The organism is Armatimonadota bacterium (genome assembly GCA_031081675.1).
Taxonomy (GTDB): domain Bacteria; phylum Sysuimicrobiota; class Sysuimicrobiia; order Sysuimicrobiales; family Kaftiobacteriaceae; genus Calidihabitans; species Calidihabitans tengchongensis.
In genome coordinates this window covers 1-115343 of record JAVHLZ010000003.1, presented here as the reverse complement: position 1 = coordinate 115343, position 115343 = coordinate 1, and the positions used below count along the sequence as shown (strand labels likewise).

General features: G+C 72.7%; 101 protein-coding genes, 1 tRNA gene and 1 pseudogene (1 of these 103 running past the window's edge). 65 read left to right on the top strand and 38 right to left on the bottom strand.

Annotated features, from left to right (window positions below):
• Together RB150_02040 and RB150_02035 are read left to right on the top strand one after the other, a co-directional pair.
• Positions 1-472: the 3' portion of a 2-oxoacid:acceptor oxidoreductase subunit alpha gene (locus RB150_02040; protein MDQ7819320.1), read on the top strand. The gene continues 1409 nt to the left of window position 1, outside the view; the window shows 472 of its 1881 coding nt (coding positions 1410-1881); its start codon lies beyond the left edge, outside the window; its stop codon occupies positions 470-472.
• A gap of 7 nt (positions 473-479) precedes the next feature.
• Positions 480-1370 (top strand): thiamine pyrophosphate-dependent enzyme, encoded by an 891-nt coding sequence (locus RB150_02035; GenBank protein MDQ7819319.1) that lies wholly within the window; start codon positions 480-482, stop codon positions 1368-1370.
• Positions 1371-1455: 85 nt separating this feature from the next.
• Here RB150_02035 and RB150_02030 read toward each other — a convergent pair whose 3' ends face one another.
• From RB150_02030 to RB150_02010, 5 genes are all read right to left on the bottom strand, one after another.
• The gene (locus RB150_02030; GenBank protein MDQ7819318.1) at positions 1456-3141 is read right to left on the bottom strand and encodes a long-chain fatty acid--CoA ligase; all 1686 of its coding nucleotides are present in this window, start codon (positions 3139-3141) and stop codon (positions 1456-1458) included.
• The gene (locus tag RB150_02025; GenBank protein ID MDQ7819317.1) at positions 3138-4907 is read right to left on the bottom strand and encodes an acyl-CoA dehydrogenase family protein; all 1770 of its coding nucleotides are present in this window, start codon (positions 4905-4907) and stop codon (positions 3138-3140) included. Before RB150_02025 ends, RB150_02030 begins: the two co-directional genes overlap by 4 nt.
• Positions 4908-4968: 61 nt before the next feature.
• Positions 4969-6150, bottom strand: coding sequence for an acetyl-CoA C-acyltransferase (locus RB150_02020; protein ID MDQ7819316.1), 1182 nt, complete (start codon positions 6148-6150; stop codon positions 4969-4971).
• A 33-nt stretch (positions 6151-6183) separates the two neighbouring features.
• Positions 6184-8574, bottom strand: coding sequence for a 3-hydroxyacyl-CoA dehydrogenase/enoyl-CoA hydratase family protein (locus RB150_02015; GenBank protein ID MDQ7819315.1), 2391 nt, complete (start codon positions 8572-8574; stop codon positions 6184-6186).
• A gap of 73 nt (positions 8575-8647) precedes the next feature.
• Positions 8648-10993 (bottom strand): penicillin acylase family protein, encoded by a 2346-nt coding sequence (locus tag RB150_02010; GenBank protein MDQ7819314.1) that lies wholly within the window; start codon positions 10991-10993, stop codon positions 8648-8650.
• Between the two features lie 73 nt (positions 10994-11066).
• Between RB150_02010 and RB150_02005 the strand changes: the two genes are divergently transcribed.
• From RB150_02005 to RB150_01975, 7 genes are all read left to right on the top strand, one after another.
• Positions 11067-12029 (top strand): cation diffusion facilitator family transporter, encoded by a 963-nt coding sequence (locus RB150_02005; GenBank protein MDQ7819313.1) that lies wholly within the window; start codon positions 11067-11069, stop codon positions 12027-12029.
• 55 nt (positions 12030-12084) lie between these two features.
• Complete coding sequence (locus RB150_02000) at positions 12085-13158, top strand: multicopper oxidase domain-containing protein (GenBank protein MDQ7819312.1); 1074 nt, start codon at positions 12085-12087, stop codon at positions 13156-13158.
• Complete coding sequence (locus RB150_01995) at positions 13145-14335, top strand: ZIP family metal transporter (GenBank protein ID MDQ7819311.1); 1191 nt, start codon at positions 13145-13147, stop codon at positions 14333-14335. Before RB150_02000 ends, RB150_01995 begins: the two co-directional genes overlap by 14 nt.
• Before the next feature lie 37 nt (positions 14336-14372).
• The gene (locus RB150_01990) at positions 14373-15047 is read left to right on the top strand and encodes a metal-dependent transcriptional regulator (GenBank protein ID MDQ7819310.1); all 675 of its coding nucleotides are present in this window, start codon (positions 14373-14375) and stop codon (positions 15045-15047) included.
• Positions 15048-15399: 352 nt separating this feature from the next.
• Positions 15400-17055 carry a hypothetical protein gene (locus tag RB150_01985; protein MDQ7819309.1) on the top strand — a complete coding sequence of 552 codons (1656 nt, stop codon included), beginning with the start codon at positions 15400-15402 and terminating at the stop codon, positions 17053-17055.
• 11 nt (positions 17056-17066) lie between these two features.
• Positions 17067-18242: a DUF444 family protein gene (locus RB150_01980; protein ID MDQ7819308.1), complete on the top strand. Its 1176-nt coding sequence runs from the start codon at positions 17067-17069 to the stop codon at positions 18240-18242.
• Complete coding sequence (locus tag RB150_01975; protein MDQ7819307.1) at positions 18209-19363, top strand: SpoVR family protein; 1155 nt, start codon at positions 18209-18211, stop codon at positions 19361-19363. The genes RB150_01980 and RB150_01975 overlap by 34 nt, the downstream gene beginning before the upstream one ends.
• Positions 19364-19426: 63 nt before the next feature.
• On the opposite strand, the gene RB150_01970 is transcribed toward RB150_01975, so the two are convergent.
• Positions 19427-20164, bottom strand: coding sequence for a glucose 1-dehydrogenase (locus RB150_01970; GenBank protein ID MDQ7819306.1), 738 nt, complete (start codon positions 20162-20164; stop codon positions 19427-19429).
• Between the two features lie 112 nt (positions 20165-20276).
• Entirely contained in the window at positions 20277-20744 is a 468-nt protein-coding gene (locus RB150_01965; GenBank protein MDQ7819305.1) for a bifunctional nuclease family protein, read from the bottom strand.
• Between the two features lie 203 nt (positions 20745-20947).
• Between RB150_01965 and RB150_01960 the strand changes: the two genes are divergently transcribed.
• Genes RB150_01960 through RB150_01950 form a run of 3 tightly spaced genes read left to right on the top strand, consistent with a single transcriptional unit; the run spans position 20948 to position 24362 of the window.
• Positions 20948-22348, top strand: a complete 1401-nt coding sequence (locus tag RB150_01960) for a MurT ligase domain-containing protein (protein MDQ7819304.1) — start codon at positions 20948-20950, stop codon at positions 22346-22348.
• A gap of 23 nt (positions 22349-22371) precedes the next feature.
• On the top strand, positions 22372-23118 hold the full coding sequence (locus RB150_01955; protein ID MDQ7819303.1) for a glutamine amidotransferase: 747 nt from the start codon (positions 22372-22374) through the stop codon (positions 23116-23118).
• Entirely contained in the window at positions 23118-24362 is a 1245-nt protein-coding gene (locus tag RB150_01950) for an MFS transporter (GenBank protein MDQ7819302.1), read from the top strand. Before RB150_01955 ends, RB150_01950 begins: the two co-directional genes overlap by 1 nt.
• On the opposite strand, the gene RB150_01945 is transcribed toward RB150_01950, so the two are convergent.
• From RB150_01945 to RB150_01935, 3 genes are read right to left on the bottom strand one after another with little or no spacing between them, the layout of a single operon-like run.
• Complete coding sequence (locus tag RB150_01945) at positions 24310-25224, bottom strand: EamA family transporter (GenBank protein MDQ7819301.1); 915 nt, start codon at positions 25222-25224, stop codon at positions 24310-24312. The two genes, RB150_01950 and RB150_01945, sit on opposite strands and share 53 nt — an antisense overlap.
• On the bottom strand, positions 25221-26792 hold the full coding sequence (locus tag RB150_01940) for a PIG-L family deacetylase (GenBank protein MDQ7819300.1): 1572 nt from the start codon (positions 26790-26792) through the stop codon (positions 25221-25223). The genes RB150_01945 and RB150_01940 overlap by 4 nt, the downstream gene beginning before the upstream one ends.
• Positions 26789-27403, bottom strand: coding sequence for a methyltransferase domain-containing protein (locus RB150_01935; GenBank protein ID MDQ7819299.1), 615 nt, complete (start codon positions 27401-27403; stop codon positions 26789-26791). The genes RB150_01940 and RB150_01935 overlap by 4 nt, the downstream gene beginning before the upstream one ends.
• Positions 27404-27537: 134 nt before the next feature.
• On the opposite strand from RB150_01935, the gene RB150_01930 reads away from it, so the two are divergent.
• The 7 genes from RB150_01930 (at position 27538) to RB150_01900 (ending at position 34800) form a co-directional block, all read left to right on the top strand.
• A complete protein-coding gene (locus tag RB150_01930; GenBank protein ID MDQ7819298.1) occupies positions 27538-27906 on the top strand; it encodes a hypothetical protein in 369 nt (122 codons plus the stop codon).
• Between the two features lie 50 nt (positions 27907-27956).
• Positions 27957-28550 (top strand): sigma-70 family RNA polymerase sigma factor, encoded by a 594-nt coding sequence (locus RB150_01925; GenBank protein ID MDQ7819297.1) that lies wholly within the window; start codon positions 27957-27959, stop codon positions 28548-28550.
• A complete protein-coding gene (locus RB150_01920) occupies positions 28550-29008 on the top strand; it encodes a zf-HC2 domain-containing protein (GenBank protein MDQ7819296.1) in 459 nt (152 codons plus the stop codon). The genes RB150_01925 and RB150_01920 overlap by 1 nt, the downstream gene beginning before the upstream one ends.
• A gap of 6 nt (positions 29009-29014) precedes the next feature.
• Complete coding sequence (locus RB150_01915; protein ID MDQ7819295.1) at positions 29015-30064, top strand: hypothetical protein; 1050 nt, start codon at positions 29015-29017, stop codon at positions 30062-30064.
• A 9-nt stretch (positions 30065-30073) separates the two neighbouring features.
• Entirely contained in the window at positions 30074-30277 is a 204-nt protein-coding gene (locus tag RB150_01910; protein MDQ7819294.1) for a twin-arginine translocase TatA/TatE family subunit, read from the top strand.
• Positions 30278-30366: 89 nt separating this feature from the next.
• Complete coding sequence (locus RB150_01905; GenBank protein MDQ7819293.1) at positions 30367-32703, top strand: sodium-translocating pyrophosphatase; 2337 nt, start codon at positions 30367-30369, stop codon at positions 32701-32703.
• Between the two features lie 60 nt (positions 32704-32763).
• Positions 32764-34800, top strand: coding sequence for an APC family permease (locus RB150_01900; GenBank protein MDQ7819292.1), 2037 nt, complete (start codon positions 32764-32766; stop codon positions 34798-34800).
• Positions 34801-34926: 126 nt separating this feature from the next.
• Here RB150_01900 and RB150_01895 read toward each other — a convergent pair.
• Positions 34927-35004: transfer RNA gene (locus tag RB150_01895), tRNA-Glu, on the bottom strand.
• 119 nt (positions 35005-35123) lie between these two features.
• Here RB150_01895 and RB150_01890 point away from each other — a divergent pair.
• From RB150_01890 to RB150_01870, 5 genes are all read left to right on the top strand, one after another.
• Entirely contained in the window at positions 35124-35405 is a 282-nt protein-coding gene (locus RB150_01890) for a hypothetical protein (GenBank protein MDQ7819291.1), read from the top strand.
• A gap of 11 nt (positions 35406-35416) precedes the next feature.
• The gene (locus RB150_01885; protein ID MDQ7819290.1) at positions 35417-36217 is read left to right on the top strand and encodes a prenyltransferase/squalene oxidase repeat-containing protein; all 801 of its coding nucleotides are present in this window, start codon (positions 35417-35419) and stop codon (positions 36215-36217) included.
• A 105-nt stretch (positions 36218-36322) separates the two neighbouring features.
• Positions 36323-38068 carry an ABC transporter ATP-binding protein gene (locus RB150_01880; protein ID MDQ7819289.1) on the top strand — a complete coding sequence of 582 codons (1746 nt, stop codon included), beginning with the start codon at positions 36323-36325 and terminating at the stop codon, positions 38066-38068.
• On the top strand, positions 38065-39969 hold the full coding sequence (locus RB150_01875) for an ABC transporter ATP-binding protein (protein ID MDQ7819288.1): 1905 nt from the start codon (positions 38065-38067) through the stop codon (positions 39967-39969). The genes RB150_01880 and RB150_01875 overlap by 4 nt, the downstream gene beginning before the upstream one ends.
• Before the next feature lie 19 nt (positions 39970-39988).
• A complete protein-coding gene (locus RB150_01870) occupies positions 39989-40330 on the top strand; it encodes a hypothetical protein (GenBank protein MDQ7819287.1) in 342 nt (113 codons plus the stop codon).
• Between the two features lie 83 nt (positions 40331-40413).
• Here the strand turns inward: RB150_01870 and RB150_01865 are convergent, their stop codons facing one another.
• The 13 genes from RB150_01865 to RB150_01805 all read right to left on the bottom strand — a co-directional run bounded on the left by RB150_01865 (position 40414) and on the right by RB150_01805 (position 59037).
• The gene (locus RB150_01865) at positions 40414-40791 is read right to left on the bottom strand and encodes a S1 RNA-binding domain-containing protein (protein MDQ7819286.1); all 378 of its coding nucleotides are present in this window, start codon (positions 40789-40791) and stop codon (positions 40414-40416) included.
• Between the two features lie 162 nt (positions 40792-40953).
• Positions 40954-41349 carry a septum formation initiator family protein gene (locus tag RB150_01860; GenBank protein ID MDQ7819285.1) on the bottom strand — a complete coding sequence of 132 codons (396 nt, stop codon included), beginning with the start codon at positions 41347-41349 and terminating at the stop codon, positions 40954-40956.
• A gap of 179 nt (positions 41350-41528) precedes the next feature.
• Positions 41529-42830, bottom strand: coding sequence for a phosphopyruvate hydratase (gene eno / locus RB150_01855; GenBank protein ID MDQ7819284.1), 1302 nt, complete (start codon positions 42828-42830; stop codon positions 41529-41531).
• A 94-nt stretch (positions 42831-42924) separates the two neighbouring features.
• Positions 42925-43218: a S4 domain-containing protein gene (locus RB150_01850; protein ID MDQ7819283.1), complete on the bottom strand. Its 294-nt coding sequence runs from the start codon at positions 43216-43218 to the stop codon at positions 42925-42927.
• A 13-nt stretch (positions 43219-43231) separates the two neighbouring features.
• Positions 43232-44188, bottom strand: coding sequence for a peptidylprolyl isomerase (locus RB150_01845; protein ID MDQ7819282.1), 957 nt, complete (start codon positions 44186-44188; stop codon positions 43232-43234).
• Positions 44189-44243: 55 nt separating this feature from the next.
• Entirely contained in the window at positions 44244-47591 is a 3348-nt protein-coding gene (gene mfd, locus RB150_01840; GenBank protein ID MDQ7819281.1) for a transcription-repair coupling factor, read from the bottom strand.
• 6 nt (positions 47592-47597) lie between these two features.
• Positions 47598-48845 carry an MFS transporter gene (locus RB150_01835; GenBank protein MDQ7819280.1) on the bottom strand — a complete coding sequence of 416 codons (1248 nt, stop codon included), beginning with the start codon at positions 48843-48845 and terminating at the stop codon, positions 47598-47600.
• A gap of 159 nt (positions 48846-49004) precedes the next feature.
• Positions 49005-51620 (bottom strand): glutamate synthase, encoded by a 2616-nt coding sequence (locus RB150_01830; protein ID MDQ7819279.1) that lies wholly within the window; start codon positions 51618-51620, stop codon positions 49005-49007.
• Entirely contained in the window at positions 51617-54079 is a 2463-nt protein-coding gene (locus tag RB150_01825) for a glutamate synthase-related protein (protein MDQ7819278.1), read from the bottom strand. The genes RB150_01830 and RB150_01825 overlap by 4 nt, the downstream gene beginning before the upstream one ends.
• A 2-nt stretch (positions 54080-54081) precedes the next feature.
• Positions 54082-55821, bottom strand: a complete 1740-nt coding sequence (locus RB150_01820) for an NAD+ synthase (GenBank protein ID MDQ7819277.1) — start codon at positions 55819-55821, stop codon at positions 54082-54084.
• Positions 55822-56315: 494 nt separating this feature from the next.
• Entirely contained in the window at positions 56316-56903 is a 588-nt protein-coding gene (locus tag RB150_01815; GenBank protein ID MDQ7819276.1) for a response regulator, read from the bottom strand.
• Entirely contained in the window at positions 56896-58536 is a 1641-nt protein-coding gene (locus RB150_01810) for a GAF domain-containing protein (protein ID MDQ7819275.1), read from the bottom strand. Before RB150_01810 ends, RB150_01815 begins: the two co-directional genes overlap by 8 nt.
• Before the next feature lie 42 nt (positions 58537-58578).
• A complete protein-coding gene (locus RB150_01805; GenBank protein ID MDQ7819274.1) occupies positions 58579-59037 on the bottom strand; it encodes a DUF192 domain-containing protein in 459 nt (152 codons plus the stop codon).
• A 144-nt stretch (positions 59038-59181) separates the two neighbouring features.
• On the opposite strand from RB150_01805, the gene RB150_01800 reads away from it, so the two are divergent.
• The 11 genes from RB150_01800 (at position 59182) to RB150_01750 (ending at position 71869) form a co-directional block, all read left to right on the top strand.
• Positions 59182-60465 (top strand): NAD(P)/FAD-dependent oxidoreductase, encoded by a 1284-nt coding sequence (locus tag RB150_01800; protein MDQ7819273.1) that lies wholly within the window; start codon positions 59182-59184, stop codon positions 60463-60465.
• Positions 60466-60471: 6 nt separating this feature from the next.
• Positions 60472-61722, top strand: a complete 1251-nt coding sequence (locus tag RB150_01795; protein ID MDQ7819272.1) for an endonuclease Q family protein — start codon at positions 60472-60474, stop codon at positions 61720-61722.
• Positions 61723-61823: 101 nt separating this feature from the next.
• Positions 61824-63002, top strand: a complete 1179-nt coding sequence (locus RB150_01790) for a class I SAM-dependent rRNA methyltransferase (GenBank protein ID MDQ7819271.1) — start codon at positions 61824-61826, stop codon at positions 63000-63002.
• A 226-nt stretch (positions 63003-63228) separates the two neighbouring features.
• The gene (locus RB150_01785; protein ID MDQ7819270.1) at positions 63229-64773 is read left to right on the top strand and encodes a R3H domain-containing nucleic acid-binding protein; all 1545 of its coding nucleotides are present in this window, start codon (positions 63229-63231) and stop codon (positions 64771-64773) included.
• 22 nt (positions 64774-64795) lie between these two features.
• On the top strand, positions 64796-65461 hold the full coding sequence (gene tmk, locus RB150_01780) for a dTMP kinase (protein MDQ7819269.1): 666 nt from the start codon (positions 64796-64798) through the stop codon (positions 65459-65461).
• Positions 65446-65775: a cyclic-di-AMP receptor gene (locus tag RB150_01775; GenBank protein ID MDQ7819268.1), complete on the top strand. Its 330-nt coding sequence runs from the start codon at positions 65446-65448 to the stop codon at positions 65773-65775. Before tmk ends, RB150_01775 begins: the two co-directional genes overlap by 16 nt.
• Before the next feature lie 5 nt (positions 65776-65780).
• Positions 65781-66818, top strand: coding sequence for a DNA polymerase III subunit delta' (gene holB, locus RB150_01770; protein MDQ7819267.1), 1038 nt, complete (start codon positions 65781-65783; stop codon positions 66816-66818).
• A gap of 104 nt (positions 66819-66922) precedes the next feature.
• Positions 66923-68164 (top strand): BMP family ABC transporter substrate-binding protein, encoded by a 1242-nt coding sequence (locus RB150_01765; protein ID MDQ7819266.1) that lies wholly within the window; start codon positions 66923-66925, stop codon positions 68162-68164.
• 127 nt (positions 68165-68291) lie between these two features.
• The gene (locus RB150_01760; GenBank protein ID MDQ7819265.1) at positions 68292-69848 is read left to right on the top strand and encodes an ABC transporter ATP-binding protein; all 1557 of its coding nucleotides are present in this window, start codon (positions 68292-68294) and stop codon (positions 69846-69848) included.
• Positions 69845-70987 (top strand): ABC transporter permease, encoded by a 1143-nt coding sequence (locus RB150_01755; GenBank protein MDQ7819264.1) that lies wholly within the window; start codon positions 69845-69847, stop codon positions 70985-70987. Before RB150_01760 ends, RB150_01755 begins: the two co-directional genes overlap by 4 nt.
• Positions 70988-70993: 6 nt before the next feature.
• On the top strand, positions 70994-71869 hold the full coding sequence (locus RB150_01750; GenBank protein MDQ7819263.1) for an ABC transporter permease: 876 nt from the start codon (positions 70994-70996) through the stop codon (positions 71867-71869).
• Positions 71870-71875: 6 nt separating this feature from the next.
• Here the strand turns inward: RB150_01750 and RB150_01745 are convergent, their stop codons facing one another.
• Positions 71876-72736: a deoxyribonuclease IV gene (locus tag RB150_01745; protein MDQ7819262.1), complete on the bottom strand. Its 861-nt coding sequence runs from the start codon at positions 72734-72736 to the stop codon at positions 71876-71878.
• Between the two features lie 119 nt (positions 72737-72855).
• Here RB150_01745 and RB150_01740 point away from each other — a divergent pair, with 119 nt between their 5' ends.
• Together RB150_01740 and RB150_01735 are read left to right on the top strand one after the other, a co-directional pair.
• On the top strand, positions 72856-74031 hold the full coding sequence (locus tag RB150_01740) for an aminotransferase class I/II-fold pyridoxal phosphate-dependent enzyme (protein ID MDQ7819261.1): 1176 nt from the start codon (positions 72856-72858) through the stop codon (positions 74029-74031).
• Positions 74031-74426: a hypothetical protein gene (locus tag RB150_01735; GenBank protein MDQ7819260.1), complete on the top strand. Its 396-nt coding sequence runs from the start codon at positions 74031-74033 to the stop codon at positions 74424-74426. Before RB150_01740 ends, RB150_01735 begins: the two co-directional genes overlap by 1 nt.
• A 9-nt stretch (positions 74427-74435) precedes the next feature.
• Here RB150_01735 and RB150_01730 read toward each other — a convergent pair whose 3' ends face one another.
• Positions 74436-75161 (bottom strand): HAD family hydrolase, encoded by a 726-nt coding sequence (locus RB150_01730; GenBank protein ID MDQ7819259.1) that lies wholly within the window; start codon positions 75159-75161, stop codon positions 74436-74438.
• Between the two features lie 130 nt (positions 75162-75291).
• Here RB150_01730 and RB150_01725 point away from each other — a divergent pair, with 130 nt between their 5' ends.
• From RB150_01725 to RB150_01705, 5 genes are all read left to right on the top strand, one after another.
• On the top strand, positions 75292-76221 hold the full coding sequence (locus tag RB150_01725; protein MDQ7819258.1) for a GntR family transcriptional regulator: 930 nt from the start codon (positions 75292-75294) through the stop codon (positions 76219-76221).
• Positions 76218-77315: a D-alanine--D-alanine ligase gene (locus RB150_01720; protein MDQ7819257.1), complete on the top strand. Its 1098-nt coding sequence runs from the start codon at positions 76218-76220 to the stop codon at positions 77313-77315. Before RB150_01725 ends, RB150_01720 begins: the two co-directional genes overlap by 4 nt.
• A gap of 93 nt (positions 77316-77408) precedes the next feature.
• Positions 77409-78308, top strand: coding sequence for a diaminopimelate epimerase (gene dapF, locus RB150_01715; GenBank protein MDQ7819256.1), 900 nt, complete (start codon positions 77409-77411; stop codon positions 78306-78308).
• Complete coding sequence (gene apgM, locus RB150_01710) at positions 78305-79582, top strand: 2,3-bisphosphoglycerate-independent phosphoglycerate mutase (protein ID MDQ7819255.1); 1278 nt, start codon at positions 78305-78307, stop codon at positions 79580-79582. The genes dapF and apgM overlap by 4 nt, the downstream gene beginning before the upstream one ends.
• Before the next feature lie 72 nt (positions 79583-79654).
• Positions 79655-80971 (top strand): DUF1343 domain-containing protein, encoded by a 1317-nt coding sequence (locus RB150_01705; GenBank protein ID MDQ7819254.1) that lies wholly within the window; start codon positions 79655-79657, stop codon positions 80969-80971.
• Between the two features lie 19 nt (positions 80972-80990).
• Here RB150_01705 and RB150_01700 read toward each other — a convergent pair whose 3' ends face one another.
• Positions 80991-81452, bottom strand: coding sequence for an adenylate/guanylate cyclase domain-containing protein (locus RB150_01700; GenBank protein MDQ7819253.1), 462 nt, complete (start codon positions 81450-81452; stop codon positions 80991-80993).
• A gap of 24 nt (positions 81453-81476) precedes the next feature.
• A pseudogene (locus RB150_01695) lies at positions 81477-83216 on the bottom strand (Rieske (2Fe-2S) protein).
• Between the two features lie 177 nt (positions 83217-83393).
• Here RB150_01695 and RB150_01690 point away from each other — a divergent pair.
• The 6 genes from RB150_01690 (at position 83394) to proS (ending at position 88786) form a co-directional block, all read left to right on the top strand.
• Entirely contained in the window at positions 83394-83888 is a 495-nt protein-coding gene (locus RB150_01690; GenBank protein MDQ7819252.1) for a DinB family protein, read from the top strand.
• Positions 83889-84000: 112 nt separating this feature from the next.
• Positions 84001-84993, top strand: coding sequence for a radical SAM protein (locus RB150_01685; protein ID MDQ7819251.1), 993 nt, complete (start codon positions 84001-84003; stop codon positions 84991-84993).
• Positions 84994-85037: 44 nt separating this feature from the next.
• Positions 85038-85955 carry a DUF475 domain-containing protein gene (locus RB150_01680; GenBank protein MDQ7819250.1) on the top strand — a complete coding sequence of 306 codons (918 nt, stop codon included), beginning with the start codon at positions 85038-85040 and terminating at the stop codon, positions 85953-85955.
• Between the two features lie 258 nt (positions 85956-86213).
• Entirely contained in the window at positions 86214-86654 is a 441-nt protein-coding gene (locus RB150_01675; GenBank protein ID MDQ7819249.1) for a DUF4395 domain-containing protein, read from the top strand.
• On the top strand, positions 86654-87085 hold the full coding sequence (locus RB150_01670) for a thioredoxin family protein (protein MDQ7819248.1): 432 nt from the start codon (positions 86654-86656) through the stop codon (positions 87083-87085). Before RB150_01675 ends, RB150_01670 begins: the two co-directional genes overlap by 1 nt.
• Before the next feature lie 261 nt (positions 87086-87346).
• Positions 87347-88786, top strand: coding sequence for a proline--tRNA ligase (gene proS / locus RB150_01665; GenBank protein ID MDQ7819247.1), 1440 nt, complete (start codon positions 87347-87349; stop codon positions 88784-88786).
• A gap of 63 nt (positions 88787-88849) precedes the next feature.
• Here proS and ade read toward each other — a convergent pair whose 3' ends face one another.
• The gene (gene ade / locus RB150_01660; protein MDQ7819246.1) at positions 88850-90565 is read right to left on the bottom strand and encodes an adenine deaminase; all 1716 of its coding nucleotides are present in this window, start codon (positions 90563-90565) and stop codon (positions 88850-88852) included.
• Between the two features lie 119 nt (positions 90566-90684).
• On the opposite strand from ade, the gene RB150_01655 reads away from it, so the two are divergent.
• Genes RB150_01655 through RB150_01645 form a run of 3 tightly spaced genes read left to right on the top strand, consistent with a single transcriptional unit; the run spans position 90685 to position 92079 of the window.
• The gene (locus tag RB150_01655; GenBank protein ID MDQ7819245.1) at positions 90685-91263 is read left to right on the top strand and encodes a phosphoribosyltransferase family protein; all 579 of its coding nucleotides are present in this window, start codon (positions 90685-90687) and stop codon (positions 91261-91263) included.
• A 14-nt stretch (positions 91264-91277) separates the two neighbouring features.
• The gene (locus RB150_01650; GenBank protein MDQ7819244.1) at positions 91278-91583 is read left to right on the top strand and encodes a hydroxyisourate hydrolase; all 306 of its coding nucleotides are present in this window, start codon (positions 91278-91280) and stop codon (positions 91581-91583) included.
• Between the two features lie 13 nt (positions 91584-91596).
• Complete coding sequence (locus tag RB150_01645) at positions 91597-92079, top strand: 2-oxo-4-hydroxy-4-carboxy-5-ureidoimidazoline decarboxylase (GenBank protein ID MDQ7819243.1); 483 nt, start codon at positions 91597-91599, stop codon at positions 92077-92079.
• An 84-nt stretch (positions 92080-92163) separates the two neighbouring features.
• Here RB150_01645 and RB150_01640 read toward each other — a convergent pair whose 3' ends face one another.
• From RB150_01640 to RB150_01625, 4 genes are all read right to left on the bottom strand, one after another.
• Positions 92164-93321, bottom strand: coding sequence for a BMP family ABC transporter substrate-binding protein (locus RB150_01640; protein ID MDQ7819242.1), 1158 nt, complete (start codon positions 93319-93321; stop codon positions 92164-92166).
• 152 nt (positions 93322-93473) lie between these two features.
• Positions 93474-94334: an ABC transporter permease gene (locus RB150_01635; protein MDQ7819241.1), complete on the bottom strand. Its 861-nt coding sequence runs from the start codon at positions 94332-94334 to the stop codon at positions 93474-93476.
• A 5-nt stretch (positions 94335-94339) separates the two neighbouring features.
• Complete coding sequence (locus RB150_01630) at positions 94340-95470, bottom strand: ABC transporter permease (GenBank protein ID MDQ7819240.1); 1131 nt, start codon at positions 95468-95470, stop codon at positions 94340-94342.
• 8 nt (positions 95471-95478) lie between these two features.
• The gene (locus tag RB150_01625; protein ID MDQ7819239.1) at positions 95479-96978 is read right to left on the bottom strand and encodes an ABC transporter ATP-binding protein; all 1500 of its coding nucleotides are present in this window, start codon (positions 96976-96978) and stop codon (positions 95479-95481) included.
• A gap of 163 nt (positions 96979-97141) precedes the next feature.
• On the opposite strand from RB150_01625, the gene RB150_01620 reads away from it, so the two are divergent.
• Genes RB150_01620 through allB form a run of 5 tightly spaced genes read left to right on the top strand, consistent with a single transcriptional unit; the run spans position 97142 to position 103727 of the window.
• Complete coding sequence (locus RB150_01620) at positions 97142-98014, top strand: FAD binding domain-containing protein (protein ID MDQ7819238.1); 873 nt, start codon at positions 97142-97144, stop codon at positions 98012-98014.
• Positions 98015-98039: 25 nt separating this feature from the next.
• Complete coding sequence (locus RB150_01615) at positions 98040-98525, top strand: (2Fe-2S)-binding protein (GenBank protein MDQ7819237.1); 486 nt, start codon at positions 98040-98042, stop codon at positions 98523-98525.
• A 27-nt stretch (positions 98526-98552) separates the two neighbouring features.
• Entirely contained in the window at positions 98553-99935 is a 1383-nt protein-coding gene (locus tag RB150_01610; GenBank protein ID MDQ7819236.1) for an 8-oxoguanine deaminase, read from the top strand.
• A gap of 58 nt (positions 99936-99993) precedes the next feature.
• Positions 99994-102363 (top strand): xanthine dehydrogenase subunit D, encoded by a 2370-nt coding sequence (pucD, locus tag RB150_01605; protein ID MDQ7819235.1) that lies wholly within the window; start codon positions 99994-99996, stop codon positions 102361-102363.
• Complete coding sequence (gene allB, locus RB150_01600) at positions 102360-103727, top strand: allantoinase AllB (GenBank protein MDQ7819234.1); 1368 nt, start codon at positions 102360-102362, stop codon at positions 103725-103727. Before pucD ends, allB begins: the two co-directional genes overlap by 4 nt.
• Positions 103728-103885: 158 nt before the next feature.
• Here allB and RB150_01595 read toward each other — a convergent pair whose 3' ends face one another.
• Genes RB150_01595 through RB150_01585 form a run of 3 tightly spaced genes read right to left on the bottom strand, consistent with a single transcriptional unit; the run spans position 103886 to position 107620 of the window.
• Positions 103886-105085 carry an alanine--glyoxylate aminotransferase family protein gene (locus tag RB150_01595; GenBank protein ID MDQ7819233.1) on the bottom strand — a complete coding sequence of 400 codons (1200 nt, stop codon included), beginning with the start codon at positions 105083-105085 and terminating at the stop codon, positions 103886-103888.
• 16 nt (positions 105086-105101) lie between these two features.
• Positions 105102-106355, bottom strand: coding sequence for a DUF1116 domain-containing protein (locus tag RB150_01590; GenBank protein MDQ7819232.1), 1254 nt, complete (start codon positions 106353-106355; stop codon positions 105102-105104).
• Positions 106352-107620, bottom strand: a complete 1269-nt coding sequence (locus RB150_01585) for a M20 family metallo-hydrolase (GenBank protein MDQ7819231.1) — start codon at positions 107618-107620, stop codon at positions 106352-106354. Before RB150_01585 ends, RB150_01590 begins: the two co-directional genes overlap by 4 nt.
• 122 nt (positions 107621-107742) lie before the next feature.
• Here RB150_01585 and RB150_01580 point away from each other — a divergent pair, with 122 nt between their 5' ends.
• From RB150_01580 to RB150_01550, 7 genes are all read left to right on the top strand, one after another.
• On the top strand, positions 107743-108453 hold the full coding sequence (locus tag RB150_01580) for a Crp/Fnr family transcriptional regulator (GenBank protein ID MDQ7819230.1): 711 nt from the start codon (positions 107743-107745) through the stop codon (positions 108451-108453).
• Between the two features lie 77 nt (positions 108454-108530).
• On the top strand, positions 108531-108899 hold the full coding sequence (locus tag RB150_01575) for a vitamin K epoxide reductase family protein (protein MDQ7819229.1): 369 nt from the start codon (positions 108531-108533) through the stop codon (positions 108897-108899).
• A gap of 63 nt (positions 108900-108962) precedes the next feature.
• On the top strand, positions 108963-109871 hold the full coding sequence (gnd, locus tag RB150_01570) for a decarboxylating 6-phosphogluconate dehydrogenase (protein ID MDQ7819228.1): 909 nt from the start codon (positions 108963-108965) through the stop codon (positions 109869-109871).
• Positions 109868-110644, top strand: coding sequence for a 6-phosphogluconolactonase (pgl, locus tag RB150_01565; protein ID MDQ7819227.1), 777 nt, complete (start codon positions 109868-109870; stop codon positions 110642-110644). The genes gnd and pgl overlap by 4 nt, the downstream gene beginning before the upstream one ends.
• A 111-nt stretch (positions 110645-110755) precedes the next feature.
• On the top strand, positions 110756-110935 hold the full coding sequence (locus tag RB150_01560; protein ID MDQ7819226.1) for a hypothetical protein: 180 nt from the start codon (positions 110756-110758) through the stop codon (positions 110933-110935).
• 75 nt (positions 110936-111010) lie between these two features.
• On the top strand, positions 111011-112156 hold the full coding sequence (locus RB150_01555) for a DUF3179 domain-containing protein (GenBank protein ID MDQ7819225.1): 1146 nt from the start codon (positions 111011-111013) through the stop codon (positions 112154-112156).
• A 141-nt stretch (positions 112157-112297) separates the two neighbouring features.
• A complete protein-coding gene (locus RB150_01550) occupies positions 112298-113380 on the top strand; it encodes a hypothetical protein (protein MDQ7819224.1) in 1083 nt (360 codons plus the stop codon).
• A gap of 90 nt (positions 113381-113470) precedes the next feature.
• Here RB150_01550 and RB150_01545 read toward each other — a convergent pair whose 3' ends face one another.
• Complete coding sequence (locus tag RB150_01545; protein MDQ7819223.1) at positions 113471-113593, bottom strand: hypothetical protein; 123 nt, start codon at positions 113591-113593, stop codon at positions 113471-113473.
• A 117-nt stretch (positions 113594-113710) separates the two neighbouring features.
• Positions 113711-114067: a DsrE family protein gene (locus RB150_01540; protein MDQ7819222.1), complete on the bottom strand. Its 357-nt coding sequence runs from the start codon at positions 114065-114067 to the stop codon at positions 113711-113713.
• A gap of 212 nt (positions 114068-114279) precedes the next feature.
• Between RB150_01540 and RB150_01535 the strand changes: the two genes are divergently transcribed.
• Positions 114280-114459: a glutaredoxin family protein gene (locus RB150_01535; protein MDQ7819221.1), complete on the top strand. Its 180-nt coding sequence runs from the start codon at positions 114280-114282 to the stop codon at positions 114457-114459.
• 16 nt (positions 114460-114475) lie between these two features.
• Positions 114476-114886 (top strand): CoA-binding protein, encoded by a 411-nt coding sequence (locus tag RB150_01530; GenBank protein ID MDQ7819220.1) that lies wholly within the window; start codon positions 114476-114478, stop codon positions 114884-114886.
• Positions 114887-115343: the final 457 nt, after the last annotated feature.

Genomic DNA, 115343 nt, shown 5'->3' with positions numbered 1-115343 from the left:
CGTGCGCAAGGCCATGATGGAAAAGCGCGCCCGCAAGATGGAGACCTTCCTCCGGGAGGACGCCCGTCCGCCCCGGGTGGTGGGGTCGGTGGACGGCCGGCCGGCCCTGGTGGGGTGGGGCAGCACCCTGCCCGTGCTGCTGGAGGCCCAGCAGCGGCTGCGCCAGCGGGGGGTGGAGGTGGCGGTGGTGCACTTCAGCTACTTGTGGCCCTTCCCCGCGGCCCTGGCCAAGCCGGTGCTGGAGCGGGCGTCGGTCCTGATCGCGGTGGAGCAGAACTTCACCGGGCAGTTCGCCGACGTGATCCAGGCGTGCTGCCTGCTGCCGGTCCGGCGCGTCGTCAAGTACAACGGCCTGCCGCTGTACCCTGCCGACGTGGTGGGCGGGGTGGAGCACATCCTGCACACCGGCGAGAGCCACGTGCGCATCGGCACCGAGGCGCCGGCGCCCGTGAAGGTGTCCGAAGGAGGCTGAGCGCGCCATGACCGACGCCACCACTCCGTCCCGGGTGTCCCAGAAGATCTCCGCCAAGGTGTGGGAGGAGAACGCGGTCCCGCGCCACCGGATCCAGTGGTGCCCGGGGTGCGGGGACTTCGGGGTCCTGGCGGGCCTGAAGATGGCGCTGACCAAGCTGGAGGTGACCCCGTACGAGGTCCTCCTGATCGGCGGCATCGGGTGCTCGGGCCAGATCCGCAACTACCTCAATGGCAACGGCTTCCACGGCACCCACGGCGGGGCCCTGGCCTACGCCCTGGGCGCCAAGATGGCCAACCCCGGCCTCACGGTCATCGCCCTGGCCGGCGACGGGGACACGTTCGCCATCGGGGTGGAGAACTTCGTGCACGTTTGCCGCCGGGATCCCGCCGTGGTCCTGATCATCATGGACAACGGGGTGTACGGGCTGACCAAGGGGCAGCACTCGCCCACCCACGGAAGGGGCATGGACATCCGGGAGTGGTCGGAGGAGGCGCCGCCGCCGTTCGCGCCCCTGCGGCTGGCCCTCACGGCCGGCGCCACCTTCGTGGCCCAGTCGTTCTCCGGGGACCCGCGCCACGCGGCGGAGATCTACGCCCAGGCGCTGCAGCACCCGGGCTTCGCGGTGGTCAACGACTTCTCGCCCTGCGTGACCTACAACAAGTTCAACACCTACGACTGGTACCGGGAGCGGGTGGAAGACGTTCCCGCCAGCCACGACCCCTCCGACTTCCAGGCCGCCTGGGAGCTGCTCAACGACTTCGACCGGCGGGGCCGGCTGCCGCTGGGGGTGGTGTACCGCCACCCGCGCCCCAAGAAGGCCCACGGCCGGCTGCCCATCTGGCCGGAAGAGCTGCAGGGAGCCGACATCCGTCCGCTGCTGCAGATGATGCGCTGAACGGCGCGCGAGCGCGGCCCGTCACCTTTCCCTCTCCCTCCGGGAGAGGATCGGGTGAGGGCACCCCTGGACCGATCGACGCAGGTCAGCGGGCCTGGGCGCGGGCCCGCTCTTCCTCGGCCAGGACCCGCCGCAGGATCTTGCCGATGAGGGACTTGGGCAGTTGCGGGCGGAACTCCACGGCCCGGGGGACCTTGAACGGCGCCAGGTGCCGGCGGCAGTGCTCGATGATCTCCTCGGCGGTGGCCCGGGCCCCCGGGCGCAACACCACGAAGGCCTTCACCACCTCGCCTTTGTACGGGTCCGGGGTGCCCACCACGGCCGCCTCCAGGACCGCCGGGTGGGTGTACAGGACCTCCTCCACCTCCCGGGGGAAGACGTTCAGGCCTCCGGTGATGATCATCTCCTTCTTGCGGTCCACGATGTAGAAGTAGCCGTCCTCGTCCATCCGGGCCATGTCCCCGGTCAGCAGCCAGCCTTCCCGCAACACCTGGGCGGTTTCGTCGGGCCGGTTCCAGTAGCCCTGCATCACCTGGGGGCCGCGCACCGCCAGCTCGCCCACCTCTCCCGGCGGCAGCGTCCGCCCGGCGTCGTCCAGGATGCGGGCGTCGGTGTCGGGGAAGGGGATGCCGATGCTGCCGGTCTTGCGGGTGCCGAACAGGGGGTTGGCGTGGGTCACCGGCGAGGCCTCGGTGAGGCCGTACCCTTCCACCAGCCGCCCCCCGGTGAGCTCCTCGAAGCGGGTCTGCACCTCCACCGGCAGCGGGGCGGCGCCGGAGATGCAGGCGCTGATGGACCGCAGGTCGTAGCGGCGGACCTGCGGGTGGGAGATCAGGGCGGTGTAGATGGTGGGCACGCCGGGGAAGATCTGCGGGCGGTAGCGGGCGATGGCCTGCAGCACCATGTCCACCTGGAACCGCGGCAGGAGCACCAGGCGGGTCCCGGTGCTGACCGAGAAGTTCATGGCCGCCGTCATCCCGTAGGAGTGGAAGAAGGGAATCACGGCCAGGGTGGTATCCTGGCCGGGCCGCAGCCGGGTGAACCACGCCCGAGCCTGCAGCACGTTGCTGACCAGGTTGCGGTGGGACAGCATCGCCCCCTTGGGCACCCCGGTGGTCCCCCCGGTGTACAGCAGGACGGCGGTCTGGGCCGGGTCCACCGCCACCGCCGGCGCTGGCCGCCCGGCCTCCAGCAGGTCGGCGAAGCGGCGGATGGCGGGCCCGGCGGGGACCCGCACCCGGTGGCCCTCCCGCCAGGCCCGCAGCGGGTACAGGGCGCGTAGCAGGGGCGGGAAGTAGTCATGGATCCGGGTGATCACCATCTCCCGCACCCGGGTGCGGGACCGCACCGCCTCCAGGCGCGGGTAGAGCAGGTCCAGGGTCACCGCCACCTCGGCCCCGCTGTCTGTGAGCTGGTGCTCGATCTCCCGCTCCACGTACAGCGGATTGAACGGGACCACCACGGCCCCGACCCGCAGCGCCCCGTAGTAGGCGATGAGGAACTGCGGGCAGTTGGGCAGGTGCAGGGAGACCCGGTCCCCCGGGCGCACGCCCAGGGCCGCCAGGCCCGCCGCGAACCGGATGGACAGGTCCTGCAGCTGCCGGAAGGTCAGGGTGGCGCCGAAAAAGACGGTGGCGGGCCGGTCGGGGAACCGCGCTGCGGTGTCATCCAGCAGGGCGTGCACCGGGATGGACGGGTACGTCAGGGTGGGCGGCACCCCGGGCTCGTAAAACCGCAGCCAGGGCCGCTCGGCCAGGGCTACCCCGGTCACAGTCCGTATCCCCCCTGGGCCACCAGCCGCCGGGCGACCTGCCGCCGCAGCGCCACCGTGTCCACGGGCGTGTAGCGCAGCAGCCGCCTGAGGCCCGCCAGCTGGGTGCGCAGCGTGTCGCCCTCGGAGACGGCCGCCAGCACCACCTTGGCGGTGGCCTCCACCCGCATCAGGGCATCGTTGATGTAGGTCCGGGCGAGGTCCCGGGCCAGGTCGGCGCGGGCTCCGTCTCGCTGCGCCGCCCGCAGGGCGCGCAGCAGGGCGCTCTCCATGGCGAACGTCTCGATCACCATGTCGGCGATGCCGGCCAGGATCTCCTGCTGCTCCTCGATGGCCTCCAGGTGCTTCTGCACGGCGGCGCCGGCGACGAACAGCGTGGCCTTCTTGCTGCCGGCCACGGCGCGGCGCTCGTCGGCCAGAGGGCCACCGGGGATCTCCTCGGTCGGCGGGGCGGTGAGCTCCTGGGCCACCCGCAGCGCCGCCGGGATGAGGTCCAGCCGGCCCCGCTGGGCGCGGCGCAGCAGCATGCCGGCGATCAGCAGCCGGTTGATCTCGTTGGTCCCCTCGAACAGGCGGTTGATGCGGCTGTCCCGGTAGGCGCGGGCGGCGGGGTAGTCTTCGATGTAGCCGTACCCGCCGTACACCTGCACCGTCTCGTCGGCCACGTGGTCCAGCATCTCGGAGGCGAAGACCTTGTTGATGGCGCACTCCACCGCGTACTCCTCCAGGGCGCGCATGGCGGAGGTGGGATCCCCGTGCACGCCCGCCAGGGCAGCCTCCACCAGGCCCCCCGTGCGGTAGGCCATGCTCTCGGCGGCGTACAGCCGGACCGCCATCTCCGCCAGCTTGTGCTGGATCAGGCCGAACTCCACCAGCGGGCGGCCGAACTGCTGGCGTTCCCGGGCGTAGCCCACCGCCAGGCGCACGACCTGCTTGGCGGCCCCCACGCACCCGGCGGCCAGGCGGAAGCGGCCCATGTTCAGGATGTTCATGGCGATCTTGAACCCCTGGCCGACCTCGCCCAGGACGTTGTGCACCGGGACCTGAGCGTTGTCCAGAAACAGGGACGCGGTGGACGATCCCCGGATCCCCATCTTGTGCTCTTCGTCGCCCACCGTCAGCCCCGGCGTGGCCCGCTCGACGATGAAGCAGGTATGTTTCTCCCCGTCCACCTTGGCGAAGATGTTGAAGATGTCGGCGAACGCCGCGTTGGTGATGAACTGCTTGGTCCCCGACAGCAGGTAGTGGCGGCCGTCGGGGGAGAGCACAGCCCGGGTGCGGATGGCCATGGCATCCGAACCGGCGGTGGGTTCGGTGAGGGCGTAGGCCCCGATCAGCTCCCCCCGCACCATGGGAGGCAGGTAACGCCGCCGCTGCTCCTCGGTGCCGAAGAAGACGATGGGTTCCATGCCGATGCCCACGTGGGCGCCGTAGGACACTCCGAACGACCCGGCGGCCAGCCCCTCCGCCGCCACCAGGGAGGAGATCATGTCCATCTCGGCCCCGCCGTAGGCGGCCGGCACCGCCATGCCCAGAAAGCCCAGATCCCCCAGCTTGCGGAGCAGCTGGCGGGTCAGGTCCCAGTCCTTGTTCTCCAGGCGGTCCAGGTGCGGGGCGATCTCCCGCTCGGTGAACTCCCGGGCCGTCTGGGCGATCAGCCGCTGCTCGTCGGTGAAGTCCTCGGGCGTGAAGACCTGATCGGCGGGCGTGTCCGCGATGAGAAAGCTGCCGCCCGCAACCGGCGCGCTGACGTCTCGCGTGCTCATGGTGTCCTCCGGAACAGGATGTGGTGCGGAACCGGGGACGTACGACCCACTCCCCGTCCCGCTACGGTCGCTCGAAGATCCCGGCGGCTCCCTGGCCGCCCCCCACGCACATGGTCACCATCCCGTACCGCGCGCCCCGGCGGCGCATCTCGTACAGCAGGGTGGCGGTGAGCTTGGCGCCGGTGCACCCCAGGGGATGGCCCAGGGCGATGGCGCCCCCGTTGACGTTGGTGATCTCCTCATTCAGGCCCAGCAGGCGGATGACGGCCAGCGTCTGGGCGGCGAACGCCTCGTTGAGCTCGATCAGGTCAATGTCCTCCAGCCGCAGCCCCGCCAGCCGCAGCGCCCGGGGGACGGCCTCCACCGGACCGATCCCCATGATCTCGGGCGCCACCCCCGCGGTGGCAAAGGCCCGGAAGATGCCCAGGGGCTCCACCCCCAGCTGGCGGGCCCGGTCGGCGGACATCACCACCACCGCCGCCGCGCCGTCGCTGGTCTGGGAGGAGTTGCCCGCCGTCACCACGCCGTCGGCGGCAAACACCGGCCGCAGCTTGCTCAGCGCCTCCAGGGAGGTGTCGTAGCGGACCCCCTCGTCCACTGCGAACTCCACCTGCCGGGACCGGGGCCGCCCCTCGCCGTCGGTCTCCCACCGGGTGACGGTCAGGGGCACGATCTCCTCGGCAAAGCGCCCGCTGCGGATCGCCTGGGCCGCGCGCATGTGGCTGCGGTAGGCGTAGGCATCCTGATCTTCCCGGGCGATGGCGTACTTTCTGGCCACCACCTCGGCGGTGAGGCCCATGGAGAGGTAGACCTCGGGCCACTGCTCCACCAGGTGCGGGTTGGGGCGGAAGGTGTGGCCGGCCTGGGAGGGCATCAGGCTCATGCTCTCGGTGCCCCCGGCGACGATCACATCGGCACAGCCCGCCATGATGCGCTCGGCGGCGGTGGCGATGGCCTGCAGGCCCGAGGCGCAGAACCGGTTGATGGTCTGGGCCGACACCGACACGGGCAGCCCGGCCCGCAGGGCGGCGATCCGGGCGACGTTCATGCCCTGTTCGGCTTCGGGGATGGCGCACCCCAGGATCACGTCCTCCACCTCGGCCGGGTCCAGCCCCGGCACCCGCCGCACCGCCTCCCGGATGGCGGCCGCCGCCATCTCGTCCGGCCGGGTGTCCTTCAGGGTGCCCCGCGGCGCCTTGCCCACCGCGGTCCGCACCGCGCTGGCGATGACAGCCTCTCGCATGGCGCGCGCCTCCCGATCCCTTCTCGGTGTCCCTCAGTTCCTCAGCGGCCTGCCGGTCTCCAGCATGTGCCGGATCCGCTCCTGGGTCTTGGGCTGGCCCAGGAGGCTGAGAAACGCCTCCCGCTCCAGGTCCAGCAGGTACTCCTCGCTGACCTCGGTCCCCGCCGGCACGCGCCCGCCGCACATCACGAAGGCCAGCCGCCGGCCCACCACCTCGTCGTACTCGGTGATGTGGCCGCCCGAGCGCATCAGGTACAGGCCGGCCTCCAGGGCGGCCAGGCCGGCCTCGCCGGCCACGCGGATCGGCTGGGGCAGCGGCGGCCGGTAGCCGGTGCGGGCCAGGGTCAGGCACACCTCCTTGGCGTCGGCGAGGAGGTGGTCGGCGTTCATGGTGATGCCGTCGCACTCCCGCAGGAAGCCCAGCTGGCGGGCCTCCTCGGCGGAGGTGGACACCCGGGCCCGGGCCACGGTTTCAAACGCCCACCGCAGCAGCGGCAGGGGATCGGCCCGGACGTCGTCGGGCAGGCGGGCCATCGTCCGGCGCACCATCTCGGTGGTGCCCCCGCCGGCGGGGATCAGCCCCACCCCCGTCTCCACCAGGCCCATGTAGGTCTCCGCCGCCGCCTGCACCCGCGCGCACGGCAGGCACACCTCGCACCCGCCGGCCAGGGTGCGGCCGAAGGGCGCGGCCACCACGGGCCGGGGGCTGTAGCGCAGGGCGCGGGTGGCGCGCTGGAACTGGCGCACCGCAAGCTCCAGGTCTTCCCAGTTGCCCTCCTGGGCCAGCAGGAGCAGCAGCATGAGGTTGGCGCCGGCGGAGAAGTCCCGGCCCTGGTTGCCGATCACCAGGCCCTCGAAGCGGCGGTCCACCTCGTCCAGGGCGCGGAACAGCATCCGCAGGGTGTCCTCGCCGATGGTGTTGAGTTTGGAGTGGAACTCCAGGCACGCGATGCCATCCCCCAGGTCGATCAGGCTGGCGCCGGGGGTGCTGTCCACCACCCGCCCCTGCTCCCGCGTCCGGGCGAGGACGATCAGCCCGGGCGGCTCGGGCACAGGGCGGTACGCGCCCGCCGAGGCGTCAAAGTACTCGCTGACCCCGTTCCGGCGGCGGTAGAAGCGACCGTCGGCCTCCAGCACGGCCCGCACCAGGGCGGGGATGGGGCGGCCGTCGGCCTCCAGGCGGCGCACCGTCTCGTCCACCCCCAGCAGGTCCCACGTCTCAAATGGCCCGTGTTCCCAGGCAAATCCCCAGCGCATCGCCCGATCCACGTTGACCACGTCGGGGGCCACCTCGGGCACCCGCTTGGCCGCGTACACCAGGACGCCGCTGACCAGGCGCCACAGGAACTGGCCGGCCCTGCCCGTGTCCGCCAGGAGGGTGCGCAGGCGGCGGGCGGGGTCCTCGATGAGCCGGGCGGTCTCCACCACCGGGAGCGTCGCCCGGCGGCGGGGCCGGTACTCCATGGTGGTCCAGTCCAGCGCCTGGATCTCCCCGTCCACGCGCCGGTAAAACCCGCCGCCGGTCTTCTCGCCCAGCCACCGCCGGCGCACCATCTCCTGGAGCAGGTCGGGGACCTGGAAGACGTCCCGCTCGTCGTCGTCGGTGAGGTTGCGATAGGCGTTGTGGGCCACCGCCACCGCCGTGTCCAGGCCCACCAGGTCCGTGGTGCGGAATGTGGCGCTGCGCGGGCGTCCCAGAACCGGACCGGTGAGCTCGTCCACCTCTTCCACGGTGAGCCCCAGCTCCAGCATCAGCCGCACCGTCAGCAGGAACCCGTATGTCCCGATGCGGTTGGCGATGAAGTTGGGGCGGTCGTGGGCGTAGACGACTCCCTTGCCCAGGATCCGCTCGCCCCACGCGCTGACCCGGGCCACCACCTCGGGGTCGGTATCGGCGAGAGGGATGACCTCCAGCAACTTGAGGTAGCGGGGCGGGTTGAAGAAGTGCGTGCCCAGGAAGTGGCGGCGGAACGCCGGCGAGCGGCCGGCGGCGATCTGGTGCACCGGCAGCCCGCTGGTGTTGGTGCTCACCACCGTGCCGGGCTTCCAGTGCGCTTCCACCCTCTCCAGCAGCTGCTGCTTGACCGCCAGGTCCTCCACCACCGCCTCGATGACCCAGTCGGCCTCGGCGATGCGGGCGAGGTGGTCTTCCAGGTTGCCCACCTCCACCAGCCGGGCGCGGGCGGGGGTGAAGAACGCCGGCGGCTGGGCTTGCAGGGCACGCTGCAGCCCGGCGGCGGCCAGACGGTTGCGGACCGGCGCGTCCTGCAGGGTCAGCCCCTGCCGGCGCTCGTCGTCGGTGAGGTCGGGGGGGACGATGTCCAGCAGCAGGACCGGCACGCCGGCATTGGCCAGGTGGGCGGCGATGGCGCTGCCCATCACGCCGGCGCCCAGCACCGCGGCCCGTCGGAGCCGTGCGCTCACAGGCGCTCCTCGCAGGGGAAACGGCACTTCCACTGTACTCCCTCCCTCCGGCGCCGGCAAGGCTTCCCGTCCCTCAGGGGACCAGGCGCAGCCGGGCGGCCTCCTCCTGGCGGATGCGCGCCGGGGAGAACGCCAGCGGGTGGTAGCGGCCGGCCGCCCACAGGGGGATGAAATCCCGGTAGTGCCGGTGAAACGGCAGCCCGCTCTGGCCGGTGGTGTGGACCGCGATGGAGCGGTCCCAGTCGGCCAGGTCCAGCACCTGCCGGTATGAGGCCACCACCACCTGGTCGAAGGTGGACAGGTCGAAGCCGGCGTTGTTGACGGTGAAGGCGTCGCCTCCCACCGGGGGCGCGGCGGCGTTGAAGATCCACGCCAGGGCCCGCACCCGTCCCAGGGGGTGCACGAAGACGGTGCGGTGAAGCCGCCCCCAGGTCCACCGGCCGGCGTCGGGCCCCAGGCGGCTGACCAGCAGGTCGTGGGCGCGGAGCAGGGCCTGCTCGATGGCCGCGTCCCGGCCGGCGGGCCCCCACCAGGGCGAGCGCGGCTGCGCCAGCAGGTTCAGCAGGGCCACCTGCCAGGCGTCGGCGTGGTCCAGGTAGCGGCGGTACAGGTCGCGGCCCAGCAGGTCCTCGAAGAGCACCGGCAGCAGGGAGACCCGGAAGGCCTCGTAGACGGCCGCCGCGCGGCTGTCGGGGCGGAGTGCCCCATCCCACCGCCGCAGCTCGGCCAGCAGCGCCCGCGCCCGCTCGTCGGACACCTGGACGTCCCGCAGGGCCCGGACCGTCTGCTGGCCCGGCAGGGAGAGGACGTCCTGCTGGATGGACGCCATCTGGTCCACCGTGGCCCGCCCGGAGGCGGCCAGCAGGTCCTCGATGCGCCGGGCCCTGAAGCCCGGATCCCACTCGGCGGCCAGGAAGTACGGGTAGGTCTCGGGGACGATGCGGTTGTTGGCGGTGACGATGTAGCCCCGCGCCGGGTTGCGCACGAAAGGCAGGCGGTCGAAGGGGATCTGGCCGGTCCATTCGTACTCGCCAGTCCACCCGGGCACTGGGACCATGCCCCGCCCGCGGGCGCGCACCGGGATGCGCCCGGGCAGCTGGTAGCCGATGGTGCCTCCGCGGTCGGCGTAGACGAAGTTCTGGGCGGGTTCCGACCACCACCGCAGCGCGTCGCGGAACTCCTCCCAGGTGCGGGCGCGGTCCAGCCGCAGCACCGATCCCGCGATGCGCCCCGGCTGGAGCGCCATCCACCGCAGGGCCACGAACGCGCCCAGCCCCTCCACCACCGAGTTCAGCAGCGGCCCGTGGCGCGTGATCCGCACCAGCAGGACCTCCGGCTGCGGCCGCCCCCGCACCCGGATCTCCTCCCGCACCACCCGCACCGGCTCCCAGGCGTCCCGGAACAGGTAGCGGGACGGGTCGGAGGGATCCAGCCGCTCCAGGTAGAGGTCCTGCACGTCCGGCCCGGCGTTGGTGACCCCCCAGGCGATCTCTTCGTTGTGGCCGATGACGACCCCCGGCACGCCCGGGAAGGTGGCCCCGACGACGTTGAACCCGCCCCCGGTCAGGTGCATCTCATACCACACCGAGGGCATGGCGATCTCCAGGTGGGGATCGTTGGCCAGCAGCGGTGCTCCCGTAGCGGTGCGGGAGGGGGCCACGGCCCAGTTGTTGCTGCCCACCGCCGGCACGACCGCGGCCGCCGCCAGCAGCCTCGCCACCGCGGCGGGGTCCAGCGCACGGTAGGCGCCCACGGCGTCGGGAGGGACGATGAGGGGCATGTCGGCCTGGTAAGGCGGCATCAGGGTCCGGGCCCCGTCCTCCCCGAAGCGGGCGATCAGGTGGGCGCGCAGCAGTTCGGCCTGCCAGTTGCCTCCCAGGACCCAGGCCATCAGCTTGGCGAAGGCCAGGCTGTCCACCGGCGTCCACGGCTCCGGGGCGGTCCGCAGGAGGGCGAACTCGAGCGGCAGCCGGCCGCGGTGGGTTTCCACGAACGCGTTGACCCCCCGGGCGTAGGCGTCCAGCGCCGCGGCGGTCTCGGGGTCCTGGATGGCCAGCTCGTCCTGGGCGGCCCGGCGCAGGCCCACGGTGCGCAGGAAGCGGTCGGTATCGAGGGTGACGGCCCCGAACAGCTCCGACAGGCGCCCGGACGCGGTGCGGCGATGCAGTTCCATCTGCCACAGCCGGTCCTGGGCGTGCACGTAGCCCTGGGCGAAGAACAGATCGTGGGCGTTCTCGGCGGTGATGTGAGGGATGCCCCAGCGGTCCCGCACCACCTCCACCGGCGCGCGCAGCCCTGGGACCCGGAGGGTTCCGCGGTCCTGGGGGAAGGCCCGGCGGACAGTGTAGACGCCCGCGGCGGCGGCAGCCACCAGCGCCACCAGCAGGAGGATCACGAGGGCCGCGACCAGGCGTCGCATGGGCAGGCACCGCGCCCTGTACCTAGGTTCGCAGTCGGCCCGCGGGGTTCCTCGCCCCCGGGTGCGGGAGCGTGTGGTAGACTCGACCCCGATGGCGGCATCCGATCCCCGGCAGGCCCTGCGGGTCCCCAAGGTGCGGGCCGCGGTGGTGGCGGCGGCCGCCAGCGTGGGCATCCTCGCCTTCAAGGGCGCCGCCTACCTGCTCACCGGGTCGGTGGCCATCCTGTCGGACGCCGCCGAGTCCGTGGTGAACGTGGTGGCCGCCAACGTGGCCCTGGTCAGCCTCGTGGTGGCGGTGCGGCCGCCCGACGCCGGCCACCAGTACGGCCACGGGAAGGCCGAGTACATCAGCGGGGCCACCGAGGGCGTGCTCATCTGTGCCGCGGGGGCGTGGATCGTCGTGACCGCCGTGCGCCGGCTGCTTCACCCCGTGCCGCTGCAGTGGCTGGATGCGGGCGCCGCCATCGTGGGGGTGGCCACGGCGGCCAACTACCTGGTGGCCCGCTTCCTGCTGCGCATCTCCCGGGAGGCGGGCTCCATGGCGCTCGAAGCCGACGCCCGCCACCTCCAGGCCGACGTGCTCACCTCGCTGGCGGTGCTGGCAGGGCTGGGTCTGGTGTGGCTGACCGGGCGCCAGTGGTTGGACCCGGTGGTGGGCGGCGCGGTGGGCCTGCACGTGCTGCGCATGGGCGCGGCGGTGACGCGCCAGGCCGTGGGCGGGCTGATGGACAGCAGTCTGCCTCCCCACGAAGAGGAAGCGATCCGCCAGGTCTTGGACGCCCACCGGGAGCAGATCGTGGACTACCACGCGCTGCGGGCCCGCCGGGTCGGCTCCGACCGGTTCATCGACCTGCACCTGGTCCTGCACCGGAGCATGTCCGTGGGCCAGGCCCACGCCCTGTGTGACCACCTGGAAGAGCACATCCGCGAGGTCCTGCCCGGCACCGACATCACCATCCACGTGGAGCCCTGCGCGCCGGCCTGCTCCCGCTGCGCCCCGCAGGCGGGCTTGACAGGCGTCCCCAGGCCGGTATGATTTAGGCAAACCTAAATTAGGCGAGCCTAAAGGAGCATTTCTTTCCCCCATGGGGATGCAGGCCCTGGTCAATCTTCTGGCTCGACGCCCCCGGCGCCGTTCCGGCGGGCCCGACCCCGGACGGCGGAACCTGTTGCGGGCGGGGCTGGGCGCCCTGGGCGGGATGGCAGCAGCCTCCCTGGCCCCGGCGCTGCGGGCGGTGGCCGCGCCGGGCTCGGAGGGACATTCCCTCGGACACCCCCACGCCAACCTGACGGTGGGAGAGGTGAACCTCCGTCGGGTAGGCTTTGACCCGTTGGCGTTCCTCACCACCTGGGACCGGGGCGTCGTCCGGCGCCTGCCCGACGGTCGGGTCCTGCGGGAGTTCAAGATCGTCGCCTACGACCGCGAGATCGAGATCGCCCCGGGGCTGCTGTTCCCCGCCTGGACGTTCAACGGCACCGTGCCCGGCCCCACCCTGCGCGCCACCGAGGGGGACCGGGTGCGGGTGCACTTCATCAACGCCGGCACCCACCCCCACACCATGCACTTCCACGGCATTCACACCGCCGAGATGGACGGGGTGCCCGGCGTCGGGCCGGGGGAGATCCGCCCCGGCGGCTCCTTCACCTACGAGTTCGACGCCATCCCCTTCGGCCTGCACCTGTACCACTGCCACGCCCTGCCGCTGAAGCGCCACATCCACAAAGGGCTGTACGGCGTGTTCATCGTGGACCCCCGGCAGGGGCGGCCTCCGGCCCGGGAGCTGGTCATGGTGATGAATGCCTTTGACACCAACTTCGACGGCGAGAACGAGGTGTACGCCGCCAACACGGTGGCCTTCTACTACGCCCGTCACCCGATCCGGGTGCGCCGCGGCGAGCTGGTCCGCATCTACCTGGTGAACATGACCGAGTTCGACCCCATCAACTCCATCCACATCCACGGCAACTTCTTCCACGTGTACCGGACGGGCACGTCGCTGACCACCGCCGAGTACACCGACACCATCATGCTCTGCCAGGCCGAGCGGGCCATCCTGGAACTGCGCTTTCCCTACCCCGGCCGGTACATGTTCCACGCCCACCAGAGCGAGTTCACCGAGCTGGGGTGGATGGGGATGTTCGAGGTGACCGATGGCGACGTCTGAGGACCGCCCCCCGGAGCCGGCGGCCGGAGGGCGGGCGCTGCGGCGGTGGGCGTGGGGCATCCTGCCCCTGGTCCTGCTGGCCGTCCTGGTGGGGGTGTTCCTGCGGGTGGGCGTGCGGGGGGTGTTTCAGACCGCCGTGCCGCCGGTGGAGGAGTTGGCCATCGAGCGAGTGGTCCTGCGGCCGGGGACCATCGTGATCCACCTGGTCAACAGCGGCCCCCAGCCTGTCACCGTCAGCCAGGCCCTGGTGGACGAGGCCTACTGGCAGTTCACCATCTCGCCGGATGCCACCATCCCGCGGCTGGGGCGCGCCACCGTCACCCTCGCCTATCCGTGGGTGGAGGGCGAGAGTCACCGCCTGCGGGTGCTGAGCTCCACGGGCGTGGTCTTCGAGCGCACCATCGAGGTCGCCACCCCCACCCCCACGCCCGACGCCCGCTACCTGACCACCTTCACCCTCCTGGGGACCTACGTGGGGGTGGTCCCGGTGGCCCTGGGGCTGCTGTGGCTGCCGTTTCTGCGGGAACTGCCCGAGCGCTGGATGGGGTTCTTCCTGAGCCTGACCGCCGGATTGCTGCTGTTCCTGGGCGCGGACGCCGTCGCCGAAGCCCTGGACCTGGCCGCGTCCGTGCCGTCCGCCTTCCAGGGCGTCGGGCTGGTCCTGCTGGGGGTGGTGGGGGCGGCGGTGATCCTGGCGGCGGTGGGGCGGCGGGTGGCGGGGGAGGGGCTCTCCCGTCGGCTGGCCCTGGCCACCTTCGTCGCCCTGGGAATCGGCCTGCACAACCTGGGCGAGGGGCTGGCGATCGGCGCGGCGTACGGCGCCGGCAAGGTCGCGCTGGGCACGTTTCTGATCCTGGGGTTCGCCGTCCACAACACCACCGAGGGGCTGGCCATCGTGGCCCCGGTCTCCCGGGATCCCCTGCGCCTGCGCACCCTCGCGTGGTGGGGCGCCCTGGCCGGAGCCCCCACCATCGCGGGGGCGTGGGTGGGCGGCCTGGCCTACTCGCCGGTCCTGGGCACCCTGTTCCTGGCCGTGGGAGCGGGCGCCATCTTCCAGGTGGTGTATGAGATCATCCGGCTGATGGGCGGCGGGCGCGCGTCCGCCGGCTACCAGGTCGCCGGGTTCGTCGCCGGCCTGCTCGTCATGTACCTCACGGGCCTGCTGGTGGCGGTGTGAGGAGTCCGGCGGGGGCCCGGTCCGGGAGGGGTCGGCGATGCTGACCCAGGCGGTGCAGGACTACCTCAAGGCCATCTACAAGATGCGCCGGGACGGCGAGGTGACGACCTGCGATCTCGCCCGCCGGCTGCGGGTGGCCCCCGCGTCGGCGACCCTCATGGTCAAGAAGCTGGCCCGCCTGGGGCTGGTGGAGCACACCCCGTATCGGGGTGTGCGCCTCACTCCGGGAGGCGAGCGGGCGGCGCTGGAGGTGATCCGCCACCACCGGCTGCTGGAACTGCTGCTGGCGCGGCTCGGGGTGGCGCTGGACCGGGTGGACGCGGAGGCCGAGCGGTTGGAGCACGCGATCTCCGAGGAACTCGAAGAGCACATCGCGCGGTCCCTGGGCGAGCCCACCCACGATCCCCACGGCGACCCGATCCCGACCCGCGAGGGCGCGCTGCGCGACGAGCACCACCCGCTGCTGGCCGATCTGGCCGCGGGGCGGCGGGGCGTGGTGGCGCGCGTCAGCGACCGCGACCCGGCGATCCTGCGGTCGCTGGCCCAGCAGGGGCTGCTGCCCGGAGCGGCGGTGCGGGTGGAGAAGGTGGACGCCGACGGGTGGGTGGAGGTGCGCGTCGGCCGCGCCCGCGCCCGGGTGGGTCCGGAGCAGGCCCGCGCTGTCTACGTGATGGCGGCGCCGCCCCGACCCGCGGTCCCCGCCGGGTCCTGAGGTGTCGCCGCGCGCTCCCGCCGTTTGACATGCCCGGGGCGGGTCGCTATACTCTCCACAAATCATCTGGATGGGTGCCACGGCCGCGCCGGAGCGCGGCGCCTTCGGGCCCTCCCTGATGCGCGAACGCACCGCCACGTCGCAGCACCCACGCAGGAGCGCACCCGGCCGCCATGGCGCCACCTGAGTACGCGGTGAGGAGAGACGGAACCGACAGGCCCGGCGAGACCTCGCTGGGCCTGTGCGTTTGCCGGCCGCCGCGGCGCCGGGGAGGGACTGGCGGCGCGGAAGCGCGGGCATGGACACAGGCACCGGCGCCCGGCGGGCCGGCGGAGCGGGAGCGTGAGGCCAGATGAACACGGTGTACGAGTACCTGCAGGAGGCGCGCCACGACCGGCGGCTGCGCCGGACCACCCACCACTACATCTCCGACATGATCGAGTACTACGGCCGGGACCGGGTGTTCGAGGGAATCTACGGCATGGAAAAGCAGCTGGATGCCATCGTGGCCTACTTCCGGGCGCACTCGCTGTCCATGGAGCGCCGCCTGCTGCTGCTGGTGGGCCCGCAGGGGTCCGGCAAATCCATGACGGTGGACCACCTCAAGCGCAAGCTGGAGGAATACTCGCGCACCGCCGACGGGGCCCTGTACGCCGTGGCCGGGTGCCCCTTCCACCAGCACCCCTTCGACCTGGTGCCGCCGGAGGTGCGGGAGGACTACCACATTGCCTGGCATGAGGAGGCGGTCCCCTGCCCGGTGTGCGACCGGCTGATCGCCCGCCACGGCGGGTGGAAGCGGGTGCCGGTGGAGCGCATCTACATCTCCGCCCGGGACAAGGTCGGCGTGGCCAAGCACACCCCCACCGACCTGCGGCGGGAAGACATCACCAACTTCGTGGGCAACATCAACTTCGCCATGCTCAAGGAGCGCGGGTCCACCTACGACCCCGAGGCCTATGACTTTGAGGGAAAGATCATCTGGGCCAACCGGGGGATCCTGGACTGGACCGAGGTCTTCAAGAGCCGCCGCCAGCTCCTGTCCCTGCTGCTGGAGCTGATCCAGTCCAAGCGCATCGACCTGGCCAACTTCCCCACGGTGCACGTGGACGAGGTGGTCATCGGGCACAGCAACTATCCCGAGTACCTGGTGTTCGTGTCCGAGGACATCATGGAGCCTCTGCGGGGGCGCATCCACAAGATCGACTTCCCCTACAACGTGGACCTGGAGGGCGAGAAGAAGATCTACAAGACCCTCATCGAGCGGGCGAACCGCATCCGGGGAGAGGAAAAGCACGTTCCCGAAGACGTCTACGAGCTGGCGGCGCGGTACGCCCTCAAGACGCGGGAGGACTCCCAGGGGCTGCGGGGCCTGTCCCCGCGGTTCTTCGAGGACGCCTTCTCCTACGCCTACACCCTGGCCGGCCGGTGCATCGACCTGGACACCATCTCGGCGGCCATCGAGCGGACCTTCGAGCACCAGTCCATGAAGGACCTGAACCTCAAGGAGCTGCTCAAGCAGTTCGAGGAGACCAAGGCCGAGTTCATCAACCGCAAGGTGGACCTCATCGTGGAGGAGATCGTCCCCACCCACTTCTACGACTACGGCCAGAACCTGTACCTGAACTACCTGGAGGCGGCGTCCCGCAACGTGGCCGGCGAGCCCCTGTCTCCCACCGAGAAGGAGCTGGTGGAGGAGGTGGAGGGGATCATGGTGGCCAAGCGGCAGATCAGCCGCCAGGGCCGGGTGGCCTTCGAGAACGTGCTGCTGGAGCGCAAGGCCGAGCTGGCGCGCATGAGCTACCGGGACAACGAGCACCTCCGGTCGGCCATCAACGAGATCGTCTTCAACAAGATCAAGAACCTCCTGCGCCTGTACGAGAAGAGCGAGGAGCTGGACCACACCGGGCAGGAGCTGCTGGGGCTGCTGTACCGCAGCGCCGTGGCCCAGTACGGGTACTGCGAGGTGTGCGCGCGCTCACTGTTCAAGGTGCTGGGGCGCAGCGTGTAGGAGGGTGCGGGGTGAGGATTCACCGGGGGCGCATCGCCCAGTACAAGCACGACCAGCTGCTGCGGGAGTACCTCAAGCAGCACCTCCACGAGCTCATCCAGCAGAAGGAACTCATCGTGGACGGCAAGGTCAAGACCCCCATCACCACCCTGGACCTGCCGCGGCTCAAGTACGGGGAGGACTCCCCGGTGCTGGCCCGCGGCTCGGGCCAGGGCGGGCGGGGCGGCGGCGCCGGCGGAGGCGGCGCGGCGGGAGGGGACGACGAGATCCAGGTCCTGGGGGGCCTGCTGGGGGGCGACCACCACGGGCGCGAGGTGCGGGTGGAGCTGGACTTCGACGAGTTCGTCCGCCTGGCCCAGGAAGTCCTGCTGGAGGAGATCCAGCTGCCGGTGTTCCACGAGCCGTCCCGCTCGGGCGAGGTGCGCGCCGACGCCCTGCCGGAGCTGGACGACCTGGACCGGATCGGCCTGCGGCCCGACCTGAACCTGGAGGAGACCATGCTCCACGCGCTGCTGCGCAACATCCGGGAGCGGGGGCGGGCGGAGTTCGATGTGGAGCTGGCCCAGGACGGGTGGTACTTCGTGGAGGACCCCGCCGCCTACGAGAACCACCGGTCGGTGGAGGTGTACGTGCTGGACATCTCGGGCTCGATGCGCGGCGAGTACCTGGCTCTGGTGCGCAAGACCATCTTCGTCCTGTGGTACTATCTGGAGCGCCGCTATCCGACCAACCTGCGGCGGTATGTGGTGTTCCAGGACGTGGCCGAGGAGAAGACCCGGGACGAGTTCTTCTGCGTCGAGAGCAGCGGCGGGACCCACATCTCCTCCGGGTTCGAGAAGGCCATGGAGCTGCTGCAGGGGGTGACGGAGCACGATCGGTTCCTGTTCCTGTTCACCGACGGCGAGACCAGCAGCGGCGACTTCGACCTGGCCAAACGCCGGTTCGAGGAGGCCCTGGGCCGATTCGACCTGGTGTGCTACGGGCACGTGAACCCCGGAGGGCGGGGGGTAGGCGGGTTCTCCGAGTTCGTCCAGGATGCGTCGCGCCGCCTCCCGCGGGTGGTGTTCGCCAACCTGACCGACGCCGAGGCCATCCGCTCCACCCTCGGGCAGTTCCTCACCTGCCTGCGCCGGGAGCGGCCGGGAGGCCAGCCGTGGACGCCTACCGCGCCATCATCGAGCGCATAGACACCCTCGCCCGGCAGCGCGGGCTGTCCTTCGATCCGGTCTACTTCCGCCTCACCGACAGCGACGAGATCGCGGAAGTGGCCAGCATGGGCCTGCCCAACCGGTTCATCCACTGGTACTGGGGCGGCGCCTACAAGGAGCTGGTGGTCCAGCAGAACAAGGAACTGTTCAGCATCCTGGAGCTGGTCCTGAATACCCGCCCCTCCTATGCCTTCCTGCGGCGCGCCAACACCTACCTGCAGAACGTGCTGGTCATCGCCCACGTATTCGGCCATGTGGACTTCTTCCGGAACAACCACTGGTTCGCCAAATCCAACAAGAACATGCTCAACGAGGCGGAGCGCCACGCCCGGCAGATCCGCAAGTATGAGGCCCAGTACGGGCGGGAGAAGGTGGAGGAGCTGCTGGACGCCCTGCTCACCGTGGCGGGCACCGTCAACGCCTTCGAGCGCAATCCCGCCGAGCGCCGCAAGCGGCTGATCTACTACCTGGAAGAGAAGGCGCCCCTGGACCCCTGGGAGCACCACGTCCTGCAGATGATCCGGGAGGAGTCCGAGTACTTCGACCTCATCCAGCGGACCCACATCACCAACGAGGGGTGGGCCACCTTCATCGAGGCGGAACTGTTGCGGGACATCCTGGACACGCCCGCCTGGGCCACCCTGAGCGTCCAGCTGTCCAACCGGCCGGCCCCCTACACCATCGGCTACGCCCTGTTCCGGCGGGTCACGCGCGAGCGGGGGTTCGAGGCGGCGCTGGAGATCCGCGCCTACTACGAGGACATCCGGTTCATCGACGAGGTCCTCACCGACGACCTGGTGCGCCGGCTGGACCTGTTCGTCTACGATCCCAAGGACCGCCAGAAGAGCTACGACCTGCAGCAGGTCAAGGACATGCTCATCGCCCAGAAGCTGTACAAGGGCGAGCCCCACCTCGAGGTGGACCCCGCCTCCACCCCCCGGGAGCTGGTCCTGGTCCACCCCGAGGAGGACCGGCGGCTGGACCCCAAGCGGGTGGGGCTGTTCCTGCGCGCCGTGCACAGCCTGTGGCGCAACCCGGTGAAGCTGCGGACGGCGGGCAAGGTGTACGCCTACGACCGGCGGGGGCTCAGCACGGCGTGACGGCCGGCGGCGCGGGCCCGCGGCCCCGCGGCGTCCCCCTCCGGGTGGGAGGCGGGGGGCCGTTCACCACATGGTGAGCCCGCCGTCCACCACCAGTGTCTGCCCGGTGATGTAGCTGGCCCGGGGCGAGGCCAGGAAGACCACGGCCTGGGCGACTTCCTCGGGCTCCGCAAACCGGCCCACCGGAATCCGCCGGACGATCCTCTCGCGCTCCTCGACGCTGAGGTCCGCGTGCATGGCGGTCTCGGTATAGCCCGGGGCGACGGCGTTGACCCGCACCCGCGGGGCCAGCGCCCGCGCCAGGGTCTTGGTGAGGGCGATCAGCCCGCCCTTGCTGGCGGCGTAGGCGGGGGCGCTGCCGCCGGTCAGCCCCCGGATGCTGGCCACGTTGACGATGGCGCCCCCGGACTCCCGCAACGCGGGGGCGGCCGCCTGGCTGCAGGCGAAGGCGCCGGTCAGGTTGGTGGCCAGCACCGCCTCCCAGTCGGCGATGCTCACCTGCTCCAACGCGGCCCGGATGGTGATCCCGGCATTGTTGACCAGGACGTCCAGACGTCCCCACCGCTCCAGGACCGTGGCCACCAGCCCGGCCGCGTCCTCCGGACGGGAGACGTCGGCCCGCAGGGCCACGGCGCGCCGCCCCGACCGGCGCAGGGCGTCGGCCACGGCTTCGGCCTCGGCGGCGTGATGCGCGTAGGCCACCGCCACCGCGGCCCCCTCCCGGGCCAGCGCGGCCGCGATGGCCCGGCCGATCCCGCGGCCGCCCCCGGTGACGATGGCGGTCTTGCCGATGAACTCCACACTGGCTGGATTGACCGCCGGACGCGCGCAGTCCTACCGGGCGCGGGATGCGACGCACGGGCCCGGGCCGCGCACAGGCGGGCAGGAGATGTGCCGGAGCGGCCGGGGCGCCCTAGTGGACGGTGCCCTTGAAGTCGGAGGGCTTGACCTTCTCCAGGAACTTGCGGAACTCTTCCATCTCCTGGTCCAGCGGCTTCTTGAGGGCGATGGCCTGTTCGGCCACCTGGGGGGTGACGAAGATGGGAGCGTCCGTCCGCAGGGCCAGGGCGATGGCATCGCTGGGCCGGGAGTCCACCACGACCGGCGAGCCGTTGGCCGCCAGGTGGATTTCGGCAAAGTAGGTGCTGTCCCGGACCTCGGTGACCACCACGCGGGTGACGATGGCCGACAGAGCCTTGAGGATGGAACGCAGCAGGTCGTGGGTCATCGGGCGCGGAGGCTTCACGCCCTGCAGCTCCATGGCAATGGCCGTGGCTTCGGCCTGCCCGATCCAGATGGGCAGCGCCATGGTCTCCGCCTGGTCGACCAGCAGCACGACGGGGTTCATCTGCTGGTCGAGGGCGACACCGCGGACCTTCATGAGGACCACAGGAAAGCCTCCCTCGCCGCGTTCATTATACCCGCTGCTTCCGGCAGCGTCAAAAGCCGCGGCCGGCGCTGCCGGTGAGGCTGTATTAACCCTATGCCCGCCCTCTTCCTCCTCTAGCCCCTCCACAGCGTACTCGGGGATCCGCACGATCGTGTCACAAGGCGTGCCGGGGGCCCGCGGGGAATGACCGTCTTGTGGGGTGGGACGGCATTCGCCTGGCGGCGGCGGTGACCGCGGGCCGGCTGGCCGCATCCCTCAGCCGGCGGCTGCGCCTGGGGGGCGGGACGACCATGCCGGGGCGCGTCGCCCGCGCCCTGCATCCCCAGGTGGTCTCCCGGCTGGCCGCCGGCCTCCGCCGCGGGTGCGTGGTGGTCACCGGGACCAACGGCAAGACCACCACCGCCCGCCTGATTGGCCACATCCTCGCCCGGGCGGGGATCCCGGCGGCGCACAACCGCGCCGGCGCCAACCTGGCCGCGGGGATCGTCGCCGCCCTGGTGGAGCGCTCCGGCTGGACGGGCCGGCCGCGGGTGGACGCCGGCATCTTCGAAGTGGACGAGGCCACGGTTCCCCTGGTGTGGGCGCCGCTGCGGCCGCGGGTCGCCGTGCTGTGCAACCTGTTCCGCGACCAGCTGGACCGCTACGGCGAGATCGACCTGGTGTCATCCCGGTGGCGGACGGCGCTGGCGCAGGACCCCGGGGAGGCGGTGGTGGTCTACAACGCCGACGACCCGCTGGTGGCCGACGTGGGGCGGACCCTCCCCCGGCAGGTTCCCTTCGGGATCGCCGACGCCTCCTGCGGGGCGGGCACTCTGGAGCATGCGGCCGATGCCCGCTACTGCTACCGCTGCGGGCAGCCCTACCAGTACGCGGCGGTCTACTTCGGCCACATGGGCCAGTACCGCTGTCCCCGATGCGGCGTGCGGCGGCCGGAGCCGGTGGTGGCGGCCCGGGACGTGGACCTGGAGGGCCTGCGGGGGACGGCGTTCACCCTGTCCACGCCCGCGGGGGAGCGGCGGGTGCGGACGGTGCTGCCGGGCCTGTACAACGTGCACAACGTGCTGGCCGCGGCGGCGGCCTGCCTGCAGCTGGGAGTGCCCCTGGAGCAGATCGCCGCGGCCGTGGAGGAGTTCCGGCCGGCCTTTGGCCGGGCCGAGCGGGTGCGGGTGAACGGCCGGGAGGCCGTGCTGCTGCTGGCGAAGAACCCCGCGGGGTTCAACGAGGTCCTGCGGACCGTGCTGCACCCCCAGTCGGTGAGCGGGGGACAGCCTGTCTTGCTGGTGGCCATCAACGACCTGACCGCCGACGGCCGGGACGTGTCCTGGCTGTGGGACACGGACGTCGAGATGCTGGCCGGTCGGGTGGGGAGGGTGGTCGTCAGCGGGCTGCGGGCCTACGACATGGCGGTCCGCCTGAAGTACGCCGGCCTCCCTGCCGGGTCCCTGCGGGTGCAGCCCGATCTGGCTGCGGCCTGGGAGGAGGCCGTGGCAGCCGCCGACGGCCCCGTTTACGCGTTGCTGACCTACACCGCCTTGCTGAACCTGCGGGAGATCCTCCGCCGGCGGGGGCTGGTGCGGGGGTTCTGGGAAGACTAGGCCGCTGCTATAGTGGTCCCGGCATGGATCTGCGGATCTGCCACCTGTATCCGGACCTGCTCAACCTCTACGGGGACCGGGGCAACCTGACGGTCCTGGTCACCCGGGCGCGCTGGCGGGGGATCGTCGTCGCCGTGGACGCGGTGGGGATCGGCGACCCGCTGCCGGTGGGGCGGCACGACCTGTACCTCATCGGCGGGGGCGAGGACCGCCAGCAGCGCCTGGCCGCCGCCGACCTGACCACGCGCAAGGCCGACGCGCTGCGGGAGGCCGCCGGGCGGGGGGCCGTCGTCCTGGCCATCTGCGGGGGGTACCAGCTGCTGGGCCACTCGTACCGCCCCGCCGCCGGCGAGGAGCTGGTCGGCGTCGGCCTGCTGGACGTGGTGACCGTGCACCCGGGCCCGCAGGCCAGGCGTCTGATCGGCAACGTGGTGGTCCGGTGCCCGCTGCTGGGAGGCGCGGCCCTGGTGGGGTTTGAGAACCACGGGGGCCGCACGTACCTGGGCCCGGGTGCCGCCCCGCTGGGCCGGGTGGTCGTGGGTTCCGGCAACAACGGCGAGGACGGTACCGAGGGCGCGGTGTCCGGGCACGTGTACGGCACCTACCTGCACGGACCGCTGCTGCCCCGCAATCCGGCGTTCGCCGACCACCTGCTCGCGGCGGCCCTGCGGGTGCGCCACGGGGATGTGTCCCTGGCGCCCCTGACCGACGATCTGGAGGCCGCGGCACACGCTGCCGGGGTGGCCCGGGCGACGGGCACGCGTCCCTGATGACCTCCTCCCGGACCATCCGCGGGACCGTCCTGCGGGTCACGCTGGTGGTCGCCCTGACCGAGCTGGGTTTTGCCACGGTCGTCCCCCTGCTGCCCCTGCACCTGACCGAGCACCTGGGAGCCAGCGTGCGCCTGGTGGGGGTGGTGGTGGCCACGTTTGCGCTGGTGGAAACCGTCTTCAAGGCCGCCTGGGGATCGGCGGCCGACCGCCTGGGCCGGCGGCCGCTGATCGTCGCGGGGCTGCTGCTGGGCAGCGTGGCGCCCCTGGTGATGTCGGTCCTGCGCCGGCCGCTGTGGTTTGTGCCCCTGCGGGTGGTGGACGGCATCGGGTCCTCCGCGGTGTGGCCGGCGGCCACCGCCATCGTCGCCGACGTCACCCCGCCCGACCGCCGGGCCACCGCCATGGGCGCGGTGAACATGGGGTTCCTGGCGGGCCTGGCGTGCGGCCCGGCGCTGGGGCTGTTCGTGGCCGGCCTGGCGGGATCGTACCGGTGGGGGTTCTACCTGGCCAGCGCCCTGCTGATGGGAGCGGCGGTGCTGGCGCTGGTCGCCCTGAATGGCACGGATCGCCGGAGCGACGGTCTGCCGCCGCTGACGGCGGTGGGGTACCATGGCACGATGCCCCCGCCGCGGCTCGCGGACGTGGTGGGCGAGGTGCGGTTGTCGCCGGCGCTGGTGGCGATGCTGGGGGCGGCGTTCGTGCAGATGTTCAGCGCCGGGCTGCTGGCCCCCATCCTCGCCATCTACGCCCGGCGCGTGGTGGGCCTGTCCGAACACGCCATCGGCGCGCTGTTCCTGCTCGTGGTCCTGGCGGTGGCGGCGGCGTCGGTGCCCGCCGGGCGCCTGGCGGACCGCTGGGGCAAGCGCCGCGTGGTCCTGTGGGGCATGGGCATCGGCGCCGCAGGCATGTGGCTCCTGCCGCTTTCCACCCGCCTGCCCGTCCTGGCCGCTGCGGCGGCGCTGCTGGGGGTAGGGTATACGATCGCCACGCCCGCCTACCACGCGCTGGTCAGCCAGCTGGCGCCCCCCGGTCGGGTGGGGCTGGCGATGGGCGCGTCGCAGACCGCCGAAGGTCTGGGGCTGGTGCTGGGGCCGCTGCTGGGCGGGCTGCTGTGGGACGTCGCCGGCTACCGTGCGCCGTTTCTGGCCAGCGCCGCACTGCTGACGGCGGGGACGGCAGGGCTGGGCGCTACCCTCCGCCGGATGCGGGGCGCACCGGTCGGGACGCCCACACGGCGCTGAGGACCATCAGCCCCCCCACCGCCTGGGCCGGAGTCAGGGGTTCGTGCAGGAGAAGGACTCCCAGCACGGCGGCGACCACCGGCTCCAGGGTGGCGATGAGGCTGGCCCGGCCGGGTTCGAGCACGCGCAGTCCGGCCAGGTACAGCAGCTGCGGAGCCGCCGTCGCCGCCACCGCGAGGTACGCGAGGGCCGCCCACGCCTGGGGGGGATGGTCGGTACCGATCTGCCCCGCGGCAGCCGCCGCCGTCCCCAGCGTCACCGCTCCGACACCCAGACCGTAGGTGAGGGTGGGCATCGGGGGGTACCGGGAGAGGGCGATCTTGCCCAGGATGCTGTAGAGGGCATACGTCAGCCCCGCCGCCAGCCCGGCCAGCGCCCCGCGCACGGGCACCCGCAGGGTGGACAGGTGTCCGCCGCTCACCACCAGCGCGCATCCCGCGAATGCCAGCGCCACCGCGGCCGCCCTGCGGGCGGTGAGGCGCTCGCCGAACACCGCCGCCGACAGCAGGACCACGAACGCCGGCGCGGTGTACAGCAGCAGCGCAGCGGTCGCCACCGAGGTTTCCCTGATGGCGTACAGGTACACGAAGAAGAAGGCGGCAAAGCTGACCAGTCCGAAGACGGCGAACAGCGGCAGGTCGGAAGTCCGCACCCGCAGCTGCCGCGGATGCGCGCGGGCGGTCAGCGCCAGCAGAACGACGAAGGCCATCGCCGCCCGGTAGAAGGCCGCCTCCAGGGGCTGCACGCCGGCCGCAAAGGCCACCCGGCCGGCCATGCCCAGGCTGCCCCACAGGACCGCCGCGGCCGCCACCAGCGCGGGGCCCCGGCGGTCGGCCGGAACGACCGGACCGACCGGGCTCATCGGGCCGGGGGAGGCTCCTCGATGAACAGTTCGTTCTGACGCTGGAAGCCGTTGAGCAGCAACCGCAGGTAGGGGCTGTCGTACTGGCTCCGATACGCCTGCAGCGCGAGGTGCTTGGCGGCCAGCAGGTCCGGGGACAGCGGGTACGACGCCCACCGCACGGCATCCCGCAGGCGGGGCGGAGGCAGCAGCGGGCGGTTCGGCGCGTACCGCAGCGGCCGGGGGAAGTCGGGGGCGTGGATGAGCACCCCGTAGCGGCGGGGTCGGCTCAGGCCCGCGGCGGCCGCACGGTCCAGCGCCAGCGTCACAAAGGTGTGCACGGCCTGGTGGTCCGGATGCTCATCCGCGAGCGCGTGGGTGATGACCACGGTGGGCCGCACCCGGAGGGTCACCTCGGCCAGCACATCCACCAGGTCTTCGCCGGTGTAGGGGGAGCCGGGGCGGTAGGCGTGACCGTAGGGAGACGCGGACACCCGGGTGAACGGCGAGGTGTACGGGCGGCCGCGGTCCCAGTGGTCGGTGAGGAGCCTGTCCAGGCCGCGGTCGGGATAGCCCAGGAAGACCACGGAGCCGGCGGGCACCCCCAGGCGCTGGAGGGCCAGCAGCGACTCCCGCTGCCGGAGGCGTCCCTCGCGCAGATAGTCGGCGGGCCGCGGGCGCGGCCGCCGGCCCAGGAGCGCCGCCGACAGCCGGTTTCCGTCGCCGTTGGTGACGATCACCACCGTCACGGCGGCACCGGCCCGCCGGGCGGCGGCCATATAGCCGCCCGCGCCCAGCGTCTCGTCGTCGCTGTGGGCGGCCACCACCAGGACGCGGTCGGTGGGCCGCGGCGAGGGCACCTGGCCCAGGTGGGCCGCCGACGTCGGCCCCGCGAACAGTCCCCACAGCACGTGCACCATGACCACCACCACCGCCACCGCCGGACCGACCCGGCGCGCCGTCGCCGCGCGGCGCACCACCGGAGAGGGCAGCGCAATCTCCTCCGCCGCCCGCAGCTTCGCCCGGTAGCCCCTGACCAGCCCGTACTTGTCTTCCTTGCGCCGGTGGGACACGCCATCCAGGACGATGTCGGCCACTTGCCACCGGCCCCGCCGCGCCAGCCCGTTGAGGAAGCGCTCCAGTCCGAAGCCCACCCGCTGGAGGTGCGGGTGGGCCAGCAGGACCCAGGTCGGAAGAGCCCGCTGTCCGCTGAGGCCGGGCAGGACCGCCTGCAGCCGGTCCCCACCCAGGGTCCCGACGACCATGTCGGCTTCCCCGGTCAGCACGGGGGAGGCCAGGGCATCCACGTGGTCCGGGCGCAGGCCGAGCAGATCGGCATCCAGCAGCACCGTGACCGCGTGGTGCGCCCGGGCCGCCCCGGCCAGCACGGCCCCGGCCTTGCCCACGGTCCGGGAAAGCTCCACCACCACGTCGGCGCCGGCCCGCCGGGCGGCCTGAGCCGTGCCGTCGGAGGACCCGTCGGACACCACGATCACTTCCGCCACATGCGACGCCGCCCGGGCCGCCCGGACGACCTCGCCGATGGTGGGTTCCTCGTTCAGGGCGGCGATGACCACCGAGGCCTTCATCGGCGCACCCCGGGGCGTCCGGCCAGCGCGTACCACCCGTCGCCCACCCGCCGGTGGCTGATGACCTGCAGCCCACGGCCCCGCAGGCGCTGCACCACGGCGGCCCGCAGCCAGTCCGGCAGGGTCCCGGCGGACGAGAAGGCCACGACCAGGCGGCCACCCGCGGCCACGACCCGGGCGAGCTCGCCGATGGGCGGGGGCGCGTTGTGCTGCACTACCAGGTCGAACGCGCCGTCGGCAAACGGCAACCGGCCGGCGTCGGCACACACCAGCCCGAGTCCGGGCAGGCGCCCCCGGGCGCGGAGCAGCATGGGCAGCGACTGATCGCACGCCACCACCGACGCCGCCGGAAACCGCCGCGCCAGGGCTGAGGCGGCAAATCCCGTGCCGGTGCTCACGTCCAGAATCCGCCGCGGCGAGACATCCACCACCGACAACGCGTCGTCCAGCGCGATCCCGTAGTGGGGGCAGCAGGCGATGTGCGCATCGTAGCCCGCCGCCAGACGGGCGTAACGACGCCGGCTCCACCGGGCGGCCAGGACGTGCACGGCGGGGACATCGGCCAGCGCCAGCAGCAGGTAGCCCAGGTCGGTGGCCGCGGCGGCGATCATGGGTCACGCCCATTATACTCTTCTCTCCCCCGGAGGCGGAGGGCCCACAAGGTGTGGACGGGCGCGGGAGGGGGAACTGCCGCGCCGTCGGCGTCGCTGTAAGGGGTGGAGGGGGAGGAGAGGAGGGAGGAGACATGATCCGCGCAAGTGGTATGCTGGGCGCCGTGGCCATGATCCTGGCGGCGGCTGCGGTGTGGGCCGGGATTCCGCCGGCGGCGCAGGCGGCGACGGCCGCGCCGGCACCGTTCAGCATCCAGGCGAAGGTCCTGCAGGTGGGGAGGGGCTGGGTGCAGGTGCAGGTCCTGAAGGTGACGGCGGGGACGCTGAAGGTCAACGCCCGACTGCGGATCCTCGAGACGGCGAAGACGAGGTACCTCCGGGCGGGCCAGGCGGCATCGGCCAAGGACCTGAAGGTCGGGGAGACCGTGGAGGTGGTCGGGACGGTCGTCCGCAGCGGGAAGACCACGACCTACCAGGCGACCACGGTCAGCATCGTGCGGTGAGCGGACGGGACGGTTGACGGACGCGGGAGACACGTCCGCGCCCGGTCGCCATGTCGGATGTGCCCGGGGAACTGGCAGCGCCCGTGGACGCCGGCGATCGCGTGGCGGCGAGCCCGGAGGCATCCCGAGAGGCCTTCGCGGCCTTGCTGACTGCCTGCTGGGACCGCGCCTACCGGCTCGCGTACCACCTTACCGGCCGCCGGCCGGATGCGGAGGACCTGCTTCAGCAGGCCGTCGAGGAGGCCTGGCGCGCCTTTGGGCGTTTCCAGCCCGGCACGCGGTTTGACAGCTGGTTATTCCGCATCATCCACAACTCGTACATAGACCGCGTGCGCCGCGACCGGCGCCGGCGGATGTTCTCGCTGGACGACTTGACGGCGGAACGGGCCGGCACCTCCGACGACCCCGCCGCGGCGGCGGACGGGCTGCTGGACGGTCCGGTCCTGCGGGCCCTGCAGCTGCTGCCGCCGCCGTTTCGCGCCGTGGTGGTGCTGGTGGATCTGGAGGGGCTGTCGTACGAAGAGGCCGCCGCCGTCCTGCGGTGTCCGGTCGGGACGGTGCGGTCGCGGCTGCACCGGGCCCGGCTGGCGCTGCGGGAGTGGCTGCGGCCCTACGTGGACGCCGTCAGGCGAGGTGGGCTGTGATGGGCCACCCCTCGGACCTGCTCTCGGGGTACCTGGACGGCGCGCTGTCGCCTGAGGACGCGGCGGGGGTGGCCGCCCACCTGGCGGAGTGCGCGGAATGCCGGGGGATCCTGGATGATCTCCAGGCGGTGAGGAGCCTGCTTCACGCTGTTCCCCATCGCGCCCCCCCTCCCTCGTTGCTTCCGCGCACTCTCGCCAGGCTGGATGTCCGACCCCGCTCCTCTCGCCGGCTCGGCCGGTGGCTGGCGGCCGCGGCCGCCGCGGCAGCGGCGGGATGGCTGCTGCTCCAGGTACGGGTCCTCCCCGCCCCCGACGCCGACCGGTCGGTCAGCGCCTGGTACGTCCACCAGCACGCCGTCTTTGCCGCCGCCCACCCCATGGCTGACCTCACCCTGGCGTACCTGGGGACCCTGCCGGACGAATTCCACCGGTTCCGCCGCGGCGAGGAGGGGCGGTGAGCGGCCATGCGGACGGCGTGGGGTCTGCTGCTGGTGGCGGCCGCGACGAGCCCGGCCCCGGCGTCCTCGGTACCTCCCGCGTTGCTGCGCGCGGTGGCCGCTCCCCGGCAGGTGGCCTACGCGGGCGAGCAGGTGGTGGCCACGTGGACCGGACGGGCGGTTCGCACGGTCCTGGTGAGGGTCGAGTACGACCCGGACGGGTGGACGCGTCTGGAGTACCGTCCCGTGGGAGGGTCGCGGGGGTGGGTCGTCCTGCGGCGGAGAGGAGAGCAGGTCCGGTATGATCCCGTCCGGCGCACGGGCGTCCGGACGGCGGCGCCGCTCCTGGCGGACGAAGACGAGGTGGAGGGCGGCCACATCGGCTGGCTTGTCGAGAACTACCGCGTGGAGGCCCGCCCGGTGACCTGGCTCGGCCGGTCGGCGACCGAGATTCGCCTGCGGCCGGTTCACGGCGACCGTCCGGAGCGGCGGATGATCGTGGACGACGGGACCGGCGTCGTCGTGCGCTCCGAGCGCCTGGCTGCCGGAGGCCTGCTGGGCGAGCTGACCGCGTTGGTCTCGTTTGACCTCCGTCCCCGGGGCTGGCGGGCGGGGGCCGGTCCTCCTCCCGACCTGCGCCTGACTGCGGGGCCGGCCGTCCGCGCCGTGACGCCTGGAGATGCCGCGCGGGCGCTGGGAGGACCTCCGGCGGCGGTATCGGTGCCTCCGGGATTTCACCCGGTGGGGACGTACCTGGCCGACGCGTCAGGCCCGGTCCTGCAGACCGTGTACTCCGACGGGGTCGCCACCCTGGTGGTGTACCAGCGCGCGGGACGCATCCCCCGGCCGCCCCGGGACAGCCGTCCTGTGCGGACCGGGAGAGGGGTGGTGTGGGTGCAGTCTCTGGGCCTGCGCACCCTGGCGCACTGGGCGTATGGTGGTCGTCTGCTGACCGCGGTGGGAGAGGTCGTGCCGTCCTCCCTGGTGGCGGCCGCCGGGAGGTCGGGGGTGGCCGCTGCGCCCCGCCTGTGGGACCACCTGCTGGCGTGGCTGTCCGACCTGGTCCGACAGCTGTGACGCTCGGGGGTGAGGCGTGTGCTGCCCAACGTCGGGTGGCCGGAACTGATCGTCATCCTGGTCGTGGCCCTGCTGGTCTTCGGTCCCCACCGGCTGGCCGAGGTCGGAGCGGCCCTGGGGCGGGCTGTCCGGGAGTTCCGCTCCGCAATGGACGACGACCGCCGGCCCGCGGGGAACGATGCAGCGTCTCGCGACCTCCCGCGCGATCCCTGACCGCAGATCCCCGCCGCTCCCGCACGGTGTCCTGCCCTCTGCTATAATTCCCTGCGTCTAGCCGGTCGTCTGGTCCGGAGGGAGCGGCGGTGAGCGAATCCCGGATTGTCCTTCCCGGCTTCGGGACAACGGAGTCTCTTCTTCTGTGGGCTGTCCTGGTCACCAGCGCCGTGGCCCTGGCGTACGGCCTGGCGCTGCGCCGGCGCGTCCTGGCCCGGGATCCGGGTCCGGCGGCGATGGTGCGGGTGGCGTCGGCGATCCAGGAGGGTGCCCTCGCCTACCTGCACCGACAGCTGCGGGCCATGCTGCCGGTGGTGGCGATTCTGACCGCAGGATTGTACCTGCTGTACCGCCCCATCTACGCGGACCGGCCGGTGCTGGCGGCCGGCGTGGCGGCGGCGTTCCTGCTGGGGTGTCTGGCATCCTACGGCGCGGGGTATGTGGGGATGACCTCGGCGGTGGCCGGCAACGTGCGCGTCGCCCAGGCGGCGCGGCGCAGTTACCGGGACGCTCTGCAGGTCGCCTTCCAGGCCGGGACCATCTCGGGGATGTTCACCGTCGGGCTGGGCCTGCTGGGCGCCACGGTGATCTTCCTGTTGTTCCGGGAAGAGGCGATGCGGGTGCTGGTGGGATTCGGCTTCGGCGGGTCCCTGGTGGCGGCCTTCATGCGGGTGGGGGGCGGCATCTACACCAAGGCCGCCGACGTGGGCGCCGACCTGGTGGGGAAGGTGGAGGTGGGCATCCCCGAGGACGACCCCCGCAACGCCGCCGTCATCGCCGACAACGTGGGCGACAACGTGGGCGACTGCGCCGGCATGGCCGCCGACGTGTTTGAAAGCTACGAGGTGACGCTGGTGGCGGCCATCATCCTGGGGGCGGCGACGCTGCTGGATCCGGCGTTCGTGGCGTGGGCGGGCGGCCCCGGCCCGGCGCGGGACCTCGCCCTCAAGCTGGTCATCTTTCCCCTGCTGGTGCGGGCGGTGGGGGTGTGTGCCTCCCTGGCAGGTACCTGGCTGGTTCGCGGCCGGGACGAGGACGCGGGCGATCCCATGCGGCCCATCAACCGGGGGTTCTGGGCGGCCGCGGGACTGTCGGTGGCGGGCTTCGGCCTGGTCAATGTGCTGTACCTTACAGATCCCTCCACCAGAGCGCCCGACTTGCGGTTCTTCCTGGCCACCCTGACGGGGATCGTACTGGCGGTGATTATCGGGTGGCTGACCGAGGTCTTCACCCATCCCGACCGGCGGCCGGTGACCGAGATCGCGTACGCGTCCCGAACCGGGGCGGCCACCCTCCTGCTGACCGGCCTGGGCACGGGATTGGAGAGCACCGTGTGGGCCATCGGCGCCATCGCGGTGACCCTGCTGGCCTCGTACACGATCTTCGGCGGGTCGGTCGCCCTGGCGGCCTACGGCATTGCTCTGGCGGGCCTGGGGCTGCTCACCACCACCGGGTTCATCCTGGCCATGGACACCTTCGGTCCCATCGTGGACAACGCCAACGGCATCTTCGAGATGTCCGGGGTGGGGCAGGAGGAGCGGGCCGGCCGCATCGTGGCCCGGCTGGACCAGGTGGGCAACACGACCAAGGCCCTCACCAAGGGATTCGCCATCGCCACCGCCGTCGTCGCCGCCATCGCCCTGTTCCGGTCGTTCGTGGACGAGGCGCGGCTGTTCGTGACCGCCGGGGAGGTGGCCGGCGCCGGACCCCGGGCGGTCGCCGTCCTGCTGGAGCGGGTGGGGATTCAGGTGAATCTGCCTCTGGTTTTCGTCGGCCTCCTGGCGGGCGGCGCCGTGCCCTTCCTGGTGTCCGCCTTCCTCATCCGGGCTGTGGGGCGGTCGGCGTTCCTGGTGGTGGAGGAGGTCCGCCGTCAGTTCCGGGAGATCCCCGGGCTGCTGGAGGGGCGCGCCCGCCCCGACTATTCCCGGTGCGTGGACATCGTCACCCGGGCGGCCCAGCGGGAGCTGCTGGGGCCGGGCATGATCGCCATCGGCGCGCCGGTTGTGGTGGGGTTCGGCCTGGGGGCGGCGCCCCTGGGGGCCTATCTGGCGGGGGCGATCCTGACGGCGCAGCTGCTGGCGGTCTTCATGGCCAACACCGGCGGGGCGTGGGACAACGCCAAGAAGAAGATCGAAGACGGCTACCTGGGTGGCAAAGGCACGGAGGTGCACCGGGCGGCGGTGATCGGCGACACCGTCGGCGACCCTCTCAAGGACACCGCCGGCCCCGCCCTCAACCCGCTCATCAAGGTGATGAACCTGGTGGCGATCCTCATCGTCCCGGTGGTGACCCGCCCTCTGCCCGCAGCGGTGCGGGTGCTGGTGGTCGCCGGCGCGGCGGTCCTGGTAGGGGCGGCGGTGCTGGCCAGTCGCCGGGCGGCCCTGCCGGTCCCGGCGGGTCCGGTGGCCGCCCAGCCGGCGCGCTGAGAACCCCTCGGGCGGCGCGCGGGAAAACCCTCTCCGCGCCGTCTGCCGGAGAGACGGTCGATGATCGGCAGCGTGCTCCGCCGCGTCCTGATCGGCCCTCCCCTCCCGACCTCGCAGCTCATCCACGAGCGCGTCTCGAAAGTCAAGGGGCTGGCGGTCTTTTCGTCGGACGCCCTGTCCAGCACGGCGTACGCCACCGAGGAGATCCTGATCGTCCTCAGCGCGGCCGGCGCGGGTGCCCTGTCCCTGAGCGTGCCCATCGCGGGGGCCATCGCCGCGGTTCTGGCGGTGGTGGCGTTTTCGTACTACCAGACCATCCACGCCTACCCGTCCGGAGGCGGGGCCTACATCGTGGCCCACGACAACCTGGGGCTGTGGCCGGGCCTGGTGGCGGCGGCGGCGCTGCTGATCGACTATGCGCTGACCGTGTCGGTGAGCATCTCCTCGGGCGTGGCGGCGGTCACCTCCGCCGTCCCGGCCCTGTACGGCCAGCGCGTTCCGCTGGCCCTGCTGGCCATCGCCCTGGTGGCGACCATCAACCTCCGGGGGGTCCGGGAGTCGGCAGCGGTGTTTGCCGTGCCCACCTATCTGTTCGTGGGGGCCGTGGGGGCGCTGGTGGTGGTGGGTCTGGGTCGCTCTTTCGGCCACTCCCCGCCCCCTCCTCCGGAGACCACAGCCGGCCCGGCGTCTCTGTCGGCGTGGCTGGTCCTCCGGGCGTTCGCCTCGGGATCGACGGCCCTCACCGGCGTGGAGGCCATCAGCAACGGGATCCCCGCCTTTTATCCGCCCGAGGCCCGCAACGCCGGGATCACGCTGCTGTGGATGGCCGGGATCCTGGGCGCGCTGTTCATGGGCATCACCACCCTGGCCCACCAGCTGGGGATCTCCCCGCACCCGCAGGAGACCGTGCTCTCCCAGATCGCCCGCTCCGTCTTCGGCACCGGGGGCATGTACTACCTCGTCCAGGCGGCCACCAGCCTGATCCTGATCCTGGCCGCCAACACCAGCTTTGCCGACTTCCCGCGGCTGTCGGCCATCCTCGCCCGGGACGGGTTTCTGCCGCGCCAGCTGGCCAACCTGGGCGACCGGCTGGTGTTTGCCAACGGGATCGTGCTCCTGGCTCTGGTCAGCGGCCTGCTGGTCGCGGCGTTCCACGCCAGCACCCACGCCCTGATCCCCCTGTACGCGGTGGGTGTGTTTCTGGCCTTCACTCTGTCCCAGGCCGGTATGGTCAGACGGTGGTGGACCCGGCGGGAGCCGGGGTGGCGGCTGCACATGCTGATCAACGGAGTGGGCGCGTCGGTCACCTGCCTGGTCCTGACGGTGGTGGTGGTCACCAAGTTCGTCCACGGCGCGTGGATTGTGGCCCTGCTCATCCCCGGATGCGTCGCGACGATGCGGCTCGTCCACCACCACTACCAGGATGTGCGGCGGCAGCTGACCCTGGAGGGAGCGCGTCTACCCGAGCCGATCCGCCATCACAAGGTGGTGGTGCCGGTGGGGGGCATCCACCGGGGAGTCCTCCCGGCCCTGCGGTATGCCCGCTCCCTCAGCGACGATGTGACGGCGGTCCTGGTGGACATCGATCCTCAGCGCACCCGGGAGACGGTGGAGAAGTGGCCGCGGTGGGCTCCGGGAATCCCTCTGCGGGTCCTGCCGTCCCCCTACCGGTCCCTCACCGGGCCTCTGCTGACGTATCTGGATACCCTGGAGTGGGAGGTGGGGTTCGACCAGCAGTTGACGATCGTGCTGCCAGAATTCGTCCCCGAAAAGTGGTGGCACTTTCTGCTGCACGGCCAGAACGCCCTGCTGCTGAAGGTGGCCCTGTATTTCAGGCGGAGCCGGGCTGGCCAGCGCGTGCCGGTGGTGACCAGCGTCCCCTACTATCTGGGCGGTACAGACCGGCCACCTCCGCCGGCAGCGCCGCAGGCCGCGCGACCGCTGTGGGCTCTGGGGGGCCTGCTGGTGGTGGTGGGGGTTGCGCTGAGCCTGGGCGTGGCCCATGCCTGGCCGGCGATCCTGCAGCAGGCGCTGGGGATGGCAGTCGTGCTCCTCGTGGCGGTGTTCGCCTTCGTGTTGATCGTACGGTCGTTGTAGCGGCGGCGCGCTCCTCGGAGGGGCTGGCCGCTGTGAACCACCCCTGACCACCTGGGGGAGCTGCGCTCCCCCGCACCCCCTCCGAGCCAGGGGTTCGAATCCTCGGGGATGTCGCGCCAAGAGAGATGGTGGCCCCAAGGGGATTCGAACCCCTGTCTCGGCCTTGAGAGGGCCGCGTCCTGGGCCGGGCTAGACGATGGGGCCGACCGGCCTCATTATAGCGGACGGATCGGGAGCGGGGGAGCGCGGGTCGTGTGGGCGGTTCGTGGCGACAACGGATCCCGCTGTCTGCCGCAGCGCCCGCGCCGTACAATGGGGGCAGGATGATCACCGCCGACGAAGCCATCCAGCGGTTCGCTGCGGCCATCGCGCGGGTGGATCCCCGCCTGGAGCTGGACCGGGGCGCGGTCCGCTACGTCAGGGAGCCGTATCCCGGCGTGGAGTTCGGGCTGCGGCTCGGCGGGGCCGGCGCACTGCTGTTCATGCCCGAGGCCGATCTGGTCGCCGACGACTGGCTGGACCGGCTGGTCCGGCGGTTCGAGGCGGCCAGGAACTACCTGGCGAAGTTCCCCCAGGCCGCGACGCGGCCTGGGGGCAGATCCTGAGCGGCTCCGGGATGGCGACCTCCCTGTCCAGGGCCATCGCCTACATCCGCGACCACGGAGACGAACTGGAGCGGGCCCGCCTGGCCGGCCTGCTGGGCTGGCCGGCGCCCGAACCACGGGTGGCACGGGCGCTGCTGGGCCGGCAGAACGACGACGGCGGGTTTCCCTACGGCCTGCTTCCCGGTCGCCCGTCGTCGCTGGCCGCCACCGTGGCGGCGCTGCGGTGGATGGACGACCTGCGCCTGCTGGGCTCTCCGGCCGCCGAGCGCGCGGCAGCCTACCTGCTGATGGTCCAGCGCCCCGCGGGCGCCTGGGAGGAGAGCCCGGCGGTCCTGCCGTTTCACCCCCGTCCCCTGCACCGACCGGGCGATGCCCGCGCGCGGGTGTACGGGACGGCTCAGGCGGCCATGTGGCTGATCCGCCTGGTGGGCGCGCGGCACGACGCCGTCCTGCGGGCCGCCCGCTACCTGCGCGGAGCCGTCCAGGCGAATGTCGACCCGCCGGTGGGCGCGCTGGCGGCGGCCGTGCTGATGGCGGTGGACGGGGTGTCGCCAGCCGCGGCGGACGCGGTGCGCCGGCTTCCCGACGAGGCGTGGTCTCCCGCCCTCCAGGCCGATGCCCTCGCGGTGCTCCACGTGGCGGGGGTGCCGGCGTCCGACGGGCTGGTGGCCGACGGGATCCGCCGACTGCTGGCCTGGCAGCGCCCCGGCGGCGGGTGGGCGAGTGACGATGGCCCGGACCACGACGTGGATGTGTCCCTGCACGCGCTGGGAGTCCTGCTGCGCTTCGGCACCTGGCCCCGCTCCGCATGACGCCGGCGGTTTGCCGCCGCCGGCGGCCGCCCGTATAATCAAAAGGCTGCGCGCTGCGCGCCGCCGTCCGTCTGGTGGCGGGAGGCCGCGCGGCTCACGGACCCCATGAGCCCCAGGCTGCGGTCCTATCTGCGACGACACGCCCGATCGTACGTCGCCGGATTTGTGGTGGGCACGCTGGCGTCGGGCCTGCTGATGCTCGACCCGCTGGTCCTGCGCCTGGGAGTGGATGCCATCGCCGCCGGAGCCGGCGGGACCGTCCTGCTGCGGTATGCGGCCGCCCTGGTGGGGCTGCACCTGCTGGCGTGGATCCTGCGCTACCTGTGGCGGATGCAGATCCTGGGCGCGTCCCGGCGCATCGAGGCCGAGATCCGCAACGACTTCTTCGCCCACCTGCAGCGCCTGCACCCCGGGTTCTTCCAGCACACCCGCACCGGCGACCTCATGACCCGGGCGGTCAGCGACCTGTCGGCGGTGCAGCGGTTCATCGGCCCGGGGCTCATGCACGTGTCCAACACGGTGGTCCTGGCGGCCATCGCGGTGGGCTTCATGCTGTCCATCGACATCCGCCTGACCCTCTACCTGATGGTCATCCTGCCCCTGGTGAGCCTGACCTTCGTTGTCCTGGGTCCCGTGATCCACCGGCAGTATGAGGCCGCCCAGGAGCAGTTCAGCCGGCTGTCCACCCGCGCCCAGGAGAACTTCTCCGGCATCCGGGTGGTCAAGGCCTTTGCCCAGGAACCCTACGAGATCGAGGCGTTCGCCGAGCTCAACCGCGAGTACATCCGCCGCAACCTGGCGGTGATCCGGACCGAGGGGGCCCTGTGGCCGCTGATGAGCTTCTTCCTGGGCCTGGCGGCGGTGGTGCTGCTGTGGCAGGGCGGGCAGGCGGTGGTGGCCGGGCGCATCACCCTGGGGCAGTTCGTCCAGTTCGTGGGCTACCTGACCCAGCTGTCCTGGCCCATGGTGGCCCTGGGGTGGGTGGTCAACCTGATGCAGCGCGGGCGCGCGTCCATGGCCCGCCTGGAGGAGATCCTGCGCCAGCGGCCCCGGATCGCCGACCCTCCTGACGCCCGCCCCCTGCCCGCCGCCCGGGGGGAGATCGAGTTCCGCCGGGTCAGCGTGGTCTTCGACGGCGTGCCGGCCCTGCAGGATGTCTCCCTGCGCATCCCCGCCGGGACCACCCTGGCAGTGGTGGGTCCGACGGGGTCGGGCAAGAGCACCCTGGTGGCGCTGATCCCCCGGCTGCTGGACCCCACGCGGGGCGAGGTCCTGGTGGACGGCGTGGACGTGCGCCGGTACCGGCTGGGCGACCTGCGGCGCCAGATCGGCATGGTGACCCAGGACCCCTTCCTGTTCTCGGACACCCTGCGGGAGAACATCGCCTACGGCCTGGACGCCGTCGACGACACCATCGTGCGGCGGGCGGCCCGGATCGCCCACCTGGACGCCGACGTGGCGGAGTTCCCCCACGGCTACGACACGGTGGTGGGCGAGCGGGGCGTCACCCTGTCGGGCGGCCAGAAGCAGCGCGTCGCCCTGGCGCGGGCGGTGGCCCGCGATCCCCGCATCCTGATCCTGGACGACGCCTTCAGCAGCGTGGACACCCACACCGAGGAGGCGATCCTCTCCGCCCTGCGGGAGGTGATCGCGTCCCGCACGTGCATCCTGATCTCCCATCGGATTTCCACCGTGCGCCACGCGGACCAGATCGTGGTCCTGGACGGCGGGCGGATCGTGGAGCAGGGCACCCACGAGCAGCTGCTGGCCCGGGGCGGCCTGTACGCCGACCTGTACCACAAGCAGCTGCTGGAGCAGGAGCTGGAGGAGACCGAGGTGGACCCCGTGTGAGCGTGCTGCCGCCCGACGACGACATCCTGGGCAAGGCCTACGACGCGCGCCTGATGCGGCGGCTGCTCCGCTACGTCCGTCCCTACCGGGGCGCGGTGGCGGGCTCGGTGGCCCTGCTGTTGCTGGCGGCGGCCGCCGACCTGGCCGGGCCGTATTTCGTCAAGGTGGCCATCGACCGGCACATCCGGGTCGGCGACTTCGCCGGGGTGGCCCGGGTGGCCGCCCTCTTCCTGGCCACCCTGGCCGCGGGCGCGGGCGTGCGCTACGCCCAGAACTATCTCACCCAGGTCCTGGGCCAGAAGGTGACGTACGACCTGCGCATGGAGCTGTTTGCCCACATGCAGCGCCTGGCGGTGGCGTTTTACGCCCGGCACCCGGTGGGGCGGCTGATGACCCGCATCACCAACGACGTGGACACCCTGTACGAGATGGTGACCTCAGGCGTGGTGACGGTGTTCGGCGACGTCTTCCTGCTGGTGGGCGTGGTGGCGGCCCTGGTGTGGCTGGACTGGAGGCTGGCCCTGCTGGCCCTGGCCGTGGTGCCGGCCCTGGTGGCCGTCACCGGGTGGTTCCAGGCCCGCTCCCGGGAGTCCTACCGGGCCATCCGGGTGCGGATCGCGCGCATCAACGCCTACCTCAACGAGAACATCACCGGCATGGCGGTGGTGCAGCTGTTCAACCGGGAGCGGCGCAACTTCCTGACGTTCGACCGGCTCAACCGCGACCATCTGGCGGCCCACCTCCAGGCCCACCGGACGTTCGCCCTGTTCTTCCCCTCGGTGGGGTTTCTGGGCGCGGTGGCCACGGCGCTGCTGCTGTGGTATGGCGGCGGGCAGGTGGTGCGGCAGGCGGTGACCCTGGGCGTGCTGGTGGCGGCCATGCAGTATACCGAGCGCTTCTTCCGCCCCATCCAGGATCTGGCGGAGAAGTACAACATCCTGCAGGCGGCCATGGCCAGCTCCGAGAGGATCTTCCGGGTGCTGGACGAGCCGGTCACCGTGCAGGATCCCCCGGATCCTGTCCCGCTGCCGCGGGTGCGGGGCGAGGTGGAGTTCCGCAACGTCTGGTTCGCCTACCCGGCCACCGAGCGCGCCGAGGGGCACGCGGCCGCCTCCCCGCGCCCGCGGCCCGCCGCCGGGGAGCCCCCGCTGCCGCCCGGGACCGAGGGGTGGGTTCTGCGGGGGGTGTCGTTCCGGATCCGCCCCGGCGAGAGCGTGGCGGTGGTGGGGCACACCGGGGCCGGCAAGACCAGCATCATCAACCTGCTGCTGCGCTTTTACGACCCCCAGTACGGTCAGGTGCTGGTGGACGGCGTGGACGTGCGCCGGTACGCCCAGCGGGACCTGCGCCGGCACATGGGGCTGGTTCTGCAGGACGTGTTCCTGTTCTCGGGCACCATCGCGTCCAACATCCGCCTGGGCACGCCGGGCATCGACGACGGGCAGGTGCGCCGGGCGGCGGAGTTCGTGAACGCCCACCGGTTCATCGAGCGGCTGCCGGAGGGCTACGCCACCCCGGTGGTGGAGCGGGGCGCCACCCTGTCGGCCGGCCAGCGCCAGCTCATCGCCTTCGCCCGCGCCCTCGCCCACAACCCCGACATCCTGCTGATCCTGGACGAGGCGACCAGCAGCGTGGATACCGACACGGAGCTGATGATCCAGGACGCCCTGCGCCGGATCCGGGTAGGGCGGACGTCCATCATCATCGCCCACCGGCTGTCCACCATCCAGGACGTGGACCGGATCCTGGTCCTGCACAAGGGGCGGGTCGCGGAGGAGGGCACGCACCGGGAGCTGCTGGCCCGGGGCGGCATCTACACGAAGCTCTACCAGCTCCAGTACCGGGACCAGGAGGTGCGGGCGGCGGTGCCGGGTCCGCGGCGCAGTCCCGATGGCGGGTAGCACCGGGTGGAGGGGTGCGATGGACGCACAGCAGGCGCTGGCGGCGGTGCGGGCGGTGCTGGTCCAGGCCCTGGACGACCGGCGGGGGCTGGTGGTCTACACCCGGCTGGACGCCCTGGAGATGGACCAGCGGGCCCGGGCGGTGGAGCGGGAGGCGCTGGAGAAGGTCCGCCGGCTGCTGGAAGGCGCTCCTCCCGACCGCCTGCTGGAGCAGGTGCGGGTGCGGTTGGGGCGGATGGACGAGGCTCTGGCCGCCCTGGCCTCCCGCACGGGGATCGACGAGCGGTCCCGGGCGCTGGAGCGGGACGACATCGTCTGGCGCGCCTTCGAGGACATCGCCTGGCTGCTGGGCGTGGTCTGAGTGCCCCGGCCTGTCCGGGGGCGGTGGGGTTCCGCGGCGGGGCGGAATTCCGGAAGGACGCGGGACCGCCGGCAGCCGCGTGCCTAGCGGCGCTTCTTGCCGCCTCCCCGCTTGGCCTCGGTGTTGCGCTTGAGGTCCAGCAGGCGCTCCTCGCTTTCCTTGAGGAACGCCTTCAGCTTCTCTTCGAAGGACGTCTTGGCCCGGGCCCGGGCCGCGCGCTCTTCGGGGGACAGGGCCTGCTTGACCGAAAGGTCCAGCTTGCCCCGCTCGTTGACGCCGAGGATCTTGACCTTGACCTTCTGCTGCTCCTTGAGGTAGTCGCGCACGTCCTTGACGTACGTATCGGCGATCTCCCGGATGTGCACCAAGCCGCTGCGGCCGTCCGGGAGCTCCACAAACGCTCCGTAGTTGGTGATTTTGACCACAGTGCCTTCTACGATGCTTCCGACGTCCACGCTCATGCGCCGCTCCGCCGGGCCTCCTTCCTGGGGATGATGCGGCCGCATTATACGGCCCCCTCTTCGGGAGTGTCAATCAGCCTCCGGTCCGAGCCGCCCGCCCCGTCCGGGCCCCGTGCGCGGGGCCGACAGCCCGGTCGGGACGACGCCAGGGGCCCTCAGGCTCTAGCGGGTCAGCACACTCCGCAGCCCCCGCCACAGGCGCCGGGGCCACCCGTCGCGGGGCGGCGGAGCCGGCGGGGCGGCGGGCGGCGGCGGGGAGGCGGGGACGATCAGCAGGGCCACCTCGTCGGGCCGGACCAGCCCCAGCTGTTCCCGGGCCAGTTTCTCGATGTACGCGGGGGTGTGCAGCAGGCGGATCTCCTCGCGCAGGGCCGCGTTCTGGCGGATCAGGTCGGTCCGCAGCCGCTGCAGGCGCGCGGCTTCCCGTTCCAGCCGGTAGACCTCCAGGGTTGCCGAGCCGAAGACCGCGGCGGCGACCGCCCCGACAGCGGCCGCCGCGGCGCCCACCGCCAGCCGGCGGCGACTGCGGCCGCGCAAGACCGCGGAACCCAGGCTCACGCCGGATGCTCCTTGTGGTGCGTCGATGAAGGCATCGGCTGGCCCCGGCGCGCCCTCGGGGCGCGCCGGCGCAGACAGCCGGACTGCGCGACGATGCTCCGTCGGTCCCGGATGGCCCGGGATGTCCCCCAGGAAGTTGGCTGCGGACCGGAGGGTCTCCTGCCGACGGGCGCGGCGGATCAGGCGGGGGAGCGCCCGGCCGGCCGCCGGGTGACGGCCTGCCATCCGGCAAACCGGGCGCGGTCGCCGAGGTCTTCCTCGATGCGCAGCAGCTGGTTGTACTTGCAGACCCGCTCGCCCCGGGAGGGTGCGCCGGTCTTGATCTGCCCCGCGCGGGTGGCCACCGCCAGGTCGGCGATGGTGGTGTCCTCGGTCTCCCCCGAGCGGTGGGAGATGATGATGCCGTAACCCGCCTGCCGGGCCAGGGCCACGGTCTCCAGGGTCTCGGTGAGGGTGCCGATCTGATTGACCTTCACCAGGACGGCCGTGGCCACGCCCAGGGAGATCCCGCGCCGGACCCGCTCCGGGTGGGTGACGAAGAGATCGTCGCCCACCAGCTGCACCCGGCCGCCCAGGCGGGCGGTGAGGGTCTTCCAGTCCTCCCACGCGTCCTCGGCCAGGCCGTCCTCCAGCGAGACGATGGGATACGAGGCGCACAGTCGCTCGTAGTATGCGATCAGGTCCTCGGGCGCGCGCCGGACGCCCTCGCCCGGAAAGGCGTAGACGCCGCCCTGCAGCAGGTTGGTGGCGGCGACGTCCAGCGCCACGGCCACGTGGTCCCCCGGCCGGTAGCCGGCGGCCTCGATGGCGGCCAGCAGGGCGTCCAGGGCTTCCTCGGTGGAGCGCAGGGCGGGGGCGAACCCTCCCTCGTCGCCCACCGATGTGCTCAGACCCCGCTGGCGCAGCAGGCGCCCCAGGGCGTGGAATGTCTCGGCCCCCATGCGCAGGGCCTCGGAGAAGGAGGGGGCGCCGCCGGGGACGATCATGAACTCCTGCACGTCCAGGGGGTTATCGGCGTGGAGGCCGCCGTTGATGACGTTCATCAGCGGCACCGGCAGCGTGCGAGCGTCGTCCCCGCCCAGGTGCCGGTACAGGGGCACCCCCCGGGATGCCGCCGCCGCCCGGGCCACGGCCAGGGAGACGCCCAGGATCGCGTTGGCGCCCAGGCGTGACTTGTTGGGCGTGCCGTCCAGCTCCGCCAGCAGGCGGTCCAGCCCGGCCTGGTCGTCGGCGTCCCGCCCCACGATCCGGGGTCCGATCACCTCGGTCACGTGGGCCACCGCCCGGCGCACGCCCCGCCCGCCGTACCGGGAGCGGTCGCCGTCCCGCAGCTCCAGCGCCTCGTGGGCTCCGGTGGAGGCGCCCGACGGTACCGCCGCGCGTCCGGTGGCGCCGTCGCTGAGGCGGACCTCCACCTCCACGGTGGGATATCCCCGGGAGTCCAGGATCTCGCGCGCGCGGACAGAGGCAATGGCGGCCATGGTTGTCAGACCTCGGGGTCCGGAGTGCGGGAGGGGAGGTCATCCGCCTCCCCCCGCTTCAACGTTCCGACGTTTCAACGCTCCACCGCTTCCCTCAGCGCTCCAGCGCCTCACGCTGTGCATCGGGGGCGTCCGGCAGGTCGCTCACCCGCAGGCGGGTGAGGATCTCCACGGGAGCGTCCGGGCCGGGATGGTCGGGGAGGGCCCGCACCCGGGCCACCACCCGCCTGTCGCCCAGGGTGAGGGTGATGATGTCTCCCTCCCGCACCGGCGACGACGGCCGGGCCGGCACGCCATTGAGCCGCACCCGTCCGGCCGCGCACAGGTCGCGGGCCACGGCCCTCCGGCGGACCAGCCGGCTGGCCTGCAGGAACTTGTCCAGCCGCATGCCGGCCCTCCGCCTATTCGGTGGGGCGGTCTGTCCGGACGATCCGCGCCTGGGCGCGCACGGTCTGCAGCCACTGCTGGAACGCCGCCTCCTGCTTGCTGGCCAGCAGCCGCTGGCGCACCTGCTCGCGCACCTGGTCCAGCGTGGCGGCCACCGGCGGGCGGCGCTCCAGCAGCTGGATGATGTGATACCCATACTGGGTGCGCACGACCCCCGAGACCTGCCCGGGTTGCAGGGAAAACGCCACCTGCTCGAATTCGGGGACCAGCTGACCCCGGCTCACCCACCCCAGGTCCCCGCCCCGTTCCCGGCTGTCGGCGTCCCGCGAGTACTGGCGGGCCAGCGCGTCGAAGAGCTCGCCTCGCCGCAGGCGGCCCAGCACCAGCTCGGCGACCCGCTGATCGTCCAGCAGGATGTGCCGCACGCGGACCTGCTCGGGGCGGTCGAACTCGCCGCGGTGCTCCCGGAAGTAGCGCACCACCTCGTCCTCGCTCACCGTCACCGGGGCCACGCGGGTGAGCAGCCGGCGCACCGCCAGGGAGCTGCGCAGGCGCGAGCGCAGGTCGGCCAGGGTGAGGCGGCGCTGGGCCAGCGCCGCCTCGAAGTCGGCGTCGGTGGGGAAGGTGCGGCGGATCTCCGCCACCTGAGCGTCCACGTCGGCCTCGGTGGGCAGCGCGTTGTGCAGGCGCGCCTGCTGCAGGATCAGCCGCTGGTCGATGAGCTGGTCCAGGACGATCCGGGCGATCTCCCGGCGCTGGCGGCGGCCGTCGGGGGTGGAGGCGTCGATCCCGTACTGGCGGGCGATGGCGTCCACCTCGGCGTCCAGCTCCCGCTGGTAGATCACCTCGCCGTTCACCGAGGCCGCCACCGCCGTGCCCCGGCGCATGCCCGCGGTGAGGGCGGCCACCGCGCCGGCGCCCAGCAGGAGCCCGATGGCGATGAGGACTGCGGTGCGCGCGCGTCCGCCCATGACACCCCCTGTTTCTGCCGACGGCGGCCACGGCGTGCGAGGCCGCCGTTTCATGCTACCCTCCGGGTCCGGAGGCCGCAACCCCGGCGGGCTCGCGGCGGCGCGTGAGCCCCCGCAGGGCGTCCAGGACCTGGCGCACCGCTTCCACGTCGGCGGCCTGGGCGGGCCCCGGCGCCTGCAGGCGCAGGACGGGGCCGGACACCGTCAGCCGTCCCCGGAACCGGCCGACGAGGCGGGCCTCTTCCTCCGGAGACAGGGTCCACCCGGCCGCGGGGCGGATCAGGATGCGGTCGTGCTCGCGGGTGATGGACGCCATCCCGGCGTCCCGCGCCAGTTCCCGCAGCCGCAGCAGGTCCAGCAACGCCGCCGCCGGCGGCGGGGGCGGCCCGTAGCGGTCGACGATCTCGTCGGCCACGCCGTCGGCCTCCTCCGGGGTGCGGGCCGCGGCCATCTTCCGGTACATGGCCATGCGCTGGCCCTCGTCGGGGATGTAGTCCTGCGGCAGGTAGGCGTCCAGGCCCAGGTCGATGGTGGGGGCGGGGGCCTCCTCCACCGCCTGCCCGCGCAGTTCCCGCACGGCCTCGTCCAGCAGGCGGGTGTACAGCTCAAAGCCCACCGCCGCCAGGTGTCCATGCTGCTCGGGGCCCAGCAGGTTGCCGGCGCCCCGGATCTCCAGATCCCGCAGGGCCAGCTTGAAGCCCGAGCCCAGCTCGACGAACTCCCGCATGGCTTCCAGACGCTGGCGGGCCTCCTCGGTCAGCGCCGCCCCCCGCGGGTACAGCAGGTAGCAGTAGGCCTGCCGGTCCGACCGCCCCACCCGCCCCCGCAGCTGGTACAGCTGGGACAGGCCCATCAGGTGCGCATCCTCGATGAGGATGGTGTTGACCCGGGGGATGTCCAGGCCGATTTCCACGATGGTGGTGCAGACCAGGACGTCGAACCGCCCGCCCAGAAAGTCCAGCATCACCTGCTCCAGCCGGTCTTCGGGCATCTGCCCGTGGGCCACCGCCACTCTGGCCTCGGGCACCAGGGCCCGGATGCGCCGCGCCGCCCGCTCGATGGTCTCCACCCGGTTGTGGACCACGTACACCTGCCCGCCCCGGTCCAGCTCGCGCAGGATGGCGGCGCGCACCAGGGCGTCGTCGTAGGGGCGGACCTCGGTGTGGATGGGCAGCCGGGCCTCGGGCGGCGTCTCCATCACCGACATGTCCCGCAGTCCCACCAGGGACATGTGCAGGGTGCGGGGGATGGGCGTGGCGGTGAGGGCGAGCACGTCCACGGTGGCCCGCAGTTTCTTCAGGTGCTCCTTGTGGCGGACGCCGAACCGCTGCTCCTCGTCGATGATCACCAGGCCCAGGTTGCGGAAGCGCACGTCGGGCTGCAGCAGCCGGTGGGTGCCGATGACGATGTCCACGGTCCCCGCCGCCAGCCCCTCCAGGACCTTGCGCTGCTCGGCGCGGCTGCGGAAGCGGCTGAGGACCTCCACCGTCACCGGGTAGGGGGCCAGACGCTTGAGGAAGACGGTGTAGTGCTGCTGAGCCAGGACCGTGGTGGGCACCAGCACGGCCACCTGCCGGCCGTCCATGACGGCCTTGAACGCGGCCCGCAGGGCCACCTCGGTCTTGCCATAGCCCACGTCCCCGGCGATGAGGCGGTCCATGGGACGGGGGGACTCCATGTCCCTCTTGACATCCTGGATGGCCAGCCACTGGTCGGGGGTTTCCTCGAACTCGAAGGTGGCCTCCAGCTCCTGCTGCCAGGGCGTGTCGGGGCCGAAGGCGTGCCCCTGCGCCGTCTCCCGCAGGGCGTACAGCTGCAGCAGCTCCCGGGCCAGCTCCCGGGCGGCCTCCCGCACGCGCTTCTTCTCCCGCTCCCACTCGGCGCCCCCCAGGCGGTGGATGCGGGGCTGCTGGCCCTCCACGCCGATGTAGCGCTGCACCAGGTCGATCTGGTCGGTGGGCACGTACAGCCGGTCGCCCTGGGCATACTCCAGCTCCAGGTAGTCCCTCTCGGCGCCGCCCATCAGCAGGCGGACCATTCCCCGGTAGATGCCGATACCGTGGTGCACGTGCACCACCAGGTCGCCCGGGGAGAGATCCGTCCACGAGTACAGGCGGACGCCCTCCCGGAAGCGCATCCGCCGCCGCCGGCGCCGCCAGCCCACGATCTCGCTGTCGGTGACCACCACCAGGTCCAGAGGGTCCATCTGGAATCCGCCCGACAGCGGGCCGTCGGCCACCGCCACCTGCCCCGGCGCCGGCACCTCCCCGGGGCCGGCCGGCGCCACTCCCGGCACGCCGTGGTCGGAGAGAATTTCCCGAATCCGGTGACTCTGGGTGGTGACCACCACGATCCGCCGGCCCGCCGCCTGCCACTCCTGCAGGCGGCGGCTGAGCAGGCGCATCTGTCCGGCGAAGGTCTCCACGCCGGCGCAGGGCAGAGTGACCTCCATGTCGGCCCGGAAGGACGGGTGCAGGGTGGAGAGGCTCAGGCGGCGCAGAGTCTGCCCGCCGGACTCCAGGGCGTCCCAGTCCAGCAGCCCCCCGTCGCCGGCGTGCTCCCGCAGGGCGCGGCACTGGCGGCGCAGCTCGTCGGGCTCGTCGTAGACCAGGAGGGAGCCCCCGGGCAGGTAGTCCAGGAGGGTGGCTGTGCCGGGGCGGTCATCCGCCGGCGGGACCACCACCTCGGCCACGGTGCCGGTGCTGCGCTGGGTCGAGGGGTCGAACACCCGCAGGGACTCGATGTCGTCGCCCAGCCACTCGGCCCGCACCGGGCGGTCCAGGTGCGGGGGGAAGAGGTCCACGATCCCGCCGCGGACGGCGAACTGCCCTTTGGACTCGACCAGCTCCACCCGCGTGTAGCCGGAGGCATGCAGGTATTCCACCAGCGCATCCCGGTCGGTCCGCTGGCCCGCCGCCAGGATCCGGGCCGAGGCGCGCAGCTCGGCGGCCGAGGGCACCGGCCGCAGCAGAGCACCCACCGGGGCCAGGACCCAGGCGGGGTCGCCCTGGCCCAGGCGCAGCATCACCGCCAGGCGCTCGCCGGCCACCTGCGGGGACGGCGGCTCCTCGGGCCGCAGGAGGTCCGGCTGGGGGAAGAACACGACGCGGCCCTCCAGGTCGGAGCGGAAGGTGAGCAGGTCGTCGTGCAGGCGGTCGGCGGCGTCCTGGGACGGGCAGATCACCAGGACGTGACCTCGGGCGAGGGTCAGGTCCTCCGCCAGCGCGGCCAGAAGATATGCCTTCTCCGCGCGGGCAGGGCCGACCACCAGCGGATGGCGGCCGTCCCGCAGGGCGGCGAGGGCGCGGGCGTACTCGGGCAGGTTCCGCAGCAGGGGCAGCAGCCCCGACAGCGTCCCGATCGCGCTTCGCCCCGGGTGTACGACACCCCGAGACGTGGCCACAACAATTCATTGTATCGGACCCGGTGCGCGGGAGCCAGGATCGGGATGTGGCGGGCGCGCGCCCGCGTCCACCGCCACCGCCCCCACCCCGACCAGGGCCGCCAGCCCCAGCGACAGGAAGGCCCACCCCCACCCGCCGCCGGTGGCATCCAGGATCACCCCGACGAGGGCGGGGGAGATGGCGGTGGCCACAAACCCCACCGCCGACTGGGCCGCCAGGGTGGCACCCAGGCTGTGGGGCGCGGCGGATTCGGCCACCGCCGTGGACAGGGTGGACGACTCGGCGGTGACCAGCAGGCCGTAGATCACCGCCAGGGCCAGGACCGCGGCGGCGCCCAGGGGCGGTGTCCAGCCGATGATCGCCGAGCAGGCCGCCGAGGCGCTGAGGAACAGGACGATGGTGCGCCGCCGGCCCAGGTGGTCCGACAGCCACCCCCCGGCGGCGTTGCTGGCGGCGCCGGCCAGCAGGACCAGCGAGGCGAACGTTGCCCCGCGCGAGGCGGCCGCCTCCAGGGACAGACCCCGGCCGGCCCACAGGGTCGTCAGAAACGCCGGCAGCCACGCCCGCATGCCGAACAGCTCCCAGTTGTGGGCGGCGTACGCCGTGATCAGACGCAGCGCGCGCACGTTGCGCCACACTCCGGCGGCCGCCATCCGCAGGGAGGCGGGAGCGCGGGGCGGGTCGCGGACGATCCGGAAGGCCACCACCGCTGCCAGCAGCGGCCCGGCGGAGGCGACGGCGAACGCCAGGCGCCAGCCCGCGCGCAACAGGAGGCCGGTGAGCAGCAGCGACAGGCTGGCGCCCACGGAGAAGCAGGCGATGTAGATGCCCATGGCCGCGCCCCGGCGGGCGGCGGGAAACGCCTCCACTACGAGCCGCATGCCCGGCACATAGGTGCCGGCCAGACCCGCCCCGGCCAGCGCCCGGAGGACCAGGGCGGACCCGAAGCCCCCGGCGGCGACGGCGAACAGCGCCGAGGCGACGGCGTTCCACAGGGCACCGGCCAGGTAGATCGCCCGCACCCCCACCACGTCGGTGAGGGTGGACAGGGCCAGGACCGCCGCGGCGTAGCCCAGCTGCTGGCCGGCGAACACGGTCCCGGCCTGGGAGGCGGACATCTGCCACTGCCGGCGCAGCACGGGCAGCGCGGCCGAGTAGGAGGCGAAGGTGAGCATGGTGAGGACCTCGGCGAGGCTGAGCAGGGCCAGCCACCGCCACGGTCCTCCGCCGCCTGAGGCCGGGCGGGCGTCCACGGTGTCTCTCCTCTCACCCGAGCCCTCTCCCCGAGGGAGAGGAACCGGTTCTGAATGCACTGCGGGATCCGGGATCGGAGATCAGTTCCCTCACCCGGGCCCTCTCCCGGAGGGAGAGGCAAGCGTCTCGGGCGGCGCGGACGCGGCCCCGCCCGGGCGTCACTTGAGGACGGCCAGCTCCACCGGTTCCACCTTGCGGTAGACGTCGCGGGGATGGCGGCGGACCCCGTCCACCGTCAGCAGGCGCTCGACGGGGATGTCGAACAGCCTCTCGTTCTCTTCCAGGTACGGCAGGATGACGGCCCAGTCGGCGTCGGTGAGCGCGGCATACCGCCCGCCGTTGAGCTGCTCGTCGTCCAGCCGGCGGTGGGGGTCGCGGACGTAGATGGCGCCGCCGCTGGCCAGGGAAAACAGGTTGCCGCCGGGATACGGCGTGTCCAGGTCGGCGATGGTCCCGTCGGGCTCGACGCGGATCCCGTTGAGGATGCAGAACCCTCCGCCGTGCAGGGGGTCGCCGGCCATGAACGACTCGGCCAGGTAGTCCAGGGCGGTGCCGTTGATGACGACCCGGGGCCGGCCCACGGCGTTGATCAGCGGGCGGCCGGCGGCGTTGCCCAGGATGTAGACCTCCCCGCCCTTGGCGCCGTACAGCAGGGTCTGGCCCACGCTGCCGTGGATCACCAGGCGTCCCGCCTTGAGGATCTGGCCCACCTGGTCCTGGGCGTCGCCGTGCACGCGGATCTCCATGCCGTCCAGGCCCGAGCCCAGGTAGTCCCCGGGACTGCCGTAGACATCGATCCGCACGCCGGCGGTCCGGGGGCCGAACCCTACGCCCACAAAGCGCTGGCCCCGCACGCTGAAGACCACATACCGCCGCCAGCCGGCCTCGTAGGCGGCCACCAGGGTCCGGGCGAGACTGTCCGGGCCTTCGGAGGGGAAGCCCTCGGCGTCCACCACCAGCGTGTGGTCGGGCGCCGGCGGCGGGACCAGCTCCGGACGGCCGGCCCAGGCCAGCCGGTGCCAGGGACCGTCGGCCGGCAGCGGCGGCACCTCCCGGAGCACCCCGTACAGCGCCCCGTGCAGCAGGGCCAGGACGGAGCTGCGCTTTTTGCGTCCGGCGGGCAGCCGGCGGTCGATGAGCCAGGTCAGGACCCCCACCGCCATCTCCCGCGCCCGCGGATCGCGCCGGGCGCGGTGGCGGACCGCCCGCAGCCAGCCCACCAGCGCCTCGTAGTCCCACTCGGCCAGCCCCCGGCGGGCCTGTCCCCGCAGGGCCTCCTCGGAGCCGAAGTCGGGCGACGGAACGCCCGCCGCCCCGCCGATGGGCCGGGCGGTGAGGGCCGGCGGCCGCAGGCGGATCAGGGGGACGTAGGGCTCCTGACCCGGCGGTACCGAGACCGGCTGTCCGAACTTGTTGGTGCAGACCAGCATGCCGTCCGGCGTCACCGTGAACACGAACGCGCCCCCGTCGGTGTACGAGCCGCCCCGGGCGTTCCAGTACAGGTCGGCCACCGGCCCCACCCGGGGATCCTCGTGGTGCAGGCTGGCCAGGGTGGCATCGATGGCCTGTTTCTCGCTGGCCACGACGCCGACGCTGACGCCGGCGCCTTCCTGGAGGGCAAAGACCTGCGGCCGCAACATCGAGGTGTCGGTGATGCCGATGAGCTGCCACGCCTGGGCCGCCCGCGCTGCCGCTGTCCCGCGGTCCCGCCCTCCCGCCACGGTGCGCGCGATGATGAAGAACCACGGGCCGTCGGGCGAGCCGTGGATGTGGGTGGCCTGCAGGGCGCGGTAGATCCGCTGGCGGTCCGGAGGCAGCATCAGGAAGTCCCGTTCGGTCGTGGGCGCCAGGGCCTCGATCACGTGCTCCAGGGGATAGCCATACGTCCGGGCCCACAGGTCGAACAGCAGCACCGCCACCTCGGTGTCGGTCAGAAACAGCGGGTACAGGTGGCGCTGGGCCAGGTACTCGCTGACCGCGTGGTAGTTGGCGAAGTCGCCGTTGTGGACCAGGGCCACGTCCAGGGCCGCGAAGGGGTGGGCGCCGCCGGGGTGCCACACCCGCCCCTTGGTGGGGTATCGCTGGTGGCCGATCCACACCCGGGCCTGCAGGTCCTCCAGGCGGTAGTAGCGCAGCGCCTGCTCGGCGTAGCCGACGATCTTGAAGACCAGCAGGTCGCGCCCGTACGAGAGGACGAACGCCCGCCGCCGGTCGGCGGCGTACAGGGAGCGGTTGAGGCGGAAGGCCCACTGGGAGATGTACTCGTCCTCGGCTGTCCGCCGGTCCACATCCTCCAGGCCGTGCGCGGCGATGAAGGCGTCCAGGACGTCCTCCCGCACCCGGGCGAAGCACCGCCACACGTCCGGGGGGCGGACCTCCAGCCCCTCCACCTCCCGGTGGTCGTCCAGGGTGGGCGCGGGACCGCCGGCGCGGACATCCAGGGCGGGCTCGACGAACTGGCGGACCACGTCGTCGTAGGCCGACGGCTCCAGCAGCGCCACCTGGATCAGGTAGTCCTCCCGCAGGGTCCGCTCGTCCACGCCCAGCTGCTCGGGCACGAGCCCGGCGGCGGCCAGCCCTCCGCCTTTGCCGTTGCCGCGGTTGTGCATCTGCCGGCAGGGGGCCAGGATGTGCCGGCCCCGCACCGGCGCCGAGCACGCCAGCCCCACCACGCCGCAGCCGCCCTCGGCCTCCGCCTTGCCGCGCCGGCCGCCCGGGGGCGGGGTGAGGCAGCGCCGGGACGCGATCAGCCGGGAGAGGGCCTCGGGCCTCATCGGGCGTCCTCCGCGGGCGGGCGGTCCAGGTAGACCAGCAGGTCGGTCCGGCCCCGCAGCGCCCGGATCGAGCGCAGGCCCAGCGCCCGCAGCAGGTCCGCCAGCTGGATCGCCCACGCCCGGTAGAGGTTGGCGATGCGGCCGGCCGCCCAGGCCGGGTCGATCAGCCGCGACAGGTCGGGATCGGTGGTGGTGATGCCGAACGGGCACCCCCTGCCCTTCTCGCAGTCGGCCAGCCGCGTGCAGCCCATGGCCACCAGGTCGGCCATCCCGACGACCGCGCCGTCGGCGCCCAGGGCGATGCACTTGGCGATGTCGTAGGCGGTGCGGATGCCGCCGCTGGCCATCAGCACGATCTCGTCCCGGATCCCCTCCTGCTCCAGGAACCGGTGCACCTTGGGGATGGCGTACTCGATGGGCATGGCGATGTTCTTCTTGGCGATCTCGGGCGCGGCGCCGGTCCCCCCGTACCCGCCGTCCAGGTGGACGATGTGGGCCCCGGCGTAGTAGATGCCCACCGCCACCATGTCCACGTCGGTGGGGGTGCTGACCTTGACCGCCACCACGGCCCGGGGGTTGACGGTGCGGATCCAGTCCACGTGCTTCTTGTGGTCCTCCACCGAGTAGACGCTGTGGAAGGGGAACGGCGAGAACAGCGACGTCCACGCCACCGCCTCCCGCATCAGCGCCACCGCCTCGGTGGTCTTGCCCCCCAGCAGGTGACCGCCCAGCCCCGGCTTGGCGCCCTGGGCGTACTTGAACTCCACGAACCGCGCCCGCTGGATGGTCTCTTCCCGCACCCCGAACAGGCCGGTCGCCACCTGGGTGATGACGTGGTCGGCGTAGGGGATCAGCTCGTCCGGGTACCCGCCCTCCCCGGTGCTGGTGAAGGTGCCGATCTCCCGGGCGGCCATGGCCCGCGCCAGCATGGTCTGCAGGCTCACCGATCCGAAGGACATCCCGCCCCCGTACCAGGGCACGGGGAGGGTGATCGGCGGGCCGTCCCCGCGGCGGTTGAGCGGCAGAGAGAGGTCCACCGGGGTGTCGGGAGGCAGGGCGGCCGGCGTGACGCCGTCCACCTCGCTGACGAAACGCAGGATGTCGAATCCTCCGCCCGAGCGTCCCACCCGGTACTCCCCGCGCTCGGGCGGGCGGCCGGTGGCCGCCTGCACCCACGTCGCCTGCAGCAGGTCCGCCGTCCACCGCAGGTCGCCCATGGCGGGCACCTGGTCCGGCGGCGGCTCGGGGGGCGCGGGCCGGATGTGGACACACAGGGACCGGAACGCCCGCTCCTCCTCGGGCTGGAAGATGGCCCGGCCCGCTTCGCCGCGCAGCCGGCGGACCTCGCGCATGCCCATGGCGCCCAGCACTTCCAGCAGCTGGTCCCGCCACGCCGCCATGAGGTTCACCAGGCGCTGGGCCCCCCACTCCGGGCTGAAGTCCCCCGCCTCGGCGGCGCAGGCGGACCGGTCCGCCCACAGGGCGCACCCGAAGGCCACCGGCAGGATGACGTCCACCGCCACCAGGTCCGCGCCGCAGATGAGGGCCTTGGGGACGTGCTCGGCGGCGGCGATGCCCCCGCTGGCCAGCAGGGTCACCTCATCCCGGATGCCGCACTCTACCAGGTGTCGGTGGATCTCCCGCAGGGCGTCGGCCACAAAACCCCGCCGGCTGCGCCCGTACTCGTCGGCGGCCAGGTGGACCACCTCGGCGCCCGCCCGCACCATCCGCTCCACGGTGTCCGGATCGGCGTGGTCCAGGGGCACATGCCACCCTACCACCAGGTCGGGCCGCCTGGCCTTCAGCCGGCCCGTCGCCTCCGGGTCGGCGCCCTCCACCTCCACGTAGGGGGCCGCCCGCCAGAGGGCCGCGCACCGGTCCACCTCGTCGGGGCGCAGGCGCGGGGCGACCGCGGCGCGGACGTCGGCCAGGTCGTCGCCCCACTGCTCCGGGACGATGATGGCCAGGGTGCCCAGCCGCTGAGCCGCCAGGACTGCGGCCCGGATCGGGGCCCGGGTCGGGGCGGGAAACGGATAGGGGTTGAACACCACCGGAAGCGGCACCGTGAGCAGCGTGAGCCGCGGCTCTTCGCCCGGCGTCAGGTGGGGCGGCGTGCGCCCCAGGTCCACGGCGGTGGAGATGTACTCCCGTCCGTGGATGCCGTCCCGGGTGGGGCGGACGATCTCGGACATGTCCAGCCAGATGGCGTCAAACCCCGGACCCGCAAACGGCCCGCCGTAGCCCGCTCCCGAAATGGGGATGCGGCCGGTGGCGGCCATGTACCAGGTCTGGGTGATGATCTCCGGCGTCCAGTAGGGGTCGCCCCGGCCGGGCGTGGGAAACGGGGGGTGCCCGTACTTCACGTAGTCGTCGTTCTCCCCGAGCAGAAAGCGGGCCGGGGGCGACCACGGCAGGGGCGCGGGGGACGTCTCGATGTGGTAGCGGGATCTCAGCGGCATACTCACGGAGCCCGCCGCGCCCCCGGTTCGGTCGGCACGGGGGGCCGGTAGCGGTTGGTGATGGGCAGCCGGCGGTCCTTGCCGAAGGCTTTGGGGGTGATCTTCACTCCCGGCGGGGCCTGGCGGCGCTTGTACTCGTTGCGGTCGACCATCTCGACGACCCGCCGGACCACCTCGGCCGGAAAGCCCGCCGCCACGATCTCCTCCGGGGGTCTGTCCTCCTCCACGTACATCTTGAGGATCGGGTCCAGGACCTCGTAGGGGGGCAGGGTGTCGGTATCCTTCTGCCCGGGGCGCAGCTCGGCGGTGGGAGGCCGTTCCAGGACACCGTCGGGGATGACCCGCCCGCGCCCGTTGCGCCAGCGGGCCAGGCGGTACACCAGCGTCTTGGGGACATCCTTGAGGACGGCGAAGCCCCCCGCCATGTCGCCGTACAGGGTGGCGTAGCCCACGCTGAGCTCGCTCTTGTTGCCGGTGGTCAGGACCAGCCATCCGAACTTGTTGGACAGGGCCATCAGCAGCGTGCCCCGGATGCGGGCCTGAAGGTTCTCCTCGGTGGCGTCGGCCGGCCGCCCGGCGAACACCGGACGCAGGGTGTCCAGCAGGGCGGCAAACGCCCCGTCGATGCCCAGCTCGATGAGGGGGGTGCCCAGGTTGGCCGCCACCTCGCGGGCGTACCGGTAACTCTCGGCGGAACTGTACCGCGACGGCATCCACACGGGATGCACCCGCTCGGGTCCCAGGGCGTCGCAGGCGATGGTGGCCACCAGGGCCGAGTCCACCCCGCCCGACAGCCCCACCACCACGTCGGTGAACCCGTTCTTGCGCACGTAGTCCCGGGTGCCGAGGATCAGGGCGCGGTAGACCTCCTCGGTGGGGTCCAGCGGCTCGGCCAGCCGCGGGGACAGGGGGCGGGCGGGCGCGGGGGCGAGGGGAGGCAGCGTGTACGCCGGCCCGCCCCGCAGGCCGTCGTCGGGCGGGGGGACCGGGTGCGCGGCCCGGCGGCGGGCCAGGGCGTCGGTATCGATGTCGCAGCAGATGAGGTCTTCCTCGAACTGCGCCCCGCGGGCCAGGATGGCGCCGGAGGGATCGACGATCATCCCCATCCCGTCGAACACCAGCTCGTCCTGACCGCCCACCAGGTTGTTGTAGCACATGACCACGCCGTAGTCCCGGGCGCGGGCCTGGAGCATCTCCTCCCGCTCGCGCCACTTGCCGGCGTGGTAGGGCGAGCCGTTGATGTTGATGATGACCAGGGCTCCCGCCGCCGCCTCCGCCTGGCAGGGCCCTCCGGGGGTCCAGACGTCTTCGCAGATGGTCACCCCCACGGGGACCCCGCCCACCGCGAAGACCGGCGCCTGGCGCCCGGGCTGGAAGTAGCGCTTCTCGTCGAAGACGCCGTAGTTGGGCAGCCGGTGCTTGTGGTAGACGGCCACCCGGTTCCCGTCGGCCAGGATCGCCGCGGCGTTGTAGAGGTGGTCGGCGCGGTCGGCAAACCCCACGACGGCCATGATGCCGCGGGTGTGCGGCGCGATCTCGTCCACGCAGGCCATGTTGGCGCGCACGAAGTCGGGCTTCAGCAGCAGGTCCTCGGGGGGATAGCCGGGGACGGCCAGCTCCGGAAAGCAGACGATGTGGGCTCCCAGGTCGCGGGCGGCGCCGATGGCGTCGCGGATGCGGCGGGTGTTGCCCTCCAGGTCTCCCACCGTGGCGTTGATCTGGGCCATGCAGACGCGCAGCATCCGCCGACGTCCCACCTGCTGCTGATTATACCCGACGGCGCAGGCGGCGGGCGCGCGGGGGCCCGGGGTTGGTGAAGCGGTGGGACGGGGACGCGTTGGAATGTAAAGCGTGGAAACGGTGAAGCGTTACATGGCGGGTGGCCGGCGGGCGTCCCCGAAGATCTGGCGTGGCCGCGTCAGCGTGTCACCGTGTCAATGTGACATTCCGGGGTTCAACGCTCCAACGCTTCAACGTTCCAACGACACAAAAACGCCGGCGGAGACCGGGTGAGGAGTTAGGCCGGGTTGCCGTGCCCGCGCAGAGCCGGAGGCAGTGCGCGGGAAAGCGGTACCTCACTCCCACCTCGAACACCCGCGTCCCGCCGGCGATCTGGTTTGTACCACGGCCGTCGCAGAGAGGTCAATTCGGAACCTGCGTTCCGGAGTTGTGGACAGTGGGGATAAGGGGGACAACTGCAGGAGCCGACATCGGGATCGGAGATCCTGGATCCGGATCAGGAGGTGCGGTCGGCGCCGGAGGCGTGCTGGCGGAGGATCTCCTCGGCCACGGCGCGCATCGTCCGGCGGGTGCTGCGGGCCTGGCGCTGGATGTAGGCGAACGCCTCCGGCTCGCTCCACCCCTGGCTCATCAGCAGCCCCTTGGCGCGCTCGACCACCTTGCGGGTGGCCAGGGCGTCTTCCAGGGATCCGACCTCATCGCGCAGCGCCTGGATCTCCCGGAATCGGGCCAGGGCCGTTTCGATGGCCGGCCGCAGGTCGCCCTCCCGGACCGGTTTGACCAGGTAGGCCAGCACCCCGGCCGCCGCGGCGCGCTCCACGAACTCCCGGTCGGCGTAGGCGGTGAGGATGATGACGGGCCGCTCGGCGCACAGCTCCCGGGCCGCCTGCAGCCCGTCCACCCCCGGCATCTTGATGTCCAGCAGGATCAGGTCGGGCCGCAGCTTGCGGGCCAGATCCAGGGCCCGCGCGCCGTCGCCGGCCTCCCCCACCACGCGGTAGCCCTGTTCCTCCAGCATGGTCCGCAGGCCGAGCCGGATGACGGCTTCGTCGTCGGCGATGAGCACCCGCAGCGGTTCAGCCATAGGGCCTCTCCAGGCGGGGCAGGGTGATGAGGGCCCGGGTGCCGGTACCTCCCGCGTACTCCAGGGTCCCGCCCAGGTCCTCGGTCACCAGCGCGTGGACGATCTTCAGGCCCAGATCGGCGCTGGCCTGCGGGTCGAACCCCGGCGGCACCCCCCGGCCGTTGTCCTCCACCACCACCCGCAGGCCGGACCCCTCGCGGGCGATGGTGATGCGGATGCGCCCTTCGGCCCGCTGGGGGAAGGCGTGTTCCACGGCGTTCTGCAGCAGCTCGTTGACGGCCAGCCCCAGGGAGGTGGCCTGCTGGGAGGTCAGGTGCACATCGTCGCCCTCCACCTCCACCGTCAGCTGCAGGTCCGGGCGGCTCACGGCGGCCAGCACGTTGCCGGCAATCCTCTCCAGCAGCTGGCGCAGGCTGATGGATCGGAACCCCCCGCCGGAGAGGATCTCGTGGACGGCGGCGATGCTGAGGATGCGGTTGATGGTTTCGGTGAGCACCTCCCGGCCCGAGACCTCGCGGCCGTCCCGGAGCTGCAGGCGCAGGAGCATGGCGATGGTCTGCAGGTTGTTCTTCACCCGGTGATGCATCTCCCGGATCACCGCCGACCGCATCACCAGGGTGGCGTTCTCGATGGCCAGGGCGGTCTGGTTGGCCAGGGTGGTCAGCAGCTTCACCTCCGCGTCGGTGAACCGGTGGGGGTGGGCGCGGTAACAGTTGAAGACGCCGATGACCCGGTCCCGCACCACCAGGGGCACCGACAGCAGCGCCCGCAGCCCTTCCTGCCGGGCCACGTCCTTGGCCACGAAGCGCGGGTCGGCCAGCACGTCCTCCACCGCGATGGGCCGGCCCTCCCGGGCCACCAGCCCGGTGATGCCGTCGCCCACCCGCAGCCGGGGGCGGTTCAGGTACGCCGGCCCGGCGGACTGCACCGCGGCGGTCACCAGCTCGCCGGTGGCCTCGTCCACCAGCATCAGGGCGCAGGTGGCGGCGTTGAGCATCCGGGCGGCCATCTCCACGATCAGCCGCAGGACATCCTCCAGGTACAGGGGGGACGTGAGGGTCTGGCTGACTTCGGCCAGGGTGGACAGCTCCATGATCTGCCGGCGCATGTCGTCGTACAGCGCCGCCTTTTCGATGGCGCCGGCCGCCAGGTCGGCGATCAGCCCCAGCAGCTCCATCTGGTCGGGCGTGTACTCCCAGACGGCGGTGGTCTGGACGTTGATGGCTCCCAGAACGCGGCCGGCAGTGACCAGCGGGACGGCCGCCAGGGACCGGAAGGCGTACTCCCGCGTCTCGGGCAGGTAGACAAAGCGGGGGTCGCTGGCCGCGTCGCTGCTGGCCACCGGGCGGCCCTCCCGCACCGCCCACCCGGTGAGCCCCTCCCCCACCCGCAGGCGCGCCCGCCCCACCGCGTCGGGCGCCAGCCCCGTGGTGGCCTTGAGGACCAGGTACTCGCCGGCGGGATCCAGCAGGTAGATCGAGCAGCTGTCCACGCCCATCACCTCGGCGGTGGTCCGGGTGATGAGGTGCAGGGTGCTGTCCAGGTCCAGGGCGGACCCGATGGCCCGGCTGATGGCCCGCAGGGCCGCGATCTCCGACGAGGGGTGGCGCGCCGGGGCGCTGGCACCGTCCATACCTTGGTGCCATGATAGCACGGGCCCCGGGACCCTGCGGCGTCAGCGGGGACGATAGACGACCCGGGCGCCCACGCCGATGCCGTGCCGGCGGAAGAACCCCTGGTTGACCTCGAGAGCGTACCGGCAGGGGCGGGCGGGCTCGTACAGGGCGAACGGGCCGGTGGCGGGATCGGGGGCCACCGGCATGTCCTGGATGTCCACCACCGTCCACTGCTCGTCGATGAACGCGATGGACAGGGGGATGAGGGTGTTCTTCATCCAGAACGGCCACCGGCCGGTGGACTCGAACACGAACAGCATCCCGGCGTACTCGTCGAGCCGCGTGCGGAACATCAGCCCCTGCTGCCGGGTCTCGGGCGTATCGGCCACCTCCACCTCCAGGGCGACCCGCACCGGTCCCTGGATCAGGGTGACGGTGCCCCGCTTGAACGCCGCCCCGGGCGCGGGCGCCGCGGCCGGCACGGCCAGAAGGAGCAAGATCCCCACTGCGAGACGCATCTCCTTTACTCTACACGATCTGCGCAATCACGCGATCTTCGCAATCCAGTGCGATCTGCTGAAGGTCAGTTGGATCGCGCAGACCGCGCAGATCGCGTGGATGGTGGAGGGGTCTTCCCTGGCCGTCCCGAACGGTTCCCTGACGTGGCCACGCGTGCCGACTACGACGTGATCGTGGTGGGATCCGGGCCGGCCGGGGCCATGGCGGCCCTGCGGACCGCGGCCCGGGGGCTGCGCACGCTGGTGGTGGAAGAGCACCCCGCCCCCGGCACCCCCGCCCACTGTTCGGGAAAGATCCAGGTCCACGCCTTCCGGGAGTTCGGCCTGCCGGGCGAGCTTATCCTCACCGCCCTGCGGGCCGGAACCTTCTACGGCCCCGGAGGCTCTGTCGCCCGCGTGCGCCGTCCGTCCCCCGACTCGTTCGTGGTGGACCGGGCGGAGTTCGACCGCTGGCTGGCCGCCCGCGCCCAGGAAGCCGGCGCGCACCTGGCGCTGGGCACCCGGGTGCGCGCTGCGCAGCGGGAGGGCGGCCTCGTGCGGGTGACCGGAGAGCGCGGGGGGCGGACCTTGTCCGCCACGGCGCCCGTGGTGGTGGACGCCGAGGGCGCGCGCCCGGTCCTGCCGCGCGCCCTGGGCCTGCGCCTGCCCCGGCGGATGGTGCACGGGCTGCAGTACGAGTGTACCGGTGTCGACGTGGAGTGCGACGACTGCCCCGAGCTGTACCTGGGCCGGGCGTGGGCTCCGGGGTTCTTTGGCTGGCTGATGCCCCTGGGAGGGACGCGCGCCCGGGTGGGGGTGTGCGTGGATCCCCGCCTGACCGACCGGCCCCCGGCGTACTTCCTGGACAGGCTGATCCGCGAGCACCCGGTGGCGTCCCGGCGCCTGCGGGCCGCCCGGGTCCGGCGGCGGCTGGGCGGTCCGATCCCGCTGCTGGCGGCGCGCCACCGGACCAGCGCCGAGGGGCTGATCGTGGTGGGCGACGCGGCCGGCCACGTGAAGGCCACCAGCGGCGGTGGCATCTACTTCTCGCTGATCGGAGGCGACCTCGCCGCCGCCGCGGCGGCGGGATACGTGGGAGGGGACCGCTCGGCCCTGGCCGCGTACGAGCGGGGGTGGCGCCGCCGGTTCGGGAGGGAACTGCGGGCCACGGCGGCTGCCCGGCTGGCCCTCGCCCACATGAGCGACGCCGATGTGGACGCGGTGGTGGAGGCCGTCGCATCCGACCGGCGCCTGCGGGACGCGATCCAGCGCCGGGGCGACACCGCATTCCAGTCGCGCCTGCTGGCGCCGCTGGTGGCCCACGCCCTGCGGCCCGCGCACCTGCCCCGCCTGGCGGGCGCCCTGGCGGCGCTGGTGCGGTACGGCCTGCGGGCGCTGTGGGACGACGGGGTGGCGGAGGAGAACGAAGGCGGCGAGGGGAACCGATAGGCGACGATGCGGCTGATCGCCGACCTGCACCTGCACTCCAGGTACAGCCGGGCCACGAGCCGGGAGATGGACGTGGAGAACCTGGCCCGGTGGTGCGCGCTGAAGGGCATCGGCGTGGTGGGCACCGGCGACTTCACCCACCCGGTGTGGCTGCGGGAACTGCGGGCCAAGCTGCGGCCCAACGACCGGGGCCTGTACACCTACGGCGGCGTGCACTTCATGCTCACCGTGGAGGTGTCCAACGTCTACCCCCAGGGCGGGCGCCTGCGCAAGATCCACAACCTGATCTTCGCGCCGTCCTTCGAGGTGGTGGAGCGCATCAACGCCGTCCTGTCGCGCTTCGGCTCCCTGATGGCCGACGGCCGCCCCACCCTCACCCTGCCGTCGGACAAGCTGGTGGAGTACGTCATGGAGATTTCCCCCGACTGTCTGGTGGTTCCGGCCCACGCGTGGACGCCCTGGTTCAGCCTGTTCGGCAGCCAGTCGGGGTTCGACTCGCTGGAGGAGTGCTTCCGGGACCAGGTGCGCCACATCGCCGCGGTGGAGACCGGACTCAGCAGCGACCCGCCCATGAACTGGCGCCTGTCCCAGCTGGACCGGGTGGCGCTGTTGAGCAACTCCGACGCCCACTCGCCGGCCAGGCTGGGGCGGGAGGCCAACGTCTTCGAGGCCGAGCCCGACTACCACCAGCTGATCGGGATCATCCGGAGCCGGGACGCCGGGCGGTTCCTGTACACGATCGAGTTCTTCCCCGAGGAGGGCAAGTACCACTTCGACGGCCACCGGGCGTGCAACGTCCGGCTGTCGCCCCGGGAGTCCGCGGCCCGGGGCAACCGGTGTCCCGCCTGCGGCCGCCCGGTCACGGTCGGGGTGTTGCACCGGGTGGAGGATCTGGCCGATCGGCAGGAGGGCTACGTCCCTCCCGGCGCGGTCCCGTACCGCAACCTGGTGCCGCTGGAGGAGATCATCGCCGCGGCCCTGGGGGCGCAGCCGGGCACCGGCGCCGTGCGCGACGAATACGTGAAGCTGTGCACCCGCCTGGGCGGCGAGTTCGCCGTCCTGATGGACGTCCCGCCCGACGAACTGGCCCGCCACACCACGCCGCGGGTGGTGGAGGGCATCCGGCGGGTGCGGGAGGGCCGGGTGGAGATCGCTCCCGGATACGACGGCACCTACGGCGAGATCCGCATCTTCGGGACCGCGGCCGACGCGGACCGCTCCCGGGACGAGGAACCGGCCCAGATCAGCCTCTTCTGACGCGACGGCGGACGCCGGAATCAACGGTCCCGGATGCAGACCGCGCGGGGCGCGGGTCCGCTCCGGCGATCGCCGATCCCGGATCCCCGCGGTCATCCTCTATGGCCACCGTCGTCCTCAAGCCCGGCCGGGACCAGCGGCTGCGGGGCGGCTACCTGTGGATCTTCGCCGGGGAGATCGCCCGCATCGAGGGCGACGTCCAGGTCGGCGACGTGGTGGACGTGCGGTCGGCGCGCGGGCAGTGGGTGGGGCGCGGGCTGGTGAACCCCCAGTCGGCGCTGACCGTCCGCCTGCTGACCGTCCAGCGGGAGGAGATCGACCGGGAGTTTTTCCGCCGCCGGATCCAGGAGGCCCTGGACTACCGGGCGCGGTGGGCCGCATCCTGGCAGGCGGTCCGGGTGGTGTACGGGGAGGCCGACCGCCTGCCGGGTCTCATCGTGGACCGGTACGGCGACGTGGTGGTGGTGCAGACCGTGACGGCGGGGATGGACCTCCGCCGCGAGATGCTGGCGGAGGTGCTGGAGGAGGTGCTCCAGCCGGCGGCCATCTACGAGCGCAACGACGCACCGGTACGACGCCTGGAGGGTCTGCCGGAGCGGGCCGGGTGGCTGCGGGGGGAGCGTCCACCCCTGGTGGAGGTCGCCGAAGGCCCCGCCCGCTGGGCGGTGGACGTGGCCCGGGGCCAGAAGACGGGGTTCTACCTGGACCAGCGGGAGAACCGCCTGGCGGTGGCGGCCCGGTGCCGCGGGGCAGAGGTCCTGGATGTCTTCTGCTACACGGGGGCGTTTGCGATCCAGGCGGCCCTGGCCGGGGCCGCCCGGGTGGTGGGGGTGGACATCTCCGCCGACGCGCTGGCCCACGCCCGCCGCCACGCCGAGATGAACGGGGTCGCCGGGCTGTGCACGTTCTCCGAGGCAAACGCCTTTGACGAGCTGCGGCGCCTGGCGGCCGCCGGCGCGCGGTTTGACGTGGTCATCCTGGACCCGCCGCCGTTCGCCCGCAGCCGGGACGCGGTGGAGCGGGCCCTGGCCGGCTACAAGGAGATCAACCTGCGGGCGATGAAACTGTTGCGCCCCGGGGGGTTGCTGGTGACCTGCTCATGCTCCCACCATGTGGGGGAGGACCTGCTGCTGTCGGTGGTGGCCGACGCGGCCGCCGACGCCCGGCGGGCGGTCCGGCTGGTGGAGAGCCGGGGCCAGGCCGCCGACCACCCGGTCCACCCCGCGATGCTCGAGACCGGCTACCTCACCTGCCTGCTGGTGGAGGTGCGGCCGCGCTGACCGTCGGCGCCGCCGATGCCTCCGCCGCGTCCGGCGGCCGGCGCCGGTGTGGTATACTTTTTGTGAGCGTGAGACATCGCGGATGCCCGTCCCCATGGGGGCGGGTGCGGAAAGGACGGAGTGATGCGCGAGGGGGGAGCCGCGAGGCTCCCTTCGCTGCATTCCACAGGTGGAGATGTCGCAGCCGATGACGTCGCACCTTCCGGCCGCGGGCCGGAAGGCGGGGGTGAAGGTGGTCCCCCGACAGATTCATATCACCGACAACCTGGACCTGCTCCTGAACGTGCTGCCGCCGCGGGTGCGCCAGGCCCTGCAGCAGCAGCCGGATCTGGAGTCGCTGCTGGAGGTCGTCCTCGACCTGGGGCGCCGCCCCGAGGCCCGCTTCCCCCAGAGGGTGGTCCCCCTGTCCGAGGAGTACGTGACCCGCGAGGACCTGCAGTACGTCACCAGCCGGGTGGGGGCCTTCGGCAAGGACAACCGCGCCGGCATCGAGCGCACCCTGCACCGCATCTCGGCCATCCGCAACCGGCAGGGAGAGGTCGTGGGCCTCACCTGCCGGGTGGGGCGCGCGGTGGTGGGCACGGTGGACATCATCCGGGACGTGATCGAGTCCGGCAAGAGCATCCTGCTGGTGGGGCGTCCCGGCGTGGGGAAGACCACCCTGCTGCGGGAGGCCGCCCGGGTCATGGCCGACGAATTCGGCAAGCGGGTGGTGGTGGTGGACACCTCCAACGAGATTGCCGGCGACGGCGACATCCCCCATCCGGGCATCGGCAGCGCCCGCCGCATGCAGGTGCCGCACCCGGAGCTGCAGCACGCGGTGATGATCGAGGCTGTGGAGAACCACATGCCCGAGGTCATCGTCATCGATGAGATCGGCACCGAGGCCGAGGCGCTGGCCGCCCGGACCATTGCCGAGCGCGGCGTCCAGCTGATCGCCACCGCCCACGGCAACACCCTGGACAACCTGCTCCAGAACCCCACCCTCAGCGACCTGGTGGGCGGCATCCAGGCGGTCACCCTCTCCGACGAGGAGGCCCGGCGCCGCGGCACCCAGAAGACGGTGCTGGAGCGCAAGGCGCCCCCCACCTTCGACGTGGTCATCGAGATCCAGGACAAGGACCGCCTGGCGGTGCACCACGACGTGGCCACGGTGGTGGACCGCTACCTCCGGGGCGTGCCGCCCCGCCCCGAGATCCGGGTGCGGACGCAGGAGGGGGAGGTGCAGATCGAGCCCCCGCGGGTCACGGTGGACTCCTGGGCGGCGCAGGGTCCCCTGGCGCCCCCGCCGGCCGAGCCGGTGGGGCGGCCGGGCCACCGCGGGGTGCGCATCTACCCCTACGCGGTGAGCCGTAACCGGCTGGAGCGGGCCATCCGGGACCTGGGGGTGCCGGCGTCCATCGCCGACTCCCTGGAAGCCGCCGACGTGGTCCTGACCCTCAAGTCCCAGGAGCGCCGGCAGCCGCGCCGCCTGCGGGAGGCCGTGGCCCGGGGGATGCCCCTGCACGTGCTCAAGAGCAACACGGTGACCCAGATCCAGGGCTTCCTGCGCAGCCTGTTCGACGTGGAGGACACCGATCAGCAGGAGATGGCCCTGCGGGAGGTGGAGGAGGCCATCTCGGAGGTCCTTCACACTGCCCAGCCGGTGGAGCTGTCTCCCCAGAACTCCTACATCCGCCGCCTGCAGCACCAGCTGGTGCAGCGCTACGGCCTGGCCTCGGAGAGCCGCGGCGAGGAGCCGTTCCGCCGCGTGGTGATCTTCCCCCGATGAGCGCCCCGCCCGCCGGCCGCTGATGCGGGGGCTGTTCATCACCCTGGAGGGGCCCGAGGGAGCCGGCAAGACGACCCAGGCTCGCCTGCTGTACGAGCGCCTCCGGTCCCGCTATCCGGTGGTCTACACCCGCGAGCCCGGCGGCACGGCCATCGGCGAGCGGATCCGGGCGTTGCTGCTGGACCACGCCCACCCCGAGATGACCCCCCGCACCGAGATGCTCCTGTTCGCCGCCGCCCGCGCCCAGTTCGTCGCCGAGGTGGTGGAACCCGCCCTCCGGGCGGGCCAGCTGGTCCTGTCGGAACGCTACGTGGACGCGTCGGTAGCCTACCAGGGCTACGGGCGCGGGCTGCCGGTGGAGGTGGTGCGCCAGGTCAACGAGGCCGCCACCGGCGGCCTGCGGCCCGACCTCACCATCCTGCTGGACATCGACCCGGCCGTGGGACTGGCCCGGGCCCGGCGGGTGTCGGGCGCCGAAGGCCTCCAGGGCGGCGATCGGCTGGAGCGGGAGGACCTGGCCTTCCACGCGCGGGTGAGGGCAGGATTCCTTGCACTGGCACACGAAGAACCCGACCGCATTCGCGTCGTCGACGGCGGCCGCGACCAGGAGAGCGTCCACCGGGAGATCGTGCACGCGGTGGACGCCTTTCTGGCGGCGCGGGGGTGGCCTCCATCAAGCTCGTCCTGACCATCGTCCAGGAAAAGGACGCGGGGCGATTGATCGACGCCCTCACCGACGAGGGGTTCCAGGCCACCATGCTGGCCAGCACCGGAGGCTTCCTGCGCGAGGGGAACTCCACCATCCTCATCGGCGTCGACGACGCCCAGGTGGACGCGGTCCTCGGCATCATCCAGCGCTGCTGCCACCGCCGGGAGCAGTTCGTCAGCCCCATGCCGCCGGCGGTGGAACCGGTGGACTCCTACGTGACCTATCCGGTCAAGGTGGAGGTGGGCGGGGCCATCGTCTTCGTCCTGCAGGTGGAGCGCATGGCCCGCTTCTGACCCGGATGCCGTTTGCCGATCTGGTGGATCAGGACCACGCCGTGATGCTGCTGCGCGCGGCGGCGCGCGGCGGCCGGGTGTCCCACGCCTACCTGTTCGCCGGGCCGGCGGGCGTCGGGCGGCGGTCGGCCGCCCTGGCGTTTGCCCAGCTGCTGAACTGCCAGCAGCCCGACGGCGACGCCTGCGGCCGCTGCCCGTCCTGCGACGCCATCGCCGCGGGGCGCCATCCCGACGTGCGGGTGGTGGACGTGAGCCGGGGCATGGTCCTGGACCCCGACGATCCCACCCGAACAGGCATCGGGATCCGGCAGATCCTGGCCCTGCGGCGGGACGTGGTCTACCCGCCCTACCAGGGCCGGTGGAAGGTGTACATCCTGGCGGACGCCGAGACCCTCACCCCGGAGGCGGCCAACAGCCTGCTGAAGGTCCTGGAGGAGCCTCCGCCCCGGGTGGTGATCATCCTGATCGCCGAGTCCACCGTCCCCCTGCCGCCCACCGTGGTGTCCCGCTGCCAGCTGGTGCGCTTCGCCCTGATCCCGCTGTCCGCCGTGGAGCAGGCCCTCCTCCGGCGGGGGCTGCGGGCGGAGGATGCGCGCTTTGCCGCCATCCTGTCGGGCGGACAGCTGGGGCGGGCCCTCCAGTGGGCCACGTCCGAGGAGGCCCGGCAGCGCCGGGAAAAGATCCTGGACCTGCTGGAGCGGATCGAGCGCGCCGACCCGCTGGAGATCCTGGACGCCGCCGAGGAGCTCGCCCGGGACAAGGACGCCCTCGCCGACCTGCTGGAGATCGCCCTGTTCTGGTACCGGGACCTGCTGGTGTGGCAGCAGACCCGCAGCGACCGCCACCTGGCGAACGCGGACCGGCGGGAGCGCATCGCCGCGGCAGCCGCCTCCACCCCTCCCGCCGTCCTGGCCTCCCGCCTGGACGCGGTCCGGGACGCGCAGGACGCCCTGCGGCGCAACGTGCACCCCCGGCTGCTGCTGGAGACGCTGCTGATGCGCCTGGCCCGCCCCCCGGAGGAGCCGGCGCGGCGCGCCACCTGAGGCGCCGGCGCCGGAGGAAAACCTTCGCGTTCCCGCGAAACTCCCCCACAACACCGCGTGGGATCACCGATCTCCTGACATTCCTGGAACCGGGAGGGGCGGCCATGAGAGGGCAGACGCCGGGGTGGCTGGGGACTGTGTGGGTGCGGGGCGCGGCCGCGCTCCTGCTGGTGGCGGCGGTGGCGGCGGTGGGCGCAGCGGCGCCGCGCCAGTCGGGGACGCTGGCCATCCTGCACTTCAGCGTCATCAAGGGCACCACCTGGTCGGGCGCGCACCACCGGGCCGGCCAGCGCATCGCCGAGAAGTATCCCGCCATCAAGTACGTCTACCGGGAGGAGGTCGGACCCGACCTCACCATCCCCTACGCCGAGGAGCTCATCCGCCAGGGGGCGACCATCGTGGTCGGCAACGCCGAGTTCATGGGCCTGCCCCTGAAGGACATCGCCGACAAGTACCCGGACGTCTACTTCGCGTCGGTGGTGGCCAGCGACGTGACCACCAAGCGCAACTTCATCCGGTTCTTCCCGCGTCAGTACCAGGCGCTGTACCTGGAAGGGCTGATCGCCGGCGCCCTGACCCGCACGGGGAACATCGGGATCGTGTCGGCCTTCCCCAACGTGCAGGTGCTGCGCCGCCAGGCGGGATTCTTCCTGGGCGTGCAGGATGCGGCCCGCGCCCTGAACAAGCGCGTCACCGTGTATGTCAAGTACGTGGGCGACTGGTACAAGCCCGCCGAGGAACGGGAGGTGGCCACCACCCTGGTGACCCAGCAGCGGGTGGACGTGCTTACCCAGCAGACCGACTCGGGGTCCCCCCTGGACGTGGCCCAGGAGCGCAAGATCTGGTTCGTGGGCAAGGACATGGACGTGGTGGGATTCTACGGCTGGTCCAGCACCGACACCGTGGCGGTGTCCTTTGACACCCGGTGGGAGGTCCTGTACGACCGCATGGTGCGCGACTGGCTGGCCGGCAGCCGCACCCCCCGCACCCTGCTGTACCTGGGCATGAAGGACACCATGACCCTGGCCGACGGCACCGTGGAGCCCACCGTGGACATCATGAACAACAAGAAGGTGGGCGTGGACGCCATCAGCCCCAAGGCCCGCCCGCTGATTCCCGCGTCCATCCTGCGGCTGGTCGCCCAGCGGCGGGAGCAGATGATGAAGGGGGAGTGGGACCCGTTCTTCGAGCACGCCTTTGTGAGCAACGGCACCGGGCTGGCCCTGGCGGGGACGCCGATTCCTCCCAAGGGCACCGTGGTGAAGAAAGCCCGGGAGATGCCGTCCGACGAATGGCTGCTGGGCAAGTTCAACTTCGACCTGGAGGGAATGACCATCCTCAAGTAACCGGCGGACCGGCGCACCCGGCCTCCGGTTCCGGCGGGATGGACGAGGACGCGAGGAGGCTCCTCCCCCCGCCCGGCGTGCGGCGGGGAGGAGCCTCTCCATCGCTGCCCGCGCCTGCTGATCCCCCATGATGTCCGATCGCGTTCTCCCGGCGCCCGACCCGGCGGCTTCCCTGCTGCTCGCCCGCGGCATCACCAAGCGGTTTCCCGGCGTGGTGGCCCTCGACCGCGTGGACCTGGACGTGCGGGCCGGCGAGGTGCACGCCATCCTGGGCCAGAACGGGGCCGGCAAGACCACCCTGATGAACATCCTGTTTGGCCTGGTGCGCCCCGATGAGGGCGCGCTGTACCTGCGGGGACGGCGGGTGCAGTTCCGGTCCCCCCACGACGCCATCGCCGCGGGCATCGGCATGGTCCACCAGACCCGCCGGCTGGTGGCCGCCCACACCGTCCTCGAGAACATCATCCTGGGCCACCCCCGGGCCCGGGGCCTGCTGCACCTGCGCCGGATGCGGCCCGAGGTGGAGGCCCTGTGTGCCCGGTACGGCGTCCGGCTGGACCTGGACGCCAGGGTGTGGCAGCTGCCGGAGGGCCAGCGCCAGTGGGTGGAGATCCTGAAGGCGCTGTACGGGGGCGCCCGCATCCTGATCCTGGACGAGCCCACGTCGGCGCTCACCCCGCCCGAGGTGGCCGCCCTGGTGGAGGGGCTGCGCACCCTGGTGGACGAGCAGGGAGTCACCGTCCTGCTGGTCACCCACAAGCTGCCCATCGTCATGGCCGCCAGCCACCGGGTGACCGTCCTGCGAGGGGGCAGGGTGGTGGCGTGCCTGAACACCGCCGAGGCCACCGAGGACCTCCTGGTGCGCCACATGGTGGGCCGCGACGTGTCCTTCCAGCCGGCGGAGGCGGCGGTGGCGGGGCGCCCGCTGCTGCGGGTGGAGGGCCTGTGGGTGTACAACGACAAGGGGCTGCCCTCGGTGCGGGGGGTGTCGTTCACCCTGCGGGAGGGGGAGATCCTGGGCGTGGCGGGGGTCACCGGCAACGGCCAGGAGGAGCTGGCCCAGGTCCTGGCGGGGCTGCGCCCGCCGGCCGCCGGGACGGTGGTGTTCGACGGACAGGACATCACCCGGCTGTCGGTCCTGGCCCGCTGGCAGCGGGGCATCGGCTACGTGCCGGCGGACCGCACCGAGCTGGCGTCGATTGCGGCCTTCTCGCTGGTGGAGAACACCACCCTGACCTACCACTTTGACCCTGCCTTCACGCCCCGCGGCCTGCTGGACACGGGGGGGCTGGAGGGGCTGACCCAGCGCATCATGGCGTCGTTCGGCGTGGTGGCTCCCCACCCGCACGTCCGCGCGCGCCACCTGTCGGGAGGGAACCTCCAGAAGCTGGTGCTGGGGCGGGTGCTGTCGCGGGCACCGCGGCTGCTGATCGCCCACCTGCCCACCCAGGGGCTGGACGTGGAGGCTACGGCATTCGTCCGGAGCAAGCTCCTGGAGGCGCGGGCCGCGGGCGCGGCGGTCCTGCTGATCTCCGAGGACCTTGACGAGATCCTGTCCTGCAGCGACTGGGTGGCGCCCATCTACGAGGGGCAGTTCGTGGCCGTCCTGCCCCGCCGGCAGGCCGATGCCGGGACGGTGGGCGCCATGATGGCCGGCCTGCGGCCGGGGGTGCGGGTTCCGTGATCGTGGGCCGCTACCAGGTGGCCCTCCAGCCGCGGCAGACCCGCTCGGCGTCGTCGGCGGCGCTGGCGGCCCTGCTGGCCATCGCGCTGGCCCTGGTCCTGGCCAGCGCGCTGTTCGCCTCCTCCGAGGCCGGCGTGCTGGCCGGCTACCGGGTGGTGTTCTCCTACGCCTTCTTCAACCCCCACGGGGCCGCGGCCACCGCGCACCGGGCGGTGTACCTGCTGCTGTGCACCTACGCCTTCCTGCTGCCCTTGCGGGCGGGCCTGTGGAACATCGGCCTTCCCGGCCAGGTCTATGCGGGAGCGCTGGCGGCGTTCGCCGTGCCCCTGGCCCTGGGCATGTCCCGGGAGGCCGCGGGGGGGTGGCCGCCGGGGGTGGTGATCGCACTGATGGCCCTGGCCGCGGCCGCATCCGGCGCGGCGGTGGGAAGCCTGGCCGGCGCACTGCGGGCCCGCCTCCAGGTCAACGAGATCCTGGTCACCATGATGCTGAACTCGATCCTGTTCTGGCTGGTGTCGTTCATGATCAAAGAAGGCGGACCGCTGATGGGCGCCACGGCCGAGGGTGAGAGCTTCACCCTCCCGGCGGCGCTGCGGGCGCCGCTGGTGGCCGGGCTGCCGGTCACCGCCGCCCTGGGGGCGGCGGGGGCGCTCCTGATCGATCCGGTCCTGGCGCGGACCGCCCTGGGCTACCGCATCCGGGCGTTCGGGGAGAACCCCCAGGCCGCCCGCTATGGTGGCATCAGCCCGCTGGCCCTGTCGCTGCTGGTGTTCGCGGTCGGGGGGGCCAGCGCCGGCCTGGCCGGGTACCACACGTTTGCCGCCATCCCCGGGCTGTACAAGATCCCCGGCAACTACGGGTTCTACGGCGACCTGAGCTTTTACGGCCTCATCACCGCGCTGATCGCGCGGGGGTCCGCCCTGGCGGCCGTGCCCATCGCCGTCCTCCTGGCGGGGTTGTCCCTGGGAGCGCGCTTTGCCCAGGGGATGTTGCGGCTGCCGTTCGGCGTGGATTACGCGCTGCTGGGGCTGCTGATGATGACGTTCGTGGCCTCCCACATCCTGGACCGGTTCCGGGTGGTCTGGCGGCGGGTGCCCGCCGGGGTCCTCCGGCCGGCCGCGGGCACGCGCCGGGGGTAGCACGCCGTGTGGGACCTGCTCGCCCGCAGCCTGGAGGCCAGCACCGTCTTCGTCTTCGCGGCGCTGGGGGAACTGGTCAACCAGCGCGCGGGGACCCTCAACGTGGGCCTGGAAGGCCTGATGCTGTTCGGCGGCACCGCGGCCTTCATCGCCGCGCGGCTGACCGCCAGCTACCTGGCCGCCCTGGCGGCCGCCGTGGCGGTGGGAACGGTGCTGGGGCTGGCCCACGGGTTCTTCTCCATCACCCTGCGGGGGGATCAGGTGGTGAGCGGGATGGGTCTGTGGATCCTCAGCTTCGGCCTGACCACCTACCTGGGCAGCCCCTTCACCGGCCCGCTGGGGCTGCCGCGGATGGCGGGGGCCTTTGGCCTGTCGCCGTTCGTGTACGCGGGGGTCGCGCTGGTGGTGGTGAGCGCGGTGGTCCTGTTCCGGACCGGCGCGGGGCTGGCCATCCGGTCGGTGGGGGAGAACCCGCTGGCGGCCGAGGCGTCGGGCGTCCCCGTGGGCCTCACCCGCTACCTGTGCGTGGTCTGGGGCGGGGTGCTGGGTGCCCTGGGGGGCGCGGTCTACACCCTGTCCTACAACCCCGTGTGGACCTACAACTTCCTGATGGGGTGGGGGTTTGTCAGCCTGGCCCTGGTGTTCTTCTCCATGTGGAATCCGTGGATCTTGCTGGCCGGCGCCACGCTGTTCGGGATCATGTGGCAGCTGTCCCTCAGCCCCGAACTGGTCCTGCCCGGCGTGCTGTCCCGGTACATCTGGCGCACCGTGCCGTTCGCCGTCACCATCCCCATCCTGGTGGTCATCTCCACCCCCTGGTTCCGCAGCCGCTGGGGGCTGGCCCGGCCGGAGGCGCTGGGCCGTCCGTTCGCGCCCGACTGAGGCGGCTCAGCGCCGGCGCGCGCGGGCTGCCTGCCGGAGCGCCTTGAGCACCCGCAGGTTGCGGCGGTCCGGCCCCTGGCGGTCGAACCCCGGCGTCTCGATGACGCCGGCCAGCCGCTGCAGGCGCGGGTGGGCGATCAACGCCGCAAACCCCTGCCGGCCGATGCGGCCCTGCCCGATGTTCTCGTGGCGGTCCAGGTGCGATCCCAGAGCCCCGCGGGAGTCGTTGAGGTGCAGCAGGTGCAGGTGGCGCAGCCCCACCGTGCGGTCGAACGCCCGCATGGTGGCGCGCACGCCGTCCGGGGTGCGCAGGTCCCACCCGGCGGCGAACAGGTGGCAGGTGTCCAGGCACACGCCCACCCGCGGGTGGTGACCCAGGGCCTCCAGGATCTCCGCCAGCTCCTCGAACGTCGCGCCCACCTGGCCGCCGGCGCCGGCGCTGTGCTCCAGCAGCACCCGCGCGCTCCCGGTGGCGTCCAGCGCCGCCGCGATCGCCGCCACCACCCGCACCCGCGCCTGCGCCCACGGACGGATCCCCCGGCTGCCCAGGTGGGTGACCACCGCCTGCCCCTCCAGGCGGTCCATCAGGCGCAGCGACGCGATCAGGCTGGCGGTGGACCGCCGGTAGACCTCCGGGTCGTCGGAGGCCAGGTTGATCAGGTAGGCGGCGTGGGCCACCAGGGGATCCAGCCCCGCCCGGCGCCGCTTGGCCACGAACAGGTCCAGGTCCCGCTCGGGATAGGTCACCTCCCGCCACTGGCGCGGGCTGCCCGTGAAGATCTGCAGGCACTCGCAGCCGATGGCCACGGCGCGGTCCACCGCCAGGTGGAGCGCGCCCCGGATGCTGACGTGGGCGCCGAACCTCACGCAGGGGGGTGGGATTCGCGGTCGCCGCGGTGTCCCCCTGGCCCGCCGGGCGCGGCAAGAGTTCCCGCCGCGGGGTGCGAATCACCCTTCCATACCACCTGCGGCACAGGGAGGCCGGCATGAGGACCCAGTGGGGCTTCACCACCCGCGCCATCCACGGCGGGGCCATTCCCGACACCCACCGGGCGGTGGCGCCGCCCATCTACCAGACGGCGACCTTCTCCTACGAGACGGCGGCCGAGGGGGCGCGGCTGGGCCAGGAGATCCCCCCGGGCTATGTGTACACCCGGTGGGGCAACCCGACCACCCGCGCCCTGGAGGAGAAGGTGGCGCTGCTGGAAGGCGGAGAGGACGCCCTGGCTGCGGCGTCGGGGATGGGGGCGATCGCCGCCACCCTCCTGGCCGCCCTCCGGCCCGGCGACCACGCGGTGGCGCCGACGGCCATCTACCAGGCGTCCTACCAGCTGTTCAGCGACGTCCTGCCCTCCTTCGGCATCCAGACCACGCTGATCGCCGAGCCCACGACGGAGGCCTACGAGCGCGCCCTGCGCCCGACCACCCGCCTGCTCTTCATCGAGACCCCCTCCAACCCCATGCTGGGCATCACCGACATCGCCGCCGTGGCGGCCCTGGGCCGGGAGCGCGGGGCGCTGACGGTGGCCGACAATACGTGGGCCACCCCGTACAATCAGACGCCCCTGGCCCTGGGGGTGGACGTGGTGGTGCACAGCGCCACCAAGTACCTGGGCGGGCACCACGACGTCACCGCCGGCGTCATCGTGGCCAGCCGGGAGTTCATCGCCCGCGCCAAGCGGTGGGTACGCCTGCTGGGGGCCACCCCCGACCCCTTCGGGTCCTGGCTGGTCATCCGGGGTCTGGCCACCCTGGCGCTGCGGGTGGAACGCCAGAATCAGACCGCCCAGCAGCTGGCCGAGTTCCTGGCGGCCCACCCGGCGGTGGCGCGCGTCTACTACCCGGGCCTGCCGGACCACCCCGGCCACGCCGTGGCCCGCCGGCAGATGCGCGGGTTCGGCGGCATGCTGAGCTTCGAGGTGGCGGGCGGATACGAGGCGAGCGTGCGCGTCTTCGACGCGCTGCGGGTATGCACCCGCGCCACCAGCCTGGGCGGGGTGAGCACCCTGGTGTCGCACCCGGCCAGCATCAGCAGCGTCCACATGCCCGCCCGCGTGCGGGAGGCCGCCGGCATCGCGCCGGGGCTGATCCGGGTCAGCGTGGGCATCGAGGATCCCTCCGACCTGCTGGAGGACTTCTCCCAGGCGCTGCGGCGGATCTGATGCGACTGGCCGTGCTTCCCCAGCGGTTCGTGCGGGTGCGGGTGGCGGCGTTCCTCCAGCCCAGCCTCCAGCGCGCCCTGGCCGGCGTGCCCGGCCCGTGTGTCACCGCCCGGGAAGGCGGCGACGTTGTGGCGACGCTGCAGGAGGACGCGTGGGCCCGCCTGGCTCCGCGGTTCGCCTCGGCCCGCGTGGAGCGCGGGCTGCGCCTGATCGCGCTGGAGGGCGGCGGCGACCCCGCCCTCGTGCGGCGGCTGGCGGAGGCGGCGGCCCGGGAGGGGATTGCCGCCGTGCCCCTGCCGGCCTTTCACCGCGACTACCTGGTCGTGCCCGAACAGGACGCGGACCGCTGCCTGGAGATCCTGGCCCGGGCGCTTCAGCACGCGCCGCGGTCCTGAGGGGACGCCTCAACGCCTGGACCAGGCCTCGACCAGGGCGATCACCTCCCGCAGGTCGCCGGCCATGCCGTCGGGAGGGGGATCGGCGGGCTCGGGGGGAGGCGGGCCGGGCCGCAGCCAGATGGCGCGCATCCCCACCGCCCGGGCGCCGGCCACGTCCGCCTGGAGGGTGTCGCCCACCATCACCACCTCCGACGCCGCCAGAGCCCAGGCGGAGAGGATCACCTCGAACGGCCGCGGATCGGGTTTGGCCCACCCCACCTGGGCGGAGGAGACGATGGGGTCCAGGTACGGGGCCAGCCCCAGCCGACGGCAGCACTCCACCACGAACAGGTGGGAGGAGGCGTTGGACAGCAAGCCCAGACGCAGCCCGCGGCGGCGCAGGGCCTCCAGGACTTCCACGGCGCCGGGCACCGGGGTCATCCTCGCCAGCTCGGGCTCGAAGAACGCCGCCTCCGCCCGGGCCAGGGTGTCGGGGTCGTCCGGCAGCCCGTAGCGGCGCAGCGCGCTCGCCAGCGCCTGCGCGGCGGTGACCTCGCGGGTCCCCTGGCGGGAGGCGAAGGCGGCCTGGCGCTCGGCGACCACGGCGTCGATGAAGGTGGGAGGGACATCGTAGCCCTGCTCAACGAGCCATGCCCGCAGCGCGGCGGCATTGGCCCGGTCCAGCTCCTCCGCGGGCAGAGGGTCGCCGACCGCCAGGGTTCCGCCCAGGTCGAAGATCACCCCGCGAATCACGCCTCTTCATCTATAGCCCCTTCCGCCCGCCGCGTCCACCGGGATGCCTTGACCGCCCCGGTCTGCGGGCATAGAATTTGTCACAGTGTGTCCTACCGTAGATAGGACAAGTGAGCCTCCGGTCCTGCGGGTGCACCGGAGCGGCCCGCTGCCCATCGCCGCGCAGCTGGCCGAGCAGCTGGTGGCCCAGATCCGCTCGGGCCGGCTTCAGGCCGGCCAGAGGCTGCCTCCGGTGCGCGCCCTGGCGGGATTCCTGCGGGTCAACCGCAACACCGTCGCCAAGGTCTACGCCGCCCTGGAGCGGGCCGGCTACCTGCTGACCACCCCGGGGCGCGGCACGTTCGTCACCACCGGGGCCGTCCCCGACGCCGCCTCGCTGGCCCCTCTGGTGGACCGGCTGCTGGACGAGGCGGCCGCCCGGGGGGTGGACGAGGCGGCCCTGCACACCCTGGTGGCCGAACGGGCGGCGCTGCGCCGCCGCCCCCTCCGCCCGCGGGTGGCCTTTGTGGAGTGCAATCCCACCGACCTGGCCTACTTCGGCCGCCAGCTGGCAGAGCGGCTGCGCCGGCCCCTGGCGCTGCTGCTCCTCGCCGACCTTCCGGGAGCGGCGGGGTCGGTGGACCTCGTGGCCACCACCATGTTCCACGCGGAAGAGGTCCGCCGGCTTCTGCCCCGCCACGAGGTGGTGGGGCTGCTGGCGATGCCGGAGATCTCCGCCCTGGAGGCGGTGGCGTCCCTCCCGCAGCGGTCCACCGTCGCCCTGGTCTGCGCCACCGAGGAGGGCGTGCGCAGCAAGGAGCGCTCCATCCGCGCCGTGGGCATCCGCTCCCTGCGGTTGCGGACGGCGACCCTGCAGCACCCGGACCGCCTGGATCGCGCCCTGCGGGGAGCCGACGTGGTGGTGGCGTCGCCCAAAGTGCTGGAGAGGCTGGCGGGACGCCTGCCGCCCCGCGCCCGCGTGATCCCGTTCGGCAGCGTGCTTGGAGACGGCGCCCTGGCCCTGCTGGAAGAGCGCATCCGGGCCTGGCGGCCGCGGCGGGGAAGGGAGGGACGGTCGTGAGCCGCCTGACGGTGGCAGTCCTGATGGGCGGGCCGTCGGCGGAGCGGGAAGTGTCCCTGGCAACCGGGCGGGAGGTCATCCGGGCCCTGGACCCCGCGCGCTACGACGTCGTGCCGGTGGAGATCACGGCGTCGGGGCGGTGGGTGGTCCGGGGGGACGGGAACGCGGGGACGCGGGAGCCGGGCGCGGACGCCCCGACGCCGGATGCGGGATCCCGGATCCCCGACCTCAGTCCCCGGGCCCCCGACCCCGGAATCGAGCGCGCCCTGCTGTCCCGCCGGGTGGATGTGGCATTCATCGCCCTGCACGGCCCCTACGGCGAGGACGGCACGGTACAGGGCCTGCTGGAACTGCTGGGGATCCCGTATACCGGCTCCGGGGTGCTGGCCAGCGCCCTGGGGATGGACAAGTGGCGCAGCCGCCAGCTGTTCGAGCGCCAGGGCATCCCTGTCCCCCGGTACCTGAGCGTTCGGGAGGACGACTGGCGCGACCGCGCCCGCGTCCGCCGCCTGGTGGGCGACAGCCTGGGCTATCCCTGCGTGGTCAAGCCCAACGCCCAGGGCAGCACCATCGGCGTCTCCCTGGTCCGCCGCCCGGCGGATCTCGACCGCGCGGTGGACCTGGCCTTCGGCTACGGTCCGGTGGTTCTGATCGAAGAGTACGTGGCGGGCACCGAGATCACCGTGGGCATTCTCGACGACCCGGAGACGGGGCGGCCGGTGCCGCTGCCGGTGATCGAGATCGTCCCCCACGACGAGTTCTATACCTACCGCGCCAAGTACGCGCCGGGCGGCAGCGACCACGTCATCCCGGCCCGCGTCCCCGAGGCGGTGGCCCGCCGGGCGCAGGAGGCGGCGGTGCGGGCCCATCAGGCGCTGGGGTGCGAGGGGATGTCGCGGGTGGACATGATCGCCCGCGGGGAGGACGCGGTGGTGCTGGAGGTCAACACCATCCCCGGCCTCACGCCCACCAGCCTGCTGCCCGATGCCGCCCGGGCCGCCGGGATCGCGTTCCCTTCCCTGGTGGACCGCATCATCCGCTGCGCCCTCCGGCGGGCCCGGAGGTCCGGACCCCGGGGCCGGGAACCGGCCTGAGGACCGGCGCAGCGGGGTGGCCGGGCGGGCAGCCGTCCGTCGGGCCGCGCCGCAGGGGGCGCTGCGGCGCCCACCGAAACACCCTGCGGAGCGATGGAACGCGACCGGTTCGTCAAGTCCCACGCCCTGGGCAACGACTACATCATCGTGGATCCCCGCGCCCTGTCGTTTCCGCTGACCGAAGATGCGATCCGGCTGATCTGCGACCGCCACCGCGGGGTGGGCTCGGACGGGATTCTGGCGCTGGTGCCGTCTTCCCGCGCCGACTTCGGCGTGCGCATCTACAATCCCGACGGCAGCGAGGCGGAAAAGAGCGGCAACGGCCTGCGCATCCTGGCCCGCTACCTGTACGATCACGGCCTGACGCGGCAGACCCGGTTCCGCATCGAGACCGCCGGCGGCGTGGTGGAGGCGAGTCTGGAGGTGCGGGGCGGAGCGGTGGAGAGCATCACCGTGGACATGGGCCGGGCGACGTTTCGCAGCGACATGATCCCCGCCGCGGGTCGGCCCCGGGACGTGGTGGACGAGGAGGTGGAGGTGGACGGGGAGCGCCTGCGGATCACGGCGGTCTCGGTGGGCAACCCCCACTGCGTGGTCTTCACCGACGACCTGCGGCCGGAAGACCTGCGCCGGGTGGGACCGCGGCTGGAGCGCCACCCGCTGTTTCCCCGCCGGACCAACGTGCAGCTGGCGCGGGTGCTCTCCCCCGCCCGCGTGGCGGCCCTGATCTGGGAGCGCGGGGCGGGAGAGACCCTGGCGTCGGGCAGCAGCGCCTGCGCCGTGGCCGCGGCGGCGGTGCGCAAGGGCGTGGTCGGCCGGCAGGTCACGGTGAGTATGCCCGGAGGCGACCTGCAGGTGGCCGTGTCGGAGGAGTGGGACCTGCGCCTGACGGGACCGGCCGAGGAGATCTGCACGGGCACCCTGTCGTCCTCTCTGGTGGCCCGCGTGGGATCGCCCGGTGGTGCAGGCGGGCGGCGGGGAGAGCGGCCATGAAGCGCCTGCTGTACGTGGTGTTGGACGGCCTGGCCGACCGGCCGGTGGCGGACCTGCAGGGCCGCACGCCCCTGGAAGCGGCCCCCACGCCCCACCTGGACGACCTGGCGGCGCGGGGCCAGCAGGGGATCGTGACGACCGTGGGAGAGGGGATCGCCCCCGAGTCGGATGTGGCGGTGATGGCCATCCTGGGCTACGACCCGCTGCGCTACCACACCGGCCGGGGCCCGCTGGAGGCGCTGGGCGCGGGGCTGGCGTTCCGCGACGGCGACGTGGCCCTGCGCGGCAACTTCGCCACCGTGGACGCGGGGTGGACCATCCTGGACCGCCGCGTCGGCCGGTCGCTGCAGACGGAGGAAGCCGCGGCCCTGGCCGAGGCCGTCAGCCGGGAGGTCCGGCTGACGGCGGCGCCCGCCGAGGTGGAGGTGGCGGCCACGGTCGCCTACCGGTGCGCCGTGGTCCTGCGGCCCAGGGAGGGCCGGCTGTCGGCAAAGATCTCCAACACCGACCCCGCCTACGGGCGGGTGGAAGGGCTGGGCGTGGCCCGGGCGGTGGCCGGGACGACGGTGGAGGAGTGCCGCCCCCTGGACGACAGCCCCGAGGCGTGGACCACCGCGGAACTGGTGAACGAATTCACCCGCAAGTCCCGGGAGGTTCTGGACGCCCACCCCGTCAACGAGCGCCGGCGGCGCCGGGGCCAGCCGCCGGCCAACGCGATCCTGCTGCGGGATGCCGGCGACCACCTGCCCGCGGTGCCGTCTCTGGCCGAGCGCTTCGGCCTCTCACTGGGGTGTTTCGTGGAGATGCCTGTGGAGAGAGGCATCGCCCGCCTGCTGGGCATGGCCGTGGTGGAGGTTCCTCCCAGCGCCGGAGACCGGGAGCGGGCCTACCGCCAGTGGGCCCGCCGGGCGGCCGAGGAGCTGCCGCGTCACGGCGGGCTGTACCTGCACCTGAAAGGGCCCGACGAACCCGGGCACGATGGCGACTGCGCGGCCAAGCGGGACGTGATCGCGCTGATCGACCGGGCGTTTTTCGGGGACCTGCTGCCTCGCCTGAACCGGGACGAGACCGTCGTCGCCGTCACCGCCGACCATGCGACGCCCTGCAGCCTGCGGGCCCACTCGGACGACCCGGTGCCGTTGCTGGTGTCGGGAGGCGGGGTGAGCGCCGACGGCACCCGCGCCTTCTCCGAGCGGGAGGCTGCCCGGGGCGCCCTGGGCGCCCGGCGGGGGGTGGAGATCCTGCCGCTGCTGGCAAGCCTGCTGACGCCCTAATCTTCTCTTCGCCCGGGGTGCATCCGGATCGGCGGGACTACTCCTGTGCCGTTTCGGGCAGGACCGTCGGTGATGCGACGCGTACCGGCGGTCCTGCCCGCAGTGGCCTGGTTTGTGGCGGTGGCGCTCGGACCGGCGCCGGCAGACGCCCGCGGGCCGGCGGTGCGGACGGGTTCGGAGGGGCTGTCGTCGGTGGCGGGCCTGCTGGCCGGCCGGCGCGTCGGCCTGGTCACCCACCACGCCGCCGTCTCCTCCGACGGGCGCCACGTGGCGCAGATCGTGGCCGCCCTGCCGGGTGTGCGCGTCACGGCCCTGTTCACCCCCGAGCACGGCTTCGACGGGTCGGGGACGGGCCGCCTCCCGCTGCCGTCCCGCGCGCCCGTGTTCAGCCTCTTCGGCCGCCGCTATCAGCCCTCCCGGGCCATGCTGTCCCGGGTGGACGTGCTGGTCGTGGACCTGCAGGATGTGGGGGTGCGGCCGTACACTTACGCGTCCACCATGGCCCTGGTGATGCAGGCCGCCCGGGTGTCGGGCACGCCGGTGGTGGTGCTGGACCGCCCCAACCCGATGGGCGGCGTGGTGGTGGACGGTCCGGTCCTGGAGCCGGCATTCCGCTCGTTCATCGGGTTGTACCCGATCCCCTACGTCCACGGGATGACCATCGGCGAGCTGGCACGCCTGTACAACGGCGCGTTCGGCATCGGCGCTGACCTGCGGGTCGTCCCCCTGCAGGGGTGGAGCCGGCGGATGCGCTGGGCGGACACCGGCCTGCCGTGGGTGAATCCCTCGCCGGGGGTGCAGTCCGCCGACATCCCCTCCTACTACGCCGCCACCGGGGCGGTGGATGGAACGAACCTCTGGAACGGCGTGGGCACCGACGACCGGTTCCGGGTGGTCCTGGCGCCGTGGCTGGACGGGGCGGTCCTGGCCCGGCGCCTGAACGGGCTGGGCCTGCCCGGGGTGCGCTTCTCCCCCATCGCGCTCCCCCATCCCCGCACCGGCCGCCTGTGGTCGGGGGTGCAGCTGCACGTCACCGACCAGGCGGCCTTCCGGCCCCTGCAGACCACGGTGCACGTCCTGGTGGAGATCCGCCGCCTGCACGGCGACCAGCTGGCCTTCCGCCGCCCCCGCCGGGGCCAGTACCTTTTCGACCGCGTGTGGGGCACATCGCAGGTGCGGCGCGATCTCCTGCGGGGCCGCAGCGCGGCGGAGATCATCGCCCGCTGGCAGCCGGGGCTGGCCCGGTTTGCCCGACTGCGGGAACGCGCCCTGCTGTACCCCGATACGCCGTTCGCTGAGGAGGCCGCCACCGCCGTGACCCCGGCGCTTCCGCTTCCCGCAGGCCCTCCCGGCGTGCCGGCGTTCGGCGACCGCGGGATGGACGAGTAGGCCGGATCCGGCGCGGGGCCTACGAGGGCTGCACGGCCAGCACCCGCCACCGGCCGGGCACGCCCCGCAGCTCGTGCTCGCCGCGGTCGGCGAACCGGAACCCCGCGCCGGTCACCAGGTCGCGCACGGTTCCCGTCGCCAGGATCTCGCCGGGCGCGGCCAGGGCGGCCACCCGCGCGGTCAGGTGCACGCAGATCCCGGCGACCCGGCTGCCGGTGACCTCCACCTCGCCGGTGTGCAGCCCCGTGCGGATCTCCAGGCCCAGCCGTCGGGCGCCGTCCCGGAGGGCCAGGGCGCTGCGGATGGCGCGGGCGGCCGCGTCGAAGGTGGCCAGCACGCCGTCGCCGGCCAGGTCCACCACGGTCCCCCGGTGACGGGCGACCTCCCGGCGGACCATGGCGTGGAACCTGTCCAGGACCTCCCGCCAGCGGCGGTCGCCCAGCGCAGCGGCCCGCTCGGTGGAGCCCGCGATGTCGGCCACCAGGACGGTGGCCACCACGCGGTCGGCCTCCACGTACAGCCGCTCGCCCCGGTGCAGCCGCAGGGCGATCTGGTAGGTCTGCTCCTGGGCGCGCATGGTGGGAGCGTGGGCGGCCAGGTAGCGCGCGGCGGCCAGCAGGAACGGGCCGGCCTGCTGGTCTGTGGGGGCCAGATCGGCCTGGCGGGCGGCGGCCTCCACCATCTGAATGGCGTGGAAGTTGCGGTCCTCGCGCAGCAACAGCCGCCCCAGGGCGGCCACCAGCCGCGGGCGTTCGCCCCCGGAGTGCAGGTAGCGGGTCACCACCGCCGCCGCCTCGTGCACCTGTTGCTGGCGGTCCAGAAGCGCCTCCAGGTCGGCCAGCAGGGAGTGGGGATCGGGGACCGGGCCGCCGGGCTCGGGCAGCGGGGCCGGGGGGACGTTGAGGAAGCGGTCCAGGTACACGCTCATGGCCGCGTCGAAGACCCCTCGCAGCAGCTCCACCGTGGGAGCGCGCGCCAGCATCCGGCTGACGGCGTGGGCGAAGCTGAACGTGTGCAGGGCGGTGTCCCAGTCGGAGAACTCGTTGCTGGTGTGGAAGTGCGCGATCCGCAGCGCCGCCGCGCGGGCCACCTGCTGCGCCAGGGTGACCTCGCCGCACCCGGCGCGCAGGGCGTCCAGCAGCGCGTCGGCGATCGCCTGCGGGTCGTCTCCCAGCAGGACCGCCGGCAGGCCGTCCGTCCCGGCGTACGCACCGCGCCGGGTGCGGCCGTCCTCCAGCGCGGCGGGCAGGGCCTCGCAGGCCGCCTCCACGATCTCCACCAGGTCGACCGGGTGCCGCCAGGCTCCCGACTCTTCCATCCGGTCGGCCCCGGCGAGGATCCCGGCCAGGCTGCCCAGGATCAGGTCGGCCGCCTGCCAGCCGGCGTGCTCCAGGGCCTCCAGCGCCTTGTTGATGAAGTCGAGCACGTGGCCCTGGGACAGGTAGCGGTGGTCGGTGGCCGCCGCGCCCAGCATCGCGGCCATCTGGCGGTTGTCGGCGCCCGCGCGGACGGCCGAGACGATGCACCGCTCGACGCCCTCCTCATCGCGGACCTCCACGAACCTCCGCAGGACCCGCGCCAGGGCCTCGGGGTCCGCGGACGCCGACGGCAGGGGGCGCAGGGGAAAGCGCGGCGGGGAGTCGGCGCAGTCGGCGGCGACGGCGGCCAGGCCGTGATACAGCGCCCGGGGCCGGTCGTCGGGATCCAGGCAGGGGAGCAGGTTCATCAGGCAGGTGAGGATGGTCAGCCCCTGCCCCCACCCGGCCTGCCGGTAGCGGGCGCCGAACTCCAGCCCGATCCGGAACGGTTCGGCCGGATCCTCGCCGGCGGCCAGCAGGGCGATCGCCGACTTGGCGATCACCAGAGGGATGGCGCGTTCCAGACCGTCGCGCAGCCGCTGGCGGTGGTGCTCGGCGGGGTCGGTGCGCTGGGCCAGGTCCACCCAGACCTCGCCGTCGCGGACCTCCACCGGGAACACCCGCACGTCGTCGGCCCAGGGATCGAAGGTTCCGCCGCTGGCCAGGTCGAAGCGGGCGTGGTGCCAGTGGCAGGTCAGAATGCCCTGGTGCAGGGACCCCCGGTGCAGCGGAAACCCCATGTGGGGGCAGCGGTTGTCCACGGCGTAGATCCGTCCCTGGTGGGAGAACAGGACGATGGCGTGGCCGTCCACCTGCACCACCAGGCGGCCGGACGCTTCCACCTCCGCCACGGAGGCGGCGCGCACCAGGTGAGAGGACTCGGGCATCTGCAGGGCCATGTTCGGCGCTCGCGGGGAGGAGACCCTGCTCTCCCCCGCCGGGGACCGGAACGGACCCGGCTCGAGAATGCCGGAGGGGGGCGTGACCGGCTGTGACGGAGGTCACAGACGGTACAGGAAAGAGGGAAGAAGGAAGACGGAAGAGGGGGGATCGGGGTGGAGCGGGTGGACCACATCGTCTCGTGGGTTGTCGACAGGTGCGACCAGACCTACCGGGCCGGCAACTGGGCCGGACGGGGCGTGCAGGCGGCGGTGGCCGACCTCGGCCCGCAGGAGGCCCACTGGCGGCCGCACCCGGACCAGCACACGATCGCCGAGATCATCCTGCACATGGCCTACTGGAAGGACGCGGTGGCCGCGCGTCTGTCCGGAGCGGAGTGGGCCTATGAGGAGACCCAGGACTGGCGGCAGGTGGAACCGACCGCCGCGGGCCTGGCCGCCGCCCTGGCGGAGCTGGCCGCCGCCCACGGGCGCCTGATGGCCCAGTTGCGGATGCTGACGGCGGCGCGCCTGCTGGACCCGGTAGGCAACGCGTGGTGGTCGCCATCCGGCCGGGCGCTGCTGATCGATCTCGTGGTGGACGTGGCCACCCACGACAGCTACCACGCGGCCCAGATCTTCGTGCTGCGCCGGCTCCACGCCGGCCGCCCGCCTGCCTGACGGCACCGGGGCTCAAGGGCCCTGTCGCGCCCGCGGGGCTCCACCGGCCACCACGACCTTTTCGCTGTGGACCGGTTGACATGCGAACATTAGTTCGTATACACTGCAGGGCGTGTCCCTGACACCGCACGGCCTGCTCGAGGACCCGGCGCCTGCTGCGGCCGCCGCCCATGTGCGCCTGTTCCGTCCCACCGGGGTACGCGCGACCCCGCGGGCGGAGTGGGTGGAGGTCGAGGTGCGCTCGGTGCTCAACCGCGTGCAGGGGATGCCCTTCCGGTGGTCCATCAATCCGTACAGGGGCTGCCAGCATGACTGCGTCTTCTGCTTCGCCCGCCGCACCCACTGGTTTCTCGATCAGGATGGGGTGGGCGACTGGAGCCGGAAGATCTTCGTGAAGGTCAACGCTCCGGAGGTTCTGCGCCGCGAGCTGGCCGACCCCCGCTGGAAGAGGGACGAGGTGCACATCGGCACCGCCACCGATCCCTATCAGCCGGCCGAGGGCGCCTACCGGCTGACCCGCCGCATCCTCCAGGCCCTGCACGAGCACCGCACGCCGGCGGTGGTGGTCACCCGCTCTCCCATGGCGCTGCGGGACCGCGACGTCCTGCAGGCGATGGCCCGGGAGGCCGGCGTCACGGTGTGCGTGAGCGTGGCCACCATGGACGAGGACCTGGCCCGCCAGGTCGAGCCCGCCGTGCCGCCCCCGCGCCGGCGCCTGGAGGCCCTGCGGGCTCTGGCGGAGGCGGGGATACCCACCGGCGTGCTGCTGGCACCGGTGCTGCCCGGCCTCACCGACGACCCGGCGCGGCTGGCGGCGGTGGTGGCGGCGGCCAGGGAGCACGGCGCCCGGTGGCTGTGGACCAACACCCTGCACTTGGGCGACGTCACCCGTCAGGCGTTCTTCCAGTTCCTGCAGCGCTGGCATCCCCGCCTGATCCCCGAGTATGAGCGGCTGTACCGGGGCAGGTACGCCCCCCGCGCCTACCAGCGTCGCGTGCGGGAGGTGGTGGCCGCGCTCACGGAGCGGTGGGGATTCACCCGGCGAGACGAGCCGCCGCCTCCGGCCGATGCGCGGCCGCCCGCCCAGCAGCTGGCCCTGTTCTGACGGTCATTGCGCGGCCGCCTCCCGGCGGATACAATGAGCCCGTCATGGACCTGGGGGCCGTTTTCATCATCCTCCAGCTCATCTACCTGGAGGGGATCCTCTCCATCGACAACGCCGCCGTCCTGGGGGCCATGGTCGCCCACCTGCCCAAGGATGAGCCCATCCCCTGGCCCCGGATCCTGCGCGTCCTGCACAAGCCCGTCCACCGCATTCTGGGAGGCCAGCGCCTGGCCGCCCTGAAGGTGGGCCTGCTGGGAGCGTACCTGGGCCGGGGCACGATGCTGCTCATCGCCTCGTGGGTGGTCCGCAACCGCTGGCTGCTGCTGGTGGGCGGGCTGTACCTGATCAGGCTGGCGGCAGACCACCTGGGCATGACACCCCAGGAGGCGCGGGACGAGGCGGCGGCCGCCGCCGGCCACCCGGTGCACCGGGCGGGGTCGGGGTTCTGGAACGTCGTCCTGGCGGTGGAGCTGGCCGACCTGGCGTTCAGCCTGGACAACGTGGTGGCGGCGGTGGCCCTGTCCCGGAACATCTACATCATCTGGACGGGCGTGTTCATCGGGATCATCACCATGCGGTTTGCCGCCGGCATCTTCGTGCGGCTGATCGAGCGGTTGCCTGAGCTGGAGGCCGCCGCCTACCTGCTGGTGCTGAACATCGGGGTGCTGTTGCTGCTGGAGGACTTCTTCCACATCCGCCCGGGCGACGTCCAGAAGTTCCTCATGTCCTTGGGCATCATCGGCGCCACCATCCTGTGGGGACGCCTGCCGGCCCTGCAGCAGATCGGTCGGTCCCTGCGCTGGTTGCGGCGGGTCCTGGGCCTGGTGTCGGTGGCGTTTACCGCCGCCCTCCGGCCGGTGGCGTGGGCGGCCGGCGGCGCGCTGGCGGCGGCGCGCGCGGTAGCCGGCCTGTGGCCCGCGCGTCAGCCGGCCCAGCCGGACCGCGCCCCCGGCGACCGCTGACCTCTCCTTGACACCGGCGCGGGCGGGCCGCTATCCTTAGCGCCAAGGTCAGCTGATCGCCATGTTCGTCCGCGTCCGCGCCCGAGCGGTGCTGTACACACCCCGCCAGTGCATCTGTCCTCGGCGGAGGCGGGCCGCGCCTTCGCCGATCTCCCGGTAGTCTTCCGACGCCGCCTGCCTCCGCTTCCGCACCCGCCCCTCCCCGGACTCCGGGAGGGGACTGAGGCCATGCCGGACTTCGGCGGGAGGGAGCTCAGGATGTCAACCCGGGTCGATCACAACGCCATCAAGTTCACGCAGGTGAGTCTCACGGTGGTGGCCGTCGGCGCCTTCCTGGCCGACCTGCCCCACCTGGTGGGGGTACTGGCTCTGGTCCTGGCCGTCGGCACGGCCCGGCCCCAGGCGAACCTGTTCCGTGTGCTGTACCAGCGGGTGGTCCTGCCCCGGGGATGGCTGCGGCCGCACCTGGTGGACGACGACCCCGCGCCTCACCGCTTCGCCCAGGGCGTGGGGGCCGCGCTGCTGGCGGGGGCGTGGGGGGCGCTGGCGGCGGGTCTGGCGGCACCGGGCTGGGCGCTGGCGCTGCTGGTGGCGGTCCTGGCCATGGTCAACGTGGTGGCCAACTTCTGCGCCGGGTGCTTCCTGTACTACCAGCTGCGCCGGCTGGGCGTGATCCGGCGGGCCGCCGAGGCCAAGTGATGGTCGCCGATCGCCTGGCCGTCCTGGGGGTGGTGGCGGCCGTCGTGGCCGTCGTCTGGCTGGGGCTGCGGTGGCGCGCGGCGCGTTACCGGCGCCGGCCGGCCACAGACCTGGTCCGGGGCCGCCCGCTGGTCCTGGCCTTTTCCACCCCCGACTGCGTGCCGTGCCGCACCCTCCAGAAGCCGGCCCTGCTGGAGCTGCAACGGCGCTACCCGGGGCAGGTGGACGTGCGGGAGGTGGACGCGGCGGCCGACCCCGCCCTGGCCGGCCGGTTCGGGATCCTGACCGTGCCCAGCACTGTGTTGATCTCCGGCGACGGGGTGGTGCGGGCCATCAACCAGGGGGCGGTGGGGTGGGAGCGGCTGGCCGCCCAGCTGGAGTTGAACGGGAAAGGACCCCGTGCTAGAATGGCCGCACGCACCGCGCGATGACGGGAGCTGCGGGCGCCGTGGCCGGATGAGCGAGCCGGGTCGGGTGCAAGCCGGTGCCGGCGGGAGCCCGCTCCCACTCCCGGAGCGCCCGGGTCGATAACCGGGTCGGAACGCCCCGATAGCGGCGTGGAGGGCCGGGCGGGTCGTGCTCACCGCCCGGAACCAGGGTGGTACCGCGGGTGGCGATCCCGTCCCTGAGGGGGCGGGTTTTCATTTTGGCGGCGATCCGGCGGAGCGTCGGGAAGCGAAGGGGAGGCTCTCGTGGCAACCGAAAAGGAGACGGCGACCCGCCTGCCGTCCAAAGCCGAGAATTTCAGCGAGTGGTACACGGCGGTGGCCCTGCGCGCCGAGCTGGCCGACTACACCCCGGTGCGCGGATTCATGGCCATCCGTCCCTACGGCTACGCCATCTGGGAGGGGATCCAGGCCTGGCTGGACCGCCGGTTCAAAGACACCGGTCACCAGACCGCCTACTTCCCCCTCCTGGTACCGGAGAGCTTCCTGCGCAAGGAAGCCGAGCACGTGCAGGGATTCGCCCCCCAGGTCGCCTGGGTGACCCACGGGGGGGACGAACCCCTCGCCGAGCGGCTGGCGGTGCGCCCGACATCGGAGGCGATCATTCTGCCCATGTACGCCCGGTGGATCCAGTCCTATCGGGACCTGCCGGTGCTGCTGCTTCAGTGGAACAGCGTGGTCCGCTGGGAGAAGTCTACCCGGTTGTTCCTGCGCACCGCCGAGTTCCTGTGGCACGAGGGCCACACGGCCCACCGCACCGCCGAGGATGCTGACCGGGAGTGCCGGCTGATCCTGGGCATCTACCGGGAGCTGCTGGAGGACGTCCTGGCCATTCCCGTCGTGGTGGGGACCAAGCCGCCCAGCGAACGGTTTGCCGGCGCCGACATCACCTACACCCTCGAAGCCCTGATGCCCGACGGCCAGGCCATCCAGGCCGGCACATCGCACTTTTTGGGCCAGAATTTCGCGCGGGCGTTCGAGGTCAAGTTCCTGGACGCCGACAACCGGGAGAAATACGTGTGGTCCACGTCCTGGGCCGTGACCACGCGCCTGATCGGGTGCCTGATCATGGCCCACGGCGACGACCGCGGCCTGATCCTCCCCCCGCGCATCGCTCCCTACCAGGTGGTGATCGTGCCCATCCTGGGCAGAGACGATGAGCGCGTCCTGCCGGCCGCCCGGGCGCTGGCGGCCGAGCTGGGGGCCGAGGTGCGGGTGCGCCTGGACGACCGCGACGCCTATACCCCGGGGTGGAAGTTCCACGAGTGGGAGCTGCGGGGCGTGCCGGTGCGGCTGGAGGTGGGTCCGCGGGACGTGGAGGCCGACCAGGTGGTGCTGGTCCGGCGCACCGGAGGGGGGCGGCAGGCCGTCCCCCGCCGGCAGGTGGCCGAGGAGGTGCGGCGGGCCCTGGCCGAGATCCAGCGGGAGCTGTTCGACCGGGCCCGCGCCTACCGGGACAGCCACACCACCACCGCCGGTTCCGCCGACGAGGCGGCCGCGGCCCTGGCGGACGTGCGCGGGTTCGTGCGCGTGCGCTGGTGCCGGTCCCAGCAGTGCGAGGACGTGCTGCGGGAGCGTACCGGGGCCTCCCCGCGGGTGATTCCCCTGGACGAAGAGCCCGAGGGCGCCTGCGCGGTCTGCGGGCGGCCGGCCCAGGCCTGGGTCTATTACGCCCGCGCGTACTGAGCCCGAGAGATGACGTGGCCGGTCGAGGGCTGACGGTGGACGGCCGGGTCGCGGTCCGCGCTGTCACACGAACAGGGGCACGATCTCCCCGCGGGCCACGTCCACCAGCCCGCGATCGGTGAGCTTCAGCTCGGGGACCACCGACAGGGCCAGGAACGACAGGGTCATAAACGGGTCGGTCAGCCGGCTCCCCATGCGGGAGGCCAGGGCCCGCAGCCGGCGGAACTGGTCGGCCACGGCGGCAATGGGCTGGTCGGACATCAGCCCCGCGAGGGGCAGCGGCAGCCGCGCCACCTCGCGCCCGGCCACCGCTACCAGCCCGCCCCGCATCTCCAGGATGACCTCCACCGCCGCCCGCATGGCCTCGTCGCTGCAGCCCACCACGATCAGGTTGTGGGCGTCGTGGGCCACGGTGGACGCCAGGGCTCCCAGCCGCAGGCCGAACCCCCGCACCAGCCCCAGCCCCACCCGGCCGCTGCCGGTGTGGCGCTCCAGCACCGCCAGCTTGAGCAGGTCGCGGGCCGGATCGGCCACCACCTCGCTGCCGTCCAGGGGGGCGTCGTCCACACCGGCCCCGGTCACGATCTGGTCCGGGACGATCTCGATCACCCGCACCCGCCTCCCCGCCGCCGGGATGCGGAAGTGCAGGCTGGAACGGCGGATGCTCAGGGATACCGGCAGCGCGGGCGGGACCGTCGGGCGGTGGTAGGGCAGCAGCTCGCCGTCCCGGGCCACCAGCCGCCCCGACCGGTACACCAGCCGCGCCCGGGGGGCGCGCAGGTCGTCGAAGACCATCAGGTCGGCGCGCCGCCCCGGCGCCACCGCCCCGCGGTCCCGCAGCCCGAAGTGCTCGGCGGGGTTGAGGGTGGCCATCTGAAATGCCAGCAGGGGATCGGCGCCCAGGGCGATGGCCTGGCGGACCATGGCGTCGATGTGGCCGTCCTCCAGCAGGTGGGTGGGGGTGCGGTCGTCGGTGCAGAACATGAAGCGCCGCGCCGTCTGCGGGGTGACCAGCGGCAGCAGCTCGGCCAGGTTGCGGGCGCCCGTGGCCTCCCGGATCATGATGGCCATCCCCCGGGACAGCTTGTCCAGGGCCTCCTCCCGGGTGGTGCACTCGTGGTCGGAGCCGATGCCGGCGGCCACGTAGGCGTCCAGGTCGGGCCCCCGCAGGCCCGGGGCGTGGCCGTCCACCGGCCGCCCGGCCGCCGCCCGGATCTTGGCCAGGACCTCCTCGTCGGCGGCCAGGACGCCCGGATAGTCCATCATCTCCGCCAGCCCCAGGACCCACTTGTCCTGCAGGAGGCTCTCCAGGTCGTAGGCGGTCAGGCGGGCGCCGGGGCTTTCCAGGGGACCGGCCGGCACGCAGCTGGACGCCATCACGAATACCGACAGGGGGTTGAACTTGGCGGCGTCGAGCATGTAGCGGATGCCGGTCATCCCCAGGACGTTGGCGATCTCGTGGGGGTCGGCGATGACCGTGGTGGTGCCCCGGGGGACCACGGCACGGGCGTACTCCGGCACGTTGACCAGGGAACTTTCGATGTGCACGTGGGCGTCAATGAGTCCCGGCGCCAGGTAGCGGCCGGCCAGATCCACCCGCTCCCGGGACGGGTGGGTGGTGCTCCCGGGAGGCAGCACGGCGGCGATGCGCTCCCCCGCGATGAGCACGTCGGCCTCTACCACCCGGTGGGCGAACACGTCCACCACCCGGGCGCGGGAGAGTAGCAGGTCGGCCGGCTGCTGGCCGCGGGCTACGCGGATGAGGGTCGCCAGGTCCACCTTGACGGGTCCTCTTCCGCCTGCCCCCGCGGCATACCTGCGGGCGTCGGGAGGGAAGAAGGAAGAGGGATTGGGCCAGCGGGGGACGAAACTGCGGGTGTCGTGGTCCGGGGGCTGATATGCCGCACATCCTTCCGTTCAAGGGACAGTCGACCTACGAGCTGGAGATCGCCGGGACGGTGCGCACCCTGCCGCTGATCCAGGTCGCTCCGGACACGTGGATCGCCTACTACTACAGCCTGGGGGACACCGAGGTGATTGACCGGGCCGCCCGGGAACTGGCGCCCCGCATGCGCAGCTGCGAGATCTTCGTCACCACCGAGACCAAGGGCATCCCCCTGGCCCACGCCATCGCCACGTACCTGGGGCTGCTGCCCTACGTGGTGTGCCGCAAGGAGATCCGCCCGTTCATGCTGTCGCCGGTCTCGGTGCGCTACAAGCCCATCACCGCCAAGACCGAGGAAGAGCTGTTCATCGACGGCCGGGACGCCATGAAGCTGCGGGGCCGCCGGGTGGGGCTGGTGGACGACATCGTGAGCACCGGCGAGACCCTGAAGGCCATGGAGGAGCTGGTGCGGCGGGCCGGCGGCGCGGTGGTGGCCCGGGCGGCGCTGCTGCTGGAGGGGTTTGAGCGCGATGACGTCCATCACCTGGGCATCCTGCCGATTTTCAAGCTGATGGACGATCCCTCTCGCTGATCCCGCCTCGCGCCATGCCGGGCCCGACCATCTCCACCCACGTGCTGGATGTCGGGCGAGGGGTGCCGGCCCGCGGGGTCCGGGTGGACCTGTACCGGAACGGCCGCCTGGTGGCGTCCCGCACGACCGGGGACGACGGCCGCATTCCCGACCTGATCGGCGGCCCTCTGGAGGCGGGGACCTACCGGCTGGTGTTCGCCGTCCCGTCGGAGTTCTTCTCCCGCCTGGACGTGGAGTTTACCGTCACCGACCCCGCCCGCCACTACCACGTTCCACTGGTGGTGGGGCCGTACCTGTGCGCCACCTATCGCGGCGCCTGACCGCATCCGGGGGATGGCCCGGCTGACGATCGACGAGCTGGCGGCGCTGTTTGAGGGGCGCACCCGGTTCACCGAACGCCTCGCGGCCCTGGAGGATCCCCTGGAGCGGGCGGCCGACGTGCTGCGGTCCCTGCCCGAAGAGGAGGTCCTCGAGGCCCTCAACGCCCACCCCCGGATCGGCGAGCGCCCCGCCTCCTCCGCCGCGGCCGCCGAGCAGGGGACGGAGGACGATCCCCTCGTCCTGGCGGAGCTGGCGGCCCTCAACGCCGCCTACGAGGCCCGGTTCGGCTTCCGGTTCGTGGTCTTTGTCAACCGCCGCCCCCGGTCGCAGATCATCCCGGTCCTGCGGGAGCGCCTGCAGCGCACCCGGGAGGAGGAACTGGCCACCGCCATCGAGGAGCTGGTGGCCATCGCCCGGGAGCGGCACCGACGGAGGGAAGAGGGAAGAGGGAAGAAGGAAGAAGGGGACGACCGGATCGGAGCGGCGCCAGCGTGACGGGGCGGGAGCACAAGCGCACGGGCAGAGCGTCCACGGGAAGCGGCGGGAGATATTCCCGCCGCTTCCCCCCTCTTCCCTGTTTCAGGGCTCGTTCGGCCAGGGACCGACCACGCCGGGGGCCGCCCACTCCAGGGTGATCAGTTCCTGCACGGTCAGGGTGTGGCCGGCCGGCACCCGCAGCACCCCCTTGCGGTCGCGGATGGGCCCGGTGAACGGGTCGAACTTGACCGGCTTCGCCGACATCTGGGCGTGGCGGCGGAGGACCAGGTCGTACACCGACAGGGTGCCCAGGTCGGGGGTCCGCACCCGCACGGCCTTGAGCTGGTCTGTGAACAGCGGGTTGATCATCATGCCCGGTTCGGCGCCCAGCTCGACGGCCTTCTCGGCCAGCAGCCACCAGTAGTCCACGTTCTGCAGGTTGTCGGGGGTGTACTTGCCCGCCAGGACCTTGCGCAGGAAGTCCAGGTAGATGGTCTCCCAGTGCACCAGCTGGCCCGAGACCACGTGTCGGGGAGCGAACCGGTACATGGGCGAGTAGTGGGCGAAGCTCAGGAGGTTCTTCTTGGCCGCCTCCTGGATCACGGTGGGGCTGTCCTCGGTGAACGCGAACACGTCCACGCCTTCGGCGATCAGGGCCTGGGTGGCTTCCTTGGCCTTGGCGGGGCTGAACCACTCGAAGATCCACCGCACGTGGACCGTGGCCCGCGGGTTGACGGCGCGCACGCCCAGGGCGAAGGCGTTGAGGTGGCGCTTGACTTCGGGAATGGGGAACGCCCCCACGTAGCCGATCTTGTTGGTCCGGGTCAGCGCCCCGGCCATGAGGCCGTTGAGGTAGTACACCTGGTAGAAGTCCGCCATGTAGGTGGCCATGTTGCGGGCCCGCTTGAACCCGCTGGCGTGGGCGAAGATGACGTTGGGATAGCGCTGGGCCGCCGCCAGGGTGCCGTCCATGAAGCCGAAGCTGGTGGTGAAGATCACCCGGGCGCCCTGAGCCACCAGGCGGTCGATGAACGGTTCCACCCGGCCCTCCGGGACCGACTCCACGTACAGGGTCTGGACAGGGAGCTGCTGCTCCACGATCCGCCGGCCCACGTCGTGGGCGTGGGTCCACCCGTAGTCCCCGATGGGGCCCACGTAGATGAACCCCACCTTCAGCTTCTGCTGTCCATAGCCAGTGGCGGCCGCCGCCAGCAGGAGGACGGCCAGCACAGCCGCGACTGCCCAGCGCGTGCCCCTCATGGTCGCTTTCACCTCCGGCCTGAGCGAATGTCGTGAGGATTGCCGGCTCACTTCGCCTTCCCCCCGGCGGTCCCCTCTGTGAAAAAAAGGGAAAAGGGAAAAGGGAAAAGGGAAAAGGGAAGAGGGAAAAGGGAAGAGGGACCTCACGGGTCCTACCTTTCGCCGCGGATGTAGGGGAGGCCCAGGGCTTCGGGGGCCTGGCCCGCCCGGTCTCCCCGGCGCGAGGTCACCGCCAGGACGAGGATGGTGAAGGCGAACGGCATCATCTGCAGGGGCTCGGGGGGGATCCAGGTCTGCAGGCGAAACGACAGGTGGAACAGCGTGCCGAACAGCAGGGCCGCCCCCACCGCCCGCAGCGGGTCCCAGCCGGCAAAGATGGCCAGCGCCACCACGATCCACCCGATGCCTCCGGTCATCCCCTCGGTCCACGCCGGCCGGTAGGCCACCGACAGGAAGCCTCCGGCCACTCCCGCCATCACCCCGCCGAAGGCCACGGCCAGGTAGCGCACCAGCTCCACCGGTAGGCCCTGCGCGTCGGCGGCGGCCGGGGACTCACCCACGGTGCGCAGGATGATGCCCCAGCGGGTGTGGTACAGCAGGGCCCACAGGATCACCGCCGCCAGCACGCCCAGCGGGGGCAGGACCGACAGTTCCGGCAGCGGGTGGTCCAGGGGAAACCCTTCCCACCCGCGGCCCAGCAGGCCGGTCAGGCCGAGCCCCAGCATGGTCAGCGCCAGCCCCGAGACGTACTGGTTCGCCCGCAGGGTCACCGACACACACGCGTGGAGCAGGGCGGCCACCCCTCCCACGGCCGCCGCCGCCAGCAGGCCCAGGACCGGATGGCCGGTGGTCTGGGCGGTGGCAAAGGCCGCAAACGCCCCCAGGATCATCATCCCCTCCACGCCCAGGTTGACGACCCCCGCCCGCTCGGCGTAGATTTCCCCCAGCGCGCCCCACAGCAGGGGCGTGCCGAAGACCATCCCCCGGATCAGAACGCTCGCCACCCACTCCAGCACCGTCAGTCCTCCCCCGGCGGCACCCCGGCTCCGGCGGGAGCGGGTGCCTCCACCGCCACCCGGGCCGGCGCCCACCGGATCCGGTACCCCAGCAGCCGCTCGCTGCCGATCAGAAAGAACAGGATCAGGCCGTTGAACACGCTGGTGACCCGGAAGGGCATCTGGAGCGAGACCTGCATCACGTCGCCCGTGCTGTAGATCAGGCCGAACAGGACCGCCGTCAGCGCCGCGGCCAGAGGCTGGCCCCGGGCCAGCCAGGCCACGATGATGCCCGTGTACCCGTATCCCAGGGAGACCTGAGCGGGGTCCAGCAGCTTGTGGTGCACCCCCGCCACCTCCCCCACACCGGCCAGGCCCGCGGCGCCTCCGGACAGGATCATCACCAGCAGGGTGGTACGCAGGGCGCTGACGCCCAGGTAGCGGGCGGCCTCGGGATTGTCGCCCTGGATCCGGATCTCAAATCCCAGGGTGGTCCGCGCCAGCAGCAGCGCCGCCACCGCCGCGACCGCCAGGCCGACCACCAGGGTGGGCCAGTGGATGCGGGTGCCGGGGATCAGGGCCAGCCAGGCCTCGGGCGGGAACGGGTCGGTGTAGGCAAATCCCCGGACGCTGGGGCCCTTCCAGGGTCCGGTCACCAGCCAGCTCACCAGGTACTGGGCCACATAGTTCATCATCAGGGTGGCGATCACTTCGTTGACCCGCAGGTGCACCCGCAGGACCGCCGGCACCAGGCCCCACAACGCGCCGGCGGCGAACCCGGCGGCGAACATCGCCGGCAACATCCCCGGCCCGCGCAGGCCGCTGAACAGGGCCACCCAGGTGGCGGCCACGGCTCCGGCCAGCAGCTGGCCCTCGGCGCCGATGTTGTACACCTGCGCCCGGAAGGCCAGGACCAGTCCTGCCCCGACCAGCAGCAGGGGAATGGTCGGACGGAGGACCTCGGGCAGGGCGCCCGGCGCCAGCAGGCCGTCGCGGACGATGATGGCATAGGCCCGCACCGGGTCCAGCCCGTAGGCCCAGAAGATGGCCCCGGCCACCACAAAGGCGGCGGCGACGGCGCCGGCCGACACCACCACCGTCCACCCCGCCGACGGCTCGGCGCGCTCGATGCGGAACGGACCCACGTGCGCCACTCCGGTCCTCAGGACGCCGCCTGGCCGGCCATCCACAGGCCGATCTGCTGCCGGTCGGTCCCCGCCGGCACCACCGCCGCCAGGCGTCCCTCGAACATGATACCGATCCGGTCGGACAGGGCCAGAATCTCGTCCAGGTCCTCGGACACCAGGAGCACGCCGGCCCCCCGCTCCCGGTGCTCCAGCAGGAGCCGGTGGATGCGCTCGGTGGTGGCCACGTCCAGCCCGGCCGTGGGATGGGAGGCGATGATCAGGACCGGATGCGCGGACAGCTCCCGGGCCAGGATCAGCTTCTGGATGTTTCCCCCCGACAGCAGCCGGGCGGGGTGGCGGGCAGACGGGGTCTGGATGTCATGGGCGGCGATCAGCTCCGCGCCGACCCGGAGGATCTCGGCCGGCCGCAGCAGCAGCCCGCGGGCAAACGGCGGGTCGGCGTAGCGGCGCAGCGCCAGGTTCTCGGCCACCGACAGGGACGGGACGATGCCGGCCCGGGTGCGCTCCTCCGGGATGTGGGCCACGCCGGCGCGGGCCAGCTGGCGCGGAGACCACCCCCGCACCGGGACTCCCCGTAGCCGCACCTGCCCCCGCGCCGGAGGCCGCAGCCCCGCCAGGGCCTCCACCAGTTCCCGCTGTCCGTTGCCCGCCACGCCGGCGATGCCCAGGATCTCGCCTGCGCCCACGGTGAACGACACGCCCCGCACCGCCATCCGGCCCCGATCCCCGGGCACCCAGAGGTCGCTCACCTCCAGGATCGGGGGGCCGCTCGGGCGGCGGCGGGGCGGCAGGGCCCTCTCCAGCTCCCGGCCCACCATCAGGCGGGCCAGGGTGGCGGTGTCTGCGGTGGCCGCCGGCATGGTCCCCACCACCCTGCCCCGGCGGAGCACCGTCACCCGGTCGGCCACGGCCAGGACCTCGTCCAGCTTGTGAGTGATGAAGATGATCGCCTTGCCTTCCTCCCGCATCCGCCGCAGGACCTCGAACAGCTGGCCCGCCTCCTGGGGGGTGAGCACGCTGGTGGGCTCGTCCAGGATCAGGATCTCCGCCCCCCGCAGCAGCGCCTTGAGGATCTCCACCCGCTGCTGCTCGCTCGCCGACAGCTGCCACACGGCGGCGTGGGGATCCACCCGCAACCCGTACCGCCGGCCGAACTCCTCCACCCGGGAGGCCACCTGCCGCACCGGCCGCCAGAACGGGGTGCCGGCCAGGCCCAGGGCGATGTTTTCCGCCACCGTGTGCCGGCGCACCAACAGGAAATGCTGGGGCACCATGCCGATGCCGCACGCGATCGCGTCCCGGGGCGAGTGGATACGGATCGGCCGGCCGTCCAGCAGGATCTCCCCGGAGTCGGGCTGGTACAGGCCGTAGAGGACGTTCATCAGGGTGGTCTTGCCGGCGCCGTTTTCCCCCAGCAGCGCCAGCACCTCCCCCGCCCGCAGATCCAGGGTGATGCGGTCGTTGGCCACGACCCCCGGGAAGGTCTTGGTGATGTTGCGGACGGCCAGGCGCACGGGGCCCGTCCCGGCCGGCCGGTCATGGGAGACGCCCGCGGAGGAGCGCATATCGGGGAGTTTGGCCTGGCGCCCGCCGCTTCCTCCTGGCAGCAGGCCCAGCTCCACCATGACGCGCCGGCAGGAGGAGTGTCAAACCGTCGTGGAATCGTCATGGGTACCCATGGACGTGTATCTGCCCCGCACCCTGGCCGAAGCCCTGGAGGTGAAGGCCCGGCGCCCGGAGGCCGTCCCCATCGCCGGCGGCACCGACGTCATGGTGGCCATCAACTTCCACCGCCTGCGGCCGGACGCGGTGGTGGATCTCAGCCGCCTTCCGGAGCTGCGGCAGTGGCGGGAGGAGGACGGGGCGGTGTTTGTGGGTGCGGGAATGACCTACGCCCGCCTGGTCCGCGAGCTGTCCTGGTGCGTGCCGCTGGCGCAGGCCGCCCGCACCGTGGGCTCGCCCCAGATCCGCAACCGCGGCACGCTGGGCGGCAACGTGGGCACCGCCAGCCCGGCCGGGGACACCCTGCCCGTGCTGGCGGCCCACGACGCGGAGGTCGTCCTGGGCCGGGCCGGCGGGCGGGTGCGGGCGCTTCCCTGGGATCAGTTTTTCCTGGGGCCCAAACAGACGGCCCTGGCCCCCGACGAGCTCGTCCTGGGCGTCCGGTGGCGGCGCCTGCGGGGACCGGGGTCGTTTCTGAAGGTGGGCACCCGCAACGCCATGGTGATCGCCGTGGCCAGCCTCTGCCTGGTGGTGGACGAGGTCGGGCGGGCCGTCCGCGTGGCGCTGGGGTCGGTGGGGCCCACCGTCCTGCGCGCCCCCGAGGCCGAGCGGTTCGCCGCCGAGCAGATGCAGCGGGCCGGCGCGTGGGACGACCCCCGGGCGGCGCTGTCCGATGCGGTGGTGGAGGAGTTCGGGGAGCGCGTGGCGGCCGCCGCCCGGCCCATCGACGACGTGCGGGGTTCGGCGGCATACCGCCGGCACGCGTGCGCGGTCCTGGCCCGCCGGGCACTGCGGTGGGCGCTGGGGGACCGCCGGCTGGCCGGCTAGAGGCGGTGGAGCGGGAGGTGGGGCGGTGCGGGTGCGGCTGAACGTCAACGGGGCGTGGCGGCAGGCGGATGTGTGGCCGGGGGCCAGCCTGCTGGCCCTGCTGCGGGACTCCCTGGGTCTGGTGGGCAGCAAGAACGCCTGCGAGCAGGGCGAGTGCGGCTCGTGCTCGGTGTGGCTGGACGGCGAGCTGGTGTGCGCCTGCCTGGTCCTGGCCGCGCAGGCCGACGGATGCACCGTGCACACGGTGGAGTCCCTGGCCCAGGGCGGCCGGCTGCACCCTGTCCAGGAGGCGTTCCTGGACGCCGGCGCGGTCCAGTGCGGCTTCTGCACCCCGGGGCTGGTGGTGGCGGTGGTGGACCTGCTCCGACGGGACCCCTCTCCGTCCGAGGAGACGGTCCGGGAAGCCCTGGCCGGCAACCTGTGCCGGTGCACCGGCTACCAGAAGATCCTGGACGCGGTGCGCCTGGCGGCGGAGCGGATGACGGGCGGGGACCGGGGATCCCGGGCCTGACGGGCGCCGACGGAGATGCCCCCATCTGTGCCCAGGGCTTCTCTGCTCATCGACTCCTGCGAGGTCGTCGTGACCATGGACGACGCCGGCACCGAGATCGCCGGTGGGTCCGTGCTCATCGAGGACGGCGTCATCACCTGGGTGGGGACGGGTCCACCCCCGCGGCCGGCCGGGCAGGTGCTGGGGGGATCCGGCCTGGTGGCGCTGCCGGGCCTGGTCAACACCCACCACCATCTGTACCAGAGCCTTACCCGGGCGCGGGCCCAGGACCAGGGACTGTTTGGCTGGCTGCAGGCCCTGTACCCGGTGTGGGCGGATCTGGACGAGGAATGGGTGCGGGCCGCGGCGGCCGTGGGGCTTGCGGAGCTGGCGCTGTCCGGCTGCGCCACCACCACCGACCATCCCTACATCTTTCCCCGGGGCGGCGCCGGCCTGCTGGAGGCGGAGGTGGACGTGGCCCGGCAGATCGGCCTGCGGTTTCATCCCTGCCGGGGCGCGATGGATCTGGGCCGCAGCCGCGGCGGCCTGCCCCCCGACGACCTGGTGGAGGACACCGATGCGATCCTGGCCCGCACCGAGGACGCGGTGCGCCGCTTCCACGACCCGCGCCCGGGGGCGATGGTCCGCGTCGCCGTCGCCCCCTGCTCGCCGTTTTCGGTCACGCCGCGCCTGATGCGGGAGTCCGCCTCCCTGGCCCGCCGGCGGGGGGTGCGGCTGCACACCCACATCGCCGAGACCCGGGACGAGGAGGCCTACTGCCGCCAGGTGTTCGGGGTGCGCCCGGTGGAGCTGCTGGACGAGTGGGGCTGGCTGGGGCCGGATGTGTGGCTGGCCCACTGCGTGCACCTGGACGAGGGGGACGTGGCCCGCATCGGGCGCACCGGGACCGGGGTGGCCTGGTGTCCGACGTCCAACCTGCGGCTGGGGTCGGGCATCGCGCCCGCCCGCAGGCTGCTGGACGCCGGAGCCCCGGTCGGGCTGGCGGTGGACGGGTCGGCGTCCAACGACAGCGGCCACCTGCTGGCCGAGGCCCGCCAGGCCCTGCTGGTGTCCCGGGCGGGAGGCGATCCGGCTGCCCTGGGTGCCCGGGACGTGCTGCGCCTGGCCACCCGCGGGGGAGCCCGCTGCCTGGGACGGGACGACATCGGCGCCCTGGTGCCGGGAATGCGGGGGGATGTGGCCCTGTTCTCGGTGCACGCCCTGGCGCTGGCGGGCGCGGACGCCGACCCGGTGGCGGCGCTGGTCCTCTGCTTCCCGCAGCGGGTGACCCACCTGGTGGTGGACGGACGGGTGGTCGTGCGCGACGGCCGCCTGCAGACCGCCGACGAGGAGGCGATCGCCGCCGGGGCCCGGCAGGTCAGCCGGCGCATCGCCCGGGCCGGTAGGGCCGGCGGCGGACAGGGAGAATGACCACCCACACGTTCCTGCCGCCTGCCGGCGGGGACGGCGGGGCCAGGGTGGAGGGAGGCTGACCGCGGTGAAAGTCGTCCCCCGCACTTCCGGAGGAGTGGGCGAGAGCATCCGCCGCGTGGACGGCGTGCCCAAGGTCACCGGCGAGTTTCTGTTCGGCAGCGACCTCCACACCGACGACATGCTATGGGGCTACACCCTGCGCAGTCCCCACCCCCACGCCCGCATCCGCTCCCTGGACATCTCCGGCGCGCTGAGCGTTCCCGGCGTCTACGCGGTCCTGGTGGCCGACGACGTGCCCGGACGCAAGACCTACGGTCTGGAGCTGCCCGATCAGCCGGTGCTGGCCCTGGAGCGCGTACGCTACCAGGGCGAGCCGGTGGCGATCCTGGCCGCCGTGGACCTGGAGGTGGCGCGGCGCGCGGCCGGGCAGATCCGCGTGGACTACGAGGTCCTGCCGGCGGTGACGGACGTGGAGGCGGCCCTGCGGCCGGACGCGCCGCGGGTGCACCCCTGGGGCAACGTCCTGCGGCACATCCGGATCGTCCACGGCGATCCGTCCACTCCCGCCGAGGTGTGGGTGGAGGGCTACTACGAGACCGGCATGCAGGACCAGGCCATGCTGGGCCCGGAGGCCGGGCTGGCCATTCCCGCCGCCGACGGGGGCGTGGACCTCTACGTGGCCACCCAGTGGCTGCACGTGGACCGGGACCAGATCGCCCCCTGTCTGGGGCTGCCGCCCGACAAGGTCCGGCTGCACCTGGCCGGGGTGGGAGGGGCGTTCGGGGCCCGGGAGGACGTCAGCATGCACATCCACGCCTGCCTGCTGGCGCTGCGCACCCGCCGGCCGGTGAAGATGGTGTACTCCCGGGAGGAGTCCTTCTACGGGCACGTGCACCGGCATCCTGCCCGGATCTGGATGCGCCACGGAGCCACCCGGGACGGGCGCCTGGTGAACGTGTACGCCCGGGTGGTCATCGACGGGGGCGCGTATGCGTCATCGTCCACGGCGGTGATCGCCAACGCCAGCACGTTTGCCACCGGCCCCTACGAGGTCCCCCACGCCCTGATCGAAGGCACCGCCGTGTACACCCACAACCCGCCCTGCGGCGCCATGCGGGGCTTTGGGGCGGTGCAGGCGTGCTTCGCCCACGAGGCGCAGATGGACAAACTGGCCCGGGCGCTGGAAATGGACCCGGTGGAGCTGCGGCTGCGCAACGCGGTGCAGACCGGCTCGGTCCTGCCCACCGGGCAGGTCATCCGGGGCACGGCGCCGGTGCGCGAGCTGATCCGGCGGTGCGCCGCCATCCCGTTGCCTCCCGAACCGGTGGAGCGCACCCCCCTGTCCTACCCGGGTGGGGCCGGCAACGTCAGCCGGGGCGAGCGCCTGCGCCGCGGCGTGGGGTTCGCCGTGGGGTACAAAAACATCGCCTACAGCGAGGGTTTTGACGACTCGGCGGAGGCCCGGGTGCGGCTGTTCCTCGGCCCCGACGGTCCGGAGGTGGAGGTGCACAGCGCGGCGGCGGAGGTGGGCCAGGGCGTGCACACGGTGCTGGTCCAGATCGCCCGGGAGGAACTGGGCGTGTCCCGGGTGGTCCTGCACACGCCCGACACCCTGGTGGGATCCGCCGGCAGCAGCTCGGCGTCCCGCCAGACCATGATGTCCGGCGGCGCCGTCCAGCTGGCATGCCGGGCCGTGCGGGAAGAACTCTGGGAGCGGGTCCGTCGGCGTGCCGCCGGGCGGGGCGGTCCCGTCCCGGGCGAGCTGGCGGTCCGGGACGGGGTGGTGTGGTCCGGGGAGCGGCCGGTGGGGCGCCTGGAGGAGTACCTGGATCCTCCCATCGAGTGCACGCGGGTCTACCGCCACCGGCGCACGACCCCGCTGGATCGGCGGGGCCAGGGCGACCCGCACGTGACGTTCGCCTTTGCCGCCCAGCGGGCCGTGGTCGAGGTGGATACCGAGTTGGGGCTGGTGCGGGTGGTGCAGATTGCCGCCGCCCAGGACGTCGGCCGCGCCCTGCACCCCCTGAACGTCACCGGGCAGATCGAGGGGGGGACCGCCCAGGGGCTGGGGCTGGCATTGATGGAGGAGATCGTGCTGGACGACGGCCGGCTGCGCAATCCCTCGTTTACCGATTACCTCATCCCCACCATCCTGGACATGCCTCCGGTGGTGTCGGTCCTGGTGGAGGAGCCCGAGCCCGGCGTCCCCTTCGGTGCCAAGGGGGTGGGCGAACCCTCCACGGTGGTGTCCACGGCGGCCATCGTGGCGGCCGTGCGGGATGCCACCGGGCGCGAGCTCAACCGGGTGCCCCTGCGCCCCGACGACATCCTCGGGCTGCGCCCTCCGGCGCGCGCGTCCGGCCCGGCGCCTGTGCCGGACGTTCCGTATCCCGAGCCGGTGCCCAAGGCGCTGGGGATGCTGTGACCTACGACCGGGTGGTCGCTGGCGGACGGGTCGTGACGCCCTCGGGCGTGGTGGAGGGCTATCTGGGGATCCGTGCCGGCCGCATCGCGAGCCTGTCCACCGAACCCCTGGGGGGAGAAGACATCCTGGACGCCCGGGGGCGGGTCGTCCTGCCGGGCGCCGTGGACCTGCACGTGCACTTCAACGAGCCCGGGCGCACCCGCTGGGAAGGGTGGGGGCCCGGCAGCCGCGCCGCGGCCGCCGGAGGCGTCACCACCGCCGTGGAGATGCCCCTCAACGCGAACCCGCCCACCACCACCGTCCCCGCCCTGCAGGCGAAGGTGGAGGCGGCGCAGTCGGCGTCGGTGGTGGACTTCGCCCTGTGGGGCGGTCTGGTGCCCGACAACCTGGAGCACCTGGACGCGCTGGCCGCCGCCGGCGTGGTCGGGTTCAAGGCCTTCCTGTGCCCCACCGGGACCCCCGAGTTCGGGTGGGTGGACGACGGCACCCTGTACGAGGGCATGCGCCGGATCGCCCGCGCGGGGCTGGTCCTGGCGGTGCACGCGGAAAACGCCGGGATCACCGGCTCTCTGGCCGCGCGCCTGCAGGCGCAGGGGCGGCGGGACCGCCGCGCGTGGGCGGAGTCCCGTCCCCCGGTGGCCGAACTGGAAGCCATCCAGCGGGCGGTGCTGCTGGCCTCGCGCGCGGGCTGCCGGCTGCACGTGGTTCACCTGAGCGTGCCCGAGGGTGCGGACCTGGTGGCCCGCGCGCAGGCGCAGGGGCAGCAGGTGACGGTGGAGACCTGCCCCCACTACCTGACCCTGACCGACGACGACCTGGTGCGGCTGGGGCCGGTGGCCAAGTGCGCGCCGCCCCTGCGCGACCGGCCGACGGTGGAGAGGCTGTGGGAGCAGGTGCTGGCCGGACGCGTGCACTGCCTGGCTTCGGATCACTCGCCCTGTCCCACCGAGGACAAGGCCCGGGGGGAGGAGGACATCTGGCTGGCGTGGGGCGGGATCACCGGAGTGCAGACGCTGGTGCCTCTGGTGCTGACCGAAGGCGTGCGCCGCGGCCTGAGCCTGGAGCAGGCCGCGGCGCTGCTGGCCGCCGCTCCGGCCCGCATCGCGGGCCTGTGGCCGCGCAAGGGGACCATCCAGGTGGGCGCCGATGCCGACCTGGTGGTGGTGGATCCAGATCGGCGGTGGACGGTGGATCGCGGCTGGCTGCGCTCCCGCCACCCCCATTCGCCGTTCGTCGGCTGGCAGATGCAGGGGTGGATCACCCATGTCCTGCGCCGCGGCCAGGTCATCGTCCAGGATGGCGACATCGTGGCGGAGGCGGGCGGGCAATGGATCCGCCCGCTCCGGGGACAGTCCCCGACCTGACCCGGGGACAGTCCCCCAACTGGTCGGGGGACAGTCCTCCTCCTCCTCCACGCAGCGGCGTCTGTCTCCACTCGCGGGCCGCTGTACTCCACCTGCCGCGTTATGGGGACTGTCCCCAGCAGGGGGTGGGGACAGTCCCCGCGTCCTTGTGGGGACAGTCACCGAGGGGGCTGTGCAGAGTCCCCGGCCAGCCGGCGACGGGCTTCTTCCACCCCCGCCGCGGGGGGGATCCGCACCCCGAACGCCCGCAGGACGTGTTCCAGGGCCGACAGGACTGTCAGGACGGTTGTCGGCCGGGCGTTGTAGCCCATGGTGCCGATGCGCCAGATACGCCCCCGCAGGGGTCCGAACGACGTGGCGATCTCCACCCCGAACTCCTCCAGCAGACGCAGGCGGGCCGCCTCATCGGGTACGCCATCGGGCACGTGCACGGCGGTGATCATCGGCAGCCGGTGGCGGGGATCGCCGAACAGGCGCAGGCCCATGGCTTCCAGACCCGCCTTCAGCGCGTCACCTGTGCGCCGGTGGCGCGCCCATCGGGCCGGCAGTCCCTCCTCCACCACCAGCCGCAGGGCCTCCCGCAGTCCATAGGTCATGGCGGTGGGCAGGGTGTGGTGATTCAGGCGCTCCGGGCTCCAGTAGCGCTGCAGCTGGGCCAGGTCAAGGTAGTTGCTGATGATGGGCGTCCGCCGCCGGGCGAGGACCTCCTCGGCGCGGCCGTTGTAGGTGACCGGCGCCATCCCCGACGGACACCCCAGGCACTTCTGGGTGCCCGACGTGCACACGTCCGCCTGCCAGCCGTCCACGTCCACCTCCACCCCGCCCAGCGTGACCACCGCGTCCACCACCAGCAGCGCGTCGTGCCGCCGGCAGATCCGGCCGATGGCGTCCATGTGGGGCTGCAGCACGCCGGTGGACGTCTCGCCGTGGACGACGGCCACCACCTTCGCTCGCCGGACCCGCAACGCATCGTCGATCTGCTGCGGGTCGATCACCTGGCCCCACTCGGCGGTCACCTGCTCGACCCGCGCGCCGTAGCGGGCGGCCAGGTCGGCGAACAGATCCCCGAACCGCCCGCAGGCGGCCACCAGGACCGGGTCGCCGGGCTCCACCAGGGAGGCGATGGCGGCTTCCATGCCCGCCCGGCCGGTGCCCGAGACGGCGAAGGTCCGCGGGTTGGCCGTCTGGAAGACCTGCCGGGCCAGGGCCATGACCTCTTCCATGATGGCGGTGAACGCCGGGTCGAACTGACCGAGGACCGGCGCGGCCAGTGCCCGCAGGACCCGGGGATCGGGGTTGGTGGGCCCGGTGCCGCACAGCAGCCGGTCGGGTGGAGTCAGGTCGCCGACGGTGCTCACGGTCATCCCTCCCGGGTCAGGCCCCGTAGCGCACGGCAAACGCTTCCAGCGCCCGCTGGAAGGCCTCCAGGGGCGCCCGCACCACGCCCGCGCCGATCTGTCCGACGCCGGCGCGACGGTGGGCGATGCCGGTGTTGATCACCGGCGCGATCTGCAGCGCCACCACCTTGCGGATGTCGATCCCGGTGGGCACGCCCTCGAAGTCCAGCGCCGGGATGCGCCAGTGGGGACTGCGGCCCGCGGTGATCTCCCCCATGGCCCGGGTGATGCTCTCGGCCTCCCGGGCCGACGGCAGGCCGACGAAGCCCACCACGGCCGGAGCGGCGGCCATGGCGAACCCTCCCAGGCCCACCGTTTCCACGATGGCGCTGTCCCCCAGGTCCGGGTTGGCGTCTTCGGGGCCGTAGCCGGGGAAGTACAGCCCCCGGGCCTGTGGCGCCGGCGCGGTGAACCACCGGTCCCCCAGCCCGCTGACCCGCAGGCCGAAGTCCACGCCGTTGCGGCTCATGGCGGTGACCAGGGTGCAGTAGGGGATGTCGGCGATGTGCGCCGTGAGGCACTTGCACGCCGCCATGGCCACGTTGAGGAAGAACTGGTCGGTGGCGGCCAGAAAGCGCAGGACCTCCCGGGCCACCGCCGCTGGGGCGACACCTGCCAGGGCGGGCGCCAGTTCCCGGACCAGCAGGGCGGTGGCGGCCACGTTGCGCTGGTGCATCTCGTCTCCCATGGTGAGCGCCCGCCCCATCACGGGGACCAGGGACAGGCCTCCGGTCTCGCGCAGGGCGGCGTCCAGGGCGGGGGCGCACACGTCCCGCAGCCAGGTCAGGCGCTCCAGGACCGCCGGCCCGTAGGCGCCGAAGCGCAGGACCGTCCCCACTCCCTCGTTCAGCGGGCAGAAGGCGCGCCCGCCGTCCTGATCCTGCACGACACAGACCGGCATGGACGGCGAGATGATGCCGGCCATGGGGCCCACCGCTCCGTGATCGTGGGTGCACGCCACCTCCACGCCCCCTCCGTCCAGCAGGGCCGCGGCGTCGTCGGCGCTGTCTGCCCATCCGTCCAGCAGGATGGCGCCCACGGCCGCGCCCCGCATCGGCCCGCACATCCGGGAAGGCGGTACCGGCGGGCCCGCGTGGAGGAGCCGGCGACCCCGCAATGCCGGGATGACCTCTGCCGCCGGTCGCACGGCGACCAGCGCCGGCGAGGCCCGCATCAGGCGGTCCAGGGCGTCGGCGTTGGCGGCGGCGATGCGGTCTGCGAGGTCGCTCACGGGGCACCGTAGGCCAGAGGGAGCGTCCGGGGAGGCACGCCGGCGGCGTCCAGCGCCAGCAGCGCGTGCAGCAGGACCCGGACGCCGGCGTCGACGGCCTCCCACGGCGTGTGCTCGTGGGGCGAGTGGCTGATCCCGCCGGCGCTGGGGACGAAGATCATTCCCGCAGGAACATGCCGGGCCAGCACGGCGGCGTCGTGGCCGGCCCAGCTCGGCAGCTCCCGCTCGGGGTGGCCGCAGGCCGCCAGTGCCCTCCGGACGGCCGCGCGCACGTCCGGGTCCAGCATTTGGGGCGGGGATACATCCCAGGGGTCCACCTGCACCTGCAGGCCTTCGGACGCGGCGATCTCCCGGGCGCGGGCCTCCGCCCACCCGCAGGCGTCGCGCAGGCGGCCGGCATCCGGACTGCGCACTTCCACGGTCATCTCCACCCGCCCCGGGACGACGTTGACGGCGCCGGGGTGGACGTGCAGGCGTCCGGCGGTGGCGACCAGGAGGCCGGGGGACCGGCGGGCCATCTCCCGCAGGTCCAGCGCCAGCCGGGCAGCACCGACCAGGGCGTCGGCGCGCCGATCCATGGGGGTGGTGCCGGCGTGCTGCGCGCTCCCGGTCCACGTCACCCAGGTCCGCGCGATGCCGACGACGGCGGTCACGCCCGCCGCCGTCTGTCCGGCCGCGTCCAGCACCGGGCCCTGCTCGATGTGCAGTTCCAGGTAGGCGGCCACCCGGTCGGGGACCCGCGCCAGTGGCAGACCGTGGGCGCGCTCGCGCAGGCAGTCGGCCAGGGGCCGCCCGGACGCATCCCGCAGGAGCCGGAGTCGCTCCCGGGAAATCTCGCCCACCAGCGCCCGGGAACTGAGGGTCCCCACGCCGAAGGCCACGCCTTCCTCGTCGGCAAATGCCACCACCGCCAGCCCGTGGGTCAGCTGGATGCCCGCGTCGCGCAGGGTCTGGGCGCACTCGATGGCGGCGACCACGCCCAGGGCGCCGTCGAACATCCCTCCCTGGGGGACCGTGTCCAGGTGCGACCCGCACAGCAGCGCCGCCTCGGTGCGCCCCGGCCGCCACCCGACCAGGTTCCCGAAGTCGTCCACGCCGGGGTCCAGCCCCGCCTCGCGCATCATGCCCGCCGCCAGGCGCACGGCCTCGGCGTGGGCGGGCGTGCACGGCAACCGGGTGAGGCCGCCGGCGGGATCACGGCCGATCTCGGCCAGAGCTTCCAGGCGGGACCGCACCCGCGGCAGTGACGGGTTCGCAAGCGCCATACGATGGCCAGTTCGGTTCCGCGATGGCCGGTTTCCTCTCTGGCCCGGGAACCTTCCGACGCCGCCGGAGTCGGCGGGAATCGGCGGCCAGGCCGGCGTCGTTCTGCCGTGGGGGACAATCAATGGCGGTGACGGCTTCCCGGCGGCCGGACAAGATCTGGTACCTGCGGCAGGTGGACCTGTTCGCGGGGGTGGACGAGGCAGAGCTGCGTCGGCTGGGTGAGCGCGCCACCCTGCGCGAGTTCGGCCGTGGCAGCGTCATCCTCCACCCCGACGAGCCCCAGGAGCGGGTGTACGTCATCAAGGAAGGGCGGGTAAAGATCTCCCGGTATTCTCCCGACGGGCGGGAGCAGATCCTGGCCCTGCTGGGGCCCGGAGACATCTTCGGAGAACTGGCGCTGGTCGGCGAGGCCGAACCCGTCCACGCCGAAGCCTTCGAGCACACCCTTCTCTGCGCCCTGTCCCGCGACGACATGGCGGCCCTGCTGCGCCGGCACCCGGAGCTGATGCTGCACGTCCTGCGGACGCTGGCCGACCGGTTGCGGGTGGCCGAGGAGGAAATCGCCGATCTGGTCTTCCGGACCGTGCCCGGCCGCCTGGCGGCCCTGCTGCTGCGCCTGGCCGAGGCCTCGGGCCACCGCCACGGCGGACGGCTGCGGCTGGCCCTGCGCCTGACGCACCAGGACATCGCCAGCATGATCGGCGCCACCCGGGAGACGGTGACGGCCACCCTAAGCCGCCTGCGCGCCGCCGGCCTGATCGCTACCGAGGGCCGCCGGATCGTCGTCCTCGATCCCGAGGGGCTGCGGAGGCTGTCGGCGAACACACGCTAGGAGCCTGTCAGGACAGTGCGAGTGCGGAGGGAGGGGACCCTCACCCGCTTTCCGGCGATGTGCGGGACCCCCGGAGGATGGCCGTCCTGATCCTGGGTCTGGCGGGAGCCGCCGTCAGCGCCTACGTGTGGTACAAGCAGGTGACCCCGGGCCCGGTCCTGTGCCTGGGCTCCGGGTGCGCGGCGGTGATCCGCAGCCGCTACGGGCGGCTGCTGGGCATCCCCAACGGGGCGCTGGGCGTGGCCTACTTCCTGACGATGGCCGCCGTCCCGCTGGTGGAATCGTGGTGGCCCGTCGCGCATCTCCTGGCCCTGGGGGTCACCGGCGTGGCCCTGATCCTGTACGTGTACCTGACCTACCTGCAACTGTGGGTGCTGCGGACTGTGTGCAGCTGGTGCCTGGCGTCCGCGGCGCTGACGGCGGCGATTTTCGGCGCGCTGGTCTGACGGGCCCCGGCCGGGCGCGCCGGGGGACAGACAGCCGGAGAACGCATCGAGGGGGCAGGCGCGATGGATCTCGGGATGGTCGGTCTGGGACGCATGGGCGCCAACATGGCCGAGCGACTGGTGCGGGCGGGTCACCGGGTGGTGGGGTACGCCCGGTCGGAGGCATCCCGGCAGCGGGCCCGGCAGGCGGGCGCCGAGGCGGCGGCGTCCCTGGCCGAACTGGCCGAGCGGCTGGCTGCACCGCGGGTGGTCTGGCTGATGCTGCCGGCCGGCCCGACGGTGGACGACACCCTTCAGGCGCTGGCCCCCCTGCTGGCCCGGGGCGACGTGGTGGTGGACGGCGGCAACTCCTACTATCGCGACACCCTGCGGCGGGCCGAGTGGCTCACCTCCCGCGGGCTGGAGTTCGTGGACGTGGGCACCAGCGGCGGCATCTGGGGGCGGACCGAAGGCTACTGCCTGATGGTGGGCGGCACTGCCGAGGCCGTGGCCCGCCTGCGCCCCGTGCTGGAGGCGCTGGCCCCGTCGCCGGACCGCGGGTGGGGCCACGTCGGCCCCCACGGCGCGGGCCACTTCGTCAAGATGGTGCACAACGGCATCGAGTACGGCATGATGCAGGCGCTGGCCGAAGGGTTCGCCCTGATGCGCCGCAAGCGGGAGTTTGCCCTGGACCTCCACCAGGTGGCCGAGATCTGGCGGCACGGCAGCGTGGTGCGGTCGTGGCTGCTGGACCTGCTGGCCGCCGCGCTGGCCGAAGACCAGGAGTTTGCCGACGTGGCTCCCCAGGTGGCCGACTCGGGCGAAGGGCGGTGGACCGTTCAGGAGGCCATCGACCTGGAGAGCCCCGCTCCGGTCATCACCCTGGCCCTGGTCCAGCGCCTGCGCTCCCGGGATGCCTACGCGTACGCCGACCGGCTGCTGGCGGTGCTGCGGCGGCAGTTCGGCGGGCACGAGGTGACCAGGGCGACGTGAGAACTCCCGCGCCGGTCCGGCCGGTGGTGTACGTCTACCCCGACGTGGACAGCCTGGCCCGGGCAGCGGCCCGCGCCGTGGTGGACCGGGTGCGGGCGGCGGTGGAGTCGGAGGGACGGTGCGCGGTGGCGCTGTCGGGGGGCACCACGCCGCGCCCGCTGTACCGTCTGCTGGCCACCGAGTTCCGGGACCGCGTCCCCTGGGGACAGGTGGATCTGTTCTGGGGCGATGAGCGGTACGTGCCTCCCGACGACCCTCGCAGCAACTACCGCATGGCGCGGGAGACCCTGCTGGACCTGGTGCCTGTCCCCCCGCACAACGTCCACCCGATGCCCACCCACGTCGCCGACCCGGAGGAGGCGGCGCGCATCTACGATGCCCTTCTGGCGTCCCGCTTTCCCGGGCCGTGGCCCCGGTTTGACGTGCTGCTGCTGGGGCTGGCCGCCGACGGCCACATCGCCTCGCTGTTTCCGGCGTCGGCGGCGCTGCGGGTGACCGACCGGCGGGTGGTGGCGGTGCGGGTTCCGGCCGATCCGCCCCAGCGCCTGACCGTCACCCTGCCGGTGATCAACCACGCGGCCAGCGTCTCCTTCCTGGTGGCCGGCAGGGGCAAGGCCGGGGCGGTGCACCGGGCGCTGGTGGAGCCCCAGGATCCGACGACCTCTCCCGCGGCGGCGGTCCGGCCGGTCCACGGAGAGGTGATCTGGTGGCTGGACGAGGCCGCCGCCACGTTTCTGGGGCCGGAGATCCGCACGCCGTCGCCGCCCGCATAAGCATCCCCCGGCGGCCCCAGGGGGGCCGGGGGCACGGTGTAGGCTCCCGTACAGTCACGCCGCCGGGTCCGGCCGTACCCTCGAGACAGGACGCCGCTTGAGGAGGGGTCTATGGCAGAGCTCAGCTGTTGCGGATTGACGTTTGCGTCGGCGGAGGATCTGGCCCGCCACGAGGTCACGGTGCACGGCGCCCACAAGCCCGTGGCCGGGACCTGCTGCGGTCTGGAGTTTTACACCCGGTCGGGACTGGACGAGCACCGCCGCACCGCGCATGGAGCGAAGACATCCTGACCTGTCCCGGAAGTCGCCGGGCGCCCCGGGTGCGACGGCCCCCACCCGCGGCGTCGGGAGGCGGGAGGGAGGGGCATGAGGGTGGCCGTCGGTGTGGGAGCCGTGGTGGCGGTCCTGGCCGGGTCGGTGGCGTGGGTACAGGTGGGCCGCGTCGCCCGCACCGCGCCGTCGGGGGAACGGGTGCCGTTTGACACCGCCGAGTGGAAGACGGACTTCACCAGGCACAGCGTGCCCCTGGGCGAGATCATCTCGGGCGGACCGCCCAAAGACGGCATTCCCGCCATCGACCGCCCCCAGTTCGACACCGTGGCCCAGGCCGACCGGTGGCTGAAGCCCCGGGAGCCGGTCATCCTGTTCCAGCACGGCGGCGATGTGCGGGCCTACCCTTTGCAGATCCTCATCTGGCACGAGATCGTCAACGACGTGGTGGGCGGGCGGCCGGCGGTGGTCACCTTTTGCCCCCTGTGCAACACGTCCATCGTCTTCGACCGGCGCGTGGCCGGGCGGGTGCTGGATTTCGGGACCACCGGCAGGCTGCGCTTTTCGGACCTGGTGATGTATGACCGCCAGACCGAGTCCTGGTGGCAGCAGGCCACCGGGGAGGCCATCGTCGGGGAGCTCACCGGGCAGACGCTGACCTTCCTGCCCTCCATGATCGTCTCCTGGGAGATGTTCCGCACGGCCCACCCCCGGGGGCGGGTCCTCAACCGCCAGACCGGCCATACCCGGTCGTACGGCGTCAACCCGTACCTGGGCTACGATGACATCGCCTCCTCTCCTTTCCTCTACACCGGCCCCCGGGACGACCGCCTGCCGCCGATGGCGCGCGTGGTCACCGTATCGCTGGGCGGAGAAGACGTCGCCTACCCGTTCAGCGTGCTGGAGAAGACACCGGTGGTCAACGACGTGGTCGGCGGCAGGCCCATTGTGGTCCTCTACAGCCGGGGCGTCACCTCGGCGCTGGACCGCAGCAGCATCGCCGATTCGCGGGACGTGGGCACGGCCGGAGTCTTCGAGCGCACCCTGCAGGGACGGCCGCTGACCTTCCGTCTGACCGGCGACCGCATCACCGATGTCCAGACGGGCAGCGCGTGGACTGTGCTGGGAACGGCCACCGCGGGGCCCCTGGCGGGCCAGCGCCTGGCGCCGGTGGTGCACGGCCAGCACTTCTGGTTCTCGTGGGCGGTCTTCAAGCCCCGGACGCGCATCTACCGGCCGTAGTCCTCCGGGGCGGGGGCCAGCATCGGACGTCCGTCGCCCGAAGGCGTCCGGTCAGGCTGGCACTGTAACCTTCCTTACACGTTCCCGCACGGTATTCCGGTATGGTAAGGGACAGTCCCAGTCCCGCGCTGGAGGGATGCCATGGATGTCCGTCGCGTCCTAAGCCGTCGGGAGTTCCTCCGCTGGTCCGCTGCCGCGGGGGTGGCGCTGTCCTGGCAGGGCGCAGGAACACTGCTGCGGGCGGCCGCGGCGCCGACGGTGCGACGCCATGTGGCCGATGTGCTGCGCTTTTCCCTGCGGCCCCGGGGCTGGCGGGGACAGTTCGGCTCTGTCACGTTTCGGATTCATCCGGTCTTTGTCGGCGGTCGGCGCGCTTACCACATCCGCACCGACGCCTCCGACGCAGCCTTTGCCCGCACCGTGGGTCTTGTGCACGCCCCCAAACTGGCCAAGGCGATCGATGCGGGGGCAGTGGCCGACTACTACGTCTTCACCAACCCTGCCTCGGGCCAGCTGCCGGTGGTGAGCACCGTGCCCGGGCAGGAGGATTACACGCCGGCTTTCCGGTTGCACCGGGTCACCTTTACGCGCTCCCCGCGGGTGCTGACCTCGGCGGCTCAGGTCCGCGACGCCGAAGCCGACGGCCGGCTGCGGGTGCAGGTCACCGACGTCGTGGTCAACTACCCGGTGGTGAAGTGGCCCGACGGTGAGATGCCCCACGACACGATCCGGGAGGCCTACCTGGGACAGGGGCAGCTGCTCAAGCCCGTGGACGTGGACCGGCGGGAGGTGACCTTCAAGCTGCAGCAGTGTTTCCCCGGCGAGTGGTACATCGTCACCGACACCTCGGCGGCGCCCATGGCGCCCATGATGCGCGTCCCGGCGTCGCCCCGGACGGCGCGGCTGACCGCAGCCGGCGCCACCGCCAGGATCCTGGTCTTCGGCAACGGCATCAAGGGCCCGGGGCCCATGGGGTTTCAGCCGTCGGTGGTGGATTCTCTCCCCGGCAACCCGGTGTGGAGCCCCTTCTGGGACCACTTCACCTTCACGTGGGCCGACGGCCGCACCCCGGTGGTGGTGCGGGACCAGAAGCAGCTGCTGGAGCGCGAGAGGGCCGGCGACCTCAGGCGCTGGCCCGGTACCCCGGACACCGGGGGCGAGCTCTTCGTGGTGAACTGTCCCATCCCCATCACGGCTCCTCTGCTGTGGCGGCCCCCGGCGTAGACCGGAAGGCCCCAGGCGCGCAGGACGCGGGAGCGCCGTCCCTCCGGCGGACGCCGACGGCTGCGGGCGGGTGGGGCGCGGAGGGTCCGTTCAGGGGGTTCGGGGCGTGCTCAGCAGTTCGTCGGTGAACGACCGCATCTGGGCCAGGGTGAGCAGTCCCGTGCGGCGGCGCACGATGGTTCCGTCGGTGGCGATGAAGACCGTGGTCGGCATCCCCATGATCTCATGCGCGCGGGCGGGCGGCGCCTGGGGGGACCTGCAGGACGCGCCCGCACGAAGAACAGACCCGCGCCGGGTCTGGCGACAGCAACCAGAACCCGGCGCATGGTCTCAGAAGGTGATCACTGTGAACCCCTCGGCCAGCAACCTCCGCAGGCTGGGGTGGCCGTCGTAGTCTCCCACCAGAGGGATGGCTTGCGCCTGGACCGCTTCCTGGACGCCGTAGGCCGCCGCACAGTGGCGGCAGACACCGTACACGGCGTCGCGGACGGCGGCAAACAGAGGACCGTACCGGTGTCCCGGGGAGGTCAGTTCGCCGATCCAGCGGGTGCCGGCGCCGTCAAAGATGATCCGCACGTCGTCGCCGGTGTCCTGCAGCTCCCTGGCCGCCGTGAGCGCGTTCACCACGCGGCCCAGGTCGCCGCGGGTGTCGGTGCCGGCCAGGACGATCAGGGCCACCCGGTGCACGGACTCTCCTCCTTTCCCCCGCGGCGCCGCCGACGGGCGGGGAATCACTTCCACCATCTCTGAACGGCTTCACACGGTCTGTCAGCGGGCTTACAGTGGAGCCGCGGGCGGAATAGCCGGCGGTCCGGACACGTCATCCTGGGAGGAGGAGGTGGACCGTGGCCAGAACGGTGGTCGTCTACACCCAGCCCGGTTGACTGTTCTGCGGCAAGGTGAAGGAGTTCCTTCGCCAGAAAGGCGTGCCGTTCGTCGAGAAGGACATCAGCCGGGATCCGGCCGCCCTGGACGAGCTGATGGGAAAAGGCTTTGCGGCCACCCCCGTCACCCTCATCGACGGGGAGGCGGTGGTGGGTTTTAACCGGGCGCGGCTGGAAGACCTGCTGGGCCGGTGAGGGAGGCGAGCCTGCCGTGGCGCATTCGCCGGAGGCCCTGCTGCGGATCCTCCGTTCCACCCGCACCATCGCGGTGGTGGGCCTGTCCAACAAACCCGACCGCCCCAGTTACGAGGTGGCCAGTTACCTCAAGGACGCCGGGTACCGGATCATCCCCGTCAACCCCACCGTGACCGAGGTGCTGGGAGAGCGAGCCTATCCCGGCCTGCGGGACGTGTCGGAGCCGGTGGACGTGGTGCTGATCTTCCGGCGCCCCTCGGAGGTGCCGGCTGTGGTGGACGACGCCGTCGCCGTCGGGGCCAAGGTGGTGTGGATGCAGCCCGGGGCCGAGAATGAGGAGGCCGCCGCCCGCGCCCGCGCCGCCGGCCTGGAGGCGGTGGTGGGGGCGTGCATGATGACCGTCCACCGCGCCCTGGCCCGGGCCTGATCGGGAGCGGGGACTGTCCCCGCACCTGTCCCCGGGGACAGTCCCCGATTGCCAGAGGGGACAGTCCCCGCTCCATGTCGGGGGACAGTCCCCCTCTCGGCACGCCCACGGGATTCCGCCTCCGTTCGCTGGGGGGACTGTCCCCATCGCCCCGGGGAGAGTGTCCCCCTCCGGCAGGAGGGGACTGTCCCCATCCGCCGTCGGTGCCTGTCCCCCAGCTGGCCTGCTGCGGTCATGTCCTGTTGACCCCTTGTGGCCGGCTGTGAGAGGCTCGGTGTGAGCTGATGGACCGGGACGAGGTGTACGCCTTCGAGGGGCCGTGGTGGCGGTACCCGCCGATGCGGGACGCGCTGGCGTCCGGGGGGATCATTGCCGCCGCCTGGGCGGTGGGGCACCTGGGGGGATGGCGGGCGGTCGAGGTGCTGCTGTTCGCGCTGGCGGGGGTGGTGGGAGGCCG

Bases quoted from the DNA above. Each gene is read 5' to 3' on its own strand.
- RB150_02035 (MDQ7819319.1), top strand. From the start codon at position 480: ATGACCGACGCCACCACTCCGTCCCGGGTGTCCCAGAAGATCTCCGCC.
- RB150_02025 (MDQ7819317.1), bottom strand. From the start codon at position 4,907: ATGAGCACGCGAGACGTCAGCGCGCCGGTTGCGGGCGGCAGCTTTCTC.
- RB150_02020 (MDQ7819316.1), bottom strand. From the start codon at position 6,150: ATGCGAGAGGCTGTCATCGCCAGCGCGGTGCGGACCGCGGTGGGCAAG.
- RB150_02010 (MDQ7819314.1), bottom strand. From the start codon at position 10,993: ATGCGACGCCTGGTCGCGGCCCTCGTGATCCTCCTGCTGGTGGCGCTG.
- RB150_02000 (MDQ7819312.1), top strand. From the start codon at position 12,085: ATGCAGGCCCTGGTCAATCTTCTGGCTCGACGCCCCCGGCGCCGTTCC.
- RB150_01995 (MDQ7819311.1), top strand. From the start codon at position 13,145: ATGGCGACGTCTGAGGACCGCCCCCCGGAGCCGGCGGCCGGAGGGCGG.
- RB150_01990 (MDQ7819310.1), top strand. From the start codon at position 14,373: ATGCTGACCCAGGCGGTGCAGGACTACCTCAAGGCCATCTACAAGATG.
- RB150_01985 (MDQ7819309.1), top strand. From the start codon at position 15,400: ATGAACACGGTGTACGAGTACCTGCAGGAGGCGCGCCACGACCGGCGG.
- RB150_01965 (MDQ7819305.1), bottom strand. From the start codon at position 20,744: ATGAAGGTCCGCGGTGTCGCCCTCGACCAGCAGATGAACCCCGTCGTG.
- RB150_01955 (MDQ7819303.1), top strand. From the start codon at position 22,372: ATGGATCTGCGGATCTGCCACCTGTATCCGGACCTGCTCAACCTCTAC.
- RB150_01950 (MDQ7819302.1), top strand. From the start codon at position 23,118: ATGACCTCCTCCCGGACCATCCGCGGGACCGTCCTGCGGGTCACGCTG.
- RB150_01945 (MDQ7819301.1), bottom strand. From the start codon at position 25,224: ATGAGCCCGGTCGGTCCGGTCGTTCCGGCCGACCGCCGGGGCCCCGCG.
- RB150_01940 (MDQ7819300.1), bottom strand. From the start codon at position 26,792: ATGAAGGCCTCGGTGGTCATCGCCGCCCTGAACGAGGAACCCACCATC.
- RB150_01935 (MDQ7819299.1), bottom strand. From the start codon at position 27,403: ATGATCGCCGCCGCGGCCACCGACCTGGGCTACCTGCTGCTGGCGCTG.
- RB150_01930 (MDQ7819298.1), top strand. From the start codon at position 27,538: ATGATCCGCGCAAGTGGTATGCTGGGCGCCGTGGCCATGATCCTGGCG.
- RB150_01925 (MDQ7819297.1), top strand. From the start codon at position 27,957: ATGTCGGATGTGCCCGGGGAACTGGCAGCGCCCGTGGACGCCGGCGAT.
- RB150_01920 (MDQ7819296.1), top strand. From the start codon at position 28,550: ATGGGCCACCCCTCGGACCTGCTCTCGGGGTACCTGGACGGCGCGCTG.
- RB150_01915 (MDQ7819295.1), top strand. From the start codon at position 29,015: ATGCGGACGGCGTGGGGTCTGCTGCTGGTGGCGGCCGCGACGAGCCCG.
- RB150_01900 (MDQ7819292.1), top strand. From the start codon at position 32,764: ATGATCGGCAGCGTGCTCCGCCGCGTCCTGATCGGCCCTCCCCTCCCG.
- RB150_01890 (MDQ7819291.1), top strand. From the start codon at position 35,124: ATGATCACCGCCGACGAAGCCATCCAGCGGTTCGCTGCGGCCATCGCG.
- RB150_01885 (MDQ7819290.1), top strand. From the start codon at position 35,417: ATGGCGACCTCCCTGTCCAGGGCCATCGCCTACATCCGCGACCACGGA.
- RB150_01880 (MDQ7819289.1), top strand. From the start codon at position 36,323: ATGAGCCCCAGGCTGCGGTCCTATCTGCGACGACACGCCCGATCGTAC.
- RB150_01870 (MDQ7819287.1), top strand. From the start codon at position 39,989: ATGGACGCACAGCAGGCGCTGGCGGCGGTGCGGGCGGTGCTGGTCCAG.
- RB150_01865 (MDQ7819286.1), bottom strand. From the start codon at position 40,791: ATGAGCGTGGACGTCGGAAGCATCGTAGAAGGCACTGTGGTCAAAATC.
- eno (MDQ7819284.1), bottom strand. From the start codon at position 42,830: ATGGCCGCCATTGCCTCTGTCCGCGCGCGCGAGATCCTGGACTCCCGG.
- RB150_01850 (MDQ7819283.1), bottom strand. From the start codon at position 43,218: ATGCGGCTGGACAAGTTCCTGCAGGCCAGCCGGCTGGTCCGCCGGAGG.
- RB150_01845 (MDQ7819282.1), bottom strand. From the start codon at position 44,188: ATGGGCGGACGCGCGCGCACCGCAGTCCTCATCGCCATCGGGCTCCTG.
- RB150_01830 (MDQ7819279.1), bottom strand. From the start codon at position 51,620: ATGAGGCCCGAGGCCCTCTCCCGGCTGATCGCGTCCCGGCGCTGCCTC.
- RB150_01825 (MDQ7819278.1), bottom strand. From the start codon at position 54,079: ATGCCGCTGAGATCCCGCTACCACATCGAGACGTCCCCCGCGCCCCTG.
- RB150_01820 (MDQ7819277.1), bottom strand. From the start codon at position 55,821: ATGCTGCGCGTCTGCATGGCCCAGATCAACGCCACGGTGGGAGACCTG.
- RB150_01815 (MDQ7819276.1), bottom strand. From the start codon at position 56,903: ATGGCTGAACCGCTGCGGGTGCTCATCGCCGACGACGAAGCCGTCATC.
- RB150_01810 (MDQ7819275.1), bottom strand. From the start codon at position 58,536: ATGGACGGTGCCAGCGCCCCGGCGCGCCACCCCTCGTCGGAGATCGCG.
- RB150_01805 (MDQ7819274.1), bottom strand. From the start codon at position 59,037: ATGCGTCTCGCAGTGGGGATCTTGCTCCTTCTGGCCGTGCCGGCCGCG.
- RB150_01795 (MDQ7819272.1), top strand. From the start codon at position 60,472: ATGCGGCTGATCGCCGACCTGCACCTGCACTCCAGGTACAGCCGGGCC.
- RB150_01790 (MDQ7819271.1), top strand. From the start codon at position 61,824: ATGGCCACCGTCGTCCTCAAGCCCGGCCGGGACCAGCGGCTGCGGGGC.
- tmk (MDQ7819269.1), top strand. From the start codon at position 64,796: ATGCGGGGGCTGTTCATCACCCTGGAGGGGCCCGAGGGAGCCGGCAAG.
- holB (MDQ7819267.1), top strand. From the start codon at position 65,781: ATGCCGTTTGCCGATCTGGTGGATCAGGACCACGCCGTGATGCTGCTG.
- RB150_01765 (MDQ7819266.1), top strand. From the start codon at position 66,923: ATGAGAGGGCAGACGCCGGGGTGGCTGGGGACTGTGTGGGTGCGGGGC.
- RB150_01760 (MDQ7819265.1), top strand. From the start codon at position 68,292: ATGATGTCCGATCGCGTTCTCCCGGCGCCCGACCCGGCGGCTTCCCTG.
- RB150_01740 (MDQ7819261.1), top strand. From the start codon at position 72,856: ATGAGGACCCAGTGGGGCTTCACCACCCGCGCCATCCACGGCGGGGCC.
- RB150_01735 (MDQ7819260.1), top strand. From the start codon at position 74,031: ATGCGACTGGCCGTGCTTCCCCAGCGGTTCGTGCGGGTGCGGGTGGCG.
- dapF (MDQ7819256.1), top strand. From the start codon at position 77,409: ATGGAACGCGACCGGTTCGTCAAGTCCCACGCCCTGGGCAACGACTAC.
- apgM (MDQ7819255.1), top strand. From the start codon at position 78,305: ATGAAGCGCCTGCTGTACGTGGTGTTGGACGGCCTGGCCGACCGGCCG.
- RB150_01705 (MDQ7819254.1), top strand. From the start codon at position 79,655: ATGCGACGCGTACCGGCGGTCCTGCCCGCAGTGGCCTGGTTTGTGGCG.
- RB150_01680 (MDQ7819250.1), top strand. From the start codon at position 85,038: ATGGACCTGGGGGCCGTTTTCATCATCCTCCAGCTCATCTACCTGGAG.
- RB150_01675 (MDQ7819249.1), top strand. From the start codon at position 86,214: ATGTCAACCCGGGTCGATCACAACGCCATCAAGTTCACGCAGGTGAGT.
- RB150_01670 (MDQ7819248.1), top strand. From the start codon at position 86,654: ATGGTCGCCGATCGCCTGGCCGTCCTGGGGGTGGTGGCGGCCGTCGTG.
- RB150_01655 (MDQ7819245.1), top strand. From the start codon at position 90,685: ATGCCGCACATCCTTCCGTTCAAGGGACAGTCGACCTACGAGCTGGAG.
- RB150_01650 (MDQ7819244.1), top strand. From the start codon at position 91,278: ATGCCGGGCCCGACCATCTCCACCCACGTGCTGGATGTCGGGCGAGGG.
- RB150_01645 (MDQ7819243.1), top strand. From the start codon at position 91,597: ATGGCCCGGCTGACGATCGACGAGCTGGCGGCGCTGTTTGAGGGGCGC.
- RB150_01640 (MDQ7819242.1), bottom strand. From the start codon at position 93,321: ATGAGGGGCACGCGCTGGGCAGTCGCGGCTGTGCTGGCCGTCCTCCTG.
- RB150_01620 (MDQ7819238.1), top strand. From the start codon at position 97,142: ATGGACGTGTATCTGCCCCGCACCCTGGCCGAAGCCCTGGAGGTGAAG.
- RB150_01585 (MDQ7819231.1), bottom strand. From the start codon at position 107,620: ATGGCGCTTGCGAACCCGTCACTGCCGCGGGTGCGGTCCCGCCTGGAA.
- RB150_01580 (MDQ7819230.1), top strand. From the start codon at position 107,743: ATGGCGGTGACGGCTTCCCGGCGGCCGGACAAGATCTGGTACCTGCGG.
- RB150_01575 (MDQ7819229.1), top strand. From the start codon at position 108,531: ATGGCCGTCCTGATCCTGGGTCTGGCGGGAGCCGCCGTCAGCGCCTAC.
- gnd (MDQ7819228.1), top strand. From the start codon at position 108,963: ATGGATCTCGGGATGGTCGGTCTGGGACGCATGGGCGCCAACATGGCC.
- RB150_01560 (MDQ7819226.1), top strand. From the start codon at position 110,756: ATGGCAGAGCTCAGCTGTTGCGGATTGACGTTTGCGTCGGCGGAGGAT.
- RB150_01555 (MDQ7819225.1), top strand. From the start codon at position 111,011: ATGAGGGTGGCCGTCGGTGTGGGAGCCGTGGTGGCGGTCCTGGCCGGG.
- RB150_01550 (MDQ7819224.1), top strand. From the start codon at position 112,298: ATGGATGTCCGTCGCGTCCTAAGCCGTCGGGAGTTCCTCCGCTGGTCC.
- RB150_01545 (MDQ7819223.1), bottom strand. From the start codon at position 113,593: ATGCCGACCACGGTCTTCATCGCCACCGACGGAACCATCGTGCGCCGC.